The following is a 111,115-nucleotide window of genomic DNA, read 5'->3' as shown; positions in this document are numbered from 1 at the left end:
CTGTGGTACCTGGCCCTGGTCGTGCTCGGCGGCGCGGCGTGGTTCGCGCGGGGCGTGCTGCGGTCGCGGCCCGGCCGGGCGTTCAACGCGCTGCGCGACCACGAGATCGCGGCCGGGGCGCTGGGCGTGCCGGTGGCGCGGCTGCGGGCGACGGCGTTCGCGCTGTCGTCGATGTACGCCGGGCTCGCGGGCGTCCTGCTGGCCCTGGTGTTCCAGCGGACCGTGCCCGAGTACTTCGGGCTGGCGCTGGCCCTGGACTACCTCGCGATGATCGTCATCGGCGGGCTGGGGTCGGTGGGCGGCGCGGTGGCGGGCGCGGTGTTCGTGGCGCTGCTGCCGTCGCTGCTGACCCGCTACGGCGACGCGCTGCCGCTGGTGGCCGAGCCCGGCGGGCCCGGTGTGGCCCCCGCCGAGGCCGCCCGGATGCTCTACGGCGTCGTGTTCGTCGCGGTGCTGCTGTTCCTGCCCACCGGCCTGCGCGGCCTGGCCGCCCGGCTCCGCCCGCCCGCGCGGCCCGCCCGCGCCACCGCCGACCCGACCCCCGCCACCCCGAAGACCGAGGAGCAACCCGCATGAACCACCTCACCCGACTCACCGGCGCGGCCCTGCTGCTGGCCCTGACCGCCGCGGGATGCAGCGGCAAGGCCACCGGCGGCGCCTCGCAGGACGGCGTCAAGACCGGCCCCGGCGTCACCAAGGACAAGATCACCGTGTCGGCGCTCACCGACCTGACCGGCCCCTACGCCGCGCTCGGCAAGGGCGTCACCCAGGCGCAGAAGCTCTACTACGACCAGGTCAACAACGCCGGCGGCATCTGCGGCCGCAAGGTCGAGCTGGTGGTGCGCGACCACGGCTACGACGTGCAGAAGGCGCTGGCCGCCTACAGCGAGGTCGCGCCCCGCTCGGCCGCGCTCCCCCAGGTCATCGGCTCCCCCATCACCGTCGCGCTGCGGCAGCGCGTGGAGGCCGACAAGCTGCTGACCATTCCGCAGGCGTGGGCGCACACCCTGCTCGGCAGCAAGTACGTGCAGATCACCGGCACCACCTACGACGTCGACATGGTCAACGCGGTGGCGTTCCTGACCGGGGAGAAGGGGATCAAGAGCGGCGACAAGGTGGGGCACCTGCGGCTGGAGGGCGACTACGGGCAGAGTTCGCTGACCGGGGCCCGCCACGCGGCGCAGAAGGCCGGGCTGACGCTGGTGGAGCAGCAGGTCAAGCCGACCGACGCCGACATGACCGCGCAGGTGGGGGCGTTCCGGCGGGCCGGGGTGAAGGCGGTCCTGGTCAGCGTCAGCCCCAAGCAGGCCGCCTCGCTGGTCGGGGTGAGCGCCGCCGGGGGCCTGAACGTGCCGTTCGTCGCCAGCAACTCGGCGTTCGCCCAGCAGCTGCTGGCCACCCCGGTCGGGCCGGTGATGGAGAAGAACTACTACATCGTCACCGCCGCCGCGCCGTTCAGCATGGACCTGCCCGGCCTGAAGAAGCTCGCCGGGGAGTACCAGATGGCCTACAAGGGGCAGCCGCTCGACAGCGCCGTGCTGTCGGGCTACAGCACCGCCGCCGTCGTCGGCGAGGCGCTGCGGAAGGCGTGCGCCGGCAAGGACCTCACCCGCGAGGGCATCGTCAACGCCCACCGCTCCGGCAAGAGCCCCGACCTCGGCCTGGGCTCGGCGCCGGAGGACTTCACCCGCTGGGACGTGCCCGCCGCCCGCGCCAGCTACGTCGTGCGGCCCGACCGCAAGGCGGTCGGCGGGACCTCGCTGGTGCAGAAGGCCACCGAGTCCGACCTGGTCCGCGACTACCGTCCGCCCGCGGGCGGCTGAGCGGAAGGGGCGGTGCGATGATCCCGCACGCCGGAACGGCCCGGCTTCCCGCGACGACCCTGCACGGCCGGGACCGGGAGATGGGCCTGGTCGGCGATCTGCTGGACCGGGCGCGCCGGGGGCGCGGCGGGGCGCTGACCGTCCTGGCGGGCCCCGGCCTCGGCAAGAGCGCCCTGCTCACCGCCGCCGCCGAACGCGCCGGGGACGCCTTCCAGACGCTGGACGTCCGGGGCGTGCGGGCCGAGAGCGGCATCCCGTTCGCCGGGCTGCACCGGCTGCTGCGGCCCCTGGCCGGGCAGCTGGCCGGGCAGCTGGCCGGGCGCCTGCCGGACGGGCTCGCCGGCGGGGCCGAGCCGCTGGCGGTCTGCGCGGCGGTGTGCGAGGCGCTCGGCGAGGCCGCGGCGCTGCGGCCGGTGCTGTGCCTGGCCGACGACGCCCACCGGATGGACCGGGCGTCGCTGGAGGCGCTGGCGTTCGCGGCGCGGCGGCTGCGGGGCCTGCCGGTCGCGATGCTGTTCGCGGCCGGGGTCCCGCACCCGGCCGCGCCGCCCCCGGGCTGCCTGGACGACCTGCCGCGGATCGCGCTGGAGGCCCTGGACGACGAGGCCGCCCTGCGCGTGCTGGAGGAGCTGGTCGGCCGGGACCTCGGCGCGGACGTCGCCGTCGAGCTCACCGAGCTGGCCGGGGGCTGCCCGCTGGCGCTGGCGGAGCTGGCGGCGGCGCTCACCCCCGGCCAGCTGTCGGGGACCGCGCCGCCGCCCCGGACGCTGCCCGCCCACAGCGCCCTGCGCGCCCGCTACCAGCGGCGTTACCTGCGGCTGGCGCCGGGCGCGCGGCGGCTGGTGCTGCTGGCCTGCGCCGACGACGACGGGGTGCCGGTGGAGGCGCTCACCCGGGCGGCGCGCGCCGACGGCGTCGATCCGGGCGAGCTGGAGGCGGCGCGCGAGTGCGGCCTGGTGCGCGTCGCCGACGGCACGGTGTCGGCGTCCACCCCGCTGGTCCGGTCGGTCCTCTACACCGACGCGGTCCCCGGCGAGCGGCGCGCGGTGCACCGGCTGCTGGCGGCGGCGCTGGACGGCGAGCGCGACGCGTCCCGGCGCGTGTGGCACCGCGCCGCGCTCGTCGCCGGGCCGGACGACCCGATGGCCGGGGAGCTGGCCGGGGCCGCGCGCGGCGCGGACGCGGCGGGGCGCCACGGCGAGGCGGCCCGGTCCTGGCAGCGGGCCGCCGCCCTCACCGCCGACCCGGGCGTCCGGCGGGACCGGCTGCTGGCCGCGGCGCGCTGCGCGTGGACGGCCGGGCGGCCTGCCCGCGCCCGCGCGCTGCTGCGGCAGGTCGAACCCGATCCCGCCGCCGGGCTGCTGCGCGGCGCCATCGAGCTCGGCGACGGGCTGCCGGTGATCGCGGTGTGGACGCTGCTGGACACCGCCGACCGGACCGCCGCCGACCCGGCGACGGCGCTGGCGGCGCTGACGCTGGCGGGCGAGGCCGCCGACGTGCTGGGCGACGCCCCCTACCGGGCGGCGATCGCCGAACGCGCCGCCGCCCTCGCCCCCGCCGACCCCGCCGGGCGGCTCGCGGTGCTGCACGCCCGCGCCATGGCCGCCGCGTTCCGGGGGGAGCGCCGGGAGGCCCGCGCGGCGCTGCGGGAGGTGCTCGCGCTCGCCGCCGCGGTGGACGATCCGGCGTACGCCGACGTCACCGCCCTCGTCCTCGGCGACGACCACGCCGCCCGGTCCCTGGCGGCGCGGTCGGTCGCGGCGGCCCGGCGGGCGGGCGACGCGACGGCCGAGTCGCGGGCGCTGGCGGTGCTGGCCTACGCCGAGGTCGCGCTGGGCCACCACGCGGCGGCGGCCTCGGCCGCCCGCGACGGGCTGCGGCTGGCGCGGGCCGCCGGGCACCGCAACCGGGCCGTCGAGCTGCGCGCGCTGCTGGGCCTGCTGGCGGCGTTCCGCGGCGACGGGGCCGCGCACGAGCACCTGGCGGGAGTGCCCGAGGAGGCGGCGCGGCGCGGTCTGGCCCGCGCCGGCGCGCTGGCGTCCTGGGCGCTGGCCTGCCTGGACCTGGCGGCCGACCGGCCCGCCGACGCCGCCGCCCGGCTGCGGACGCCGACCGGCGCGCATCCGGCCGTCCGGACGCTGGCGACACCGCACTACGTGGAGGCCGCCGTGCTGTCGGGGCAGCGGGCGGCGGCGCGGCGGGCGTTCGCCGAGTTCGAGCGCTGGACCGGCGAGGCCGCCCCGGGGCCGGGCCACCGGGCGGCGGCGGCGCGCTGCCGGGCGCTGCTGGCCGAGGACGAGCGCGTCGCGGCCGAGTGCTTCGAGGAGGCGCTGCGGCTGCACCGGGGCGGCGGGTCGGCGTTCGAGTCGGCCCGCACCGCGCTGCTGTACGGGCACCGGCTGCGGCGGGCGCGGCGGCCCCGCGACGCCCGCGTCCACCTGCGCGACGCGCTGCGGGTGTTCGCCGACCTCGGCGCGCGGCCGTGGGCGGAACGGGCGCGGTCCGAGCTGCGCGCGGCGGGCGGCGCGGCGGAGACGCCCGGCCGGGGCGACCCGCTGGCCGCGCTGACCGCCCAGCAGCGGCAGATCGCGGCGCTGGTCGCGGCCGGGGCCACCAACCGGGAGATCGCGACCCGCCTGATGATCAGCACCCGGACGGTGGACGGCCACCTGCGCAACATCTTCACCCGCCTGGGCCTGCGCTCCCGCGTGGAGCTGGCCCGCCTGGCGGGCTAGGACCGCTACGCCCCGGTCAACGGAACCCGGGTCAGCGGGCGGACGCGCGGGCCTCGCTGGGGGTGCGGCCGAAGCGGGCGCGGAAGTGCCGGGCGAAGTGGGCCTGGCTGGAGAAGCCCCAGCGGTAGGCGATGTCGGCGATGGTCGTGCGGGCCGCCCCCGGGGCGGTGAGGTCGCCGTGGGCGCGCTGGAGGCGGCGTTCCAGGATGTGCCGGGCCGGGGTGGTGCCGGCCGCCTCGAAGATCCGGCCGAGATGCCGCACCGACACCCCCGTCACGCCCGCGACCCGCGCGGGAGTGAGGCACGGGTCGTGCAGGTGCCGCTCGATGTAGTTCTCGGCGACGACCAGCCGGGTCCGGTACGCGGCGGGTGCGGGCCGCCCGCCGGAGCGTTCGGTGGCCAGCAGCCGCAGCAGGTCGAGGACGCCGTCGCGGATGCCCTCGGGGCCCGCCGCGCCCGGGTCCTCCAGGACCGACCGCAGCGCCACGACCAGCTCGCCCTCGCGGACCGTCCCGCGCCCGAACAGCATGGGCGCGGGGACCCCGCCCGCCATGCACTGCTCGGCGAACAGGTCGCGCGGGATGTCCACCAGGAACTGCCGCATGGTCGAGGAGAACCCGAACAGGTACGGCCGGCGCGTGTCGTACACGACGAGGTCGCCGGCGGTGGCCGACAGGCAGCCGTGCTCGTGCAGGAACACGGCCTCGCCCTTCAGCAGCAGGGTCGCGAACACCGAGTCCTTCGGCGCGGACCTCGCCACCTGCGGGCTGCGCTCCACGGAGTGGGCGTTGCCGCTGATCTCGGCCAGCCGGACGTCCCCGAGCCGGAAGTTGGCCTGCCGCGCCAGCAGCCCGCGCTCGGAGTAGGACGTGCAGGACAGCCCGACCAGCGCCCTGCGGTTGTAGTCCTCCCAGAAGCCGATGCGGTCGCGCGGGTCGACGTCCTCGGTGCTGGCCTCGGAGATCATCAGTGCTGGCGCCGGCATGGTCTCGCTCCTCCCGCCCGGGCGGTCCTGCGACGGAGCCTATGCCGTGACCTGGGTCATACGGCCAGGTAGCCTCCGTCCACCGGAAAGACCGCGCCGGTCACGTAGGACGCGGCGGGCGAGCACGGGAACGCCACGACGGAGGCGACCTCCGGCGGGCGCCCGTACCGCCCGGCCGGGATGCGGCCAGCACGGCCGCCGCGGCGTGCCGTCATGGCCGCACCAGCACCTTGATCTCCTCCGTGGTGTCCAGCAGCGCCCGGAACCCGTCCCGGACGACCTCCGCCAGCGGGACGACCGAGGTCACGATGGACGTGAAGTCCATGCCCTCCTCGGCGGCGAGCCGGATCAGCTCGCCGTGGCAGTCCCGGTAGCCGACGCTCCCGATGATCGACTGCTCGTTGTTGACCAGCGCGAACGCGTCCACGGCGACCGTGCCGCCGAGCCCGAGCAGCACGGTCCGGCCCCCGTGGCGGGTCCCGGCCAGGCAGTCGGCCAGCGCCCGCCCGGACCCGACCGCCTCGAACGCCAGGTCGGCGGCCCCGGGCGGCAGTCCCCCGGCGTCCACGGTCTCGGCGGCGCCGAGCCGGCGCGCCAGCGCCCGGCGGGCCGGGGACGGGTCGCACGCGACCACCCGTCCCGCCCCGTACCGGACGGCGAGCCCGACGACGAGCAGCCCGATCGGGCCGAGGCCGACCACCGCGGCGGTCTCCCCGTCCCGCAGCCCGGACCTGCGCACCCCGTGCAGCGCGACCGCCGCCGGTTCGAACACGGCCGCCTGCCGCAGCGACACCCCGTCCGGGAGCCGGTGCAGCATGTAGGACGGCACGACGGCCCGCTCGGCGAGCCCGCCGTCGCCCATCAGGCCCGCGAAACCGAAGTGGGCGCACAGGTTGTACTCGCCGGCCGCGCACCGCGCGCAGCGGCCGCACCGGTAGTGCGGCTCCACCGCGACCCGGTCGCCGGGCGCGAACCCGGTCACGCCGGGCCCGACCTCGGCGACCGTCCCGCTGAACTCGTGCCCGAGGGTCAGCGGGGCGGCCCGTCCCGACTCCGGGTGCGGCTCCCCGACCGGGATGGCGTGCGGCCCGTCGGCGTATTCATGCAGGTCGCTGCCGCAGATCCCGCAGTAGGCGACGGCGATCTCCACCTCGCCCCGGCCGGGGGCGCGCCGCGGCACGTCCTGCACCCGGACGTCGCGCGGACCGTGCCACACCGCGGCCCTCACGCGACCTCCCCCCGGCGGCGCAGCACGGCCGGGGCCGTCTCGCGCAGCCCGAACGACAGCGCCACCACCAGCGCCGCCCCGCCCGCCGCGATGAACATGGCCGCGTCCAGCCCCCAGATGTCGGAGGCGCGCCCGGCGACGAGCGGGCCGAGGAACCCGCCGGCCAGCTCGCCCACCCCCATGATCACGCCGAGCGCGGTGGCGAGCGCCGCGCGCGGCACGGTCTCGGCCGGGATCGTCGCCATGAACAGCGTGAAGCAGCCGAGCCCGGTGTAGGTGAGGATCATCAGCGCGCCGAGCAGCACCGGGTCGTCGACGTGGACCACCGCGAGCGGGCAGCACGCCGCGAGGGCGGTGAACCCGATCAGCGAGGCGCGCCGGCCGATCCGGTCGGAGACGGCCGGGGTGGCGAAGCCCCACAGCACCCAGGCGACGCCGAGGCACGTCATGACGGCGCTCATCGTGCCCGGCCCCCAGCCCTTCTCGTCGGTCAGGTACCGGGGCGTGAACGTGATCATCGTGACGAACCACGTCAGGTAGCACGGCGCGACCAGCATGCAGATCACGACGTTGCGCAGCCGCAGGACCTCCCGCACCGGCACCCGCGCGACCGGTCCGGCCGCCGCCCGCGCCCGGGGCGCGTGTTCCCGCACGTACTTCGCGATCACTGCGGCGATGACCAGGCCGGGGACGATCGTGACGTAGAACGCCGTCCGCCACCCGAAGGTGTCGGCGAGCCACACGACCGCCACCGGCGCCACGATGCCGCCGAGCAGCCCCGCCGACGACCCCTGGAGCAGCCCCATGTTGAGGCCGCGGCGCGACTCCCGGGACGCCTCCACCATCAGCGCCTGCGCCATCGGCAGCACCGCGCCCTCGGCGGCGCCCATCAGCGCGCGCGCCGCCAGCAGCCCGAGGAACCCGGTCATCAGCCCCGACGCCGAGGAGAACAGCGAGAACAGCACGACGGCGGCCAGCAGGATCGGCTTGCGCCGCCCGAGCCGGTCCGACAGTCCCCCGGCGCACATCCCGGCCAGCGCCCAGGTCAGCGCGAGCACCCCGGACAGCACGCCGAGCTGCGCGTTCGACAGCCCGAAGTCGTCGTCCATGTACGGGGCGAGGAACGCCAGCGCCTGCCGGTCGAAGAACACGAACCCGAACGCCAGGAACAGGATCGCCAGCAGCCGGTTCTCGTACCGGTCGGCGGCGGGGTCGTCCCGCGTGAGGACCGGGGCCATCAGCGGAACAGCGAGTCGATGTGGTCGGCGCCCAGCCCGACCGCGTCGTAGTGCCTGCGGCACATGTCGATGTAGTCGTGGACGTCGAAGTAGCCCTGGGGGTCGCCGTTCTCGTCCAGCCAGATGAGCGGGCCCTTGACGATGAACAGCGTCTTCATCGGCTCCTCGTGCTCGTAGGCGACGAGGGTGTGGCCCTCGCCGGGCGCCTCGTAGACGAAGTCGCCCGCCGTCGCCGTCCAGGGGCGCTCCAGGTAGCCCCACTTGCCGGAGATCGTGTAGGCGAACACCTCGTGGGGGTGGTAGTGCCGGTTGACGAGCCCGGCCTCCTTGGCCCGCAGGATGTCGGACCAGGTGTTGTCCTTCACGTTGATCCACAGCGGCCGCGACCCGACGGTCTCGGTGAACGGCACGTAGTACCGGTCGTCGTCGGTGGCGACCTTCGGCAGGTACACCTCGGGCAGCGCGTCGGGCTTCTGCGAGTTCTCGATCGGCTTCAGGTTCTTCCAGAACTCCGAACCAGGGGTCTCCGGCATGCGAACGGCTCCTCTCGCGGTCGTGTCGCTGCGAGTGAACCTCCCGGGTGGGGCCCCGGTCTTTCCTGTGGCGGACGCCGCCCTTTGCGGATCGCGGACATCGGCCCCCGGGTTTGAGACTTTCACCCGGAAAACGTGTGGATACCGCGTTCGAAGTCTCACTCGAAAGTTCAGCGATACCGTCGAAGGCATGGCCATCGGCGCCAAGGAGGGAACCCATGCCGATCCTGCCGTCCGAGCGTGACCCCCGGCTGATCACCGTGCGCCGCGGCGGAACGCTGACCGACGAGCACCACCGGCTGCTCGCGGAGTGGGCCGCGCTCTGCGCCGAACACGTCCTGCACCTTTTCGAGCGGGAGCGGCCGCACGACACCCGCCCGCGCGACGCCATCGGCGTCGGCCGCGCCTGGATCCGCGGCGAGGTGCGCATGCGTGAGGCGCACCAGACCGCGTTCGTGGCCAACGCCGCCGGGCGCGGGCTGCCCGACCCGGCGAGGTTCGCCGCCCTCGCCGCCGGGCAGGCGGTGGCGGTCGCCCACGTCGCGGCCCACGACCTGGGCGCCGCGGCGTACGCGATCAGGGCGGCCGCCGCTGCCGCCGCCGGTGACGCCGAGGCGGCACGTCTCAGGGAGCGGGACTGGCAGCGGGAGAGGATCCCCGCGGAGCTTCGGGAGCTGGTCCTCGATGACCAGCGGCGTCGAAGCGCGATCTGCTGGCACGTCTTCGACGACTGACCCGTGGCGTCCGCCCGCCGCCCGGCCGGGCGGGGGTCCGGCCGGGCGGCGGGCGCGTTCTCACGGGGCGGGCGGCAGGTCCACCAGGGTCGCCAGCGCGGCCCGGTGCCGGTCCGGGGCGCCCAGCGCGAGCGCGGCGCTCTTGGCGCGCTTGAGGTACAGGTGCGCGGGGTGCTCCCAGGTGAACCCGATGCCGCCGTGCATCTGCACGCACTCCTCGGCGGCCTTCACCGCGACGGCCGAGCAGTGCGCCTGCGCGACCGCGACGGCGACCGGCAGGTCCGGGTCGCCGGTGGCGGCGCAGGACGCGGCGTGCCGGGCGACGGCGCGGGCCTGCGTGACGGAGGTCCACAGGTCGGCCAGCCGGTGCTTGAGCGCCTGGTAGGAGCCGACCGGGCGGCCGAACTGGTAGCGGGCCTTGACGTAGGCGACGGTGGACTCCAGGCAGCGTTCGGCCAGGCCGAGCTGCTCGGAGGCCAGGATCGCCGCGCCGGTCAGCAGGGCCGTCCGCAGTGCCGCGTCGCCCTCGGCGACCCGCCGCGCGGGGGCGCCGTCGAACGTCACGTCGCACAGGCGGCGGGTCATGTCGAGGGAGACGACCGGGGTGCGGGCGGCGTCGGCGGCCTCCACGGCGTACAGGCCGTCGGCGGCGGGCACCAGCAGCACGTCGGCGGCGGCCCCGTCGGCGACGCTGGTCACGGCACCGGTGAGCGTGCCGTCCCCGGCGCGCACCGTCGGGGCGAACGCGGCGTGCGGGTCCGTGGTGAACGGCACGGCGAGCACGGCGGCGCGCCCGGACTCCAGCAGTTCGCGGTCGTCGGCGGCCAGCAGCGCGGCGACGCCGAGGACCGCGCCGGTCAGGAACGGGACGGGCGCGACGGCGCGGCCGATCTCCTCGGCCACCACGGCGGTCTCCCGCCAGGTCGCCCCGGCCCCGCCCCGGTCCTCGGGGACCGGCAGCGCGGTGACGCCCATGTCGGTGAGGGACTGCCACAGGGCGGCGTCGAGGGGCTCGTCGCGCTCGGTCCCGGCGAGCACGTCGTTCCAGGGGGCCTTGTCGTCGAGCAGCTCGCGGACGCCGGCGCGCAGGTCGGTCTCGATCTCGCTGTAGAGCAGGTCGCTCACTTCGGCAGGTCCTTCCACGGCACGTCCTTGTCGACCCGGATCTCGCCGGGCAGGCCGAGCACGCGCTCGGCGATGATGTTGCGCAGGATCTCGGAGGTGCCGCCCTCGATGGAGTTGCCCTTGGCGCGCAGGTAGCGGTAGCCGGGCGAGCGGCGGGTGAAGTCGACCTCGGCGGGGCGGCGCATCGTCCAGTCGTCGTAGCGCAGCCCCTCCTCACCGAGCAGCTCCAGCTCCAGGCCGGAGATGCGCTGGTTGAGGTCGGCGAAGGCGAGCTTGGCGGCCGAGCCCTCGGGACCGGGCTGCCCGGCGGTGAGCTGCTGGCGCAGCCGCCGCCCGGTGAGGCGGGCGGCCTCGGCCTCCACCCACAGCCGCAGGACCTCGTCGTGCAGGCCGGGGGTGCGCAGCTCGGGGCGCTCGCGCCACAGCCCCGCGACGACGCCGATCATGCCGCCCTCGCGGGGCACGGCCTGGCCGCCGATGGCGACGCGCTCGTTCATGAGGGTGGCGGTGGACACCTGCCACCCCTGGCCGACCTCGCCGAGGCGGTGCTCGTCGGGGACGCGGACGTCGGTGAGGAACACCTCGTTGAACTCGGCCTCGCCGGTGATCTGCCGCAGCGGGCGGACCTCGACGCCGGGCGCGGTCATGTCGCACACGAAGTAGGTCATGCCGCGGTGCTTGGGCACGTCGGGGTCGGTGCGGGTGACCAGGATCGCCCACCGCGCCTCGTGCGCCATCGACGTCCAGACCTTCTGGCCGTTGACGGTCCAGTGGTCGCCGTCGCGGACGGCGCGGGTGCCGAGCGCGGCCAGGTCCGAGCCGGCGCCGGGCTCGCTGAACAGCTGGCACCAGATCTCCTCGCCGGTCCACAGGGGCCGCAGGAAGCGCCGCTTCTGCTCCTCGGTGCCGAAGGCCAGGATCGTCGGGGCGGCCATGCCGAGCCCGATGCCGTTGCGCTCGGGCTGGTTGGAGGGCGCCCCGGCGGCGGCGAACGCCCGGTCGACCTCGGGCTGCAGGTGGCGCGGCGCGTCGAGGCCGCCGAGCCCCTCGGGGTAGTGGACCCAGGCCAGCCCGGCGTCGAACCGGGCGCGCAGGAACTCCAGCGGCTCCATGGCGGCCGGATCGTGCTCGGCGAGGAACTCCTCGACCCGCCTGCGCAGCGCGGCGGCGTCGGGGGGTGCGGTGCTCACGGGAACGGACCTCCGCGGGGTGGGCGACGATACATACCAACCGGTCGGTATGGGGCCCACCCTAGGAAGTGCGGGCTGACGCCGTCAACCGTGAGATCGCCCGTCAGGTCAGGTGTTCCAGCAGCGCGGCGGCGGCCGGGTTGCCCGGCCGGGGGGCGCGGCCCACCAGCTCGACGGTCCGGGCCGGGACGGGTTGGCGGATCCGCACGCACGGCAGCCCCGCCCGCTCGCCGACCGGGCGGGGCACGATCGCCACGCCGATGCCCGCGCGCACCAGGTCGACCAGGAACCGGATCTGGGTGACCTCGCAGGTGATCTGCCGGTGCAGGCCGCACCCGGCGGCCAGGCGGCGCACGGCGGTCTCCAGGCCGGTGCCCGCGCGGAAGTCCACGAAGCGCTCCTCGGCCAGGTCGCTCAGCAGGGCGCGCCCGGCCCCGGCGAGCCGGTGGCCGGGCGCGGTCACCAGCACCAGCTCCTCCCGCCAGGACCGGAAGGAGGCCAGCCCGTCGGGCAGGGCCGCGCCGTCCAGCGCGACGTAGGCCAGGTCGAGTTCGCGGGCCAGCAGCGCGTCCAGCAGCTCGCCGGTCGGGGCCTCGCTCACCGCGATCTGGACGCCGGGCCGGGCGCGGTGGAACGCTGCCAGCTCGCGCGGCAGATCGACGCTGGTCAGGGTCTGGATGCTGCCGACGGCGACCCGGCCGGCGGCCAGCTCCGTCACGGCGGCGACCGTCTCCCGCGCGGCGGCGGCGTCGGCGAGCAGCCGCCGCGCGACCGGCAGCAGCGCGTGCCCGGCCGGGGTCAGCACGGGCCGCCGCCCGGTCCGGTCGAACAGGTCCGCGCCCAGCTCGTGTTCCAGCTTGCGGATGGAGGTGCTCAGCGCCGACTGGACGATCAGTTCCGAGCGGGCGGCGGCGGTGAAGCCGCCCTGGGTGGCCACGGCCACGAAATGCCGGAGCTGGCGCAGTTCCATCCATCTACGATAGCGATGGCTGCCAACGAAATGATGTGTTGGACCGATGGGAGCGCCCGCGCGCATGCTGGGGCGCGTGAACCACGTGCCCTTCCTGTGGTCCGTCGCCTACGGGCCGCGCCACTCCGCTCCGACCCGCTTCCTGGCCCGCCGCGCGCTCGGGACGGCCGCCTTCGTCCGCGCGCTCGCCCGGGCCGACCACCGCTCGTTCACCGTGCTGTGAGGGCCGGGCGGGCGGCGATCCCCTCCACGAGCACCTCCACCGTGAACGCGAACCGGGCGTCGTTGTCGTCCGGCTCCAGCTCGTCGGCGCAGCGCCGCAGGTACGGAAGGTCGAGGCCGCCGTCGGGGCGCAGCCAGGACGGCGGCGTCCGCTCCAGGTCGTCCGGGTCCAGGTGCGCGGGCGGCCGGTCGTACGGCGCGTCCTGGAACTCCACGAAGCCGACGACCGCGCGGATCGTCTCCATGCAGGCGCGGTAGGCGTCGGGCAGCGGCAGGCCGACCGCGGCGAAGAAGCCGATCAGCGCGTCCACGTTGCGCAGCATCGTCGGATGGCGGGCCATGGTGACGTTCTCGCGCAGCGCGAGGGTGGTCATGCCGGGGTGCCGCCGGTAGTGGGCGCGCAGGTCGTCGCAGTAGGCGCGCAGGCAGTCGCGCCAGCGGGCGGGGTCCAGCGGCGGCGGCCGCCACTCCGACGCGAAGATCTCGGCGGCGAGCGCGACCAGGTCGCGCCGGTCCTCGACGTAGTTGTAGACCGCGCGCGGCGAGACGCCGAGCTCGGCGGCCAGCGAGCGCATCGTCAGCTCGGCCGCGCCGCGCCGTCCCAGGAAGTCCAGCGCGGCGCGGCCGACGGCCTCGCGGGTGAGGGTGGGGCGGCCCTTGCGGTGGGTGGGGCGCCGCCGGGACGCGGGCGCGGGCTGCTCGTTCATCGGGGACGATGCTAGCCCTCCTTGAACTTCACACATGTTGACTTCAAGCGCGGGAGCGGGCACGGTGATCCAGGTAAGGCTCACCTAACTCCCCTCGGGAGTCGTTCATGCGCCCGTCCTCCGTCGCCATGGACCTGTCGCCGCTGCGCGCGAGCCGCGACTACCGGCTGTTCTTCGCCGGGTTCCTCGGCGCGCTGTTCGGCACGCTGATGACGGCGGTCGCCGTGTCCGTGCAGGTCTACGAGATGACCGGGTCACCGACGCAGATCGGGCTGACGGCGCTGGCCCGCGCCGCGCCGATGGTGGCCGGGCTGCTGGCCGGCGGCGTGCTGGCCGACCGGTACGACCGGCGCGCGCTGATGCTGTGGACCCGGCTGCCGCTGGCGGGCGTCGCGGCCGCGCTGGCGGTCAACGCGCTGCTGCCCGAGCCGCGCCTGTGGGTCGTCTACGCCGCGACGGCCGTGACGGGACTGCTGGCCGGGCTCGGCGGCCCCGCGCTGCTCGCGGCGACCCCGGCGCTGGTCGGGACCGAACGGCTCGCGGCGGCGGGCGCGCTCACCTCGGCCTCCACCCAGCTCGCGGCGCTGGCGGCCCCGGCCGTCGGCGGGCTGCTGGTCGCCGGCCCGGGGCCGGCCGCCTGCTACGCGGTCGACGCGGCCGGATACCTGGTGTTCTCGCTGGCGATGCTGTTCGTCCGGCCGCTGCCGCCCGCGCACGCCGCGCCGGACCGGGGCGTGCGGCAGGCGTTCGCGGCGGTGGGAGCCGGGCTGCGGTTCGTGCGCCGCGACCGGCTCCTGCTGGGGATGATGCTGGTCGGCGCCGCCGCGATGGTCTTCACGATGCCGCAGGCCCTGTATCCGGTGCTGGCGGACCGGCAGTTCGGGTCGCCGGGCGTGACCGGGCTGCTGTACGCCGCGCCCGCGCTCGGCGCGCTGCTGGGCGCGGCGGCCAGCGGATGGACCGGGCGGGTGCGGGCGACCGGCTATGTGCTGGTCGGCGCGGTGCTGCTGTGGGGCGGCGCGCTGGTGGGGTTCGGGCTGAGCCCGGCGCTGCCGGCGGCGGTGGCCTTCCTGGCGCTGGCGGGGCTGGGCGACTTCGTGTCCGAGACGCTGCGCGGCGCGCTGCTCCAGCACGGCACGCCCGACGAGCTGCGCGGGCGGGTCAGCGGCCTGTGGATGGTCCAGGCGATCGTCTCGCCCGCCCTCGGCAACGCCGCCGTCGGGTTCCTGGCCGACCTCACCGACCCCCGCACCGCCGTGGTGTCCGGCGGCGCGGTCTGCGTCGTGGCGGCGGCCGCGGTGGCGGTGGCGTTCCCGGCGCTGCGTCGCGCCACGCTCGCCGCGGAGCCCGCCGACCGTCAGGGGGCGGCGCGCAGGTAGTGGGCCCAGTAGCCGGCCCAGCGGCCGTAGCGCTCGCCGAGCTTCTGGACCTGGGCCATGGTCAGCTCGCGGCCGTAGACGCGGGCGGCCGGGTCCAGGAGCTTGCGCTCGTTCGGGGTCTCGTCGGTGCGGCCGAGGCCCCGCAGCAGGATGAACGCCGCCGCCCACTCCCCCACCCCCGGCAGGCCGAGCAGCGCCTTCCTCGCCTCCGCGTACGGGGCGGTGCGCAGCCACTCCTCGTCCAGGTCCAGCCAGCCGCGCACCGCGCCGTGCAGGTAGGGGCCCTTGCGCTGGTTGCCGACCAGCTCGGCGATCCGGCCGGGCGACAGCGCGGCGAGCTGCTCGGCCTCGGGGAACGCCGTGTACGCCGTCCCGTCCAGGACGACGGTGTTCCCGATCTCCCGCGCCAGGGCGCGGTGCGCCCGCAGCGTCACCGTCAGGCCGTTGCGCTGGGTGAGGATCGACCAGACCAGGCACTCCAGCGGCGTGGGGAACTTGGCCTGGTGGTAGCCGCGCAGCCGCTCCAGCACCGGGGCGAAGTCGGGGTCGTCGCGGCCGATCGCGTAGAAGCCGGTCAGGTCGTCGTCCAGGCTGAGGCTGAACGCGATCCGCGCGTTCGCCTCCCCGGCCGTCCCGGGGTCGAGCGGCCCGTCGGCGTGCAGCACGCAGCGGACGGCCGCCTCGCCCTCGGCGGTGACGCGGGCGAGCACGGTGCGCCCTCCGGCGCGCACCGCCCGGACGAGGGTGCCGCCGGTCACCTCCTGGGCGTCGGCAGCGAGCGCGAAGCCGTCGAGGAAGCGCAGGGTCGCGGCGAAGTCGAACGGCGGGACGGCGGGCAGAACGGTCTCGGTCGTGCGGGTGACGGTCCGGGTCATGCGGGCGACGGCCTCCGGGGCGGTGACGGCGAACCCCCGAGCGTACCCTCAGCCGGAGTCGCGCTGCGCGATCGCGAAGTCGTTCACCGGCAGGACGGTGGCCGGGTCGCGGTCCCGCGAGACGATCATCTCGTGCAGGCGGGCGGCCACCGCGTCGTCGTCGAGCCGCCCGGTCACCCGCACCGACGTCAGCCTCGGGCGCACCAGCCGGGCGACCGGCTGGTCGTCGGCCCCCACCACCGCGATCTGCCCGGGCACGTCGATCCCCGCGTCCCCCAGGGCGGCCAGCAGCAGCGCCGCGTAGTCGTCGTTGTAGCCGAAGACCCCGTCGGGGCGGTCGGCGCCGGCCGCCCAGGAGGCCGCCAGCGCGGCGGCGGCGTCCTCGTCGAACGGCAGGTCCACCCGGCGCGCCTCCAGCCCGCGCGCGGCGGCGGCCCGCGCGACGCCCGCCAGGCGGCGCTCGCCCCAGGCGTCCAGGCCGGGTTCGGCCGGGACCACGGCCGCCAGCCGGGTCCGCCCCCGGTCCAGCAGGTGGTCGGCCGCCGTCGCGCCGACGCCGTAGTCGTCCACCAGCAGCGTGGGGACCAGCGGCGACGGCTCCGCCCCGATCGCGATCACCGTGGCGGTCCCGGCGGCGTACAGCTGCCGCACGGCGGCGCGGGTGAGGCGGTGGGCCTCCACGATGACGGCGGCGGGCCGCCACTGCGCCCACTCGCGGGCGGCGGCCACGCCCTTGGAGCGGGTGTCGCCGTACAGCACGACGGTGTGGCCGTGCTGGCGCAGCCGCTCGCCGACGTCGTTCAGCCAGGACAGGAACAGGCCGCCGATCTGGAACGGCGGCAGCGGCAGCAGCACGATGTCGCTGGTGCCCTTGCGCAGGACGCGGGCCGAGGCGTGGGGGGCGTAGCCCAGCTCCTCGGCGGCGCGGCGCACCCGCTCCCGCGTCTCCTCGCTGATCTTCACGCCGGGGGCGTCGTTGAGCACGTAGGAGACGGTGGCCTGCGAGACCCCGGCCAGCCGGGCGACGTCGGTGCTCGTCGCGGGGCGCGCGGCGGGGGCGTGGTCGACCATGGGACCAGTCTTTCGCACATCGACCTTTGCCAGCGGGCGAAGCCGGATGCTATACAACGCTTATACGTATAAGTGATGCGTATCACCAGCCCCGTTCCGGCGGTCCGGCCTCCCCTGACGCCGGGCTCCGGAGCCCTTCCCCGGCCCCTTGCGAGGAGAAGTCATGAGGACCCTCGGCCCCTGTCCCCGTGTCCCCCGGCGGAGCCGGCGGTGACCGCCGTCGGTGCGGCGTCCGCCGCCACCGGAGTCCCGGCTCCCGGCCGCCAGCGCGGCCTGATGCCGCTGCTGCTGAGCGGCAACCTGCTGCTGTTCTCGATGTACGGCGGCGTGGTCAGCATCCTGCTGCCGCTGCAGATCGAGAGGCTCGACCCGGCGAACAAGGTCGCCAACCTGGGCCTGGTCACCGGCATCGGCGCGGTCTTCGCGACCCTGCTCAACCCGATCGGCGGCGCGCTGTCGGACCGCAGCCGGTCCCGGTTCGGCCGCCGCAACCCGTTCCTGCTCGGCGGCGCGGTGCTGGCCCTGGCGTTCCTGACGGTCATGGGCTCCGCCTCCGGCCTCGCCATGATCATCGTGGGCTGGTGCCTGGCCCAGGGCATGGGCAACGTCTACCAGGCCGCGGTCACCGCGATCGTGCCCGACCGGGTGCCCCGGGAGCGGCGCGGCCTGGCCTCGGCGATGGCGGGGGCCGGGATGAACCTCGGCATCCTGCTCGGGGTGCTGGTCGCCGGGCGCTTCACCCGGTCGATCGACGTGGGCTACGTCGTGCTGGGCGGCCTGCTGGTCGCCGCCGCGGTCGCGCTGGTCGCCCTCACCCACGACCCGCGCCCGCACGAGCTGGCCGCCGACGTCGCCGGACGCCGCTCGTCGCCGGCCGGTGACCTGAGGTCGTTCCTGTCGGCGTTGCGGCACCGCGACTTCCTGTGGGTGTTCCTGGGCCGCGCCATGATCACCCTGGGGTACTTCAGCATCCTGGGCTACCTGATGTACATGCTGAAGGACCACATCGGCGTGCCCCGGGGCATGGACCCGGCCAACGCGGTGGCGGTCCTCACCATGATCTCCACGGTGGCCTCGGTGCTGGCGACCCTGGTCGGCGGTCCGCTGTCGGACCGGCTGGACCGCCGCAAGATGTTCGTCTTCGTCTCCAGCATGGGCTGCGCGGGCTCGCTGCTGCTGCCGCTGCTGTCGCCGAGCTGGACGACGATGATGCTCTTCATGGCGGTCAACGGCCTGTTCTTCGGCGTCTACATGGCCGTCGACACCGCGATGGTCACCCTGGTGCTGCCCTCCCAGGGCGACGCCGCCCGCGACATGGGCGTGCTCAACATCGCCAACGCCGGACCCCAGATCGTGTCCCCGTTCGTCGCCTCGGTGATCATCAACAGCCTCGGCGGGTACTCCTCGCTCTACATCGTGGCCGCCGTGCTGGCGGTGGCCGGGGCGCTGGCGATCCTCCCCGTCCGAAGCGTGCGCTGACCGCCCCCGGCCGGGCGCCGCCGCGCGAATCTAAAGATTCAGTTTCGCGGCGGCGTCCGGTCGCGGATTTTTCGGTTCCGGCCCTCCCGGCGGCCCGCCGGATGCGCTCCCACCTGCGCCCAAACCTGCCGGACCGATCCCGGCCGGATCGAATTTCCAGTTTTTAGACTGCCGGTTTCAGGTTTTCGGCTTTTCGCTCGTCCGTCTCCTTGATCCCGTCCGGGCGGCGGCGCACGCTGCCTCGCGGCGGCGTCACCGGGGGCTCGCCGCCGCTCCCGACCGAAGGAGACAGCCATGAGAACACGGATGCGGGCCCTCGGAGCGGCGCTCGCGACGGGCCTCGCCACCACCCTCACCGCCGCCCTCGCCACCGCTCTCCCGGCGGGCGCGGCGTCCGCCCCGGCCCCGGAGCTGGAGCCGACCGTCCGGGCCGCCATGGACGCCGCGCTCTCCGGGAAGGCGCGCGGGTCCTACGGCGTGCCCGCCACGACCCCCCTGCGGACGCTGGTGGAACCGCAGCGGTGGTCGCCGGACCGGCGGTGGGCGTTCGGCAGCGCGGCGTTCCTGATCCCTTCGGGCGTGGAGACCGCGCCGGTGACCGCGCTGTTCGTGGCCCGCCTCGACGGCCGTACCTGGACGGTGGGGTTGCAGGGCACCCCCCGGTTCGCGGCGCTCGCGCACGCCGCGCCCGCGCCGGTGGTCCGGGACGAGGAGCGCGTCCCGTTCGCCCGCACCGCCGAGGTGGGGTCGCTGTCGGCCGACACCGGCCTGTCGCTGCCGTGGAAGCAGGGCACCGGCTGGGGCCACTGGGGCGTGCACGGCAACAGCGGCCAGTCCCGCCCCTACAACTCGATCGACTTCTTCGGCGGCGACGGCAACGTCCTCGCCTCGCGCGCCGGGACGATGTACCGGCACTGCACGAGCGGCGGACGCTGGCCCTACATCACCGTCGTGCACGACGACGGGTACACCACCGGCTACTACCACCTGCGCGACACCACCGCAAAGGCCAGCGGCAGCGCCGTGCGGCTCGGCGAGTACCTGGGCCGCATCGCCGAGGAGCTGCCGTGCGGCGGGTCCGCCAACGGCGACCACGTCCACTGGACGCTGTGGTCGGGCTCGGGCGCCAACACCCCGGTCGCGGTGCAGGGCAAGACCATCGGCGGGTGGACCTGGTACGAGGGCTCCTCGGCCTACGCCGGGTACGCCCAGCGCGGCACGACGCGCATCTACCGCAACGCCTGCTGCAACCTCATCAACCACGGCGGCGGCGGTGACCCGGGCCGGGTCTTCGAGAACGCCGAGAACGTCACCATCCCCGACCGGGGAACCGCCGAGTCCACCATCACCGTGACCGGGATCCCGGGCAACGCGCCCAGGGCGTTGAGCGTGTTCCAGGACATCCACCACACCTGGCGCGGCGACGTGGAGATCGACCTGGTCGGGCCGAGCGGGCGCGCCTACCGGCTGCGCGACCGCGACGCCGACGACGACGCCGACATCATCCACGAGACCGACACCGTCGACGCCTCCGCCGAGACCGCCAACGGGACCTGGAGGCTGCGGGTGCGCGACGTCGACGTCAACGACAGCGGCCACATCGACGCCTGGAGCCTGACGTTCTGATCCCCTCGGCCCACCCCTCGACGGCGTGGCGCGGACGCCGGTACCGTTCGTGATCATCGGCCGTCAGGAGGTCCGCATGACGTCCACGACGCGTCCGGCCGCTCCGGAGGTGCCGCGCGCGGCCCCGTTCGACGAGGCGCTGCGCGCGGCGATCCGCGCCCGGGGGCTGAGCCTGGAACGGCTGCACGCCCGGCTCGCCGACCGCGGCATCCGGGTGAGCCTGGCCAGCCTGTCCAACTGGCAGCGCGGCCGGTGCCGCCCCGAGCGGTCGCACTCGCTGCACGCGGTGCGGGCGCTGGAGCAGATCCTCGGCGTTCCGGAGGACTCCCTGGTGTCCCGGCTGGGGCCGCCGCGCCCGCGCGGCCGGTGGGTGCGGCACGTGCCGGGCGCGCTGCCCTACCGGGAGGTGTGCCCGGTCCACGCCAGCGTGGACCGGCTGCTGGAGCAGATCGACGGGCCCGGCGACGGGCGGCTGGAGTGGCTGAGCTGCCACGAGCGGTTCCGCGTCGGGCCGGACCGCCGGGAGGTCGGGGTGCGCACGCGGCTGGTGCTGCGGGCGCTGGCCGACGGCGTGGACCGGCATGTCGCGCTGCACTACAACGAGCTGGGGCTCCTGCCGGAGCTGCGCGGCACCGCCTACTGCCGGGCGGGCCGCACGCGCACCGACCGCGCCGACGGCGTGACGGCGGTGGAGCTGCTGTTCGAACGGCCGCTGGAACGCGGCGAGACGACGGTGGTGGAGTACGAGTTCGGCTACGGGGAGGACGCGCCGCTCACCACGTTCTACCGGCGGTGGTTCCGGTTCCCGGCGCACGACTACCTGTTGCAGGTGCAGTTCGACGCGGCGGCGCTGCCCGCGCGCTGCTACCGCGACTGGCAGCCGAACGTGTCCACCGAACCGACCGATCTGCAGGAGCTGCGGCTGACCGGCTCGCACACCGCGCACCTGGCCGACGTCGACATCCGGCCCGGGGTGCACGGCGTGCGGTGGGAGTGGGACTGAGCCGCCGGGATCGAGGAGGCTGGACCGGGCGGCGGCCGAAGCGGGGCCGCCGCCCTGTCCCCGCCGGTCAGCGGTGGCGCGCCACCTCGTAGGCGGCGCAGCCGATCAGTTCCAGGGACACCTGGAGGCGCTCCAGGCTGATGTTGCCGCGCACGGTGTCCTCGGGGGTGTGGTAGACCGGCTCCAGCTGGCTGGGGGCCTCGCCGCCGCGCCAGCTGAAGTTGCCCGCCGCGATGCCGCGCTCGGCGAACGACTGGTGGTCGCTCGCGCCGCGGGCGACCGGGCCCTTGGTCTGGTCGACGTAGCCGAGGCGCTCGGCCGCGCCCTGGATCGCGGTGGTGGTCGTGTTGGGCTTGCCGTCCAGCGACAGCAGCCAGTAGGTGCCCGCCGGCGGGTGGCTGGTGGCGACCATGTCGTTCTGGAAGCAGCCGCTGATCGCCTTGACCCCGGCGTCGTCGAGCCCCTTGACGTAGTGGCGCGAGCCGACCAGGCCGAGCTCCTCGGCGCCCCACAGGTAGATGCGCAGGTCCTGCTGGATGGGCAGGCGGCGCAGCGCGCGGGCCAGCTCCAGGCACAGCGCGGTGCCGCTGCCGTCGTCGTTGCCGCCGGGCGAGCCGGGGACGCTGTCGTAGTGGGCGCTGATGATGACGGCCTTGCCCTCGGGGTTGGGCAGGTTCGCCTTGCGCTCGGCCAGCACGTTGTAGGAGGTCAGGTTGGTGTGCTTGGTGGCCTTCAGCGACAGCTTCCGCATCCCCTTGCGGATCTCCGCGCCGTGGTACTCGGCGATGCCGAGCACCGGGATCGCCACCTCCTGCTTGAGGACCGGCGTGAAGGTGGCGGCCTTGCGCTCGGGGAAGCTGGCGCTGCGGACGTTGACGATCAGGACCGCGGCGGCGCCCCTGGCGGCGGCGGCCACGGCCTGGTCGGTCTCCTTGTCGGCCACCCGCGTGAACACCGCGATCTTGCCGGTCAGGTCGGCGGTGACCGTGGTGGCGGCGCCCAGGTCCACGAGGTCGCCCCGGACGCGGCCGGTGCCGCCCTGCAGCGAGCCGGGGGCCTGCCAGTGGGCGTCGCGGCCCCACATCTCGGCGAGGATCTTGTCGGGCACCGGGAACGGCTGGAGCTTCACCTTGTAGCCCAGGTCGCGCAGCACCCGCTGGGTGTACCAGGCGGCGCGGTGCTCGGAGTCGGTCCCGGCGATGCGCCAGCCGATCTGGTCGCTGAGCACCCGCAGGTGCCGCAGCGCGCGGCGGGCGTCGACGCGGGCGACCACGGCCTTGTCGCCGGTGGTCAGCGCGGGGCCGTGGGAGGCCCCGGGGCGCTGCCGGGTCACGGCGGCGGCCGTGCCGGGCAGCAGGCCGACGGTGGCGAATCCGGCGAACGCCGCGGCCCCGGCCAGCAGATCACGGCGGTTGACCTCGGTCATGCGTCTCCTCGGAGTCGGGCAGGCGGGCAACGCCGCCCGGCCCGGATCGCGGGCCTGGTCGTCGTCGACCGCTGCAGGATCAGGGCGTCCTGTTGGCCGCGAACCTACGGAATGTCGCATTCGTCCGGCAAGATCAGGACCGACGTGCAACCGAAACGTGATCGATCCGGTCGGCCGGCCCCGTTCCCCCTCCCCCATTGGTCCATTGCCTCCCCACCGGGCCGATCGGTATCGTGGCCGGACGAGTGATCCACATCACGTGATCCGCATCACGGCCGCCCCGCGACGACGCACCGGGAGGCGATGGAGCGTGCTCACCCCGCTGCCCATCCCGACGCTGCCCGACCCCGCACCGGTCCTGCCCGCGAACGGGCCCGGACCCGGTCCCGAGGCCGGGGAGGGCCTGCGGGCCATGGGCGTCACGGTCCGGTTCGGCGGGACGACCGCCGTGGACGGCGCGGCCCTGACCGCGCCGCCGGGCACCGTCACCGGCCTGGTCGGCCCGGCCGGGTCGGGCAAGACGACGCTGTGCGACGTCCTCACGGGGCTGTGCCGTCCGGCGCGCGGCACCGTCCGGCTGGACGGCGCGGAGCTGACCGGCCGCCCCCCGCACGAGCGCGCCCGGTGCGGGCTGGCCCGCACCTTCCAGCGGCCGACCGCGTTCTGGTCGCTGACGGTGCGGGAGAACGTGCGGCTCGCGGCGGAGATCCACGCGGTCACCCGGCGCCCGCCGGGCCGGTCGGCGCGCGACCGGTGGCGGCGGCGCCGGGCGGCGCGGCACGCGGCCGGCGAGGTCGCCGACGCGCTGCTGGAGCGGGTCGGGATCGCCGCCTACGCGCAGCGCCCCGCCGGGTCCGTGCCGCCGGAGGTGGCGCGGCTGCTGGAGCTGGCGCGGGCGCTGGCGGCGCGGCCCCGCGCGCTGGTGCTGGACGAGCCGTGGGCGGACCTGTCCGAGCCCCGGGGCCGGGCGCTGGAGGTGCTGGTGCGGGACCTGGCCGCCGAGGGCCCGGCGGTGCTGCTCACCGGCTCGGACCTGGAGGCGCTGATCGGCGTGTGCGACGTGCTGTACGTGCTGGACGCCGGGCGGGTCGTCGCCTCGGGCCCGCCGGTGGAGGTGCGCGCCGACCCGCGCGTCAGGTCGCTGTGACCCGCGCGGGCGGAGCGTGACGATAATGGAGCCGGGGGGACGGTACGGCACCCGTTCACCTGGAGGAACGTCATGACCACCGCTGGGCGCCCCGTGCGCGAGGCCCTCATCGACGCCGCCGCCGACCTGCTCGTCCAGCGCGGGTACCGGGCGGTGCGGATGCGTGACGTCGCCGCGGCCGCCGGGGTGAGCCGCCAGACCGTCTACAACGAGTTCGGCGACAAGTGGGGCCTGGCCCAGGCGGTGGTGCTGCGCGACCACGAACGCTATCTCGACGGCATCGACCACGTGCTGAGCGGCCACGACGACCTGTACTCGGCGGTGGAGGCGGCGGTGCTGTTCACCCTGGAGCTGTCGGCCGACGACCCGCTGAAGAAGACCGTGCTGACCGGGACCGACGGCGAGGAGCTGCTGCCGCTGCTGACGACCCGGGCCCAGCCGGTGCTGTTCGCCGCCAAGGAGCGGCTCGTCGAGCACGCCCTGCGCCAGTGGCCGGAACTGGACCGGGAGGCGTTCACCGAGATCGCCGACACGGCCGTCCGGCTCGCGATGAGCCACATCGTGCTGCCCGCCGAGCCGCCCGAGCGCGTCGCCCGGATGATCGCCCGCACCGTCACCCGTTATCTGGACATCCCGGAAAAACCGCTGGTCCCCTGAGGGCGCGCCCCGTTACGCTGGGCCCCACCTCGCGGCTGCTGAACCGGAGGCACCCCGACGCCACCGAGCGTCCCGTTCGCCACGCCCTCAAGCAGCCCCGAAGGATCCCTCTCTTGCGCACCCGTCAGGACCACCGTCTCGAACGCCTCGACGACCACTGGCTCCGCCTGCCCAACCGCTGGGACGTGCCGGTGGAGATCTGCGCCGGCCCCGGCGTCCCGCTGGAGCCCGCCGCCGTCGACGAGGCCCTCTCGCTCCTGGAGACCGCCGACACCCTGGCCCGGCTCGCCGAGGCCACCGGCTTCGACGGCCCCGAGCCCCGCATCACCCGCGTCGTCCTCACGCCCGACCTCCACAAGGGCGCGGGCATCCCCATCGGCACCGTCCTGGAGACCGAGAACGCCCTCCTCCCCCAGGCCGTCGGCAACGACGTCAACTGCGGCATGCGCCTGGAGGTCACCTCCCTGCGCGCCGACCGGGTGCGGTCCCGGCTGGACCGGCTGGAGAAGCGGCTCCGGCACCTGTTCTTCGAGGGCGGCCGCCGGGTGGCGCTCACGCCCGCGCAGCGCGAGGCGCTGCTGCGTGAGGGGCTGCCGGGCCTGCTCCTGACCGGGGACACCCCCTGGCGGGGCCTCCAGCCCACCGACGCCGACGACGCCGTGGACCGCGCCCACCTGCCGTGGTTCCCCGCGCGCACCGCCGAGGCGTTCGCCGACTGGATCGGCAGCGCGGGCGGCGCCAGCTACGACAGCATCATCGGCGGCATCGGCGGCGGCAACCACTTCGTGGAGCTGCAGTACGTGTCGGAGGTCCACGACCCGGCCGCGGCGCACGCCTGGGGGCTGACGCCGGGCACGGTCGTGCTGATGGCGCACAGCGGCTCCCTGTCGCTGGGGCACCAGGCCAACGGGACCGCGCTGGACCTGCTGCGCGCGGGCTGGCCCGCCGGGCTGCCCCGGCCGCGCAACGGGATCCTGCCGTTCCTGCCCGGCGAACGCACCGAGGCGGCGCGGCGGCGGTACCTGGACGCGTTCGCCAACGCGGCCAACTTCGCGCTCGGCAACCGCTTCTTCCTCGCCCTGACGATGCGCGCCGGGCTGGCCGCCGAGTACGGGGAGCTGACGTCGCGGCCGCTGTACGACGCGCCGCACAACCTGTTCTGGCCGGACGGGGACCGGACCGTCCACCGCAAGGGCGCGACCCCGGCCGGGGGTCACGCCGAGACGGCGGGCGGGCCGCACGCCCTGTGGGGCGAGCCGGTCATCGTGCCGGGGTCGATGGGCGCGTCGAGCTTCGTGCTGCGCGGGCACGGCAACCCGCGGTCCCTGGCCAGCGCGTGCCACGGCGCGGGCCGCCGCGTCCCGCGCGGGGCGACCGCGCGGGGCGGCGACGCCGAGCTGGACGCGTTCCTGCGGGAGTTCCGGATCGTGACGCCGCTGGACCACCGCGACCCGCTGGTGGCGCGCCGCTCCGATGTGATGGCGGCGTGGCGGCGCGACCTGAAGCAGGAGGCCCCGTGGGCCTACAAGGACATCGGCCCGGTGGTGTCCTCCCTGGCCGCGGGCGGCGTCGCCACCCCGGTCGCCGAGCTGCGCCCGCTGCTGACGGTCAAGGGGTGACCGGCTCCGTCCGGTCCGGAGCGGCCTGCGCCCCGGCCGGGCGGTGGGGGGCGCGGCGCGACCAGGCCGCCAGCAGGCCCGCGGCCAGCACCAGCCAGCCGCCGGAGGCGGGATCGACGACGATCATGGTGCCGCCGATGACCACCAGGTAGACGGCCACCTGGCGCGGGACGCGGCCGGTGGCGCGGACCGAGCGCGCGGCCAGGGTCCCGAGCGCGAGGAAGCCGATCCCGGCGTAGACGAACCACAGGGCCGCCTCGCGTTCGGGGACGCCGTCGATCCCGGCGACGACCCCGGCGCGGGCGATGTCCGCCCAGACGTCGGACTTCACCACGAAGGCGAAGACGGTGTGGATGACGGCGATCGCGATGATCAGCCGGGGCGTCCAGCGGGCCGGACCGTTCATGGAACCCTCCTCAGGGGGCGCGGTCACCGGCTCCGAGCCGGATGACCAGGTCGTACAGGCCGCGCAGGGCGCGGCCGGAGGCGGCGGGGACCAGATGGTCGGCGCCGATGGTGACCAGGTAGAGCAGCAGCGCGGTCTGTTCGGCCGCGGCGGGGTCGCCGGTGATCTCCTGCCACAGGTCGCGCAGGTAGGCCATGCGGGTGCGGTCGACCCGTTCCTGGAGCGCGCGGACCTCGGGGTCCTGCTGCGCCCAGGCGCGCACGGCGACCTCCAGGGCGGGGCCTCGGTCGTCGTCGCTCACCCGCTCGGCGAGCCGGTCCAGCCGGGCGCGCGCGGAACGGTCCGGGCCGCTGTCGGCGTACGCGATGTAGGCGGCGGTGCCCTCGGCCTCGATATGGGCCAGCAGCGCGGTCTTGTAACCGCCCATGCCCTTGAAGTGGTGGTAGAACGACCCCTTCGTCAGGCCGAGGCGCTCGGTGAGGCGCTCGATCGTCAACGCCGGGGCGCCGTGTTCGCCCAGGATGTCCAGCCCCGCCTCAAGCCAGTCGCGCTTGCCCGCCATCGCCCCCGCCATTCCATACGGTTTGGTACGTACCGACCATACCAAACCGTATGGGATGGCGTCATCCCACCCCCATGACCGGCGTCAGTGTCCACTTACCCCATCCGCTACGGTGGCCCTGACCGACGTTCTGAGGAGGCGCGAGGTGGACTTCGACCTGCCCGAGAGCGCGCTCGCGGTGCGCGAGGGCGTGCAGGCCATTGCCCGCAGGTACGACCAGGAGTACTGGAGCCGGTGCGACGCCGACCACCGCTGGCCCGAGGAGGTCTGGCGGGAGCTGGTCGCGGGCGGCTGGCACAGCCTCGCCATCCCCGAGGAGCACGGCGGCGCGGGCCAGGGCCTGCTGGAGCTGGCGGTGGCGCTGGAGAGCCTGGCGGCCGGGGGCGCGGGCGGCGCGGCCTCGTTCATGTACCTGCTGACCCCGGCGTTCGGCGGGCTGACCATCACCCGGCACGGGACCGAGGAGCAGCGGCGGGAGTTCCTGCCGAAGATCGCCTCCGGGGAGCTGGAGACCTGCTTCGCCATCACCGAGCCCGACGCGGGCAGCAACTCCATCAACATCACCACCCAGGCCCGCCGCGACGGCGGCCACTACGTGGTGAGCGGGCAGAAGATCTGGATCTCCGGGGTGGAGCGGGCCGACTTCCTGGTGCTGGTCACCCGCACCATCCCGGCGGCCGAGGCCCGCCCGCGCACCAACGGCTTCACGGTGCTGCTGGTGGACGTCAGGCAGGCCGTCGCCGAGGGCACCCTCACCTACCAGCCGATCCCCAAGCTGGGCACCAACACCGTGGCGTCCAGCATGGTGTTCCTGGACGGGGTGCGGGTCCCGGCCGACCGCGTGCTCGGCGCGGCCGACCAGGGCTTCGCGGTGCTGTGGGACATCCTCAACCCCGAACGCGTCCTGGCGGCGGCCAGCGGCGTCGGGTTCGGCGAACTCGTCCTGCGGGTCGCCGTGGACTACGCCACCGAGCGCGCGCCGTTCGGCACGCCGATCGGGGCCCACCAGGCGGTCGCGTTCCCGCTCGCCCGGATCAAGGCGCAGGTGGAGCTGGCCCGGCTGATGACCTACAAGGCCGCCTGGCTGTGGGACCGGGGCCGCCCCTGCGGCTCGGAGGCCAACATCGCCAAGCTGACCGCCGCCGACGCGGCCTGGCAGGCGGCCGACCGGGCGTTCCAGGCCCACGGCGGCATGGCGTACTCGCTGGAGTACCCGGTGGCGCGGATGTTCCGCGACGCGCGCATCGCCAAGAACATCCCGGTCGCCGAGGAACTGGTGCTGGCGCACATCGCCCAGCACGAGCTGGGGCTGCCGAAGTCCTACTAGAGGACCCGGGGAAAACGGAGACGCCGCCGGTCAGGGGACCGGCGGCGTCTTTCTGCCCTTTAGAAGAAGTGGATGTAGTTCTGCACGCTGCTGCGCTTGATCGTGCGGGTGCCGTAGCGGTGGGTCCCGCCCTTGTTGTACTCCTCGACCACGACGGTCGAACGGTTGACCCGCGCCACGTAGGCCACGTGACCGAACTTCCCGGCGTTCCACTGGGCGATGGCGCCGACCTTCGGGGTGCGGTTCACCTTGACGCGGGCACGGCGGGCGGCGTTGTCCCAGTTCTTGGCGTTGCCCCACTGGACGCCCCGGAAGTGGTTGTGGAACTTGACGCCGAGCCGCTGGCGGATCCGCCAGGCGGCGAAGGACACGCACTCGCGGCGGTAGAAGTTCCACGGGTCGGTCTTGTGCCAGGAACTCGTCTTGTAGGGGTAGTCGTTGACGATCTTGCGGTTGCAGGGCTTCTTGCAGGCGGCGGACGTGACCTCGGGAGCGGCGACGACGCTGGGAGCGGCCTTCGGCGCGGCCTTCGGGGCGGAGGCCGCGGCGGTGGCGGGGGCCGCCGGGAACAGGGCGGCGGAGGCGGAGACGACGACGGCGGTGGCGATCATCCGGTGCATGCGCATCTCTTTCGAGATCGACAGACGCGGGCGGGGGGTTCCGCCAGCGGGGCTGGACGGCCCCGAGCATGCCAACCGGCCGAGACCGCCCGACAGGGCCCCGCGCACTAACCGCCGCCCCGGAGAATAGAACGAAAGGGCCAGTTTGAATTCCGCGTTCCGGCGGTGTCCGCGGCGGAACGCGCCGTTCGCCGAACGGTCCGGCTCTATTCGGCCATGACATTGACGTATCTCATCACCGCCGAAAATCGCCGCCGCTGGTCACCGGGGGCGCGCTCCGCGGACGGGCGCACACGCACCCTCAGCCTCGCGTTGCCCCTGTGTTAACGGCAGGTTAGATAACCGGCCTCCCTCCTGGACGGTGACCTGAGTCACCGCGAAGCTCCTGCCTGCAACGACTCGGTAGGAGGTCCAGTGACGACGGTGAACAAGACCGCGCGCACGCCATGGCGGGCGATTCTCGGCGGCTCGGTCGGCAACATGGTCGAGTGGTACGACTGGTTCGTCTACGCCAGCTTCGCCACCTACTTCGCCGCCTCCTTCTTCCCCAAGGGGAACCCCACCGCGCAGCTGCTGAACACCGCCGGGATCTTCGCGGTCGGGTTCTTCATGCGGCCGATCGGCGGCTGGCTGCTGGGGCGGTTCGCCGACCGCAGGGGCCGCAAGGCGGCGCTGACGGCGACGGTCATGCTGATGTCGGGCAGCGCCCTGCTGATCGCCATCGCCCCGACCTACGAGTCGGTCGGCTACTTCGGCGCGGTGGTGCTGCTGGTCGCGCGGCTCATGCAGGGGCTGTCGGTCGGCGGCGAGTACGCCGCCAGCGCCACCTACCTCACCGAGGCGACCCCGCCGGGCAAGCGCGGCTTCGCCTCCAGCTTCCAGTACGTCTCCATGACCGCCGGCCAGCTGCTCGGCCTGGGCCTGCAGATCATCCTGCAGCGCACCATGAGCGAGGAGGCGCTGCACTCCTACGGCTGGCGGATCCCGTTCATCATCGGCGCGCTGGGCGCCGCCGTGGTGTTCTGGCTGCGCCGCAACCTCATGGAGACCGAGGCCTACGACGAGAAGGCCGCCGAGACCGGCGCCCAGCAGCGCGGCACCCTGCGCGCGCTGCTCCAGCACAAGCGGGAGTTCGTGCTGGTCATCGCCCTGACCATGGGCGGCACGCTGGCGTACTACACCTACACCACCTACCTGACCAAGTACCTGTCCAACACCGCCGGGCTGCCCAAGACCACCGCGTCGGTGGTCAGCTTCTGCGCGCTGTTCATCTTCATGCTGCTGCAGCCGCTGGCCGGGGCGCTGTCGGACCGGATCGGCCGCCGCCCGCTGCTGATCGCGTTCGGGATCGGCGCGACGCTGGGCACCGTGCCGCTGATGACGGCGCTGTCGAACGTCGAGGACTTCGCCGGCGCGCTGCTGCTGTCGCTGGCCGGGCTGGTGATCGTCACCGGCTACACCTCGATCAACGCGGTGGTGAAGGCCGAGATGTTCCCCACCCACGTGCGGGCGCTGGGCGTGGCGCTGCCGTACGCGATCGCCAACGCGCTGTTCGGCGGCACCGCCGAGTACGTGGCGCTGTGGTTCAAGGACTCCGGGATCGAGTCGGGCTTCTACTGGTACGTCGCCGGGTGCGCGGCGGTGTCGCTGGTGGTCTACGTGTTCATGCGCGAGACCCGCGACGCGGCGCTGTCGCGGCGCGAGGAGGCGGCCGAGCCGGTGCCCGAACGCGTCTAGTCTGGCCCGCATGCGTGTGCTGCTGGTCGAGGACGACGACCGTCTGGCGTCCGCCCTCACCACCGCCCTGGCCCGGCACGGCCACCAGGTCGTGCGGGCCGGGCTCGCCGTCGACGCCCTCCGCCTGGCGGGGGGCGTCGACTTCGTGCTGCTGGACCTGGGGCTGCCCGACGGCGACGGCCTGGACGCGCTGCGCCGGGTCCGCCAGGTGTCCACCGTGCCGATCATCGTGGTGACGGCCCGGACCGGGGAGCGCGACGTGCTGCGCGGGCTGCGGTCGGGCGCCGACGACTACCTGGTCAAGCCGTTCCGGACGAGCGAGCTGATGGCGCGGATGGAGGCGGTGGTGCGGCGCGGCACCCGGGCGCTGCCCGCCCGGCCGCAGGTGGTGACGGTCGGGGACGTGCGCGTGGACCTGGAGTCCCGCCGGGTGACGGTCGCGGGCCGGGAGGTGGCGCTGACCCGGCGCGAGTTCGACGTGCTGGCGTTCCTGGCGCGCGAGCCCGGCGTGGTGCGCGGCCGCGAGGAGATCCTGGACGCGGTGTGGGGCGACCCGCTGCTGTCGGCGTCGCGGTCGCTGGACGTGCACGTGGCGGGGCTGCGGTCCAAGACCGGGCGGCCGGGGCTGGTGGAGACGCTGCGCGGGACCGGGTACCGGCTGGGGGTCCCGGAACCGTCATGATCGGTACCGCATGAGGTTCCGGCTGGTCGTGACGTTCACGACGTTGATCGCGCTGGTCATCGCGGGGCTGGCGGTGCCGCTGGGCTGGGCCTACGCCTCGCACCGCACCGGGCGGCTGCTGCTGGACCGGCGCGCCGACGCCACCCGCTTCGCCGAGCTCGCCGACCGGGCGGCGCGCGAGGCGGACTGGACGCCGCTGTCCGCCGAGGTCACCCGGTACGCCGGGCTGTACGGCGCGGCGGTGCGGATCCGCGACCGCGACGGCCGGGTGGTCGCGGCGGGCGGGACGCTGACCGGCGACGACCGGGAGGCGGCGCGGCGGGCGCTGTCGGGCCGCACCACCGAGCAGCTTCCGACGGTGACGCCGTTCGGGCCGCCGTTGGTGCTGGTCGCCGAGCCCGCCGGGCGCGACGCGCAGGTGGCGGGAGCGGTGCTGGTGCAGGCCCCCACGGCGCGGGCGCAGCGGGACGTGGCGCTGGTGTGGGCGGCGCTGGCCGCCGTCGCGCTGGTGGCGCTGGCCGGGTCGGTGCTGGTGGCGCGGCGGCTGGCGGGCTGGATCCTGCGTCCGGTGAGCGAGCTGGACCGCACCACCCGGGAGCTGACCGAGGGCCGGATGGAGGCGCGGGCGTCGGCGGGCGGCCCGGCGGAGCTGCGGCGGCTGGAGGAGCGGTTCAACGCGATGGCCGACGCGGTGTCGGCCGCGATCGAGCGGCAGCGGGCGTTCGTCGCCGACGCCTCCCACGAGCTGCGCACCCCGCTGACGGTGCTGTCGCTGCGGCTGGAGAACCTGCAACCCCATCTGGACGCGGCGGGCGAGGCCGAGTACGAGGAGGCGTTCGCCGAGGTGGACCGGCTGGCGGCGCTGGTGGACGACCTGCTGGCGCTGGCGCGCGTGGAGGCCGGGGCGATCGCGCGGGAGGTGGAGGTGGTCGCCGAGCTGGAGCCCCGGCTGGCGGGCTGGCGCGAGGTGTACGCCGCCAGGGGGCTGACGCTCACCGCCGACCTGCCCGCCGAGCGCCGGGTGCTGGCGGTGCCCGAGGCGGTGGCGCGGATCGCCGACATCGCCCTGGACAACGCCGGGAAGTTCGTCCCCGAGGGCGGCACCGTCGCCGTGACGCTGGAGGGCACGACGCTGCGGATCGCCGACGACGGGCCGGGGTTGCCGGAGGAGGAGCGCGCCGCCGCGGTGCACCGGTTCTGGCGGTCCGGCGCGCACGCCAACGTCCCCGGCAGCGGGCTGGGCCTGGCGATCGCCGCCGAGCTGGCCCGCGCCAGCGGCGCCGGGCTGGAGCTGCTGCCGGGCGATCCGCGCGGGCTGGTGGTGGAGCTGCGGCTGACCCCTCGGCCTTAGGGCCGGTCAGCCATGGGGTCAGCCGTAGACCGACCGGTAGTAGCGGGCCGCGCCCGGGTGCAGCGGCACCGTGCCGGTGCCGATGGCGTACCGCCGGTCGAGCCGCCCGCCGGGCGCGTCGGGCGCCTGCAGCCGGTCCCGGCGGGCGAACAGCAGCTCGGTCACCGCGTGGGCGTCGCGGCCGGGCAGGTCCGCCCGGCACACCAGGTAGCTGGCGGTGCCGATGGTCGCCACCGGCGCCCCGGCCCCGTAGGAGCGGGCGGGCACCGTCGCGCTCTCGTAGACCGCGCCGTAGGCGCGGCGCAGCGGCGCCACCAGCCGGTCGAGCGGCACCAGCCGCACCGGGGTGTGGCGGGCGAACGCGTCCAGGGCCGCCGTGGGCACCCCGCCGGACCAGAAGAACGCCGCGATCCGTCCCTGCCGCAGCGCGGCGAGCGAGTCGTCTAGGCCGAGCCGCAGCGTCCGCGCGGGCTCGCGCAGCCCGGCCGAGGCCAGCACCCGCGCGGCGGTGACGGAGGTCCCCGACCCCTGCGCGCCGATCGAGACCGGGCGGCCCGCCAGGTCGGCCGGGGCCCGCACCGGCGAGCCGGCCGGGACCACCAGGTGCACGTAGTTGAGGTACACGCGGGCCAGCGCGGCGACGGGGCGGCGGTGCAGCCGCACCGCGTCGTCGGCGCTGTCGGCCAGCGCGAACCCCAGGTCGGCGCGGCCAGCCGCCAGCAGCTCCAGGTTCGCCACGCTCGCCGCCGTCGGGACGACCTGGACGCGGCGCCCGGCGCGGCGCAGCTCGGCCGCCAGCCGGTCGCCGAGCACGCCGTAGGGGCCGCCCGCCGGGCCGGTGGCCAGCCGCAGCGGCGCGGCGTCGCCGCCACCGCCGGTGCAGCCCGCCGCCGCACCGGCGGTGAGCAGCAGGAACGCGCGGCGGGACAGGGACATGGGGGAACGTTACCCGCCCGACTCGGGCAGCCGGCGGCGTACCCGGCCATCACGCCGGCGCCGCGCAGCAGCTCGCCGACCGCGCCGGGGCCGTCCGCGCCGTCGACGGCCAGGTCGAACGGCGGCAGCGGGCGGCCGACCGTGCCGGGGCGCTCCAGCTCGTCGGCCAGGGTGGAGACGGTGACGAGGTTGCCCGCCTCGGTGGACCCGTAGACGCCCCGGTAGTCGATGCCGAGGTCGCGCAGGGAGCGCAGGGTGGCGGCGCGTTCGGTGCCGGCCATGCCGAAGACCAGGCGCAGCGCGCGGCCGGTGCCGGCCGGGAGGACCGCGACGGTGGCGCGGTGCTCGGCCACCAGCGGCCACAGCGTCCCGGGCGACGGATCGGGGGCAGCACGACGGTGCCGCCGACCGCCAGGTGGCCGAGGGCCGCCCCGTACCCGGCGACGTGGAACAGCGGCAGCGCGCCCAGCAGCACGTCGTCGCCGGTCAGGCCGAACGCCTGCACGGCGTTGGCGGTGGCCGCCGCCCAGCCGCGGTTGGTGAGCAGGCAGCCCTTCGGGCGGCCGGTGGTGCCGGAGGTGTAGAGCTGGATGACCGGGGCGTCGGGGGCGGGACGCGGCGCGTCGGTGCCGGGGGCGGCGGCCAGGTCGCGTTCCAGGCCGGGGCCCGGCGTCCAGCAGGTCAGCTCCGTTAGGCCGCCGGCGCGGGCCAGGTCCGCCAGCGTGGGGTGGACGATCGCGTGCCGGGCGGCGGCGTCGGCGACCTGGAAGCGGATCTCGTCGGGGGCCAGCCGCACGTTCAGCGGGACGACCACCGCGCCGAGCAGGGACGCGGCGAACGCGGCCTCGATCGCCTCGGGGGCGTTCACGGTGAGCAGCGCGATCCGGTCGCCGTGCCGCACTCCCCCGCCGGCCAGCAGCCGCCGCCAGCGCAGGACGCGTTCGTGCAGCTCGCGGTAGGTGCGCCCGCGCCCGTCCCAGGCGAACGCGGTGCGGTCCGGCCACAGGGTCGCGCCCCGGTGGGCGAGGTCGCCGAGCAGCATGCCCGCATCCTCCCGAACGGAATTCGGCCGGGTCAAGGGCCCGGTGTTGCCCAGATCACACCGCCTGGAGCAGCATGGGGTCGTCGATCACCACCCCGCGACGCCGAGGAGGGCGCCCATGCCCAGGTCCTACGCCAGTGCCGTGCTCAACGCCCCCGCCGACCGGGTCTGGGCCTACCTGCGGGACTTCGGCAACCTCGCCGAGTGGATGCCGGGCGTGGAGACCGTCGCGATCGAGGACGGCGGCCCGGCCGACCGGATCGGCTGCGTGCGCCGCGTCATCGGGCCCAACGGCACGGTCTTCCGCGAGCGGCTGGCGGGCCTGGACGACGCCGGAAGCTCCTACTGGTACGACACCCTGGAGGCCCCGCTGCCGATCCGCGGCGCGCGCGGGCGGCTGCGCGTCGCCCCGGTGACCGACACCGACCAGGCGTTCGTGGAGTGGTGGAGCGACTTCTCGGCCGACGCCGGCGACGAGGAGGCGATGGAGAAGACGCTGCGCACCGCCATCTACGCCATCGGGCTGGGGGCGCTGCGCAGGCGCTTCGGCTGATCCGGGCCGCCGGGCCGGGCCGTCAGCGGAACTTCGGCGGGCGCTTCTCGCGCAGGGCCGTCACGCCCTCGCGCACGTCGGGGCCGCTGAAGCCCAGGAACTCCAGCGCCAGCGAGGCGTCGAAGCTCGGGCCCGCCAGGCGCAGCCAGTTGTTGAGGGCGTGCTTGGTGAACCGGATCGCCTCGGCCGCGCCCTCGGCGAGGCGCACGGCGACCTCCAGGGCGCGCTCGTGCACCCGGTCGTCGTCCACGCACACGCTGACCAGGCCGATGCGTTCGGCCTCCTCTCCGGTCAGCGTCTCGCACAGCAGCAGGTGGTACTTGGCCTTGGCCATGCCGCACAGCAGCGGCCAGACGATGGCGGCGTGGTCCCCGGCGGCGACGCCGAGCCGGGTGTGCCCATCGATGATCTTCGCGGTGCGGCCCGCCACCGAGACGTCGGCCAGCAGCGCCACCGCCAGGCCCGCGCCGACCGCCGGGCCCTGGATCGCGCTGACCACCGGCTTGGAGCAGTCGATCACGTTCATCACGATGTCGCGGGCCTCGCGCCAGATCCGCGAGCGCACCGCGTGGTCGGCCATCATCTCCTCGATCATGGCCAGGTCGCCGCCCGCCGAGAACGCCGTGCCCTCGCCCCGCACCAGCACCGCGCGCACCGCCTCGTCGGCGTCGGCGTCCCGCCAGATCCGGGCCAGCTCGCCGTGCCCGACGGTGTCCACCGCGTTCAGCCTCCCGGGCGTGGAGAGGGTGACCCGCAGCACGCCCGGCGCGGCCCAGTCCAGCCTGAGCCGCTGGTAGGAGTCGTACCTGGGGTCTCCGGTGGCGTTGTTCATCGCTGTCTCCCGCACCCTTCCGGGGCGCCTCGGCGGCGCCGCCCTCCCTCGTCGCGCGCTCCCGGCCCCGGCCGCCGCGCCCCGCGGGGACGGTCAGGCCGCGTCCTCGCGCGCGGGCCCGGTGATCGACCGGAACGCCGCGCGCAATCGTCGCACAGCCAGTTCCCACGCCTCGGCACCGGCGTCGAAGATCTCCGGCATCAGGAAGAACGAGTGCACCACCCCGTCGTAGCGGCGCGACTCGACGGGCACCCCGGCGGCGGTCAGCCGCCGCGCGTACTCCTCGGCCTCGTCGCGCAGGATGTCGCACTCGGCGGTGATCACCGTGGCGGGGGCCAGGCCCGACAGGTCGGCGGCGCTCAGCGGGGCCAGCCGGGGGTCGGCCGGGTCGGCGCTCCCCCGGTACATCTCCATGAAGCGGGCCATCGCCGCCGCGTCCAGGCCGTAGCCCTCGGCGTACTCGCGCCAGCTGGGGGTGGAGCGCGCGGTGTCGGTGACCGGGTAGACCAGCAGCTGGTGCGCCAGGCGGACGCCGCGCTCGCGGGCCAGCAGCGCGACCACGGCGGCCAGGTTGCCGCCCGCGCTGTCCCCGGCGACCGCGACCGCCGCGGGGTCGGCCCCGAACCGCCCGGGGTCCCCGGCCACGGCGGCCGCCGCCGCCCAGGCGTCCTCGACCGCCGCCGGGAACGGGTGCTCGGGGGCCAGCCGGTAGTCCACGCTGACGACAGCGCAGCCCACCCGCGCCGCCAGTTCGCGGCAGGGCACGTCCACGCTCTCCAGGCCGCCCAGCACCCAGCCGCCCCCGTGCAGGTAGACCAGCGCGGGCAGCGGCGCGCCGTCCAGCGGGCGGGGGCGGTACAGGCGCACCGGAACGGGCCCGGCCGCACCCGGCACGGTCAGGTCGGCCACGTGCGGCAGTTCCCGGCGGCGCACGGGGAGCACCGTCTCCAGCCGCCGGCGGGTCTCCTCGATCGTCGGCTCGGGCTCGCCGGTCGCCGTCCAGGCGCGCAACTGCCGCAGGAACTCCACGGTCTGCGGGTGCAACGCCATGTGACGACCTCCCCCGGAGCGACAAAAGGATCGTCCACGACATTTCCCACCGACGCGTCGATCAATCCGGGGGGCGCCGGCGGCCCGGGGTCAGCGTCCGGCGGACTCGGCGACCAGGGCGTCGAACAGCCGCCGGTCGTCGCCCTCCTCCGGGTGCCACTGCACGCCCAGCCCGAACCGGTGGCCCTGCAGCTCCACGGCCTCCACCACCTGGTCGTCGGCCCAGGCGACCGCGGCCAGGCCCTTGCCCAGCTTCCCCACCGCCTGGTGGTGGTAGGTCGGCACGTCGGCGACCTCCCCCACGATCTTGCCGAGCAGGCTGGCGCCGCCGATCCGCACCCGGTGCGCGCCCATCTTCCCCTCGGTGGGCCGGTGCCCCTGGTGGCCGACCACGTCGGGCAGGTGCTGGATCAGGTCGCCGCCGCGCGCCACGTTCAGCACCTGCATGCCCCGGCAGATCGCCAGGAACGGCAGGTCGGCCGCCACCGCCGCGCGCAGCAGCGCGATCTCGAACCGGTCGCGCTGCGGCTGCGGCGGCCCGGTCTCGGCGTGCCGCGCCGCGCCGTACAGCTGCGGGTCCAGGTCGCCGCCGCCCGCGAACACGATGCCGTCCAGCCCCGCGACCACCCGGTCCACGCCGCGCAGCCCGCCGGTCGGCGGCAGCAGGACCGGCGCTCCCCCGGCCCGTTCCACCATGCGCACGTAGGGCGCCGGAAGCAGCGCCGCCTCCCGCACCCAGCTCCCCCAGCGGGCCGGCTCGAGGTAGGTGGTGACGCCGATGAGCGGCACCGCTCCCCCGCGGGTCTCCTCTTGCATGCCTTCCCCTCCTGCCGTACGCCGGCCACGGTCCACCGTCCCCACCCGTTCCCGGGTTTCGGACAGTCCCTCCCCTGGCCTGATACCGGTCAGCTTGCCGCACGGTCCCGGCTCACGCGGGCGGAAGCGGATAGATCGCTCCAAGTACCGGCCTTCCGGACGCGCCCCGGTCCGCCCCTCCTCGCACCGGCCCGCGCCGGCCCGCCGCCGCGCCCCCGACCCCGAGAATTGAGAATTCTTCTTCTCGGGTTGAGGATCCTCCTCCACCTTGACTGACCGCACACACGATCTCATCAGGACGAGTCAAAAATCCGCCGCGACCCGCCGGCGACCTCCGTTCACATTCCGGACCGATCATCGGCGCATCGCACCCCGCCAGCGGATACTGGTAAGTATATTTATCCTTCGCCGACTATCGGTGATTACGGAGAATCATGAGGTGATTACCCTTCGCATGACTGTGCGCGGGTTGATGAGAAACGGTTGAGTACCAGGGACTTTGGGTGCGAGAATCACACCGAGTCGGGCACCCCGAGGGCGATCGGAGACGCCGGGGGACGTCGGGGCCGGCCCACAATTGCCAAGGGGGCGAGCTTGGCCTATGTCCTTGGAACCCCGAATCGTCAAAGAGAGTTTCAACCGGATCGAACCCGACGGCGAAAAGGCGACCGCCTATTTCTACGGCCGTCTTTTCGCCGAGAATCCCCGACTGCGGGCGCTGTTCCCGCCCGCGATGGACCTGCAGCGCGACCGGCTGTTCCACGCGCTCACCAGGATCGTGTGGAGCCTGGACAGCCCGGAGACGCTGTCGGCCTATCTCGGCCAGCTGGGCCGCGACCACCGCAAGTTCGGGGTGCTGCGCGAGCACTACCCGGCCGTGGGCGACGCGCTGATCGCCACGCTGCGCAGGTTCGCCGCGGACGAGTGGACGCCCGAGGCGGAGGCGGCCTGGCGGGAGGCCTACCGGACCGCCGCGGCCATCATGGTCGACTCGGCCGAGCAGGACGCCGCGCAGTCGCCGCCCTGGTGGGTGGCCGAGGTGGTCGAGCATGACCGCCGCGCCCCCGACCTGGCGGTGATCACGCTGCGGACCGCGCAGCCGCTGCCGTACCGGGCCGGGCAGTACGTCACCGTGCAGACCGCGCGGTGGCCGAGGGTGTGGCGGCCCTACTCGATCGCCAACGCGCCGCGCTCGGACGGGCTGCTGCGGCTGCACGTGCGGGCCGTCCCCGGGGGCTGGGTGAGCGGCGCGCTGGTGCGGCACACCCGCCAGGGCGACACCGTGTCGCTCGGCCCGGCGATGGGCACCATGACCCTCGACCCCGACGGCGACCGCGACCTGCTGCTGGTGGCGGGCGGCACCGGCCTGTCACCGCTGAAGGCCATCGCCGAGCAGGTCATCATGGCGGGACGGCGACGCGACGTCCACCTGGTGGTGGGGGCCCGCACCGAACGCGACCTGTACGACCTGCCGGACCTCCGGCTGCTGGAGTCCTCCTACCCGTCGCTGCGGGTGGTGCCGGTGCTGTCGGACGAGCCGGACTCCGACGGCCCGCGGGGGCCGGTGTCCGACGCGCTGGAACGCCTCCACGACTGGGACGGGCACGACGCCTACGTCTCCGGCCCCGCCGACATGATCCGGCGGACGGTGGGCGAGCTGCAGCGTCTCGGGATGCCGCTGGAACGCGTCCACCACGACCTGCTGGAGGCGGACAAGCTGGCCGTGCCGTCCGTGCCCGCCAGCCCGTCCCGGCTCTGACCGCCGGGACCACCGGACCGGTCCCGGCCTGCGGCGCGGGCAGGCCGGGACCGCCCTCCCCGGACCGCCGCCGGGACGGGGAGGGCACGGGGCGGGAGGCGCTCAGGGCGGGACGGGCACCGCGCGCCACCGGAGCGGCGGGCCGCCGTCCACCGCGTCCACCCGGCCCTGCGCCTCCAGCATCACCAGGTGCGCCAGGGTCTCCAGCATCGCGGTGCGGCGCATGAACGGCCGGATCTCCTCCCACGGCCGCGACCAGGTCAGCCGCCGCGCCAGATCCCAGGCGGTCACGCCGTCGGCGCCGGCCCGCACCACCGCCAGCGCGATCTCGTCGAGCCGCGCGGTGTGGTGGGCGGCCAGGTCGGCGACCCGGTCGGCCAGCCCGGCGAAGCGGTACTCGTGCGCGGGCAGCACCTCCTCGGCGTCCAGCCCGCGCACCTTGTCCAGGGAGCCGTAGAAGTCGGCGAGCGGGTTGTGCCGCTGCTGCGGGTGCACGGTGATCGCCGGGGTGATGCGGGGCAGCACGTGGTCGCCCGACAGCAGCACCCGCCGGTCCGGCTCGAAGAAGCACACGTGGCCGGGCGAGTGGCCGGGCGTCCACACGGTGCGCAGGTTCCAGCCCGGCAGCGGCACCTGCTCGCCGTCCTCCAGCAGCAGCTCGGGATCGGTGTGGCGGACCAGCGGCAGCACGGCGCGCGACGCCTCGGCCAGCGGCCCGGCCTCGGCCTCGGGCACGCCGTGCAGCGTCATCTGCCGCCCGATCGCGGCGATCAGTCCGTCGAAGTCCCGGTAGCGTTCGCGCAGCAGGCCCGCGTCGGCCGGGTGCAGCGCCACCCACGCGCCCGACGCCTCCCGCACCCGCCCGGCCAGCCCGTAGTGGTCGGGGTGCAGATGGGTGACCAGCACCGCCTTCACGTCGGTGATCGCGTACCCGGCGGTGCCGAGCCCGCCGCACAGCGCCCGCCACGCCTCGGGAGTGTCCCATCCGGCGTCCACCAGCGCGATGCCGTCGGGCAGCTCCAGCCCGTAGACCAGCACGTAGCGCAGCGGGTTGTCGGGCAGCGGGACGGGGATCGACCACAGCCCGGGCCGCACCTGCTCCACCGGCGGGAGCACCTTCTCCTGCCACGCCTGGTGCTGCAGGTTCCCCGTGATCTTCATCGGCCCTCCCCGAACGCGGTTCGGCTCAGCTGTCTATCACGGCGCCGCCACCGGGGGACCGGCCGCCCCACCCTCACCCGCCCGCGCCCTCCCCCGCCGCGCGCCGCCGCAGGAACGCCGCGGTCGTCTCGTCGGCGGGCAGGAACGACTCGATCGCCAGCTCCGCCACCGTGATGTCGACCGGGGTCCCGAACGTGGCGATCGTGCTGAAGAACGACAGCTCCGCCTCCCCCACCCGCACCCGCAGCGGCACCAGCACCTCGTTGCCGGTCGGCGGCGCGAACGCCTCGGCCACCGGACCCGCCGCCGGGTAGTCGCGCAGCTCCCGGTAGAGCGCGGCCAGCGAGGCGTCGGCGGTGAGCGCCACGTGCCGCCGCACCCGGTCCACCATGTGGGCGCGCCACTGCGCCAGGTTGACGATGTTGCGGGCCATGCCCTCGGGATGCAGGCTGAGGCGCAGCACGTTCACCGGCGGCTCCAGCAGGTGCGGGGCCGCGCCCTCCAGGAACAGCGCCGCCGCCCCGTTGGCGTCGATGAGGTTCCAGAACCGGTCCACCACGACGGCCGGGTAGGGCTCGTGCCCGTTCAGGACCTGCCGCAACGCCGTGCGCACCGCGTCCATCCGGGGCTCCTCCATCGGGGTCTCGGCGTACACCGGCGCGTACCCGGCCGCGACCAGCAGCAGGTTGCGGTCGCGCAACGGGACCTCCAGGTGTTCGGCCAGCCTGAGCACCATCTCCCGGCTGGGCACCGACCGGCCGGTCTCCACGAAGCTCAGATGCCGGGTGGACACGTCGGCCGTGGAGGCCAGCTCCAGCTGGCTGAGGCGGCGGCGCTGCCGCCAGGCCCGCAGCTGCTCGCCCACCGGTCGCACGTCACCGAGGGAGGTCGTCACCGTCGCGGTCGTCATCGCTGTCACGCCGCCGACGCTAGCGGCACCGACGTCACGAGGACGATGACCCGGCAGGTAAAGGGCACGCCCGGCCGATGCCCCTCCGGCAGGGTTTTACCGATCCCGTCCCCGACCGTTGCGCGAGTCGCACGGCGGCCTTCCCGGCACCGTGCGACCATGGCCGGGACCGCGTCCCGCCCACCCGGGGAGACACCATGGACGACGTCGTCCTCGTCATCGGAACCCGCAAGGGGCTGTTCACCGCCCACAGCCGCCGGGGCCGCGCCGAGTGGGAGGTCGCGCCGGTCGCGTTCCCCTCCACGCCGGTCACCGCCGCCGCCGTCGACCCGGCCGACGGCCGGATCCTCGCCGCGGTCCACAGCCCGTTCTGGGGCGTCTCGCTGGTGGAGTCGCGCGACCACGGCCGCACCTGGAGCGAACCCGCCGGGGAGGACGACACCGCGCCGGTCGCGTTCCCGCCCTCCGCCGAGGCCTCCCTGAACGACATCTGGCAGCTGCGCTTCTCCCCCACCCAGCCCGACGTGGTGTACGCGGGCGTGGAACCGGCGGCGCTGTTCCGCTCCGAGGACGGCGGGCGCACGTTCTCCCTGGTCGAAGGGTTGTGGGACCACCCGCACCGCCCGCTGTGGCACCCCGGCGGCGGCGGGCTGTGCCTGCACACGGTCCTGCCGCACCCCAACGACCCGAACACCCTCGTCGTCGCGATCTCCACCGGCGGCGTCTACCGCACCACCGACGGCGGCGACACCTGGGAGCCCCGCAACCGGGGCATCCGCGCCGACTTCCTGCCCGAGGACCCCTACCCCGAGTACGGACAGTGCGTCCACAAGGTCGACTTCCATCCCGACGCCCCGCGCCGGCTGTTCCTGCAACACCACGGCGGCGTCTACCGCAGCGACGACGACGGGGAGTCCTGGACCCCCATCGACCAGGGCCTGCCCGCCGACTTCGGCTTCCCCCTGCTGGTCCACCCGCACCGGCCCGACACCGTCTACGTGCTGCCGCTCAACTCCGACGAGGACCGCGCCCCCGCCGGACACCACTACCAGGTCTGCCGCTCCGACGACGCGGGCGAGACCTGGCGGCCGCTCACCGAGGGACTGCCGGCGGAACCGTGCCACGCCTCGGTGCTGCGCGACGCGTTCTGCACCGACGCCGCCGACCCGGCGGGCCTGTACTTCGGCACCCGCGACGGCTGCGTGTACGCCAGCCGCGACGAGGGCGAGACGTGGACCGAGATCGTGCGGCACCTGCCCGACGTGCTGTGCGTGCGGGCGGCGGTGCTGTGACCGGTCCCGCCGGCCGCATGACCGTCACGGTCCGGCTGCCGGGAGCGCTGCGCGACATCGCGGGCGCGCGCCCGGCCGTCCCGCTGGAGGTCCCCGCGGACGCCACGGTCGGCGACCTGCTCGACGCCCTGGCCGCCGTGCTGCCCGCCGTGGAACGCCGCGTCCGCGACGAACGGGGCGTGCTGCGTCCGCACGTCAACGTCTTCGTCGGCGCCGCCAACATCCGCGACCTGGCGCTGCTGGCGACGCCGCTGGTCCCGGACGCGGAGGTGTACATCCTGCCGTCGGTCTCGGGCGGCTGACCCGCCGGAAACGTCGGACCCGCCCGCTGGAGTGGACGCGACGACGACCCGACGTGCGGCGATCACCGAGGCGTCGGACCGCCCGGCGCCCCCTGCTGGCCGCCGGTCGAGGGATCACCGTTCTGCGACGGACCCAGGCAAGCGCCTTTACGTTGTAGATTTTTTCTGGGCGACATGCTCGTCGAAGAAGGCGAAGATGCGCTCCCAGGCGTCCGCGGCGTGCTCGCGGCCCGTCCCGATCCCGAACACGATCTTGACGATCGGGGAGAAGGGGCGGGGGATCTCCGGATTCGTCAGGAACGAGTGCCCCGACTCGGGGTACTCCTTCACGTCGTGCGTGACGTCCAGCACGGTCAGCGTGTGCCGCAGCCTGCGGGCCGCGTTGCGCAGCGTCCGGTCCCGGCCGCCGTAGCTCGCCACGACCGGACAGGTGCCCTCCAGGGCCCGTTCGGCGTCGCGCGGCAGGATCCCGTAGTTGACGGCCGCGGCCTGGAAGTCGTACCGGGCGGCGGCGACCAGCGCGAACCCGCCGCCCATACAGAACCCGATCACGCCGACGCGGCCGGTGCAGTCGTCGCGTCCGGCCAGCCACGCCCGCGTCGCGTCGATGGCCTCGAACGTCGGCCCCCGCTGGGCGAGCATGTCCCGCATCGCCTTGCGCACGCACCTGATCCAGGGCCGTCCGCCGTACAGGTCGGGCAGCACCGCCAGATAGCCGTGTTCGGCGAGCCGGTCGCACTGGTCGCGCATGTCGCGGGTGTAGCCCATCGCCTCGAACAGGACGACCACGGCGGGCCAGGGCCCCTCCCCCGTGGGCACGGCGAGGTAGCCGGGCACCCGCCGGTCCCCGACGGGAATCGTGATGTCAACCATGACTCCCCACCCTGACCGACCGCCCCTCCCCCGCCCAGACCCCACCGACCACAGTGACACGCCTCACGTCCAACGGGTCGACGGCTCCGGCGGGGGGGTTACGGGCAGACGCGGCCGTTGGCCTCGAAGGCGGCGTGGGTGAGGGGCATCAGGGTCGCCCACTCCTCCTCCATCCGCTCGGCGACCATCTCGATCTCGCGCTGCGGGAAGGAGGGGAACGTGGAGTCCTCCCGCTTGGTCCGCAGGGACAGGAAGTTCATCAGGGCGCGGGCGTTGCCGGTGACGTACATCGAGGAGTACAGGCCGACCGGCAGGACGGTGCGGGCGACCTCGCGGGCCACGCCCGCCTCCAGCATCTCCAGGTACGCCCTGTAGGACTGCCGGTAGCTCTCCCGGGTGGCCTCGGTCACCAGCTTGTGCTGCTCGGGGGTGCCATCGACGAAGTGGTACTTGCCGGGCTTGCCCTCCTGGACGAGCTTGCGGTCCGGGCCGGGCACGTAGAAGACGGGGTCCAGCTTGCGGTACCGGCCGCTCTCCTCGTTGAAGGAGAAGGTGCGGTGCCGCATCGCCTCGCGGAACACGAAGATCGGGGCCTTCACGTAGAAGGTCATCGTGGAGTGCTCGAACGGCGTGCCGTGCCGGTCCCGCATCAGGTAGTTGATCAGGCCCTTGGAGCGTTCGGGGTCGGCCTCGATCTCGGCCAGGGAGTTCTCGCCCTTGGTGGACACCCGGGCCGCCCACAGCACGTCGGCGTCGGAGGCCGCCGACTTGATCAGTTCGACCACCACGTCGCTACGGAACTCGATCTCGAACGTGTCCTCGCCCGCCACCGGGTGCTCCCTCTTCGTCGTCCTCAACGGCCTCCGTAAGCCTAGTGCGGGGTGCCGGGGCGGGGGCCGAGAACGGAAGCCGTCCCCGCGTAATGTCCGTCTCAGCGTGAGACTCCTGGCTTTATGCAGCAGACTGGGTGTTCGCGGCGGATTCGTGGAGGTCGAGGTGTCCCTGTCCCAGGAGAAGACGAGCCCTGAGCTGAAGGTGCTGGGGGCCTGCCCCCTGGACTGCCCGGACGGCTGCTCGTGGGTGGTGACCGTCCGTGACGGGCGGGCGGTGAGGCTGCGCGGCAACCCCGACCATCCGTACACGCGGGGCGCGCTGTGCACGAAGGTCAGCCGGTGGCTGGAGCGGGCCGGGCAGGACGACCGGCTGCTGTACCCGTTGCGGCGGGTCGGGCGCAAGGGCGAGGGGCGGTTCGAGCGGATCTCCTGGGACGAGGCCCTGGACGAGATCGCCGCGCGGCTGGAGGGCGTGGTCGCCGAGCACGGCGGGGAGGCGGTCTGGCCGTACTGGGGCACCGGGACGCTCGGCTACCTGCAGGGGCTGGAGGGCCTGCCGGGGCGGCGGCTGTTCAACGTGCTGGGCGCGTCGGACCACCACGCCAACATCTGCTCGTCGGCCGGGAGCGCCGGGCTGAAGTACACCGTCGGGTCGCCGGCGGGCCTGGACCCCGAGGACCTGGCGCACGCCGGGCTGATCCTGCTGTGGGGCACCAACCCGCTGACCAGCGGGCACCATGTGTGGAAGTTCGTGCAGGCCGCGCGGAGGAACGGCGCGCACGTCGTCGCGATCGACCCGGTGCGGACCCGCAGCGCCCAGCAGGCCGACGAGCACCTGGCGCCGCTGCCCGGCACCGACGCGGCGCTGGCGATGGGGCTGCTCAACGTGATCGTCGGGCTGGGCGCGCAGGACGAGGAGTACCTCGCCGCGCACACGCTGGGGTGGGAGGGGTTCCGGGAGCGGATCGCGGGGTTCCCGCCCGAGGCCGTCGCGTCGATCACCGGTGTGCCGGCCGAGCGGATCGTGGCGCTCGGGGAGCGGATCGCGCGGACCAGGCCCACGGCGATCCGCGCCACCCAGGGGTTGCAGCGGCACGCCGGCGGCGGGACCGCGCTGCGGACGCTGGCCTGCGTCCCGGGGGTGACCGGGGACTGGGCGCTGCGGGGCGGCGGCCTGTCGTTCTCCACGTCGGCGCACATGAAGCTGGACCGCGCGGCGCTGTACCGCGACGACCTGCGGAGGCGGCCGGTGCGGACGCTGACGATGAGCCGGATCGGCGACACGCTGCTGGAGGCGGGCGATCCGCCGGTCAAGGCGCTGTTCGTCATCGCGGCCAACCCGGTGGGCAGCTCCCCCGACCAGGAGAGGATCCGGCGGGGACTGGCGCGCGAGGACCTGTTCACGGTGGTGCTGGAGCAGTTCCCGACCGACACCGTGGACTACGCCGACATCGTGCTGCCCGCGACGATGCAGCACGAGCACTTCGACCTCAACGACGGCTACGGGCACCTGTACCTGGCGTGCAACCAGCCCGCGGTCGCGCCGCCCGGCGAGTGCCTGCCGTCGACCGAGACGTTCCGGCGGCTGGCGCGGAGGATGGGGCTGACCGAGCCCGCGCTGTTCGACTCCGACGAGGAGCTGGCCGAGCAGGCGCTGTCGTCCGGCCATCCGTGGATGGCGGGGGTCACGCTGGACCGGCTGCGCAAGGAGGGGTTCGTGCGGCTGTCGGTGCCCGACCCGTTCGTGCCGTACGCGGAGGGGTTCCCGACGCCGTCGGGGAGGCTGGAGTTCCGGTCGGAGCGGGCGGCGCGCGAGGGGCACGACCCGCTGCCGGGGTACGTCCCGCCCGCCGAGGTCGTCGATCCCGGACGCGCGGAGCGCTACCCGCTGGCGCTGGTGTCGGCGGCGTCGCACCACTTCCTCAACACCGTCTTCGGCAACAACCCCGAGCTGCGCCGCCGCTCCGGCGGCCCGGTGGTGCGGCTGCATCCGGACGACGCGGCGGCGCGCGGGCTGGCGGACGGGCAGCGGGTGCGGGTCCACAACGACCGGGGCGCGTTCGAGGCGGTCCTGGAGGTCAGCGACGCGGTGCGGCCGGGCGTGGCGGCCTCGGCGAAGGGGTTGTGGGCCAAGCTGTCGGGCGGCGCGAACGTCAACGCCGTCACCGGCGGCGACCTGACCGACCTCGGTGACGGCCCGGTGTTCCACGACACCCGCGTCGAGGTCGGGGACGGGGGTGCCGCCGCGGTCGGCTGACCGGTACGGTGTGTCCCGGCACGGAGGTGATCATGGCGATGCGGACCGACACCGGGGAGCTTCTGGACCGCGCCCGCCGGTATCAGCGGCAGGGCCGGTCGGAGGAGGCCGCGGCCGCCTTCGCCGGGGTCGCCGACGCCCTGGAGGCGCGGGCGGACTGGCCGGGCGTGGTGGCGGTGCGGGCGCGGCAGGCGCGGGCGCTGGCCGACGCGGGCCGGGCCGAGCAGGCGCTGCGGCTGCTGGCCGATCTCGGGCGGGCCGCGGCGGCGCTGCCCGCGCAGGCGGCCGAGCCGCGCGCGATCCTGGACGACCAGGCCGCGCACGTGCTGGCCCGGGCCGGGCGCGACGGCGAGGGCGCGCGGCGGGCGTGGGCGGCGATGACGGCGTTCCGCGCGCTGGGCGAGAACGAGCGCGCCGACCGCGCCGGGGTGCACGCCGCCCGGCTGATCGTCCGCGACGCCGGGGAGCGCGCGGCGATCGGGCCGCTGCGGGAGCTGCTGGGGCTGCTGCCGCCGGGCGGCGAGGGGCACGGCCGGGTCACCGAGATCCTCGCCCGGGCGCAGCGCCGTCCCGACCGCGACCACGACGTGCTGGTCGCCGACCCGGGCCACGCGACGTGGGGGCGGCTGGCGGCGGCGCTCGCGGTCGGCGCGCACCTGGCGGTCGGCAACGGCGTGCCCTGGAACGTGCTGGAGCACGGCGGCGACCCGGCCGGCGAGCGGACGCTGCTGGAACGCGACTGGGGCGTCACCGGCCCGGCGTCCTGGCGCGAGCAGATCGACCGGCTGCTGGCCGCCGAGAACTCCGATCCGGCCATCCAGATCGTGCTGGACCGGCGGCAGCACGGCATGGGCCCGCGCGACTGGCGGGACGCGATCGTGGACTGGTGCGCCGGGCAGGAGGTGCCCGCCGACGCCGCGGGCGAGCTGGTGGAGCTGTCGGCGCTGGTCCTGCGGTACGAGGCGCGGTTCCGGTCCGACGGGCTGCTGCCGCCCGACGGGCGGGTGGACAGCGTGTTCGGCTACGACTTCGGGCGGGCGGTGAACATGGCCCGCTGGGGCCTCGGCGCCCGGTTCTGCGACGCCGAGGCCGCCGAGGAGGCGGTGCTGCGGGCGGGCCGGCTGGCGGGCCGGGTCTACCGGTCGTGGCGGGAGTTCTCGGCCGGGTACGTGCTGGGCCGGATGCTGCGGTTCGACGAGGGCGAGTTCGGCGAGTGGTACGAGCGGTCCCTGGCGGGGCACCGCATCCTCACGCAGGATCCGGCCAGCCCGTGGCGGCTGCTGGCCTGGGGCTGAGCCGGTCCCGGCCCGGCCCGGCTCAGCCCGGCCCGGTTCAGCCCGGCCCGGTTCAGCCCGCGACCCGGTCGATCTCGTCGAGGATCTCCCGCTGCCCGGCCGCGTCCAGGCAGGAGGCGCGCACGGCGTTGCGGGCCAGGTCGGCCAGGTCGGCCGCGCCGAGCCCGAACGCCTCGGCCGCGGCCCGGTACTCGCCGGTCAGCGTGGTGTTGAACATCGGGGGGTCGTCGCTGTTGAGGGTGACGTACAGGCCCTCCTCCAGCAGGTGCGGCAGCGGGTGGTCGGCGATCGTCGCGACCTGGCCGGTGCACACGTTGGAGGTCGGGCACACCTCCAGCGGGATCTGGTGTTCGCGCAGGTGGGCGACCAGGCGCGGATCGGCCAGGCAGTTGGTGCCGTGCCCGATGCGCTCGGCGCCGTAGTGCTCCAGCGCCTCCCAGATCGTCTCGGGGCCGGTCATCTCCCCGGCGTGCGGGAGGCTGCGCAGCCCGGCGGCGCGGGCGGCGGTGAACGCGTCCCGGAACGCGTCGCGGTGCTTGGCGCGCACGCTCTCGTCGCCGCCGATCCCGAACCCGACCAGCGCCTCCGGCGGGTGGTTCAGGGCGTGGTCGAGGGTGCCGCGCGCGGCGTCCTCGCCGAACTCGGCGGGGATGTCGAAGATGTAGGCGACCCGGATGCCGTGCCGCTCGCGGGCGTCGCGCACGGCCCGGTCGAGCGCCTCGGTGATGGCGGGCATCGGCATGCCGACCCGCTGGTGACTGTAGGGGGTGACGGTCAGCTCGACGTAGCGGACGTTCTGCGCGGCCAGGTCGCGGGCGGTCCCGACGACGAGCGTGGCGACGTCCTCGGGGTCGCGCACCAGGTCCGACACCGCCAGGTACACCTCGGCGAAGTGCGGGAAGTCGCGGAAGACGTAGAAGTCGCGCAGCGCCTCCTCGGTGAGGGGAACGGGGCCGCCGGGGTGGCGGCGGGCCAGTTCCAGCACGGTCGGCACCGAGGCCGAGCCGACCAGGTGGACGTGCAGCTCGACCTTGGGCAGGGCGTCGACGAACGCAGTCAGGGGGCTCTGGGTGGTGTGGGTGTTCGGCACGCCCCGGACGCTAGCAACGCCACGACCTCACAGAACAGCGAAAGTCCCGGTTTCTCACACAAGAATGTCAAGATGGGCGCATGCGTGCGTCCCGGCTCATCTCCCTGGTCCTGTTGCTCCAGTCGCGGGGCTCGATGACGGCCGCCGAGCTGGCCGCCGAGCTGGAGGTGTCGGAGCGGACGGTGTACCGCGACGTGGAGGCGTTGTCGGCGGCGGGCGTCCCGGTCTACGCCGAGCAGGGGCGGGGCGGCGGATACCGGCTCGTCGACGGCTACCGGACCCGGCTGACGGGGCTCAGCCGGGAGGAGGCCGAGGCGCTGTTCCTGGCGGGGCTGCCCGGCCCGGCGCGGGACATGGGGCTGGCCGACGCGGTCGCCGCCGCCGAGCTGAAGGTCCTGGCGGCGCTCCCGGCGACGCTGCGGGACGCCCCCGGGCGCGCGGGGCAGCGGTTCCATCTCGACGCGCCCGGCTGGTTCGGGGAGTCGGGTCCTCCCCCGCTGCTGCGGGAGCTGACCGGCGCGGTGTGGCGGGACCAGGTGGTGGAGCTGCGGTACCGCCGCGACCGCGAGGTGGTGCGGACCGTCGAGCCGTACGCCCTGGTGCTCAAGAACGGCACCTGGTACCTGGTGGCGCGGGTCGGGGGCGGCCCCGCCCGCGCGGCGGGCGGGGGCCACCGCACCTACCGGGTGGACAAGATCGTCGCCGTCCGGCCGACCGGGGCGGTGTTCGACCGGGACGAGGGCTTCGACCTGCCCGGGTACTGGCGCGAGCAGGCCGAGGCGTTCCTGCGGTCGATGCTGCGCGAGAGGATCACCGTCCGGCTCAGCCCCGCCGGGCTGCGGGGGCTGCGGTACGCCGTGGAGCCGTACGCGGCGCGGCACGCCGCCGAGGCGGCGGGGGAGCCCGACGCGGACGGGTGGGTCACCACCACCCTGCCGGTCGAGTCCCCCGAGGTCGCGCTGCACGAGCTGCTGCGGCTGGGCGCCGACGTCGAGGTCGTCGAGCCCGCCGGGCTGCGCGAGGAGCTCGCCGCCACCGCCCGCCGCGTCGCCGCGCTCTACCGGTAGCCGGTCACGTCGGCGGGTTTGCCCTGCGACTCCACCTCGGCGATGTACCGCCAGGCGTCGGGCCGGCTGCCGTCGGTGTCGGTGAAGCCGTAGAGCGGGGCGAGCCCCCCGGCCGACAGCGAGCGCCCGTTCCAGCGGGACCGGTCGGGGTCGGCGGCCAGCGCGGCGACGGCGCGGCCGACGAACAGGGGCGTCTCGGAGATCGCGAAGTGCGGGTTGACCCGGGTGCCGTCGCGCCAGTTCTCCTCGGTGACGCCGAAGTGCTCCAGCATCGCCTCCGACCGCAGCCAGCCCGGCGTCAGCGACAGCGCGGTGGCGCCCCGCGGCCCGATCTCCTCGGCGAACGTCCGGCCCAGCCGGATCACCGCCCACTTGGCCAGGTCGTAGAAGATCCCGCAGTCGCGGCGGTAGTCGGCGTTGGTCTCGGCGGTGCCGTCGGTGACCTCCACCAGGAGACCGCCGGGCCCGCGCAGCAGCAGCGGCAGCGCGTGGTGGGCGGTGATCAGGTGGGTGTCGAGCGCCAGCCGCATCATCCGCAGCCCGTCGTCCAGGGACAGCTCCCAGAACGGCGTGCGGAACTCGAACAGGTGGTCGCTGCCCCAGATGTCGTTGACCAGGACGTCCAGGCGGCCGTGGTCGGCGTCGATCCGCGCGACCAGGTCGGCGACCTGGCCCGGGTCCAAGTGGTCCACCCGGGCCGCGATCCCCTCGCCGCCGGCGGCGGTGACCCGTTCGGCGGTCTCCTCGATGGTCTCGGGCCGGTTCATCTCCGAACGCCCGGCGCGGGTGGTGCGTCCCGTGCAGTACACGGTCGCGCCCCGCTCCCCCAGGGCGACGGCGATGCCCCGGCCCGCGCCCCGGGTGGCCCCCGCGACCAGCGCGATCTTTCCGGTCAGATCTCGTTCCATGCCGTCCAGGCTGGCACCGAAACCTGACATCTCATGTCAGTCTTTCCGGGGCGGCGTCAGGGATTGAAGATCCAGAACCCGCCGGGGCCGACCAGGAAGCCGACCACGATGAGCACGATCCCCCAGAGCAGGTCGCGGCGCGCGACCAGGATGTAGATGCCGTAGACGATCAGGATCAGCGCGGCGATGGCGCACAGTGTGGCAAGCATGGCCCGGAGGTCCCCCGGACGGAGGGGAACAAACCTTCGACCCGTCCGGGGTGGCCGTAATCATCCTTGTGTGCTGTCCGGAAGTCAGCGGTCGCGGCACAGCCGCAGCACGTTGGCCACGATCCGGTGCCCCGAGCGGCCCTGCGCGGTGAGGATCGACTCGGGGTGGAACTGCACCGCCCAGCGCCGCCGCCCGGTGTCCTCGATCCCCATGACCACGTCCCCGGTCAGCGCCGTGACCTGGAAGCCCTTCACGCGTTCGGGGGTGGCGTGCAGCGAGTGGTAGCGGGCGGCGGTGAACTCCTCCGGCAGGCCCTCGAACAGCGCGCCGCCGCTCACCCGCACCCGTCCCGGCTTGCCGTGCGACGGCTCGGGCAGCAGCGCCAGCTCGCCGCCCGCGTGCTCCACCATCGCCTGGAGCCCCAGGCACACCCCGAACGCGGGCAGCCGCCGCTCGTCCAGCGCGTCCAGCAGCGCGTCGGTGGCGAAGTCCTCCGGACGGCCCGGGCCGGGCGACAGCACCACCAGGTCGGGGGCGTGCTCGTCGAGCATCCGCGCCGGGAACCCGTGCCGCAGCGTCACCACGTCGGCGCCCTGCTGCCGGAAGTAGTCGGCCAGGGTGTTGACGAACGAGTCCTCGTGGTCGACCAGCAGCACCTTCAGGCCCTCGCCCGCGCCCGCCGGGGCCGGCTCCGCCGCCGCGTCCGCCGCGTCCGCCGCCCGCGCCCCCTCCTGCGACTCGGCGAGGGCCCCCAGCAGCGCGCTCGCCTTCAGGTGCGTCTCGCGCTCCTCCTCGTCGGGGTCGGAGTCGTACAGCAGCGTCGCGCCCGCCCGCACGGTCGCGATCCCGTCGCGGATCTGCGCGGTCCGCAGCGTCAGCCCGGTGTTCATCGAGCCGTCGAAGCCGACGCAACCGACCGCCCCGCCGTACCAGCGGCGCGGCGAGTCCTCGTGGTCCTCGATGAACTGCATCGCCCACGTCTTGGGCGCGCCGGTCACCGTCACCGCCCACATGTGGGTCAGGAACGCGTCCAGCGCGTCGAACCCGGGCCGCAGCCGCCCCTCGATGTGGTCCACGGTGTGGATCAGCCGCGAGTACAGCTCGATCTGGCGGCGGCCCAGCACCTTGACGCTGCCCGGCACGCAGACCCGCGACTTGTCGTTGCGGTCCACGTCGGTGCACATCGTCAGCTCCGACTCGTCCTTGAGCGAGGACAGGATCGTGCGGATCTGCTCGGCGTCCTCCAGCGGGTCGGCGCCGCGCCGGATCGTCCCGGCGATCGGGCAGGTCTCCACCCGGTCCCCGCCGACCCGCACGAACATCTCCGGCGACGCCCCGACCAGGTACTCGCCCTCGCCGAGGTTGAACATGAACTCGTAGGGGGCGGGGTTGGTCTCGCGCAGCCGCTCGAAGAACGCCGCCGGGTCGGTGCACCGCCCGTACATGGCGTGCCCCGGCGTGACCTCGAACAGGTCGCCCCGGACGAACTTCTCCTTGGCCTCGCGCACCATCCGCGCGTACACGCCCGGCACCGGCTGCGGCGGCGGCTCGGCGGCGACCTGGACGGGCGTCGGCTCGGTCGCGCGCGCCAGCCCGGCCGTGCTCGCCCCGTCCACCTCGAAGTCGTAGGACATCCGGTGCGAGGTCTCGCGCTTGCGGTCCACCACGATCAGCTCGTCGGCCAGGTGCAGCACCAGGTCGCGCTGGTGGTCGGGGCGTTCCAGGCGGGTGCGCAGCGGCTCGAACTGCAGCGACAGGTCGTACCCGAACGCCCCGTACAGCCCCAGGTGTGGGTCGTCGCAGCGGAACAGGTCGACCACGGCGCGCAGCGCGGTGAAGACGGTGGGCTGGCGGCTGCGCTCCTCCTCGGGGAAGAACTCCTCGGTCGGCGGCACGAACACCGCGAACCGGTCCGCCTCGTCGGCCCGGACCTCGCCGGTGCCGCGCATCGCCCCCGCCACCGCGGACAGCAGCACCCGGCCGCGGCCGTTGAGGGCCCGCGCGGCGATCGTGCGCCCCGTGGCGACGATCTCCAGGCAGGGGTCGATGTAGGCCATGTGCCAGCGGCTGTAGCGGCCCGGATACTCCATGCCGGAGCTGAGCACGCCGCCGCGCCGCTCCCCGACGGCGGCGACGAGCGCGTTGAGCACGTCGGACTTGCGCTCGGGGTCGACGGGTGCGGCGGTACGGGTGACCCGCAACCCCCCGGCCGTGACGAACTCGGTGGTCAGCGGCTGATGCGAGACGGTCTCCACCGTGGTGGCCCCTCGTGTTCGGGCCCCCGCCGACGGAAACGGGAAACGACCGCCGGCTGGGGGCGGTCGCCTGGATGTCGAACGTGCGAGAACCGGCGCCGCCTCAGCGGCGCCACCACCACTGGTGGGTTCCGGTTCGCATGGAGCGAGACTACCGGGTGTCATGGCCCCGGGCCAAGCCTGACGGGCCCGCCCGCCGGACCCGGCCGGTCGCCGCCGCCGCCTCGCGGACCAGGCCGGGGTTCTGTTCCTCCGCCGACCCTGCGAAGATGAAAAGCGATCACTTACGGCACGAGGCGGGAGGACCCACCGTGGACCGCGGGAACACCGAGTTCGAACTGCGCGGCATCAACCACCTGGCGCTCGTCTGCCGGGACATGAAGGCCACCGTGGACTTCTACTCCGGCGTGCTCGGCATGCCCCTGATCAAGACGATCGAGCTGCCGATGGGCTGGGGCCAGCACTTCTTCTTCGACTGCGGCGGCGGCAACGCGCTGGCGTTCTTCTGGTTCCCCGACGCGCCCGAGCCCGTGCCCGGCGTGTCGGCGCCCAAGAACCTGCCCGACCGGGGCGAGCTGCTGTCGGCGGTCGGCTCGATGAACCACGTGGCCTTCGACGTCCCGCCCGAGAGGATCGAGGAGTACCGGGACCGGCTGATCGCCAAGGGCGTCGACGTCGGCGTCCTGCTCAACCACGACGACAGCGAGTTCGGCGTCGCCAAGGAGGTGCACGACGGCGTGTTCGTGCGCTCCCTCTACTTCAAGGACCCCGACGGGATCCTGGTGGAGTTCGCCGCCTGGACCCGCGGGCTGGACCCCGGGACCGACGTCCGCCACGAGCCGAAGACCGCCGCCGACCGCACCGTGTGACCGCGGGCGCCCCGTTCACCGCTTCCCCGAAAGCCCCCCGAAAGGCCGCCGCAGCATGCCCAGACTCCGCCAGGTCTCCCGCGCCGAGGCCACCGAGCGCGACGACAAGCTCGTTCAGTTCTTCTACGACCTGCTCTTCGGCGAGGGCCGCGACCCGGTCGCGGAGCCGGGGACGACGGACGGGACCCCCGGCGACTGGTGGACGGTCTTCGCCCTCGACCACGCGGTCTTCAAGCACTGCGTGGCGGGCTTCCAGCTCTACCGGGAGGTCTCGCTCGACCCCGTCCTGCGGGAGCTCGGGCAGACGCGGGCCGGGTGGGCGCGGGGCAGCCGGTTCGTGTACGCGCAGCACCGCAGGCAGATGCGGGCCCTGGGCGTGCCGGAGGACAAGATCCAGGCCGTGGCCCACTGGGAGGTGTCGGACCTGTTCGACCCCCTGGAGCGGGCCGTGCTCGCCTACGCCGACGCGCTCGTGCTGAACGGCGGGCGCGTCCACGACGAGGTGTTCGAGACGCTGAGACGGCACCTGCCCGACGAGCAGATCCTCGAACTGACCTACGTGACGTGCCTGTACGACATGCACGCCACGATGGCGAAGGCGCTGCGCCTGGAGTTCGACGACCGGGAGGACCCGGTGGAGGATCCGGTGGAGACTCCCCCGCCGTCCGCTTAGTCCGGTTTAGTCCAAATTATGGAACGATCCATCAACTCGTACCATCTCCGAGATCGACCCGTGACCGGAAACTCATAGGCTCTCGCCACTCACCCCAGCCCGCGGGCCGTCTCAGCATGCGGACATCCCGCCCGCCGACGCCCGCACGACACGCGACGAGGAGGAGCCGTGGTCACGAAGGATTCTCCGCCGGAGACACGGCGGAGCGACCGCAGTCCCTGGAACTGGCTCCTGGTCATCCCCGTGGTGGTCCCGCTGCTGACCTTCCTGTTCAACAGCGACGGACCCCGGATCGCCGGATTCCCGGCCTTCTACTGGATCCAGTTCGCCTTCATCCCGCTGGGCGTGCTCTGCACGGTCGTGGTCTACCGGGCGACCAAGAGGAAGGGCTGATCCGTGACGGGCGAGCACCTCACCGAACTGATCATTTTCGGCGTGCTGTTCCTGCTGGTCAGCGGGATGGGCTTCGTCGCGGCCCGGTGGCGCCGGCCGACCACCATGGAGTCACTGGACGAGTGGGGCCTCGGCGGCCGCAACTTCGGCACCTGGGTCTCCTGGTTCCTGATCGGCGGTGACCTGTACACCGCCTACACCTTCGTCGCCGTCCCGGCGCTGGTGTTCGGCGCGGGCGCGGCCGGCTTCTACGCGGTGCCCTACACCATCGTGGTGTACCCGCTGGTCTTCCTCGTGCTGATCCGGCTGTGGTCGGTGTCGCACGTGCACGGCTTCGTCACCCCGGCCGACTTCGTGCGGGCCCGCTTCGGCTCCCCCACCCTGGCGCTGGTCGTCGCGATCACCGGCATCGTCGCCACGATGCCCTACATCGCGCTCCAGCTGGTCGGCATCGAGGCGGTGCTGAAGGCGATGGGGATCACCGGCCACCTGCCGATCGTCATCGCCTTCGGGATCCTGGCCGCCTACACCTACCAGTCCGGCCTGCGGGCCCCCGCGCTGATCGCGTTCGTCAAGGACGTGCTGATCTACCTGGTCATCATCGTCGCGGTGCTGTACATCCCGAGCAAGCTCGGCGGCTGGGGCAACATCTTCGACTCCGCCCAGGCCAAGTTCGACAAGACGCCCGTCCCCAGCGACGGCATCCTGCTGAACGGCACCAACCAGCTCAACTACGCGATGCTCGCGCTGGGCTCGGCGCTGGCGCTGTTCCTGTACCCGCACAGCATCACCGGCGTGCTGGCCAGCAAGAACCGCGACGTCATCAAGCGGAACATGGCCGCGCTGCCCGCCTACAGCTTCGTGCTCGGCCTGATCGCCCTGCTGGGCTTCATGGCGATCGCGGCGAACGTCAAGCCGATCGTCACCGACGGCAAGCCCGACACCAACACCGTCGTGCCGGTGCTGTTCGACCAGATGTTCCCGAGCTGGTTCACCGGCGTCGCCTACGCCGCGGTCGGCATCGGCGCGCTGGTGCCCGCCGCGATCATGTCGATCGCCGCGGCGAACCTGTTCACCCGCAACATCTACCGCGAGTACCTGCGCAAGGACGCCACCGAGGCGCAGGAGGCCAAGGTCTCCAAGCTGGTCTCGCTGGTCGTCAAGGTCGGCGCGGTCGCCTGCATCCTGCTGCTGGACCCGCAGTTCTCCATCGACCTGCAGCTCATCGGCGGCGTCGTCATCCTGCAGACGCTCCCGGCCGTGGCGCTGGGCCTGGTCACCCGCTGGTTCCACCGCGGCGCGCTGATCGCGGGCTGGGCCGCCGGCCTGGCGGTGGGCCTGTGGATGCTCTACCAGATCCCGAACCCGGCCAAGGGCAAGGCGCACTTCGGCGGCTCGGCCTACCCGCTCGGCGAGCTGGGCCTGGACACCAAGATGACGGTGTACGTCGGCATGCTCGCGCTGGCGGTCAACCTGGTCATCGCGGTGCTCGGCACCCTGGTGCTGCGCGCGGCCAAGGTCGCCGACGGCGAGGACGCCACCCAGGCGTCCGACTACGTCGCCGACGAGGGCGACCCGAAGGTGAAGAAGGAACTGGACCTGGCCTCCAGCACCTGATCCTCACCGCACGTCACGCGGAGCGGCCCGGTCACCTCGTTGACCGGGCCGCTTCGCGTACGACCCCCGACGTGTTGGCGGCCACGAGCGCGTGTCCGCGATGAGGGCCTCGGCGACCCGGCGGGCTCACCCGTCGAGGTACGCCGGGTTGGAGACGAGCAGCTTGTCCCGGACCGCGGCGGCCAGGGCCGACTTCAGCTCGGCGTGACGCGCGTCGAGATCACCCGCCCGGATGGCGGCGGCCAGGGCCGCGTCGTCCCGGTAGCCCAGGTCCTTCAGGCGCGTGGCGTGCTCCGCCGCCTGCTCCGCCCCCAGGCGTATCTCACGCTCCACGACGGCCAGCGCGTTCATGGCGACCAGGGCGTGGAAGCGGGTGCGGCCTTCCAGGCCGGGGAGCACGTCGCGTTCCAGGAACTCGCGGACGGCGGTGACGAGTTCGGCGGCGGACGGGGCGTCGTGCGGCGGGGGCATCGCGTTTCCCTTCGGTCCGGGACAGAATGCGATTCTAGACCGAGGAGGGATCATGAGCTTCGAGGTGCCCGCGTCCGTGCGGCCGGTCCGCGACGCCGTCCACGCGTTCATGACCGAGCGGGTCGAGCCCGCCGAGCCCGTGCTGCGCCGGGGCGACAAGGAGTCCGAGGACCTGCTGCGGGAGTTGCGGCGGCAGGCCAAGGCCGAGGGCCTGTGGGCGCTCGGCCATCCGAAGGAGCTGGGCGGGGGCGGGCTGCCGTTCCTGGACTACGTGTTCGTCAACGAGGTGCAGGGGCGCAGCGAGTTCGGGCAGCTCGCGCTCGGCACGTTCACGTTGCAGGACTCGCTGATGCTGCACCGGTACGCGAACGCGGCGCAGCGGGAACGGTTCCTCGCGCCGCTGGTGCGGGCGGAGATCTACCCGAGCTTCGCGATGACCGAGCCGGGGATCTCCAGCTCCGACCCGACGCAGCTCACCACGTCGGCGACGCTGGAGGACGGCGAGTGGGTGATCCGGGGGCGCAAGTGGTTCACCACGCTCGCCGACCGGGCCGCCTACACGACGGTGATGTGCCGGACCGAGCCGGAGGGGGCGCCGCCGCACCTGGCGTTCAGCATGATCCTGGTGCCGACGGACACGCCGGGCTACACGATCGTGCGCGAGACCCCGGTGCTCGGCCTGCGCGGCGGGCACTGCGAGGTCGTCTACGACGGGGTGCGGGTGCCGGAGGGGAACCTGCTGGGGCCGCGCGGGCACGGGTTCGTCATCGCCCAGGAACGCCTGGGCCCGGGGCGGATCTTCCACTGCATGCGGTTCCTGGGGCAGGCGCAGCGGGCGTTCGACCTGATGTGCGCGCGGCTGCACCGGCGGACGGCGTTCGGGGGGCCGCTGCACGAGAAGCAGCTCATGCAGCAGCACGTGTTCGACTCCTACCACGAGATCCAGTCGGCGCGGCTGCTGACGCTGCACGCGGCGCACAAGATCGACGCGGGGGAGCCGAGCCGGGGGCCGGTGGCGAGAGTGGAGATCGGGGTGATCAAGGTGGCGGCGGCGCGGATGCTGCACAACGTCATCGACCGCGCGATCCAGGTCCACGGGGCCGAGGGCCTCACCGAGGACACGCCGCTGGACCACATGTACCGGCACGCGCGGGCGGGCCGGATCTTCGACGGGCCCGACGAGGTCCACATCACCACCACCGCGCGCCGCGTCCTCAGGGAGTACGCCGCGGGCCGCAACTGGGAGTTCGGCCTCCGCTGACCCGCTGACAACGGCAGCCCCGTCAACCTCTTCCGCGTGTCCGGGAGCGGACCGGCGGGGCTGCCTGCGCGTTCGGGGGTGGCCGGATCAGGCGCCGTGCCCAGAGGAAACAGAAAGGTTACTTTCCTATTCATGGCGCTGAGATCACGACCGAGATCGACAGCTCTGGGCGCGGCCGCCATCGTCGCCGCCGCGCTCGGGACCGCGCTCGCTTCCGGCACCGCCTCGGCCGGCTGCCACCCCGACCCCCGCGACCTGCTGATGACCTACCAGCCGGTCGACCACACCGTCACCGACGCCCAGTACCTGCGGGCCCGGCTGACCCTCTCCAACGCCGACCGCCGCTGCTCCCTGGGCGGCGGCTGGACGATGTACTTCAACTCCGTGCGCCAGCCCGCCGCCGTCCTGGCGGGAGCGCCCGGCGACCTCGCCCGCAGGCAGCTCGCCGACCAGGGACTCGCGGTGACGCGCGGCGACCGGGCCCAGAGCGGCGACTTCTTCGCCCTCCGGCCGCTGGCCGGGTTCCGGCCCGTCGCGCCCGGCGAGCGCCGGAAGATCGACATCAACATCGAGCTGTGGACCACCCACAAGTCCGACGCCCCGGCGGGCTGGAGCATCGCGTTCGGGAACGGCCCCGCGCGCTGGCTGCCCGCGAAGACGCTGCTCGACCCGGACGACCCCAAGCAGACCAAGGCGTTCTTCGGCGACCGGCGGCCGGTGCAGAACGCCGGGGTCCGCTACGCCGAGAACACCTCCACCAAGGTGAACCTGACGCTCCGGCAGCGCCTGGTCCCCCAGCCGCTGTCGGCGACCGCCCCGGGCGGGACGACCCGCGTCGGCGGCGGCTCGGCGGTGTCGGCCCCGGCCGCGCTGCGCGGCGAGGCCCGCTACCTGCGCGAGGCCCTGTCCGACGTGGCGGGCGGCAGGGGCGCGCCGATCACGTTGCGGCTCGACCCGAGGCTCGACGTCACCGCCGACGGGAAACCCGACGCCGAGGGCTACCGGCTCACCGTCGGCGGCCGGGGCGTGGAGATCGTCGGCGGCGGGCGCGCCGGGGTGCTGTACGGCGTGCAGACGCTCCGGCAGCTGGTGCCCGTCGACGCCTACCGGGCGCGGACCTCGACGGTCCCGGTGCCCCGCGCGGTCGTCACCGACGCCCCGCTGTTCGGCTACCGGGGCCTGCACATCGACGTGGGACGGCACTTCGAGTCCAAGGGGACGATCAAACGGTTCCTGGACCTGATGGCGTTCACCAAGCTCAACCGGCTGCACCTCGGCCTGACCAACGACGAGGGCTGGCGGCTGGAGATCCCCGGCCTGCCCGAGCTGACCGGCTTCGGCGCGCGCCGCGCCCTCGACCCGCCCGAGAAGCGGGCGCTGCACCAGGGCATGGGCTCGGTCAACGACCTGGGCGGCGGCGACGGGATCACCGGCAAGGCCCGGAACCACACCGAGGCCAACCTCGGACGCCGCCCGGCCTACCAGGGCTTCGAGCAGTCCACCCTGAACTTCGTGGGCAAGGGCGGCGGCCACTACTCGGCGCGCGACTTCCGGGAGATCCTGAGGTACGCGACCGAACGGCACATCGAGGTCATCCCCGAGCTGAACTTCCCCGCCCACGCCCGCGCCGCCGTGCAGGCGATGGAACGGCGCGCCCAGCGCGGCGACACCACCTACCGGCTGCTGGATCCGGCCGACACCTCGCGGCACGTCAGCGTGCAGTACTACAACGACAACCTCGTCAACCCGTGCATCAAGAGCACCTACGCGTTCCTCGGCAAGGTCGTGGGCGAGGTCAAGAAGATGTACACCGCGGCGGGCGCCCCGCTCAACCGCGTCAACCTCGGCGGCGACGAGCCGCCGGGCCCGGCGTCGGGCTGGTGGAACGGCTCGCCCGCCTGCAAGGCCAACCCCGAGACCGCGGGCAAGAGCGGCGAGGAGCTGGCCGACCTGTTCTTCACCAGGTGGAACGCCATCGCGCTGAAGGCCGCGCCGACCACCACCGGGTGGGAGGACGCCACCGACCCGCACCGCGGGCTGCGGCTGAAGAACTTCGCGCCGCTGCCCTGGCAGAACGTGTGGGGCTGGGGCCGCGAGGACTGGGCGTACCGGTTCGCCAACGAGGGCACCCCGGTGATCCTCGCGCACGCCACCAACCTGTACCTGGACCTGGCCTACAACAAGGACCCCGACGAGCCCGGCTACTACTGGGCGGCGTACGTGGACGACAAGAGCACTTTCACCTACCAGCCGTTCGACGTGTACGCCAACGCCGTCGAGGACCGCTGGGGCAACCCCGTCACCCCCAGCCCCGACTGGGTGCGGCTCACCGAGCAGGGCAAGAAGAACATCCTCGGCATCGAGGCCCAGCTGTGGGCCGAGAACGGCAAGACCGAGGGCCTGCGCGAGTACCAGGCGTTCCCCAAGCTGCTGGGCGTCGCCGAACGCGCCTGGAACCGCGACATCCCGACCCCGCAGCGGATGCCCGCGGCGTGGAACGTGTTCACCAACACGCTCGGGCAGGTCACGCTCCCGCTGCTGTCGCACTACAGGCCCGTCGGCGCGCCCGGCGGCGGCGTGAACTACCGGATCCCGCTGCCCGGCGCCAAGCTGGACGGCGGCGTGCTCACCGCCAACGTCCGCAACCCGGGCCTGCCGGTCGAGTACTCCACCGACGGCACGCGCTGGCGGACCTACACCGGGCCGGTGAAGGTCGGCGCGTACGCGCTGACCCGCACCCGCGCCGCCGACGGGAGGGTCAGCCGTCTCTCCCCGGTGGGCGTCCCGGCCTGGCGGGGCGGCGCCGCCTACGCGCCCGGCGCGCTGGTGACCCACCAGGGCGAGCTGTTCCGGGCGACGCGGCCGGGCACGGGCCGGTCCCCCGACACGTCCCCCGGCTGGTGGACGCCGCTCCGGTGAGCCGATGACCGGCGGGGGAAGAGCCCGGCCCCTCCCCCGCCGGTAATACTCGGCCAAAGAAACCCCCCGCGTCGCCTTGGCCGCTCCAGCCCCGGGAATCACCTCCGAAACGGGGCGCCAGCCTCGCGGGCACGAGGACTTCGGGGGGACAGGTGCAGGTGAGAGCCGCCGCGTGGGCCGGGCTCGTCTCGGGAGCCGTGCTGTCGGGCGCCGTCGGGCTGGGCCCGCCCGCGCACGCCGACGACCTGGACGTCGATCCGCGGGTCGCCCGCCCCGGCCAGACCGTCACCGTCTCGGGCGGCTGCACCTCCGGAGGCCAGCGCGGCAACGACACCTTCGTCAGCGTCACCGGGGCCGCGACCGGCCAGGGACCGGTCAACGACGGCTGGTTCAGCGTCAAGGTCAAGGTGAGGAAGAGCAAGCCGGGGCGCTACCGCGTCGACGCCAAGTGCATCCCGTCGAACTACTCCCAGAACGGCACGGTCGTGGTGCGCAAGCACAAGCCGCGGCCCCGGCACCACGACCGGCCGCACGGCTGGGCGATGACCGGCGGCGGCGGGACGCAGGGGCCGGACGTGCCGTGGACGGCGCTGGGGCTGACGATGCTCCTCGCCGCGACGGCGGTCGGCGGGACCGTGCTGCTGCGCGCCCGGACCCGTGGGAGCGCCTAACCCCGGCTACCTGGTCGCGGCCGGGCTGGCGCTGCTCGGCGCGCTGGCGATGGGCCACGGCATGCGCGACGGGCCCGCGCCCCGCTACCGCGACCAGGGCGGCCCGAAGGCGCTGTGGAACCTGCCCGACGGCCCCGACCTGCCCGCCTCGCCGCCCGCCCGGCTGAGGATCCCCGACCTCGGCGTCGACGCCGAGGTGATGCGCGTCGGGCAGAACGACGACCGGACCGTGCAGGTCCCGCCGTTCGCCCGGTCCGACGACGTCGGCTGGTACGAGCACGGCCCCGCGCCCGGCGCGCGCGGCTCGTCGGTCATGCTCGGCCACTACGACGACCTGGACGGGCAGGCGGTGTTCTTCCGGCTGCACCGGCTGAAGCCGGGCGCGACGGTGCGGGTCGTGCGCAAGGACCGGCGCACCGCCGTGTTCACGGTGGACGCCGTGGAGCGGGTCCCCAAGTGGGAGTTCCCGCGCAACCGCGTGTACGGCGACGTGCGCTACGCCGGGCTGCGGCTGGTGACGTGCGGCGGGGCCTACGACAAGCGGGACCACTCCTACCGCGACAACGTCATCGTCTACGCGCACCTGGTGGGCGAGGGCTGACGGCCGGGTCGGCAGGACCGGTGGAGGCGGGACCGGTGGCGGTCAGGGCATCATCCGCAGCAGGTCCCACTCGTTCTCGGCGACGCGGCGGCCGATCGCGGCGAGCTCGACCGAGCGTTCGCCGCCGGTCAGGTGCCGCTGCGCCTGCATGACGCAGATGACCGCCCACCGCGCCACCCCGAACATCTCCCACCAGCGCAGCGCGTCCCGGTCCACCGGGCCGCCGCCCGCCTCCTCGTACGCCGCGGTGAGCTGGTCGTAGGAGCCGAACCCGCCGACCGGCGGCGCGGCCCCGAACCGCCATGCCTTCACGCACAGCCAGCCCAGGTCCTCCAGCGGGTCGCCGAGGTGGGCCAGCTCCCAGTCCAGGACGGCGCGGACGCCGTCGGGGCCGACGATGAGGTTGCCGTTGCGGAAGTCGCCGTGCACGACGGTCGTGCGGCGGACGGGCGGGCGGTTGCGGTCCAGCCAGCGCAGCGCGAACTCCAGCGCCGGATGCGGGCGCCCCGTCAGGTCCAGCACCTCCCGCCACGCCGCGAGCTGGTCGGCGTCGTCGAGGCCGGGGACGGCGTCGGCGGGGATGCGGTGCACGGCCGCCAGGATCTCGCCGCACCGCGCGGCCAGCCGGGGCCGCACCCCGGCCAGCGCCGGGTCGCGCAGGACGCGGCGCGGGATGGTCTCGCCCTCGACGCGTTCCATCACGACGAACTCGGCGCCCAGGGGCCCGTCCGCGTCGCCCTCGGCCACCACCCGCGGGCTGGGCACCCCGGCCGCCCGCGCCGCCCGCATCAGCGCGGCCTCGCGGGTGAGGGGGATGCCCGCCGCCGCCCCCGGCGAGGCCAGCCGCAGGATCAGCGGATGGACCGTGCCGTCCTCGGTGACGGCGTCGAAGGCGCAGGTGACACGGGACGCGCCGCCGCTGTCGCGGGCCAGGCCGCGGACCCGCGCGCCCGGCCCGTAGTGCCCGGCGAGCACCTCCTGGAGGGGCCCGGCCAGCCGGTCGAGATCCATACCGTCATCCTGGCAGCGCGCCCCCGCCCGGCGGATGTGACCTACGTCATACAACCGGACGCGCGGCCGGAACGGTCACCGGGACGTGAACGCATCCTCGGTCGAGCTGACGGTCGTCATTCCCGCCTACAACGAGCGGGACCGGCTGCCCGCGACCCTCTCGGTGCTCCGGGCCCACCTGGAGCGCGCCGCGGGCTCCTGGGAGGTGCTGGTCGCCGACGACGGCTCCCGCGACGGCACCGCCCCGCTGGTGCGGGCCGCCGCCCGCCGCGACCCGCGCATCCGGCTGCTGCGCTCCCCCGCCAACCGCGGCAAGGGCCACGCGGTGCGGCGCGGCGTGCGGGCGTCCCGGGGCCGCCTGGTCCTGGTCGCCGACGCGGACCTGGCCACGCCCCCGGGCGAGCTGGCGCGGCTGCGCGCCGGGATCGGGCGGGGCTACGCCGCCGCGATCGGCTCGCGGCGGCACGCGCGGCGGCATCCGGCGCGGCTGCTGCCCGCGCTGGTGGGCGCGGCGGTGATCCGGCGGCTCGCCGTGCGCGGGTTCGCCGACACCCAGTGCGGCTTCAAGCTGTTCGACGGCGACCGCGCCCGCGCGGTGTTCCCGCTGGCGCGGACCGACGGGTGGGGTTTCGACGTGGAGATCCTGCGGCTGTTCGCCGAACGCGGCTGGCCCGTCGCCGAGGTCCCCGTGGCGTGGACGCACCGGGCCGGGTCCAAGCTGCGTCCGGCGGACTACCTGCGGGTGCTCGGCGAGGTCGCCGCGATCCGGCTGCGGCACGGCCCGCCCCCGCCGCCGGTCCCCGCCCCCGGCGCCCGGCTCCCCTCCCGGATCCCGGCGTGACGCGCGCCGTCGCCGGGCCCGCCCGCCGGGAACGCGCCCCGCGGCCCGTCCGGCGCCGCGCCGGGGGCCGCCGCGCCGACGCCCTGATCCTGGCCGGGTACGCGCTGGCCGCCGTGGCGGTCCTGAAGAACCTGTGGGCCTCCCCCTCCGGGCGCTACCTGGTGGACGGCGGCCCGGACCAGAACCAGTGGGAGTGGTTCTTCGCGGTGACCGCGCGCGCCGTCACGCGCCTGGAGAACCCGCTGTTCACGACGCTCCAGAACCATCCCGACGGCGTCAACCTCATGGGCAACACCGTCATGCTCGGCGTCTCGGTCCCGCTCGCGCCGCTGACCCTGGCGTGCGGGCCGGGCGCGACGTGGGCGGTGGTGCTGACGTCCGGGCTGGCCGGGACGGCGGCGGGCTGGTACCGGCTGGTCCGGCGCCACCTGGGCGGGTCGCGCCCGGCCGCGGCGGTCGGCGGCGCGTTCTGCGGCTTCGCCCCTCCGATCGTCACGCACGCCAACGCCCACCCCAACTTCGTGGCGCTGTTCGTGCTGCCGTTCCTCGTCGGGCGGCTGGTGATGCTGGCGCGCGGCGGGCGGCCGCTCCGCGACGGCGCGGTCCTCGGGCTGCTGGCCGCCTACCAGATCCACATGGGCGAGGAGGCGCTGCTGCTGGCGGCGACGGCGCTGGTGCCGTTCGCCGCGGTGTACGCCGTGTCGCGGCCCGACGCGGCGCGGGCGGCCGCCCGTCCGCTGCTCGCCGGGCTGGCGGTCGCGCTGGCGGTGTCCGCCCCCCTCAGCGCCTATCCGCTGTGGTGGCAGTTCGCGGGGCCGCGAAGCTACGACGGCCTGCTGCACGGGCCCTCCGGGAACGACGTGGCGGTGCTGGCGGCGTTCGCCCGCCAGTCGCTGGCCGGGCATCCCGCCCCGCCGGGGCCGCTGGACGTGAGCACCACCGAGCAGAACGCGTTCTTCGGCTGGACCGTCGTCGTCCTGGTCGCGGTGCTGCTGGTCTGGCTGCGGCGGCTGCCGCTCGCGCGGGCGCTCGGCGCGGTCGTCGTCACCGGGGTCCTGCTGTCGCTGGGCCCGGAGATCGTCGTGAACGGGGAACCCACCGGCGTCCCCGGGCCGTGGCGCTGGACGGCGCGGCTGCCGCTGTACGAGTCGGTGCTGGAGTCGCGGCTGACGATGACGTGCGTCCCGGCGATCGGGCTGCTGGTCGCGCTCGGCGTGGACCGGCTGCGGGCCCGCGCGCCCGCCGAGGGCCCCCGGCTGTGCGCGGTGGTCCTGGCGCTGGCGCTGGTCCCGGTCGTGCCCAAACCGCTGCCCGCCGAGCCGCGCCGGAAGGTCCCGGCGTTCTTCACCGACGGGACCTGGCGGCGGCACGTGTCGCCGGGCCGCGCGCTGGTGCCGGTGCCGCTCCCCGGCGCCGGCGACGCCGAGCCCCTGCACTGGCAGGTCCGGTCCGGGCTCGGCTTCCCGGTCCCGGAGGGCTACTTCGTGGGGCCGTTCGGCCCGCGCCGGGAGGGCGGCTACGGAGCCGAGCCGCGCCCCACCTCCCGGCTGCTGCGGCGGGCCGCCGACGACGGCCCGCCCCCGGTCGGCGACGCCGAACGCGCCGCCGCCCGCGCCGACCTGGCGTACTGGCGGGCCGACGCGGTCGTGCTCGGCCCGCACCCGCGCGGGGAGCACCTGCGCGCCACCGTGGAGGCGCTGCTCGGACCGGGCGTCCGGGAGGGCGGCGTGTGGGTCTGGAGGGTCCGGCCGTGACCGTTCCCCGCACTATGATCGCTTCCCTTCCCGCCGTCTCCCGCAGCGGGCCGAGGGCTCCCGAGGGGCACGCCGCCGTGCGACCGGACGACGAACGCGACTACGAGGAGTACGTGGCCCGCGCGCTGCCCGGGCTGCGGCGCGTCGCGCACCTGCTGTGCGGCGACCCGCACCGCGCCGACGACATCGTGCAGACCGCGCTGACCAGGCTGTACCTGCACTGGCGGCGCGCCCGCGCCGCCGACGACCTCGACCGCTACGTGCGGCGGATCCTGGTGCGCTCGTTCCTCAACGAGCGCCGCCTGTCCTGGGCGCGGGTCCGCCTCACCGGCGCGCCCGCCGACACCCCTGACCCGCCCGCCGCCGGCCCGTCGGACGTGGAGACCCGCACCGTGCTGCGGGCGGCGCTGGAGCGGGTGCCGCCGAGGCAGCGGGCCGTGCTGGTACTACGGTTCCTGTGCGACCTGCCGGTCGCGGAGGTCGCCGCCGTGCTCGGGTGCTCGGAGGGGAACGTCAAGAGCCAGACCGCCCGCGGCCTGGCCCGGCTGCGCGCGCTGCTGGGCGACCGGGCTCCGACGCTGGAGGAAGGGTAGCCGCGATGGACGAGCAGGAACGTGAGGGCGCGCGGCTGCTGGGAGGGCTGCGCGGGTTCGAGCCGCCGGCCGCGGGCGGCGACCTGGCCGGGCGGGCGGTGCGCGCCGGACGGCGCGGGGCCCGCCGGCGGCGCGCGCTGGGCGCGGCCGCGTCGGCCGCGGCGATCTCGGGGGTGGCGGTCGTCTCGGTGCTGGCCGGGCGGGAGATGCTCGCCCCCTCCCCCGAGCCGGCCGCGGGCCGTTTCACCGAGGGCCGGCAGGAGTTCCTGGTCGGCCGCGCGGGCGGGTTCGCCCCCGTCGACTACGACGCGGGGGCCGACGTGCAGCGGATCACGCTGCGCCCCGAGCGGCCGAGCACCTCGCCGCGCGCCGACGCGCTGGTGGAGATGTACCCCGGGGGAGCGCTGCCCGCCGGGCTCGACGCTCCCCCCTCCGGGAGCGCCGCTCCCGACGTCCACGGCCGCCCCGCCCGCTGGCTGGCCTCGCCGGTGCTGCGGACGGGGGCGGTGGAGATGGCGTGGGAGTGGCGGCCGGGGGCCTGGGGGTTCGTGTCGCTGAAGGGCGCGGGCGCCGAACGGGAACGGGCGCGGCTGGTCGCGCTCAGCGTCGTTCCCCGGGGCACCCCCGGCATCACTCCCACGGGCGGGCTCACGCCGTCCGGAGGCCCGAGCCCGACGGGAGGCCCGAACCCGTCCGGAAGCGCGGGGCCGACCGGTCAGGCGCGGCCGTAGGAGTCCTCCAGGCGTTCGATGTCGTCCTCGTCGAAGTGGCCGAACGCGATCTCCATCACGCGCACCGCCGGGCCCGCCGAGCCCAGCCGGTGGGTCTCCCCCGCCCGGATGAACACCCGCTCGCCCACCTCCGGCTCGATGCGGCGGCCCGCGACCTCGAACACCGCGCCCGGGTCGAGCGCCACCCACAGCTCGTCGCGGTCCCGGTGGCGCTGCAGGCTCAGCCGCTGCCCCGGGTCGACGTGGATCAGCTTGACGGTGGTGGGCTCGTTGAGCGTGAAACGCTCGAAGCCGCCCCAGGGGCGCCGGTCGGTCTCGACGGCGGGTTCGGGGCGCGGTTGGGTCTGCACGGTCACCTCGTTCATCACTCCTGGAACATTTCGAGCACCCGGCCCTCGGCCGTGGTGGAGAGCCGGGCCGCGGGCAGCCCGCCGAGGATCAGGTCGGCCAGGCCGTCGACCACGGCCTCGCGCGGCACCTCGTCGGCGTGGTCCAGCCACCAGTCCCCCGCGGTCTGGACCATGCCGACCACGGCGTGCCCCCACACGTAGGCGCGGGTGCGGTCGGCGGGGCCGTCGCCCAGCCCGCCCTCGGCGACCAGCACCTCGGCCAGCTCCCGGCTCACCCCGCGGATCATCGTGCTCATCGCGCTGTGCGTGGCCGCGTCCTCGGCGCTGGCGCGGTGCATGAGGAACCGGTACAGGTGCGGGTTCGCCGAGATCGTCGCCAGATAGGTGTCGATCGTGGAGCGGGTGCGGGCGCGCATCGAGCCGGGCCGGGAGAACTCGGCCTGGATGCCCTCGACCAGCCTGCGGGTGTGGCGTTCGGCGAGCGCCTGGTACAGGCCGCTCTTGTCGCCGAAGTGGCGGTACAGGATCGGCTTGCTGATCCCCGCCTCCGCGGCGATCGACGCCATCGACGCCTCCGGGCCCTCCCGCTGGATGACCCGGTCGGCCGCCTCCAGCAGGGCACGGCGGCGTCCGGGATCGCGCCGCGATCCCGTCCCGTCCCCGTTCGTGCCCGTCATGGTCCGATCACCTTAGTCCAGCCCCGGGGCAGGTCCGGCTCCCGGGCGACGGGCCAACGGTCCGCGGCCGGTCCGCGCGAGCGCCCCGGCGGCGTTCCCCGCCCGCGACACACGAAACATTGAGTGATCAACTGCTTGCTCTCGGTATTCGGCCGCCCTAACTTCGAGGTGGTCTCCGCAGTCCCCTTCCGAAACACGAGGTGATCCATGTCCGGCGAGCCCGCCAGCGTCCGCGTCCTGCAACGCATCGAACTCTGCGACACCGACGTCACGGGCCACTACCACCACTCCACGGTGATCCGCTGGGTGGAGGCCGCCGAGCAGACGCTGCTGCACCGGCTCGGCCTCGACCACCTTCCGATCATGCCCCGGGTCCACTACAGCGCCAGCTACCGGCGGCGGCTGTGGCGGCACGAGGTCGTGGAGACGCGGCTGCGCGTCGCGGAGGTGGGCCGCTCCTCGATGCGCTACCTGTTCGACGTGTGCGGCTCCGACGGTCCCTCGGTCGACGGCACCCTCACGGTGGTGAAGGTCGAGGTCGACAGCGGCTCGGCGCGCCCCTGGAGCGACCAGGAGCGCAAGGTGCTGCTGGAGTCCGGCCCGCAGGAGGACGACCTGCCGCACCCCGGCCCGGCCCGCACCGGGCTGCCGCGCACCGGCCCGCGGCGCTCCGGCCTGCCGCGCGTCCCGGCCCAGCGCGGCCCCTTCCAGGGGAGCGTTCCCGAGTCCGCCGCGCACCCGGTCGCGGCGCTGTCGCCGGGCGCGGTCCGGCCCGCCCGGCCCACCGCCGACGCCTGGGGCATCGGCTTCGGCTGAGCCGCACCGGCCCCGCACCGGCCCGCACGGTCGTCTCCCGGGCGTCTGCCATGACGCCGGGGAGACGACCGCGGACGCCGGGGAGCCGTCGTTTCCCGGCCGGTCAGATGTCGGGCATCTTCTCCAGCAGCCAGCGGACGCCGTTGTCGCCGCCCAGTTGCGGGAAGTGCGTGACGGCCTTGTCGCACAGTTCGATGAGGTGCTTCTTCTTGCCCGTGGAAGGCAGCCGCACGTACTCGAACGTCGGGGCCATCTGGAGCTTGTCGCCTGCGAGCGGGCCGCCGGCGACGGGGGTGGCCACCATGATCTCGGCGATGTTGGCCAGCAGCCCCTGCATGGCGGAGACGAACTGCCGCTCGTATCCGTAACGCGTGCTGTGCCGTCCCGGGACGACGTCGGTCGCGGGGGTCTGGTACAGCACGTCGATGAGGTGGAGCACGTAGCAGTACGCCGCGTTGAACAGGCTGTTGATGCCGTCGGCGGCCTTGTCGTCGAGGTACTGGAAGGACTTGGGGTCGGTGGGGACCTTCCAGGTCGGGCCGATCGGCTCGATCCCCTCGGCGATGCGCTGGAACTTGGTGTAGTGCGGCAGTTCGTCCAGGCCGGGGGTGGGGTGCAGCGGGTCGATCGGCACCGAGGGCCTGCTCGGGTCGGCCCCCTCCCCCTGGTCGACGATCATCTTCAGCGCCTGCTCGGCGGTCTTCAGGTCCTTGACCGGCATGGGCTCCCCGCCGCCGTCCTTGTTCCAGTAGGCGGCGGTGTACTGGAGTTCGGGACGGTTGTTCGCCCACAGGCTCTGGCCGTGCTGTTTGTCGAGCTTCTCCAGGCCCTCGCAGATCGCCTTGTAGAAGCGGCCGATGGTCGCGTACTGCCCCTTGGGGGGCGTGCCCTCGCCCGGTGCGGGGTGGGGGCGTTCGAACTCCATGAAGATCTTCCGGACGAGGGCCCTGTCGCAGCGGCTCAGCCGCAGCAGCAGCGGCGGGTGGCGGTGCAGCATGTACTCGGGGTAGTCGGGCAGGAAGTCCTCGTCGTAGAACCTCACCTGGTCCCCGAAGCCCAGGGCCACCAGAATGTTGCGCACCAGGCACAGGTGCAGCATCTCCTCAATGACGATGCTGCGGATCAGACGCTGGGCCCCTATACCGGGAGCCCAGCGGGAATGGCCCTGCCCGCCGATCGAGTACATGGCGTACAGGTACATGGGGATGGTCTGGGTCTCCACGGCCGCGGCCTGGATCAGGTGGTTGCGCAGGTCGTCCTTGGTGGTGATCCCCTCGGCGGCGTTGACGGGGCTGGCGTCCAGGATGGTGGCCAGGGACGCGCCGGAGGGGGTGGAAGCGTCGTTGCTCACGGTGCGGCCTCCTCAAGAGGGCTGGATGTGCGCGGATCGTGCTGTTCCGTGCGGGACGGCGCGGGACGGCGCGCCTCGGAGCACCCGCAGCCATCCGCGGGCGGCCCAGCCGCGCAGGTGACGGTGGGCCTCGCCGAGGTCCACCGAGCCGACGACGGCCGCGCGTTCGAGGGACGCTCCCCGGATCAGGGCGTCCAGCAGCGCGAAGGCGCCGGCGGTGATCGGTGTGGTGAGGACGCGGTAGTCGCGCCGGAACAGCACCAGGTGTGCCGGTTCGGGCGGGGGTGGCCCCGGGCGGCGGCGACGTCGGACGTCGTCGTGGTAGCGGTGCACCGGCGCGCGGACCCGCAGCAGCCGCAGGCAGGGCGCGGGCGTCGCCGTCAGGCCGCCGATGTCGGCGGCCGGCCACGGCGTGGGTGACCACTCCACAGCCTGGCGCCCCTCCAGACCGGGACCGTCGCAGACCCGCGCGAAGGCGAGTTCGTACCGCGCCAGGTCGATCATGAGGTCGATCCACGGCTCGCGTTCGGACGGCGGCAGCCCGCGGTCGGGACGGCAGGCGTCGAGGTGGTCGGCGAAGCCCTCGCCCAGCCGCGCCAGGGTGTAGGAGCGGGAGGGCCGCGCGTCCAAGTAGCCAGCGGCGAACTCGTCGAACAGTTCCGGGCCGAGCAGGACCCGCAGCGCCGGATACTGGTGGCGCATCGTCTCCAGCAGCCGTTCCCGGTAGCCGTGCCGGTAGATGTCCAGACGCTGCCCGGCGCTGAGCGATGGCGTCTCCGCCAGCATCGCGGCGGCGGGTCCGGTGGGGCCGCCGGGGGCCATGATGGCGTCGCGCAGCCAACGCTCGGCCGCCGCCAGCGACGGTTCGTCGTCGGGTCTAGCCATGGTGGCCCCCGTCCTGGTCGGCGTCGTCGGTCGGAGAGGGTGCGCCGAGATGCCGACGGGCCTTGTGCAGCTCGGCGAGCAGGTCGGGGAAGGGGGGAAGCCGGTCGTCCCACTCCAGGAGCGTCGGAACGGGGCCGCTCAGGGCGGTGGCGAGCCGGTACAGGCGCCACACCGGCGCGGCGACGGGCCGGTCGTGGGTGTCGACCAGATGCGTCCCCCCGTCGGCGTGCCCCGCCAGGTGGATCTGCGCGATCCGGTCGTGGGGCAGCGCCCGGATGTACTCCTCGGGGTCGAAACCGTGGTTGGTCGCGGAGACGAAGACGTTGTTGACGTCCAGCAGCAGGCGGCACCCGGTCTCCTCGCACAGCCGCGCCAGGAACTCCCACTCGGTCATCGTCGAGTGTGCGAAGGCCGCGTAGGTGCTGGGGTTCTCCAGCACCAGCGGCCGTTCCAGGACGTCCTGGACGACGCGGACGCGGCGGGCCATGTGCCGCAGGGACCGTTCGGTGAACGGGACCGGCAGCAGCTCGTGGGTGTTCACCCCGGCCACGCCCGTCCAGCACACGTGGTCCGACACCCACCGCGCCCCGACCGAGCGGGCCAGGCGCCGCAGCCGGTGCAGGTAGTCCATGTCCAGCGGGTCGGTGCCGCCGATCGACATCGACACCCCGTGCATCACCACCGGGTACCGCTCGGCGATCCGGTCGAGGGCGTGGCGCGGGTAGCCGCCGGAGTCCATGAAGTTCTCGGAGATGACCTCGAACCAGCCCACCCGCGGCCACTCCGCCAGCACGTGCGCCAGGTGCGAGGACCGCAGTCCGAGCCCCAGGCCGAGCCGTGGGCCCGTCTCAGCGTCCCGGTCGTCCGCGACGGACGAGGGGGCGGCCGTCATTTCTTCTTCGGCTGGTCGACGCGACCGGTCTCGTAGGAGGGGACCTCGTCGTCGGGGTAGCCCTCACCGGGCGACGGGCCGAACGGGACGCCCGCCTCGTACATGCGCTGTTCGAAGACCTTGCGGGCGCGTTTCCACACGCTGGTGCCCCGGAAGGGTCCGGCCGCGTGCACCCGGCTGACGTTGATCGGGCTGGCGCAACTGCCGGAGTAGCGGCAGTGCTGGGCGCCGGGAACGGCCTGCTCGGCCTCGTGGCCGGTGTAGCCGCAGCCGCCCTGACCCCGGCACTCGTTGGCGCCGTGGCACTCGTGGAAGACCGTGGCGCACTGTCCGGTGCCCGCCATCCAGCCGGTGCCGTCGCGCCCGTGTCCGGCGCAGGAGTTCAGCCCCATGCACACGTGCAGCTCGCAGGCCTTGGGGTCCTGCCCGGGCGTGGTGGGGCGCGGACGCGTCTCCTGCACCTTGTCGCGGGCCTGCCTGCCCGCCTCGCCGCCTTGGATGAACGATTCGGTGTCCTTGGCGAACAGTCGTTCGTCGCTGCCCGTCCCCTTCTCGGGGCACTGTTTCCGGTCGTGACCCTGCGATGAGGTCATCGGCTTGCCTTTCGTCGTGCCATCTCGAAGCGCGATACGTCGCCGGGGGCTCAGCGGGGGACGCAGAAGAACCCGACGACGCGGGCGGGCAGTTCCGCGTGCCCGGACGGGAAGCGGTCCGGCGGCCGTTCCCCGCATTCGAGCCGGGGGTCGGAGCCTCTCCTCGACACGATCAGGAAGGTGCCGCGGATCTCGCCGGCGTGCGGGGCGCCCCTCGAGGCGGCGCAGTTCAGCCAGCCCCATCCCTTGTGCTTGACGCCGGCGAAGGTCCGGTCGCAGGTGTAGGTGTGGACGACGGGAGCGGCGTGAGCGGTGGGGGCGTGGGCGGAGGACGCCATGGCGGTGGTCGTGAGGAGTACGGCCGCGGCGGCGGCCATGCGGGGGAAGGTCATCTTCTGTTCCTCGGGTCGGGAGTACCCACTAGGGTTCCCAACCCTGGGTAACGGAAAGGTGACCAACAGTAAAGAATTGGTCATGGCGCGGACGGCCGGGACTCAGAAGTTCCCTTCGGCGACCTGGAGGACGGTCAGGCCGAGGCGGCGCCACATCGCGACCACGCTGGCGCGGTCCTCCAGGACGGCGGTGACCGGCCCGACCGGCGCGATCCTGCGTTCGTACAGTTCGCGCTTGACGACGGTGTCGCGGCGGCGGTCGCCGTCAGCGCGCATCAGCAGCGCCTCCCCGGGGACGCCGACATGCTCGGCGATCCAGGCGCGGGTGGCGTCGCGGCAGGCGTCCGAGCGGCCGGACAGGTAGATGACGCGGTGCCCCGCGGCGGCCAGCGCCCGGACGACGGCGATGACGGGCGGGTTGGGCGCGTCCTCGCCGACGCGCGCCCAGTCGTAGGGCGTGCGGGCGCCGGGGCCGGTGCCGCGCAGCGCGACGGTGCCGTCGATGTCGACCAGGAACAGGCCCCGGCCAGCGGGGGCGGACCGGGCCCGGTGGCCCTGCTCGTCGGTCATGGACTCCTTCTCTCGTCCACGGCCCCGCCGCGGCCGGGCGCGGAGGGGCCCGGCCGGAGACGGGTCTTGGCGGACGGGAGGTTACCGGACCGGCAGGCCGGTGACGGTGCGGCCGATGACCAGGCGCTGGATCTCGCTGGTGCCCTCGAAGATCGTGAAGATCTTGGAGTCGCGGTGCATGCGCTCCACCGGGTACTCGCGGGTGTAGCCGTTGCCGCCGAGGATCTGGATGGCCTCCTCGGTGCAGCGGACGGCGGCCTCGGAGGCCATCAGCTTGGCCATCGAGCCCTCGGCGCTGGTGAAGTCCTTGCCGTTGCGGGCCATCCAGGCCGCCCGCCACACCATCAGCCGGGCGGCGTCGATCTGGCACTTCATGTCGGCCAGCTTGAACGCCACGGCCTGGAAGTCGCCGATCTTCTTGCCGAACTGCTCGCGCTCGCGGGCGTACTGCAGGGCGTAGTCGTAGGCCGCCCGCGCGACGCCGAGGGCCATCGCGCCCACGGTCGGGCGGGTGGTCTCGAACGTCTTCAGCGCGGCCTGGCCCTTGGTGCTCTTGCCCTCGCGCACCCGCGCGATCCGCTCGTCGAACCGCTCCTTGCCACCGATGATCAGGTGGCCGGGGACGCGCACGCCGTCGAGGATGACCTCGGCGGTGTGGGAGGCGCGGATGCCGTGCTTCTTGAACTTCTGGCCCTGCTTCAGGCCCGGCGTGTTCGGCGGGACGATGAAGCTGGCCTGGCCCCGGGTGCCGAGCTCGGGGTGGACCGAGGCGACCACGACGTGGATGTCGGCGATGCCGCCGTTGGTGGCCCAGGTCTTGGTGCCGTTGAGCACCCACTCGTCCTTGGCCTCGTCGTAGGCGGCGCGGGTGCGGATCGAGCCGACGTCGCTGCCCGCGTCGGGCTCGGAGGCGCAGAACGCGCCGAGCTTCACGTCGTCGGCGGTGCCGAACATCTGCGGCACCCACTCGGCGACCTGCTCGGGAAGGCCGGTGGCGGCGATGGAGGCGGCGGCCAGGCCGGTGCCGACGATCGACAGCGCGATGCCCGCGTCGCCCCAGAACAGCTCCTCGAACGCGACCGGGATGCCGAGCCCGGTCGGCTCCAGCCACTGGGTGGCGAAGAAGTCCAGGGAGTAGATGCCGACCTTGGCGGCCTCCTGGATGAGCGGCCAGGGGGTCTCCTCGCGCTCGTCCCACTCCTCGGCGGCGGGCCGGATCACGTCGCGCGCGAACTCGTGCACCCACTGCTGGACCTCGCGGACGTCCTCGCTCGGTTCCAGCGAGAACGGCGTCGCGTCGGTGCTCGTCATCTTTATTGACCCTTTCTCCAATATCACCTGTTACCAACGGTAGCACCTTCGCGCGTCACCTGGGGTAACGCGGTGGCGGCCGTCACCGGACGCTCCCTCCGGGAACAACCGGGGCCCCGGCGTCCGCGAGGTCGCCGGGGCCCGGGAGCGCGGGCTCAGGAGGGCGGCGCGGAACCCGTGGCCCGCCGGCCCCGCCGCCGGCTCCAGGGCGGCCCCGCGGTGGCGGGCGCCGAGAACGGGTTCAGGCGGCTGGTCATCCGCCGGATCAGCGTCAGCGCCAGGCCGAAGCTCAGCACCATCAGCGTCAGCATCGTCCCCGCGAACTCCCAGGGGTGGTTGGCCAGCACCTTCTCGGGCCCGCCGCCCAGCACGTCGCCGAGCACCCCCTTGATCGACTCCTGGAGGCTCAGCACCATCGCCGCCGCGCCGACCGAGGCGCCGACCAGGCCGCCGGTCCAGTCCGACAGGGTGTCCAGGCGCTCCTGGAACCAGGTCAGGTTCGCCCGCACCTGGCGTTCCAGGTCGCCCAGGTCGCGCAGCAGGATCTCGCTGGTGTAGTGCCCGCGGATCGGCTCGATCAGCTGGCCGATGCGGTCGTGCAGCACGTAGTCGTCGGTGGTGCTGGCCACCATGTGCTGCCAGCGCTCCAGCTGCGCGCGGGTGATGGTGAGGCGCTCGGTGAGCACCCGCTGGGTGTCGCGCTGCACGCAGCGCAGGGCGGCGCGGCGCAGGGTCAGGTACTCCAGCAGCTGGGTCCGGTCGGGGTCCATCACGTCGGTCTCCCCGTCGACCGCTCCCGACAGCAGCAGGGTCAGCGCCTGGTTCTCGGTGAGGTACCAGCGGTCCAGCGTCTCCCGGCCCAGGGCGACCGGGACGGCCCGGATGTCGCCGCGGCCGGGGAACATCAGGGAGTCGATGACGCCCTGCCACTCCCTTTCCCGGTCCAGCGACCCGGCCAGCGGGCTGAGCCGCGGGTTCACGATTTCGAACTGGGCGCCGAAACTCACCGGAAAAGGATGCCCGACATAACCTTCGCGATAAAGTTCGTGCAATTTCTCGCAGCCCTGCATTCCCTCGGACGCCCATTCGGCGATGTGCGCCCCGGACGGGCGGCCATGGGCGCGCTCGTAGAAATCAAGGAAGAACCAGTTCATGGCGCACCGGATGTTCCCCTCCACGACGCGCCCCTGCGGCACGTGCCAGCGCAGCGGATAACCGGTGACCCACATGGCCCGTTCCAACTGGCCGAGGACCTCGGCGGTCACGGGCCCCTCGTACTCCAGCCGGTCGGCCCGTAGGGTGAGCCTGACCACCATGAAGCCGGAGGAGTGCACGAGCAGGTGACCCCGCACCCGCCCCGCGACGGGACGCTCCCCCGCCGCCAGCCGCAGCGTTCCGTCGAACCGGAGCCAGGGCAGGCGCAGCCGCGCCACGTGGCCGAACCGCAGCGTCTGGATGTCGAAGAACGCCTGCTCGTCGACGTCGACGACGTCGACCCCGGTTCCGGCGCCGCCGGTCGCCACCAGGGCACCGGGGGCGGTGTGAGCGAGGTCACCGAGGTCGTAGGCCCGAATCCAGCTAATAGTCCAGTCAGGGGGTATTTGTCCCGCGATGTTCATGATCGCGATCGTAGCCCACAATGAAGAGCCCTATCTGGCCAACGCCATTTCCCAGGCGCGCGCGGCGGCCGACCCGCAAACCCGGATCGTCGTGGTGGACAGCGCCTCCACCGACGGCACCGCCGAACGCGCGCGGGCGCTCGGCTGCGAGGTGATTTCCGCGCCTCTCGGGAAAGGCGCGGCAATGGCGGCGGCCGCGCGCGGGGCCGACGCCGAATGGCTCTGCTTCCTGGACGCCGACATCGTCGAGGACGGCGTGAACATCCCGCTCACCCTGCGGCGCGCGGTGGAGGCGGCCGGCCCCGGCACCGCGATGGTGGTCGCCGACTTCGACGACCCGCCGCCCCCGCCGATCCTGAGCGCCACGATCGCGCTGTACGGGCCGCTGGTGCGGGCGCTGTTCCCCGAGGCCGACGGCCGGTTCGGCGGCCGTCCGCTCAGCGGGTTCCGCGCGGTGCGGCCCGAGCTGGTCGGCGACGACGCGCCCCGCGACTTCGGCATCGAGGCGTACCTGAACCTGTCGGCCGCGCTGTCGGGCCGCCCGACGGCGCTCACCCACATCGGCCTGTTCAAACAGCGTTTCCGCTACAAGGCCGACATGGGCACCGAGATCTCCCGGGCGGTGCTCGACCTCGCCGAGTCCCACGGCAGGCTCGACCCGGCGCTGCGGGACGAGTGGGACGCCTGGGTGGCGCACGTCATGAAGGTGATCCAGGGCTACCGCGGCGACCTCGGCGAGCGGGACGCCTACCTGGAGCGGCTGCGCGCGGCGGCGGACCGGCCGCTGCCCCCGCGTTCCCGCTGACCCCGCCGGACGCGGGCCGCACCGCCACCCGGAGCCGGCGGCGGCGAGGCCCTCACGTGCCGACGCGCCTCACGCGTGGGAGTGGCGGTCCAGGAACTCGTACACGTCGGCCTCGTCCACGCCGGGGAACGCGCCGGGCGGCAGCACCGACAGCACGTGCGAGTGCGCGCGGGCCGACGGCCAGGCCATGCCCTCCCAGCGTTCGGCCATCTCCTTGGGCGGGCGCTGGCAGCAGTCGCCGTCGGGGCAGGCCGACTTGACCCGGTTGGTGGTCTCGCGGCCCCGGAACCAGCGCGAGTCCTCGAACCGCACGCCCAGCGTGATCGCGAAGTCGCGCTCGTGGCTGGGATCGACGTGCGACAGGCACCAGTAGGTGCCCTTGGGCGTGTCGGTGTACTGGTAGTAGACCGAGAACCGGTCGGGGGCCTCGAACACGTGGCGGCCCGCCCACTGGCGGCACATCCGCTGGCCCTCGATCGCGCCGTCCTCGTCCTGGGGGAAGATCAGCCCGTCGTTGGCGTACGCCTTGTAGATCGTGCCGTTCTCGTCGTTCTTGGTGAAGTGCAGGTGCAGGCCCAGGTGCTGCGTGGCGACGTTGGTGAAGCGGTGCGCGGCCATCTCGTAGGAGACGGCGAACACGTCGGCCAGGTCCTCCACCGACAGCTCCCGGTTGGCCTTGGCCTCCGTCAGGAACGGCACCACGGCGCGCTCGGGCATCAGGATCGCCGCGCCGAAGTAGTTGGCCTCCACGCGCTGGCGCAGGAAGTCGGCGAAGTCGCGGGGCACGTCGTGGTCGAGGGCGATGTGGCCGAGGGTCTGGAGCAGGATCGTGCGCGGGGTGTGCATGCCGAGCTGCTCGCGCTCCAGGTAGATGCGCCGGTTGCGCAGGTCGGTGACCGAGCGCACCGAGCGCGGCAGGTCCTGCACGTACTGCAGGCCGAAGCCGAAGTGGCTGACCAGGGTCATCAGCATGCCCTGGGAGACCGCGCCGCCCCGGTAGCCGACCGCGTCCAGGGTCTGGGCGGCGACCTGCTCGATCTCGCCGAAGTGGTTGCCGCGCTCGTGCATCTGGCGGCGCAGCTCGGCGTTGGCCTTGCGCGCCTCCTCGGGGCTGGCGGTGGGCTTGGTGCGGGAGCGCCGCAGCTCGCCGTAGAGGCTGAGGATGTGCTCGATGACGTCGTTGGGCATCCGCTTGGACACCTTCAGGTGCGGCAGGCCCAGGGACTTGTACAGCGGGTCGCGCTGCGCCTCCTCCAGCGCGATCTCCAGCTGCGCGCGGCGGCTCGGGGGCTGCCGGCGCAGCAGCTCCTCCACCGGGACCTCCAGCGCGGACGCCAGGGACTGCAGCAGCGACAGTTTGGGCTCGCGGCGCCCGTTCTCCAGCAAGGACAACTGTGAGGGCGCGCGCCCGACGCGCGCCCCGAGGTCGGCGAGGGTCATGTTGCGGCTGCGCCGGAGGTGGCGCAGGCGCTGCCCGAAGGTGACGAGATCTACGTCACTCGTCAAGTTGAGGGGTTCTTCTGGCCGCAAGGTCGTCACAGGTTCATGCTAGCGAAAAATCCGCAGATCTTTCGTTACTCGCCAGTTTATTTACCGCTTGCATCCGGGGCATAGTCGTGGTCAAGCACCCAGGGGACGACACCGGAAGGGCAGAACCATGAGCGACAGTCGCCTCAAGGGCGCAGCCGACGAGCTGCGGAAGCAGTGGGAGACCGACGAGCGCTGGAAGGGCATCGAGCGGACCTACTCCGCCGAGGACGTCGTCAAGCTGCGCGGCTCGGTCCAGGAGGAGCACACCCTCGCCAAGCTCGGCGCCGAGCGCCTGTGGAAGCTGCTGCACGAGGAGGACTACGTCCACTCCCTCGGCGCGCTGACCGGCATGCAGGCCGTCCAGCAGGTCAAGGCGGGCCTGAAGGCCATCTACCTGTCGGGCTGGCAGGTCGCCGCCGACGCCAACCTGGCCGGCCAGACCTACCCCGACCAGTCGATCTACCCGGCCAACTCGGTCCCGGCCGTGGTCCGCCGCATCAACAACGCCCTGCTGCGCGCCGACCAGGTGCAGTGGATGGAGGGCGGGGGCGACACCCACTTCCTGGCCCCGATCGTGGCCGACGCCGAGGCCGGCTTCGGCGGCGTGCTCAACGCCTTCGAGCTGATGAAGGGCATGATCGCCGCCGGTGCGGCGGGCGTGCACTGGGAGGACCAGCTGGCCTCCGAGAAGAAGTGCGGCCACCTGGGCGGCAAGGTCCTCATCCCGACCTCGCAGCACATCAAGACCCTCAACACCGCCCGCCTCGCGGCGGACATCTCCAACGTGCCGTCCCTGATCATCGCGCGGACCGACGCCGAGGCCGCGACCCTGATCACGACGGACGTGGACGAGCGCGACCGCGAGTTCATCACCGGCGAGCGCACCGCCGAGGGCTTCTACCGGGTCCGCAACGGCATCGAGCCCTGCATCGCCCGCGCCAAGGCCTACGCGCCGTACTCCGACCTGATCTGGATGGAGACCGGCACCCCGGACCTGGAGCAGGCCCGCAAGTTCGCCGAGGCCGTCAAGGCCGAGCACCCGGACCAGATGCTGGCCTACAACTGCTCGCCGTCCTTCAACTGGAAGAAGCACCTGGACGACGCGACCATCGCCAAGTTCCAGCGCGAGCTCGGCCACATGGGCTTCAAGTTCCAGTTCATCACCCTGGCGGGCTTCCACTCGCTCAACAGCGGGATGTTCGACCTGGCCTACGGCTACGCCCGCGAGGGCATGACCGCCTACGTCGAGCTCCAGGAGCGCGAGTTCGCCGCCGCCTCCCGCGGCTTCACCGCCGTCAAGCACCAGCGCGAGGCCGGCACCGGCTACTTCGACGGCGTCAGCACCGCGATCGCCCCGGACTCGTCCACCACGGCGCTCAAGGGCTCGACCGAAGAGGGCCAGTTCCACTGAGCCCCCTGCTCCCCCGGTCCCCGGTCACCGAAGCCCGCTGAGGACGCCGGTCCCCGCCCGGCGCCGAAGGCCCCCTCCGTCCTACACCCGGAGGGGGCCTTCGGCCGTTCCGGGGCCGGGCCCCGGGGGCGCCGACGCACGATCATGGCCGGTGGTTTTCACGGCGACCGCTATCGGCACCTCCGTCGACACATCCCCCGTCACGGGCGAGGGTCGGGCAGAACGTCTCGATCACTCGACGGAGAGGATCAGCACGATGGCGTTTCGCCGCCCACGGACTCTGCTGCCCCTGGCCCTCGCCGCCGCCTGCGTCGCCGCGCTGGCGCCGTCCGCGTCGGCCACCGCCCGCTTCACCCCGGGCGCGGCCGGGCTGGGCGACCCCTACTTCCCGTACCTGGGCAACGGCGGGTACGACGTCCGCCACTACGGGCTGGACACCGCCTACGACCCGGCCACCGACATGCTCAGGGGCCGCGCGGCCATCACCGCCCGCGCCACCCAGAACCTGTCCCGCTTCAACCTCGACCTGTACAAGCTGAACGTGCGGTCGGTCCAGGTGAACGGGCGCGGCGCGAGGTTCACCCGCACCGGGGACCGCGAACTGGTCATCACCCCGCGCCAGGGCCTGCGCAAGCACCGCGAGTTCACCGTGACCGTCGTCTACGACGGGGTCCCGCAGACCCTCGGCGGCCCGATCGTGTTCGGGCTGCCCTACGGCTGGATCCACACCCCCGACGGCGCGACGGTGACCTCCGAGCCCGACGGCGCCTCCACCTGGTTCCCGGCCAACGACCACCCGCGCGACAAGGCGCTGTTCACCATCCGCACCACCGTGCCCCGGGGCCTGAAGGCCATCGCCAACGGCCACCTGGTCAGGCAGTGGGACGGCCGGGACACCAGCACGTTCGTGTGGCACGAGGACCGCCCGATGGCGCCCTACCTGGCGACCAACTCCATCGGCCGGTTCAACGTGTCCACCACGCGGACGCCCAAGGGCATCCCGCAGCTGGACGCGGTCGACCCGGACGTGGCCGCCCATCCCGACGCGGTCGCCACGCCCCGGCACACCACGCGCGCCACCGACGAGCTGGCCGACTACTTCGGCCGCTACCCGTTCACCACCACCGGCTCGATCGTGGAGAACAACAACGTCCCGCCGCTCAACGTCGGGTTCGCGCTGGAGACCCAGAGCCGCCCGGTCTACCACCGGCCGCGCGCCGAGGGCGTGGTCGTCCACGAGATCGCCCACCAGTGGTTCGGCAACAGCGTCTCCACGCACCGCTGGAAGGACATCTGGCTCAACGAGGGCTTCGCCCGCTGGGTCGAGTGGTACTGGACCGAGCGGCACGGCGGCCAGTCCGCGCAGGTCTCCTTCCAGCAGACCTACGACAACCCGCCCGCGAGCCCGCCCGGACGCCCGGCGTTCTGGGACGTGGTGGTCGCCGACCCGACCCGCGACCAGATGTTCCACGGCGCGGTCTACTCGCGCGGCGGACTGACGCTCCAGGCGCTCCGCCAGAAGATCGGCGACGAGAGGTTCCTGCGGCTGGTGCGCACCTGGGTGGTGCAGCAGCGGTACTCGACCGCCACCACCGAGGAGTTCATCTCGCTCGCCGAGAAGATCTCGGGGCGGCAGCTGGACGACTTCTTCCGGGTGTGGATCTTCACGCCGGGCAAGCCGACCGGCTGGTGACGCCGGGCTGACCCCGGGCGCACCCGGGTCTGGCCACAGCAGGACCGCGCAGGGCTCCTCCGACCTCCCGGAGGAGCCCTATGCTTTCGGCAAGTGGGCGTTCTTCCGTGGGTGGCGTGGTACGGGTTCCGGCGGCACTCCGCCTATCCGCTGAGCGCCCTCGCCGAGGCGACCTCCAACGTCGCGTTCGGATTCGTCCGCGCGTTCGTCCTCATGGCGCTGTGGAACGCCCGGCCCTCCCTCGGCGGCTACGACGTCACCGACGCGGTCACGTTCTGCTTCCTCACCCAGGCGCTCATCGGCCCGGTGCAGATCTTCGGCGGGCTGGAGCTCACCCAGCGCATCCGCGACGGCGACGTCGCGGTGGACCTGCACCGGCCCGTGGACCTCCAGGGCTGGTGGCTGGCCGACGACCTGGCGCGGGCGGCGGCGACGCTGCTGCTGCGCGGCGGTCCCCCGCTGGTGGCGGGCGCGATGGTGTTCCCGCTGCGCTGGCCCGGGCCGGGGACGCTGGCGGCGTTCGGCGTCGCGCTGCTGCTGGCGGTGCTGGTGTCGTTCGGGCTGCGGTACCTGGTGGCCCTGGCGGTGTTCTGGGTCCACGACGACCGGGGGCTGGCGTCGGCGTCGCTGGTGATGGGGATGTTCTTCTCCGGGATGATCGTGCCGCTGGTGGCGTTCCCCGGCTGGCTCGGCGAGGCCGCGCGGGCGCTGCCATGGGCGGCGCTGATCCAGGTCCCGGCGGACGTGTTCCTCGGCAAGCGGACCGGCGCGGACCTGCTGGCGGCGCTGGGGTTCCAGGCGGCGTGGGCGGTGGCGCTGCTGGTCGCGGGGCGCGCGGTGACGGCGGCGGTGCGGCGGAGGCTGGTGATCCACGGTGGCTGAGCCGGTGCGCCTGTACGCGCTGCTGGCGTGGACGTGGATCCGTTCGGCCGCGCGGTATCCGCTGTCGATGGCGCTGCTGACGGTGGGCGCCGCGCTGGTCGGCGCGCTGGACCTGGCCGGGGTCCTGCTGCTGTTCGCGCACGCGCCGCGCATCGCCGGGTTCACGGTGGCGGAGGTGGTGTTCCTCTACGGGACCTCGGCGATGTCGTTCGCGATCTCCGACGTCCTGCTCGGCACCAGCGAGCGGCTCGGGCGGCACATCCGCGAGGGCACGCTCGACACGATGCTGGTGCGGCCGGTCAGCCCCCTCGTCCAGATCGCCACCGAGGACTTCTCGCCGCGCCGGCTGGGCAAGCTCGTCCCGGCGGTCACCGCGCTGGCGCTGGCCCTGCCCCGGCTGGAGACCGCCTGGACGCCGGGCCGGGCCGCGATGGTCGCGGTGATGGTGGCGGCCGGGGCGGCGATCTTCAGCGGGCTGTGGGTGCTGACCTCGGCGCTCCAGTTCGTGCTGATCGACGGGCACGCGGCCACCAAGGCGGTCACCTACGGCGGGTCGTTCCTCACCCAGTACCCGATGACGATGTTCGGGCGGGACTTCGTGCGCGGGGTGACGTTCGTGGTGCCCCTCGCCTTCGTGAACTGGCAGCCCGCGCTGTACGTGCTGGACCGGCCCGACCCGCTCGGGCTGCCGGGGGCGCTGCGGTTCGCCTCCCCGGCCGTGGCCGTCGCGGTGTGCGCGGTGGCGGGCGTCGCGTGGCGGGCGGGGCTGCGGCGCTACCGATCGACGGGGAGCTGAGATGATCGAGGTCGTGGACGCCGTCAAGACGTTCACCGTGCGGCGGCGCGCCGGGCTGCTGCGCCGGGCGCGCACGACGGTGCGCGCGGTGGACGGGGTGTCGTTCGAGGTGGCGCGCGGCGAGTTCGTCGGCTACCTGGGCCCCAACGGCGCGGGCAAGAGCACCACCATCAAGATGCTGACCGGCATCCTCACGCCCTCGTCGGGCACGGTGCGGGTCTGCGGGATGGATCCGGCGCGGCAGCGCACCACGCTCGCGCGCCGGATCGGCGTGGTGTTCGGGCAGCGCACCACCCTGTGGTGGGACCTGCCGCTGCGTGACAGCCTCGCCCTGGTGCGGCGGCTGTACCGGGTCCCGGCCGGCGCCCACCGCGAGCGCCTCGCCGAGCTGACCGGCCTGCTGGAGCTGGAACCGTTCCTGGACACCCCGGTCCGGCAGCTCAGCCTGGGCCAGCGGATGCGCGGCGACCTGGCGGCGGCGCTGCTGCACGCGCCCGACCTGCTGGTGCTGGACGAGCCGACGATCGGGCTGGACGTGGTCAGCAAGGCGACCGTGCGCGGCTTCCTGGAGCGCCTCAACTCCGAGCGCGGCACCACGATCCTGCTGACCACCCACGACCTGGGCGACATCGAACGACTGTGCCGCCGCGTGCTGGTCATCGACCACGGGCGGCTCGCCTACGACGGGAGCCTGGAGCGGCTGCGGGCGACCGTCGACGCGGGCCGGATGCTGGTGGTGGACCTGGAACGGCCGGGACCGCCGGTGGAGGTGCCGGGCGTCGCGGTGGAGCGGGTCGACGGCCCCCGGCAGTGGCTGCGGCTGCCGCGTTCGGTCAACGCCGCCGCCGTCGTCGCCGCGCTCGCCGCCCGCTACGCGATCGCCGACATCACGCTGCGCGAGGCCGACATCGAGGACGTGCTGGCCCGCCTGTACCGGGGCGACCACTCCTACGAGGGCGACCCCCTGGCCCGGTAGCCGCGCGGCGCGGTGGTCAGCGCCCGGCGGTGGAGTACCCGGCCGGGAGCGGCTCCTCGTCGAGGTGTTCGCCGCCCCAGCGGCGCGGGGCCCAGGTCGGCGCCAGCAGCGCGAAGCCCAGCAGCGCGTACACGCCCGAGCCGAGCAGCATGCGCAGGCCGAAGTCCAGGTCACCGGCGGGCGGGACGCGGGAGGGCAGGCCGAGCGCCCACCCGGGGTCGACCAGGAAGAGCACCGTCAGGCCCAGCAGCGTCAGCGCGGGGACCAGCGACACCAGCGGCGACGCCCACCGCGCGATGACGATCACCCCGGTGACCAGGCCCACGGCCGCCAGCAGCGCGAACGCCCCGTAGATGCGCGTGTCGTCGGTGATCTGCCCGCCCGCCCCGTCGAAGGACTGTCCCGCCTGCGCGTATCCCCAGGCCGCGCCGTACAGCAGCGCCGGGGTCAGCAGGACGCCGAGCAGGAGTCCGAACGCGTGCCGCATCGGCGACCTCCCCAGAACGAGGCCCCGCGAAGGGGGTGCGCTCATCACAGCACACCCACCAGCCCAACGCAGCAAATCTCACCTAATTCGACAAAAGGTGCACCAAAGGAGGTGACCGAATCCCCAAAGTGGGCCCAACCGCAGGCAGGCAGTCCGTTTTGATGGCGAATGTCGGGGCATCGGCGTGGCATTCGTTTCGACGGAAGTTGGAGGACACATGTCGACCGCCGTCATGGTCGTGGTCGCCGTCGTCGTGATCGCCGTCCTCGCCGCGATCGGGTACTTCGCCTGGAAGCAGTCGCGCACCCGGCGGCTGCGCCGGAGATTCGGCCCCGAATACGACCGCGCGATGGAGCGCCACGGCAACCGTTCCGCCGCCGAGCAGGAACTGATGTCCCGCGAGCAGCGACACCAGGAGCTGGAGCTGCGCGACCTCGACCCCCGGCAGCGCGAGCTGTACCGGGAGCAGTGGACCCACGTCCAGGAGCAGTTCGTCGACGCGCCGGAGACCGCCGTGGAGCAGGCCGACCGCCTGGTCACGGTGGTGATGGGCGAGCGCGGTTACCCGACCGGGAACTTCGACGAGAAGGTCACGCACCTGTCGGTCGAGCACGGCCGCACGCTCGACCACTACCGGCGCGGCCACGCGATCAGCACCCGCGCCAGCGCCAAGGAGGCCTCGACCGAGGAGCTGCGCCAGGCCATGGTGCACTACCGCGCCCTGTTCGAGGACCTGCTGGCCGTCCCGGCCGCGGAGCGGTCGGCGACGCCCTCCCCCGGCTCCGCCGCCGGACCCGCCGGCTCGGCCCGGTCCGCCGGCTCCGACCAGGAGCGGGCCGCCGGACCCCGGCACGAGCACACCACCCCGTCCGGTGAGCGGCGCGGCGACGAGCAGACCCCCAGGACCTGAACCGAGGAGCTGACATGCGCAACCCGCTGTCCCGTCACGACAACGAACCCCACGACCCGGCCGCCGAGGAGCTGTCCGCCGACGAGCGCGCCCAGGCGGCGGGCACCGGCGAGGCCGCGGTGACCGGCGACATGCGCGTGGCCGGGCCGCCGCCCGGACCGCGCCCCGACGTGGCGCCGCCCCCGGAGACCGTGCCCGACCTGCCGCGCGAGCAGGTCGCCACGCAGTTCCCCGAGCAGCCCGCCGCCGGGCGGGAGCGGGAGGACGACGGCGGGCCGGGCCGCCGGCCCGCCGAGGACAGCCCGGTGGACCGGCTGCTCGACCGCGCCGAGGCCGACCGCTTCCACGAGCGGTGGCGCGAGGTGCAGTCGGCGTTCGTCGACGACCCGCACGAGGCGGTGCGGCGCGCCGACGAGCTGGCCGCCGAGGTCGTCAACGCCCTCGGCCAGGCCCTCACCTCGCACAAGCGCACGCTGGACGAGCGCTGGCGCACCGAGAAGGACGAGCGCCCCGACACCGAGCGGCTCCGCCTGGCGCTGCGCGGCTACCGCTCGTTCCTGGAGCGGATGCTCGACTCCTGAGCCCGCCGGCCACCGCCCGCCGGGAACCCTCTCCCCGGCGGGCGGTCGCGTGCCGGCCGCCCGGGAGGCGGTGACCGCGACACTTCCGGTGCGGGGGTGGTGGTCGCCCGCGCGGCCGTGAATACTGAACGGCATTCGGTATGCCCTCGGAGCGGAGGTCCTGGATGCCTGACTACACGATGACCATCGACGGCCGGGCGGTGGCCGCCGAGCGCGACTTCGGCGTCGTCAACCCCGCCACCGGCGAGGTCGCCGACCGGGCGCCCGACGCCACCCGCGAGCAGCTCGACGCCGCGATGGAGTCGGCGCTGGCGGCGCTCCCGGCCTGGCGGCGCGACGAGCAGGCCCGGGTCAAGGCCCTGCACGCGGCGGCCGACGTGCTGTTCGCGCGATCGGAGGAGATCGGCCGGATCATCACGCTGGAGCAGGGCAAGCCCCTGGCCGACGCGACGATGGAGGTGGTCGGCGCCGGGGTCTGGCTGAAGTACTTCGCCGACCTGGAGCTGCCGCGCGAGGTCATCCAGGACGACGACCGGGCGTTCGTCGAGGTCGTGCGCCGCCCGATGGGCGTGGTCGCGGCCATCACCCCGTGGAACTACCCGCTGCTGCTGGCGATCTGGAAGCTGGCCCCGGCGCTGCGCGCGGGCAACACCATGGTCCTCAAGCCCTCGCCGTTCACCCCGCTGTCCAGCCTGCGGCTCGGCGAGGTGCTGCGCGACGTGCTGCCGCCCGGCGTGCTCAACGTCGTCAGCGGCGGCGACGACCTCGGCGCCTGGATGACCGGCCACCCGGTCCCCCGCAAGATCAGCTTCACCGGCAGCGTCGCCACCGGCAAGCGGGTCGCCCAGGCCGCCGCGCCCGACCTCAAGCGCGTCACCCTGGAGCTGGGCGGCAACGACCCGGCGATCCTGCTCGACGACGCCGACCCGGCCGCGGTCGCCGACAAGCTGTTCGCCGCCGCGTTCCAGAACAACGGCCAGGTCTGCTCGGCCATCAAGCGCGTGTACGTGCCCGAGTCGCTGTACGGCGACGTGGTGGAGGCGCTGGCCGCCAAGGCGCGCTCGGTGAAGGTCGGCGACGGCATGGCCGAGGGCGTGCAGTACGGGCCCGTCAACAACAAGCCGCAGTTCGAGCGGGTGAACGAGCTGGTCGCCGAGGCGATCGCGGGCGGGGCGCGCGCGGCGGCGGGCGGCCGGCCGATCGACGGCCCCGGCTACTTCTTCGAGCCGACGATCCTCGCCGACGTCGAGGACGGCACCCGGATCGTGGACGAGGAGCAGTTCGGCCCGGCGCTGCCGGTCGTGCGGTACCGCGACCTGGAGGAGGCCCTGGACCGCGCCAACGGCACCCACTTCGGCCTGTCGGGCTCGGTGTGGAGCGCCGACCCCGAACGCGCCGCCGAGGTCGCCGCGCGCCTGGACGCCGGGACCGTGTGGGCCAACACCCACCTGGCGCTCGCGCCGCACCAGCCGTTCGGCGGGTTCAAGTGGAGCGGCGTCGGCGTCGAGAACGGGCCGTGGGGCCTGTACGGCTTCACCGAGCTCCAGGTGGTGCACCGCGCCAAGGGCTGAGCCCGCGACGGTGATGGCGGGTCCCCCGGATCCGTCATCACCGTTTTCCGACAAAGGTCATGACATCGAGTCCGGATAGTGACATGACCACCACTGGCGGCTCGACGGTTGAATGGGACACTTTCTCCGCGGGGACGTGAAGCCGACGCATCGCCGACCGTGGAGGACCCGGATGCACACGTGGGACGTCATGCGCCAGGACGACAACGGCGTCGAGTACCACATGAACACCCACGACTCGCGGATCTCCGCGCTCGCCCAGGTCCTGGTGATGGAGACCGGCGTCGCGCACAAGCAGACCTACTTCGTCGCCGGTCCACCCGGTCCCGTCGTCCGTACCAACCGCGACCTGTACCTGCACTTCCTGCACCTGGGACAGGAGGCGCGGGCCACCTCGTGGTCGCTGTCGGCGTTCCTGCGGGCGCTGTGGAAGGTCAGCGCCCCGCTGAGCCACCGCGACACCCTCGAACCCGACGAGGTGGCGGCGCTGTTCAAGGCCGCCGCGACCGTCCCGCCCGCCGACTACGACCCCGAGTGGAGCACCCGCGACCTGGCGCTGCCCGGCGAGGAGCCCGACGGGTACGCCGACTGGGAGCGCGTCGTCCTGTCGCAGCTGGCCGACCTGGAGGACTTCCTGACCGCCCCGCCCGGCCCGCAGGCCCGGTTCGGCGTGCGGGCCCCGCGCCCGCCCGGCACCGGGCGCCGCGCGACCCCGCCGACCTGGTGCAACTTCGACCCGGCGACCTACCTGGAGTGCGCGGTGGCCGGCAGCCTCGGCGGCTGGGACGCCGCCGACGGCGCCCGCGTCCCGCTGCCGGGCGGGCCCGGCCAGCCCCCGGCCCGTTCGTATGTCCGGGAGATCACCACGATGACCTGGGCGGATCTGGCCCGCATCGCGGTCTGCGGCCAGATGTACGAGTAGGGCGGAACCGGCGGGCAATACCTCATGCGACCGGGGAGGTGACCATGGTCTGGGTCGGGCTCGCGTTGGTCGTCGCCGGGATGGCGGCGGCGTTCGGGTTCGGAGGCGAGGTCGGCGGGGTGAGCCTCGCCCTGGTCGGCGGGGTCGCGATGGCCGCCGGGGCCGTGCTGGCGGTGGCCGGGTTCCTGCGGCTGCGCCGGTCGCGGCTGGCCGGGGCGCGCGTGGTGCGGGACCACTACCGGACCAGCCGCGGCAAGACGTTCGCGATGATCGCGGCGGTGCTGTACATCGTCTCGCCGATCGACGTGATCCCCGACGTGCTCCTGCCGGTGGGGATCGTGGACGACACCACCGCGCTGGCCTGGCTGGTGCTGGCGCTGTGGCAGGAGCACTCGCGCCGGTCGCGGGCCAGGGAGGTCGCGCGCCGCGAGGGGTGAGCCGTCCCGGACCCGGCGGGCCCGGCCCCGGCGGCCTCAGCCGTGCCGGACGCCGCCGCCCAGGCTCATCACCACCACGCCCACCACGACCAGCGCCGCGCCCGCGACGCCGAGCGGGCGCACCGGCTCGTCGAACAGCAGCGCGCCGCCCACGAACGCGCCGACGGTGCCCAGCGCCGACCAGATCGCGTAGACCGGGCCGACGTTCAGGGCGGTCAGCGCCTTGGCCATCAGGAAGAACGACACCAGGTAGCCGACCGCCACCACCACCGACGGGACCGGCTTGGTGAAGCCCTCGGAGGCCCGCAGCGACAGGGTCGCGGTGACCTCCGAGGCGATGGCGAGCGCGAGCAGCACGTACGGCATGGGGGTTCTCCCTCTGGTCTGCGGGGTCGTCACCGGTCCGATCCTGCCACCGGCGCGCGGTCCCGTCCGCCCGGCCTGCCGGAACGGCGCCGCGCCAGCCAGACGCCGCCGCCCACGGCCGCCAGCGCGAGCACGAACGCCACGTCCGGCACCGCGCCGCCGACGCCGCGCGCCCACTGTTCGAGCTCGACCTCGCGGTCGGCGCCGATCGGGCTCGGCAACCCGGCGGTGCCCTCGGTGGCCAGGAACAGCACGCCGAGGACGAGGAACAGCAGCCCCGACAGCAGCGAGGTGGTGTGCAGGCGCAGCCGCCCGGCCGTGACCGTCCGTCCCCGCAGCCACCGGCGGCGGCCCAGGTCGAACCGGTCCCACAGCAGCGCCAGCGCGAACAGCGGCAGCGCCATGCCGAGGGCGTACAGCGCCATCAGCACGCCGCCGTAGACGGCGTTCCCGCCGACCGCCGCGACGGTGAGGACCGAGCCCAGGATGGGCCCGGCGCAGAACCCGGCCAGGCCGTGGACGGTGCCGAGCAGGTAGGTGGAGACGTGGCCGGTGGGGCGGATGCGCCCGGCGGCCTCCCGCGCCCTCCGCGGCGCGAAGCCCCGGCCGAGGATCTGCGCCGCGCCGAGGGCGATCAGAAGGGCTCCGCCGGCGGTGACCAGCTGCTCGCGGTGGCCGTTGAACAGCCGCCCGGCGACCGCTCCGGCCGCGCCCAGCGGCACCAGCGTCGTCGCCAGCCCCGCGTAGAACGCGCCGGTGCGGGTCAGCAGCGTCACCGGACCGGTGATCGAGTACGCGAAGAACGCGGGCAGCAGCAGCGCGCCGCACGGGCTGAGCAGCGCCAGCGCGCCGCCGAGGAACGCCGCCGGATACCCGATGTCCGTCATCGGCGAGCGGCGGGCGCCACGGCCTCGAACACCTTCGTGTCGGCGTCCCAGTCGGTGCCGGGGCGGGGCCAGTGGACGGCGATGTCGGTGATGCCGATCCCGGCGTAGCGGCCCGCCAGGTCGGCGAACGCCTGCGCCGACTCCAGCCACGGTTCGCCGGTGAACCCGGTCAGCAGCACCCGCCGCAGCCCGGCGGGGTCGCGCCCCTCTGCGGCGCACGCCTCGTCCAGCCGCTCGCCCTGCACGCGGACGAGCTCGAACGGGTCGCCGGCCCCCGGCCCGTTGGCCGTGGTGACCCAGCCCGCGCCCTGCCGGGCGGCCAGCCGCATGCCGCGCGCCCCCGTCGCCGCGATCAGGAACGGGACGCGCGGGCGCTGCACGCAGCCGGGCCCCATGTTCACCTCGCGCGCCGAGTAGTGGGCGCCCTCCACGGTCGTCTCGCCGCCGCGCAGCAGCCGGTCCAGCAGGTCCACCCACTCGGTGAACCGCTCGGCGCGTTCCCGCGGGGTCCACTCCGGGCCGCCGAGGATGCCCCCGTCGGAGGTGCGGGAGGTGCCGCCGGAGCCGATGCCGAGGGTGAGCCGGCCGCCGCTGATGTGGTCGATCGTCCGGGCGGCGTGCGCGGTCGGCACCGGGTGCCGGAAGTTCGGCGAGGTGACCAGGGTGCCCAGCCGGATGCGGGAGGTGGTCGCGGCGGCGGCCGCCAGCGTGGTGTAGGCGTCGTACCAGGGCGTGGCGCCCCGCCAGGCGGTGTGGTCGTACACCCACGCGGTGTCGAAGCCCAGCTCCTCGGCCCTCCGCCACAGGTCGCCGGCCTCCGGCCAGGACTGCATGGGCCAGATCACGGTTCCGGTGCGCGGCTCGGTCACCCGGGTCCTCCGTTCGTTCCGTCGCTTCGCTGTCTCAGCCTTCCGCGAGCCATCTTCGCAGCGCCCACCACCAGTGCGCCGCGTGGGGGACGGCGGGGCCGCCGCCGGGGTCGGTCAGGGAGCGGCCGGTGAGGTCGTGGAGGCGGCGCAGCCGGTACTTGACGGTGTTGCCGTGGACGTGCAGCGCGGCGGCGGTGGCCTCGATACGGGCGCCGTGGTCGAGGTAGGACAGGGCGGTCTCGGCCAGCTCGCGGTGGAAGGCGTCGCCGGGGTCCAGGCCGTCCAGCAGCTCGGCCGCCAGCAGCAGGCCGAGGTCGGGTTCGGCCTCGGTGGCGGTGAGCAGCGCCAGGTCGGTCAGCCGCCACAGGCCGGTGAGCCCGGCCGTCTCGCCCGCGCGCAGGGCGCGGCGCACCAGGGCGTAGCGGTCGGCGGCCCGCGCGGGCCGCGCCGGGGGCGCGGCGACCAGCAGCGGGCCGTGCGGCCGCGGCTCGGGCAGCCGGGTGACCAGCGCGGCCAGCCGCCCGTCCACCAGCCCCGCCAGGCCGTGCCCCTGGGCGGTCAGGACGCCCTCCAGCCCGGCGGCGGCCGCCGGGTCGGCGACGCCGGACACCACGCAGTGGTAGGCGGCGTCGGGGTCCAGGGGCTCGGTCACCGGGACCGGCTCGCCGTGCAGGAGCTGGCGCAGCATCTGCTGGTGGCTCTCGCGGGCGGTGCGGGCCAGCTCCAGCTCGGCGACGCGGTGGGCGTGGACCATCCGCTGGATCAGCACGGTGGTGACGGCGTCGATCCGGGTGACGCCCTCCAGCAGCGCGTCGGCGGGGACGCCGCGGGCGCGTCCGGCGGCGATGAGCGCGTGGACCAGGAACGTGCGGCCCGCCTGGAACCCGTCGAGGAAGTCGGCGACCGGGACGCCCTGCCGGGCCCGGTCGGAGCCCAGCGCCTCGGCCGCCGCCAGCGCGCCGGGGCCGGGCTCGCCGTCGTGCCGCAGGGCCGCCAGGACCCCGTCGGTCAGCGCCCGGGTGTGCCGCCGGGTCTCCTCCTCCGGCAGCTCGGCGACCACCGGCGAGCTGCCGCGCGCGGCGGCGACGGTCGCCTCCAGCAGCGCCGGGTCGCCGGACAGCTCCGCCACCAGGTCCAGGAACGGCCCCCGGTCCATCCCGCGCCCCCTCGTCCGGTCGTCCCGCCCCGGTGGTTGTCCCGGACCGACAACCGGTCTCGGGACCGTTGGGTCTCCCGACTCTAGGCGATCGGCCCGCCGGTGCGCTTTGGTGACGGCAGACAATCAGCGAGGAGAACCCATGCCCGACGACGAGAAGTTCCTCGAGAAGCTGCCCACCGACCTGATCTTCCGGCTGCCGCCCACCTTCGACAACGTCGCCGACGAGCGGCGGCACCGCAAGGAGCGCCTCACCGCCGCGCTGCGGATCTTCGGCAGGTTCGGCTTCGAGGAGGGCGTCGCCGGTCACATCACCGCGCGCGACCCCGAGCACCCCGACCACTTCTGGGTGAACCCGTTCGGCATGTCGTTCAAGCACGTGCGGATGAGCGACCTGATCCTGGTCAACCACGAGGGCAAGGTCGTCGAGGGACGCTACCCCGTCAACGAGGCCGCGTTCGCGATCCACTCCCAGGTCCACCAGGCCCGCCCCGACGTGGTCGCCGCCGCGCACAGCCACTCGGTCCACGGCCGCGCCCTGTCGGCGCTCGGCCAGAAGCTGGAGCCGATCACCCAGGACGTGTGCGCGTTCTACCAGGACCACGGCCTGTTCGACGACTACACCGGCGTCGTCACCGACCTGGAGGAGGGCAAGCGCATCGCCGCCGCCCTCGGCGACCACAAGGCCGTCATCCTGCGCAACCACGGGCTGCTGACCGTCGGCGACACCGTGGACGCCGCCGCCTGGTGGTTCATCACCATGGAGCGCTCCTGCCAGGTGCAGCTGCTGGCCAAGGCCGCCGGACAGGTCGTGCCGATCGAGCACGAGAACGCGGTGCTGACCCACCAGCAGATCGGCAACGACCTGGTCGGCTGGATCAACTACCAGCCCCTGTTCGACCAGATCACCCGCGAGCAGCCCGACATGTTCGAGTGATCCGCGGCCCGCGCGGCCGTCGCCCCCGCCCGTCGGCCGCGCGGGTCACACCGGTCGGACCGTTCACCTCTGAGGCCCCGCCCGAAACCTGCCGGAACTCCAGGCGTATCGAGCGCTTTCGCCTCATCCGCCTCACCAGGCGGCGACAACCCGTCCAGGCTTTACCCTCCACTGACCTTTCATTGACACGCTCCACACCCTAGACTCCAACCCGCCATCGGATCATTACTCTCGGTGTTCGATCCGTTGTGGGACGGAGACGGTGGAGGACGCGGTGAACACGGCGCGGGAGGCCGCCGACCAGCTGGTCAGGCTCACACGACTGGTGGTGCGGGCCGACGACCCGCCGGAGCCGCCCACCGGCACGGCGGCCGGACGGCGCGACACCCGCGTCCTGCGGCACAACCAGGCCGAGCTGACCGCCCGGGAGCGTCACGTGCTCGGGCTGATCGTGCGGGGCTGGTACACCGCGCGCCTGGCCGAGCTGCTGGAACTGCCCGAACGCGCCGTGCAGGAGCATCTGCGGCGGCTGCTGGAGGAGTTCGACGCGCCGCCCCCGGCGGCCCCGGCATCCGGGCCCGACCGTCCGGGACGCCGGAGCACGGTCACGCTCCTGGTCGCGCCGATCACCGGGAGCGTCCTGGTCGGGTGCGCGGCGGCGGCGTTCGCGTTGCAGGCGCCGCCGCCGCGGGCCCCGCAGACCGGGACGGCGCATCACGCCGGGGCGGCGCGGCACGCCCCCGTCGCCGACGCGCTCAGCCCCCTGGCCGCGTTCGGCGCGTCGCCGCGCGGCCGGTCCGGCGCGTACTCGGGGCTCCGGCTGCCCGACCACCCCGACAACGGCCTGCCGCGCGGCGTCGCGACCGCGACCTCGTTCTGGGATCCGGCCACCGCGCGCGGGGCGCGGATGTCCTACGACACGATCGCCAGCCCGTACTGGCCGCTGGGCACGCGCGTGCGGGTCAGCCACGGCGGCCGGTCCGTGGTCGGCGTGGTGGAGGACTTCGGGCCCGCCGACTGGGCGATCGCGCAGCACGAGGTCCCGGCCATCATCGACCTGTCGGAGAAGATGATGGCCCACCTGACCGGCAGCCGCGTCCACGCCGTCAAGGTCCGCTTCCAGGTGCTCGGATGGGGCCGGGGCGGCGTGTACCGGCTGTCGGGGCCGGGCCACGGGCTGGCGTTCGGCCGCGGGTGACCTACCCCTCCCGTTCCGGGGCCTCGGTGAGCGGCAGCGCCACCCGGAAGCGGGTGTCGCCCGGCCGCGACTCCACGCTCAGGTCGCCGCCGTGCCGGTTCACCACGATCCGCCAGGAGATGTCCAGGCCGAGGCCGGTGCCCTGGCCGACCGGCTTGGTGGTGAAGAACGGCGTGAAGATGCGCGGCAGGTTCTCCTCGGGGATCCCCGGCCCGGTGTCGGCGACCTCCACCACGGCCTGGTCGCGGTCGCGGAAGGCCCGCACGGTGAGGGTGCCCGTGCCGCCCATCGCCTCCAGCGCGTTCACGACCAGGTTGGTCCACACCTGGTTCAGCTCGGCGGCGTAGACCGGGACCTCCGGAAGGTCCGGGTCGTAGTCGGTGACCACCCGCACCCCCTCGGGGACCTTGCGTTTCAGCATGGTGAGCGTGGAGTCCAGCAACCGCCGCAGGTCGGCGCGCTGGTGCGGGGCCCGGTCCAGCTGGGAGTACTGGCGGGCCGAGTCCAGCAGCGCGGTGATCCGGCCGGTCGCCTCGGAGATCTCCCCCTGGAGCTGGGTGATCTCCAGGACCTCCGCCAGCCAGCGCATCGCCGGCGCGGCCATCTCCTCCCCCACCACGTCCACCACCGCCTGGGCGTCGTCCGGGCCGAACCCGGCGGCGACCATGGCGGGGGCGAGGTCCCAGGCGTCCTCGACGCCGTGCTCCTCCAGCCAGTCGCCCAGCTCGTCCTCGGCCTCGCTGACCCGCAGCGGGGAGCGTTCGGCGCCGCCGCCCGCGCGGGCGCGGTCCACGAACCGCTCCTGCAGCTCCACCAGCTCCTTCAGCCGGTCGCAGTCGACGCCGTCGGAGGCGAGCCGCGACAGCCTGCGGCGGGCCTCGACGAGATGGCCGCCGAGCTCGTCGGCGGCGCGGGAGGCGGCCGCGGCGGGGTTGTTGAGCTCGTGGGTGAGCCCGGCGGTGATCGTGCCGAGGGCGGTGAGGCGTTCGCGCTGGTCCACCACCCGGCGGGCGTTCGTCGAGCCCACGAACAGGCCCTCCAGCAGGTGCGTGGCCATCGGGAACCACTCGCGCACCGCGTTGCCGAACGGGCGGGCGGGCAGCGCCAGCAGCCGCGACGGCCGCACCGCCCGGATCGTGTGCGCGTACTTGTCGACCTCGTCGATGTACGCCTGGACCGCGCCGCCGTACACGCCGGGCCGGTCGGAGCGGGTCACCTCCAGGGTGTGGCCCGACACCGCCTGGAGAAGGCAGATCTCGCCGTCCAGCAGCACGAAGAAGAACTCGGCGGGCTCGCCCTGGGCGCAGACCTCCGCGCCCTCGGGATGGTCCTGCACGACGCCGTGCCCGGCGAGCCAGTCCAGCTGCCCCTGCGACAGCGACTCGAACAGGAACAGCTCGCGCAGTTCCCCGGTGGTGATCGTCGTCATGCCTGCTCCAGGTAGCGGTGGACCAGCGCGACGGCCATCGCGCCGTCGCCGACCGCCGAGGCGACCCGTTTGATCGACTCCGCGCGGACGTCGCCCGCCGCGAACACGCCGGGCAGGCTGGTCTCCAGGAAGTGGGGCGGACGCGCGGGCGTCGTCCAGTTCGCGGGCAGCAGCCCGCGCTCGGTGAGGTCGGGGCCGGTGAGCACGTAGCCGCGTTCGTCACGTTCCACGACGCCGTCCAGCCACTCGGTGTGCGGCCGGGCGCCGATGAACACGAACATCCACTGCGCGTCCACGGTGCGCTCGCCGTCGGCGTCGCGGAGGGTGAGGCGCTCCAGGTGCCCCTCGCCCTCCCCGGCGACCACGACGGTGCCGGTGTGGACCTCGATGTTGGGGATCGCGGCGATCTGCTCGATCAGGTAGTGCGACATCGACCTCTCCAGGCCGTCGGCCCGGACGAGGATGTGGACCCGTCGCGCGAACCGGGCGAGGTTGACCGCCGCCTGGCCCGCCGAGTTGGCGCCGCCGACGACGTAGACCTCCGAGTCCCGGCACTCGGGGACCTCCGACATCGCCGCGCCGTAGAAGACGCCCGCGCCGGTCAGCTCCTCCAGGCCGGGCGCCTCCAGCTTCCGGTAGGTCACGCCGGTCGCCAGGATCACCGCGTGCGCGGCGATCTCGCCGCCGTCGGCGGTGGTGATCACGCGGGCCCGGCCGCGCGCCTCCAGCCCGGTGACCTCGCCGGTGGTGATCAGCTCGACGCCGAACCTCTCGGCCTGGCGGCGCGCCCGGTCGGCGAGCTGGGCGCCGCTGACGCCGTCGGGGAAGCCCAGGTAGTTCTCGATCCGCGAGCTCTGCCCGGCCTGCCCGCCGGAGGCGTGCCGCTCGATCAGCACGGTGCGCAGGCCCTCCGAGCCGCCGTACACCGCCGCGCCCAGCCCGGCGGGGCCGCCGCCGACCACGACCAGGTCGTAGAACCGGGCGCCCGGCGCGGTGCTCAGCCCGACCGCGGCGGCCAGCTCGGCGTCGGTGGGGGCCGACAGGACGGTGCCGTCGGAGGTCACCACCAGCGGCAGCTCGGGGTCGCCGGCGGCCTTCAGCAGCTCGGCGGCCTCGGGCGCGGTGTCCAGCAGCCAGGTGTAGGGCACCTGGTTGCGGGCCAGGAAGTCGCGGACCTCGTAGGACCTGGCCGACCAGCGGTGCCCGACCACCCGCAGCTCGGTCGGCGCGCGGCGGTCGGCGCGCTCCCAGCCCTCCAGCTGGGCGTCGATCACCGGGTAGAACTTCTCCTCCGGCGGGTTCCACGGCTTGAGCAGGTAGTGGTCCAGGTCCACCACGTTGATCGCGCGGATCGCGGCGTCGGTGTCGGCGTAGGCGGTCAGCAGGACCCGCCGCGCGTACGGGTACAGGTCCATGGCGTGTTCGAGGAACTCCACGCCGTTCATCTCGGGCATGCGGTGGTCGGCGACCAGCAGCGCGGTGTCGTCGCCGCGCAGCTTCAGCTCCCGCAGCGCCTCCAGGGCCTGCGGCCCGGACTCGGCCCGCACCACGCGGTACCGCTCGGCGTACCGGCGGCGCAGGTCACGCGCCACGGCGCGGGACACCCCCGGGTCGTCGTCGACGGTCAGGATCACGGCTTTGGACACGGCTCGCCTCTCGCTTCCGGGCGCCCGCGACTGCGGCGCGCACGCCCGATGATCTTCAAATACCCCCGGGGCCGTGCCACGCGACCCGCACCCCTCCCATCAGTGTCCCAAATGTCCATCAGCCATGATCGATGCATGACTCTGCGCGTGGCACTCATCGGATACGGCACGGGGGGCGCGGTGTTCCACGCACCACTGATCTCCTCGGTGCCGGAACTGCGGCTGGCCGCCGTGGTGACCGGCAACCCCGAACGGCAGGCGGCCGTGCGGAAGCGCCACCCGGACGCCAGGATCCTCGACAGTCCCGACCGGCTGTGGGGGTCCACCGGCGAGTACGACCTGGTCGTGGTGACCGCGCCGAACCGCCAGCACGTCCCGCTGGCCCGGACGGCGCTCACCTCCGGGCTCCCGGTCGTGGTGGACAAGCCGGTGGCGGCGACGGCGGCCGACGCCCGTTCCCTGGCGGCGCTCAGCGCGGTGCGCGGGCTGCCGGTGATCCCGTTCCACAACCGGCGGTGGGACGGCGACTTCCGCACCGTGGCGCGGCTGGCGGCCGGCGGCTCGCTGGGAACGATCCAACGGTTCGAGTCCCGGTTCGAGCGCTGGCGGCCGACGATCAAGCCGGGCTGGAAGGAGAGCGCCGACCCGCGCGACGCCGGGGGCATCCTGTTCGACCTGGGCTCCCACCTGGTCGACCAGGCGATCGCGCTGTTCGGGCGGCCGTCGAGGGTGTACGCCGAGATCGAGGTCCGCCGCCCGGGGGCGGTGGCGGCCGACGACGTGTTCCTGGCGCTGGCCCACCCGAACGGCGTCCGCTCGCACCTGTGGATGAGCGCGACCGCCGCGCAGCTGGGGCCGCGGTTCCGGGTGCTGGGCGACCGCGCCGCCTACACCGTGCACGGCATGGACGGCCAGGAGGACGCGCTGCGCGCGGGCCGCACCCCGCGCGAGGAGGACTGGGGGCGGATGCCCCCGGAGACCTACGGGCTGCTCGGCACCGTCGACGACGCCCGTCCCGAGCCGACCGAACCGGGGACCTACCAGGACTTCTACGCGGGCGTCGCGCGCACGTTGCGCGGCGAGGCCCCGCCGCCGGTGACGCTGGCCGACGCCATCGCGGGGCTGGACGTGATCGAGGCCGCGCTGCGCTCGGCGCGCGAGGGGACGATCGTCGCGCCGCACGCGCCCGGCCACTGACGCCGCGGGGCCCGGCCGGGCCCCGCGTCGGGCCCGCGCGGCTCAGTAGCGCACGTCCGCCAGCACGCCGTAGTGGTCGGAGGGGACGACGCCGTCGGCGGGCTCGACGCCCAGCAGCTCGCACCGCACCGGGTGCCCGGCGCCTCCCGCGCGGGGCCAGGCGGAGAACACGTAGTCGATGCGCCGCGGCGGCCACAGCACGGGCCGGGCCCAGGGGTTGTCGTCGCACCAGGTGAAGCCGGGGGTGCCGTCGCCCGCCGTCTCCCAGGCGTCATAGAACACCAGGCCCGGCGCGGTGACCTCGGCGCGGCCGGTGAGCATCCGGATCTCGTCGCTGTCGGGGGCGGCGTTGAAGTCGCCGCACACCAGCGTCACCGTCGCGGTGTCGGCGGCCTTGCGGACGAACGCGCCCAGGTCGCGGACCTGCTGCTGGCGTTCCCGGCTGTGCCCGAGCTTCCAGCCGAGCCCGACGCCGAACACGTCCAGCGGCCCGCGCGGACCGGTCACGCGCGCGTGCACCGCCCGGCCCCGGTCCCAGCCCTCCTGGTCGCCGAGGCGCTGGTCGCCCACCCGGTCCAGCGGCCAGCGCGACAGCACCGCGATCCCGGACCGCGCGTCGTCGACGGGCTCGGCGGAGTCGCCGCGGAAGACCTGGTGCGGCAGGCCGAGGGCCGCGCCCAGCCGCGCGGCCTGGCCGTCGGCGTCGTCCTGGGGCTCCCACGCCTCGGTGAGCACGACGATGTCGGGCCCGGCGTCCGCGAGGGTCGCGACGATCGCCCGTTCGCGGTCGCGCCAGGGGCCGTAGCGGGCCCACACGTTCCAGGTCACGACCCGCAGGGTCGTCTCCACCGGGGGCCCGTAGGGCTGCTCGATGTCATAGGCCATACCGCGATCGTCGCACCGGGGCGGGGGACCCGGAAGGACCGCTACAGCACCGACACGTGGACGTGGTCGTAGTGGTTCTGGGTGACGCTGCCGCGGTTCTCCATCTGCCGCCAGCCGCCGCTGCCCCGGAAGTCGTAGATCCGCTGGCGCCAGATGATGTACTTCAGGCCCAGCCGCGACGCGTTGCTGATCAGGTACTGGGAGACGGCGTCGCCGTGCGCGGTGGCGGAGGCGCTGGGCATACGCCCGGCGGTGCTCTCCATGAAGTCGCAGGCGCGGCCCGAGCCGTGGTCCTGCGGGTCGCCGGGGCGGGCGCAGCCGACGGCGGGGAACGGGCCGAACTTCCCGTCCACCTCCACCAGGACGGTGCGCATGCGCGGGGTCATGGAGTTGCCGATGATCGGCGACTTGGTGCCGCTGACGCCGTCGGGGCGGCCGGAGGAGCCGCCGCCCTTCTTCGGCGGGGCCTCGGGCTTGTACTTCTTCAGCAGCTTGCGGACCCGGTCGCGCTGGCTCTCCAGGTCCTCGATCTCCTTGCGGACCGCGGCGAGCTTGGTCCGGGCGTCCTCCTGGGACCTCTTCGCCTGGTCGGCGAGGACCCGCAGGCTCTCGATGCGCCGGCCGTTGTTGCGGGCCATGTGCTCCACGACGGCGGCGTCGCGGACCGCCGCGCGCGGATCGCCGGCGGTGATCAGCGGGATGGTGTCGATGCTGCCGGTCATGTAGCTGGTGGCCGCCATGCGGCTGACGTCGCCGCGGGAGCGCTCGTACTCGGCGGCGAGCCGGTCGGCGTCGGTCCCGGCGCGCTCGGCGGCCTTCTTGGCCTGGTCCAGGGTGATCAGCTCACCGCGGTATTCCTTGGACAGCCGGTCGGCGCGCTTCTTCAGCTCGGCGTATTCCTTTTTCGGGTCCTTCTTGGGCGCGGCGGGGGCGCCGGCGGCGGTCGCGGTCGGAAACAGCGCGGTGCCCGCCAGGATCAACGCCAGCGCCGCGCCGCCCCGCCGGATCGGGCGCGCGCGGGGAAAACGCCGTACGGAGCCGGAAGGGTCGAGGGCCGCCACTGATCTCTCCTTAAGCACCATCCGGAAGATTGGCGGCACGCTACCACAATCGGCCAATTAGCCTCGGCGGCTTCCCAAAACACACAGAGTAGCGCTGACGCTACCCAAAGCCGCCTCCGCTGGCGAACGCGCGGGGCCGGGCCGCGTTCGCCACGACCCGGCCCCACCGCGCGTCCCACCGGGACTCACGACAGGTTCATCAGTTCCTCCCACCGCGGTACGCGCGGGGGCTCGCGGAGGTTCAGCCCGGCCTCCGCGGGCGTACGGTTCCCTTTTCGGTTGTTACACTTCCCACACGCGAGGACCGTGTTCTCCCATGTGTCGGGCCCGCCGCGCGACTGCGGGACGACGTGGTCGATGGTGTGCCCCCGGCCACCGCAGTACTGGCAGCGCCCCCGGTCGCGCAGGTGCACGCCGCGCTTGCTCCACGGCGGGCGTTTGCCGTGCCGCCAGCGCATCGCCACGTAGCGGACCAGCCGCAGCACCCGGGGCATCGGGTAGCGGCCGATCGTGCGGCCCTCCTCGGCCTCCTCCACGACCGCCACCTCACGCACCAGCATGCGGATGGCGTGCCGCAGATCGACGCGCTGTAACGGCTCGTACGACGCGTTCAGCACGAGAACGTGCACCGTACACCTCCCTGCCCGTTCCGTCCGCTCCCCCGCCAAGATTCGAACTTGGATATCCGCATTAACGGTGCGGCGTTCTTCCGTTGAACCACGAGGGAATGGCTTGGGAATTCCTCCGCCTTCCGGCTTTTGCCGGAAGGCATCATCAGGGTGCCGATCGTCGCATGCTCGGGGCAACGCATTTTTCCGCCGGTCACGGCGCTCCGTCCCCGTTCCGGCGCGGAAGGACGAGGGCGGTGCCGCAGCCGGGACAGCCCGCCCCGGTCACGGTCAGCCCCTGGGGAACCGGAACCGTGCGCGCTCCCCGCGCGGCCTCCGCGGCGAACTCGGCGTACAGCCACCGGGCCGCGTCGCCCAGCAGATCCACGGCGGCGGGCAGGTCGCCGTACAGGACATCCCGGAGCACCAGCTCGGGCGCTCCGAAGCGATGCAGCCCATAGGTGTCGGCACGCGCCCTGCCGGGCCCCGCGCCCGTCAGGAACACACCGAACCACTCCGCATCGAGGCGGAACCGTTCCGGCTCGTCGGCCACTCCCTCCCCCGGGGACAGAAGGCGATGGGATTCCAGATCCACGACGCGCCCCTCCAGCTCGGCCGCGAGCACCCGGGCGACGAGCCGGACCGCCTGGGCATGCCGGGGCTGCTCGGCGGGCACGGCCGCCCCGGAGACCAGGACATGCCGCCGCGCGTCCAGCACCGCGTCCACCGTGTCGTCCGGAAGGCACCCGATCGTGGGCAGCCGGGAACTCCACGGCGTGGGCACGTCATGCCCGCTGACGGTGATCCGCCCGGCCCGGAGCAGCCTCCGCGCCGTATCGGCCAACGTCCCCGCGCCGAGAAGACCACCAAGGTCCGGAAGCCCGCCCCTCCCTGCGGCCACCACCAGGAACCGGCTGATGACCGTCTCCGGAACGGCCAGCGCACCCCGTCCCGCGCCCGATCCCGCCGAATCACCCGACCGCACGGCACCGCCCGCCCGCCCGGCGTCCGACCAGTCGGGATCCGGGCGTACGAGGCCCGACCGGGAGGAGTCCAGCCGCTCAGTCCCCAGATGCGCGGCACCCCGCCGCACGGCACCCGACCATGTGGGATCCGGGCGCCCGGGAGTCGGCGGCCCGGAATCCATGCGGGTGGCATCCGACCGTTCCGACACCAGCCGCACGAAGCCCGGCCGCACGGCATTCCGATGTTCGACGTTCAACCGCACGAAGTCCGGGCGCTCGGGAGCCGGCGGCCCGGAATCCATGCGGGTGGCATCCGACCGTTCCGACACCGGCTGCACGGAGCCTGGCCGCTCGGCATTCCGATGTTCGGCGTTCGACTGCGCGAGGCTCGGCCGTTCGGGGATCGGCGGCTCGGGATCTTTCCATGCGGGGGTCGGCGGCAGTGGTATGCGGCCCGGCAGCATCAGACTCGGTGGCCCGGAGTCTGATGGCCTGGGATCCTGCCGCGCACCGTGGGACGCCTTGGAGTCCGCTCCCGCACGGCCCCGTGCGAGAAGCGGCGGTCTGATCTCTGGCGGCTCAGGATCCGGTCGTGCGGGGTCCGGCGGTACACGGCTCGGCTGTTCGGAGTGCGGTCGCTCGGAGTCCGGCGGAGGGGGGTCCCACCGGGTGGTACCGGGGGCCTTGGAGTCCGACAACGCGTGGTCCGGCCGCGTGGGAATCGGGGGCGCGATGTCCGGCGGCTCGGAGTGTGGTTGCTCGGGGGTGGGGTGGGTGGGAGCGGAGGGCTCGTGGTCGGGGTTTCTCGGGTTCGGGGTCATGGGGTTCAGCCTGGACGTCCGCTCGTGGCGGCCGCCATGCCGAACCCCGTTCTGTGGAAAACCCCGGGATCAGGTCGGCAGGTCGGTCGCGTCGGCCTGGTACTCGCGGGACTCGCGTTGCGGGCGGAAGCCCAGCTCCCTGTTGACGGCGAGCATGTGGACGTTGTCCCCGGCGTTGTCGGTCTCGATCTCGCGGACCTCGGGGCGCTCGGCGCGCAGCCAGTCCAGCATCGCGGCCTTGACCCGGATGCCCAGGCGGCGGCCCCGGTGCTCGGGCACCACGGCGGTGTCGTACTGGGCGGCCCGGACGGGACTGTCGGCCGGGACCACGACCTCGGTGAACCCGGCGATCACGCCGTCCCGGACGGCCGCGACGGTGTAGAGCTCGTCGCCGCGCTTGGCGACCATCTCGGCCATCTCCCGCACCCGGTGGGCGTCCCAGGGCGCGCCCTCGTACTGCGCCAGGTCCGCCATGGCGTGCTTGGCGTGGGCGAGGGCCTCGGCGTGCTCGTCGGGCACCACGCCGCGCCAGCGGACCAGGCCGTAGCCGCCGGGGCCGGACGCCAGCAGCGCGGCCGTGCGCTCCGGCGGGACGTCGGCCATGTCCAGCAGCAGGCCGCGCAGCGTCAGCACGCAGCGGAACCCGTGCGCCTCCAGGAACGGCACGGCGGGCGTCCCCTCCAGCACCTGCGCGATCACGCTGGAGCGGCCGTCGGCGCGCAGCCCCTCGGCGGCCACGGTCAGCAGGCGGCGGCCGATCCCGCGCCGCCGGTGCTCGGGCCGCACCTGGATGTCGATCTCACCGGGCCGGGCCGCGCCGGGCTCGCCGGGCAGCCGCAGCGTCGCGACCGCGATCACCCGGCCGTCCGACACGGCCGTCCAGAGCCGCTGCCGGCCGCCCGGTTCGACGCCCAGCAGCCGGGCCATGGTCTGCTCCAGCTCGGGCGCGGGCTCCCCCGCGGGGTCGGCGGCGTGCACGGCCGTCAGGACGGCGTGCCACTGCCGGATCTGCGCGTCCGTCGGATCATCGAGCGCGGTGACGTCCATCCGCCTGTTCTACCGGATTTCGCCGCCGCACGGCCGGGACCCGCGCCAACCGTTACCGGGAAAGCCGGATACGTGATCAGCGGGTGAACGCCTCCAGGATACGGTCGGCGGCCAGCGCCGGCGTCAGCGTCCCCGCGGCGACCTGCGCCTCCAGCTCCGGCGCGAGCGCGCGGACGGCCGGGTGGGCGTGCAGCTCGGCCAGCAGCCGGTCGCGGACCATCTGCCAGGTCCAGCCGACCTGCTGGCGGCGGCGGCGCTCGGCCAGCTCGCCGGAGGCGCGCAGCCGGTCCTGGTGCCCGACGATCGTGCGCCAGACCTCGTCCAGCCCGGTGTTCTCCTTGGCGCTGCACGTCAGGACGGGGGTGTCGTGGACGCGCTCGTCGCTGCGCAGCAGCCGCAGCGCCCCCGACAGCTCCCGCGCGGCCTTCCTGGCCTCCATCTCGTGGGGGCCGTCGGCCTTGTTGACGGCGATGACGTCGGCCAGCTCCAGCACGCCCTTCTTGATCCCCTGGAGCTGGTCGCCGGTGCGGGCCAGGGTGAGGAACAGGAACGAGTCCACCATCTCCGCGACCGCCGTCTCCGACTGCCCGACCCCGACGGTCTCGACCAGCACCACGTCGTACCCGGCCGCCTCCATCACGACCATCGCCTCGCGGGTGGCCTTGGCGACGCCGCCGAGGGTGCCCGCCGTGGGCGAGGGCCGGATGAACGCGCGGGGATCGACCGCCAGCCGCCCCATCCGGGTCTTGTCGCCCAGGATGCTGCCGCCGGTGCGGGTGGAGGAGGGGTCGACGGCCAGCACCGCCACCTTGTGCCCGGCGGCGGTGAGGTTGCCGCCGAGCGCGTCGATGAACGTGGACTTGCCGACCCCCGGCACGCCGGTGATGCCGACGCGGCGGGCGTCCCCGGTGTGCGGGGTCAGCTCCACCAGCAGGCGCTGGGCCAGTGCGCGGTGGTCGGCCCGGGAGGACTCCACGAGCGTGATCGCGCGTGCGATCCACGCCCGGGAGCCCTCCCGCACGCCCTTGACGTAGTCCTGGAGCGCGGGTCCGCTCATGCGGCGCGGTGCCCCAGCCGGCCGGACAGGTCCTCCAGCAGCCCGAGGGCGGCCTCGGCGAGGACGGTGCCGGGCGGGAAGATCGCGGCCGCGCCCGCCGCGCGCAGCTCGTCGAAGTCCTGCGGCGGGATCACCCCGCCCACGACGATCATGATGTCGTCGCGGCCCAGCTTCGCCAGCTCCTCGCGCAGCGCCGGGACGAGGGTCAGGTGCCCGGCGGCCAGCGAGTTGACGCCGACGACGTGCACGTCGGCCTCGACGGCCTGGAGCGCGACCTCCTCGGGCGTCTGGAACAGCGGGCCCACGTCGACGTCGAAGCCGAGGTCGGCGAACCCGGTGGCGATCACCTTCTGGCCCCGGTCGTGGCCGTCCTGGCCCATCTTGGCGACCAGGATGCGCGGGCGGCGGCCCTCGGCCTCGGCGAACGCGGCGGTCGCGGCCCTGGCCTTCTCGATGGCGGTCACCTTTCCGGCCTCCTCGCGGTACACGCCGGAGATGGTACGGATCTGCGCGGCGTGCCGCCCGTACACCCTCTCCAGCGCGTCGGAGATCTCCCCGACGGTGGCCTTGGCGCGGGCGGCGTCGATGGACAGCGCCAGCAGGTTCTGGTCGAGGCCGGGGCCGCGGGTGCCGTTCTCGGCGGCCTCGGCGGCCTTGGTGAGCGCGGCGAGGGCGGCCTGCGCCCCGGCCTCGTCGCGTTCGGCGCGCAGCCGCCGCAGCTTCTCGATCTGCTGGGCGCGGACGGCGGCGTTGTCGACCTTGAGGACCTCGATCGGCTCGTCGGCGTCGGGGCGGTACTTGTTGACGCCGACGACCGGCTGGCGGCCGGAGTCGATGCGGGCCTGGGTGCGGGCGGCGGCCTCCTCGATGCGCAGCTTGGGCAGGCCCTCGTCGATGGCCCGGGCCATGCCGCCCGCCCGCTCGACCTCGGTGATGTGCCCCCAGGCGCGGCGGGCCAGGTCGTAGGTGAGGCGTTCGACGTAGTGGCTGCCGCCCCACGGGTCGATGGTGCGGGTGGTGCCCGACTCCTGCTGGAGCAGCAGCTGGGTGTTGCGGGCGATGCGGGCGGAGAAGTCGGTCGGCAGCGCCAGCGCCTCGTCCAGGGCGTTGGTGTGCAGCGACTGGGTGTGGCCCTGGGTGGCGGCCATCGCCTCGACGCAGGTGCGGGCGACGTTGTTGAACACGTCCTGCGCGGTCAGCGACCAGCCGGAGGTCTGCGAGTGGGTGCGCAGGCTCAGCGACTTGGGGTTGCGCGGGCCGAACCCCCCGACGAGCTTCGCCCACAGCAGGCGGGCGGCGCGCAGCTTGGCGACCTCCATGAAGAAGTTCATGCCGATCGCCCAGAAGAACGACAGCCGCGGCGCGAACGCGTCGATGTCCAGCCCCGCCTCGCGCCCGGCCCGGATGTACTCCACCCCGTCGGCGAGGGTGTAGGCCAGCTCCAGGTCGGCGGTGGCCCCGGCCTCCTGGATGTGGTAGCCGGAGATCGAGATGGAGTTGTACTTCGGCATCCGCTGCGAGGTGAACGCGAAGATGTCGGAGATGATCCGCATCGACGGCCCCGGCGGGTAGATGTAGGTGTTGCGGACCATGAACTCCTTGAGGATGTCGTTCTGGATGGTGCCCGCGAGCTGCTCGGGCGCCACCCCCTGCTCCTCGGCGGCGGCGATGTAGAGCGCCAGGACGGGCAGCACCGCGCCGTTCATGGTCATCGACACCGACATCTCGTCGAGGGGGATCCCGTCGAACAGCTGCCGCATGTCGTAGATGGAGTCGATCGCCACGCCCGCCATGCCGACGTCGCCGGCCACGCGCGGGTGGTCGGAGTCGTAGCCGCGGTGGGTGGCCAGGTCGAAGGCGACCGACAGGCCCTTCTGCCCGGCGGCCAGGTTGCGCCGGTAGAACGCGTTGGACTCCTCGGCGGTGGAGAACCCGGCGTACTGGCGGATCGTCCACGGCTGGGTGGCGTACATCGCCGGGTAGGGGCCGCGCAGGTAGGGGGCGATGCCGGGCAGCGTGTCGAGGAAGTCGACGTCGCCCAGGTCGGCGGCGGTGTAGAGCGGCGGCACGCCGATGCCCTCGGGGGTGTCCCAGGTCTGGGCGGCCACGTCGTGCCCGGCGGCCTCGGCGGCCGCCCGCCACCGCGCGGCGGCCTCGTCGGCGGGCGTCGCCGGGCCGAGCCCGATCTCGGAGAAGTCGGGGATCATCAGTTCACTCCCAGATCGCTGAGGGTGGTCTCCAGCACGGCGACCGCGTCGCAGCCCGCGAAGACGCGGTCGTCCACGCCCTCGTAGTCGCCCTTACCCGCCAGCCACACCTTCATGGCTCCGGCTTCCTTGAGCGCGCGGGCGGCCCCGGCGGCGCCCTCGTCGTACAGCCTGTCGCTGGAGGCCAGGCAGGCGACGGTGGCGCCGGACGCGGCGAAGTCCTCCGGCGGCCCGGAGACGGTCTCGATGCCGCCGGCCCGGAACAGGTTGGCGGCGAACGTGGCGCGCGCGGTGTGCACGGCGACGGGCCCGAGCGTGGCCAGGTACACCCTAGGGCGGGCCCCGGTGGCCGCGAGGTGGGCGTCGCTGCGGTCGCGCAGCGCCTCGAAGTCCCGCGCGTAGGTGATCACCGGCAGACCTCCGCCGGTCCGGACGGGGCGCTCCGGGGCGGGGTCGCGTTCGGGCAGTTTCTCGGCCAGGTTGGGGAACTCGCTGACGCCGGTGAGCGGGGCCCTGCGGCGCGCGACGTCGCGGCGGCGGCGCTCCCAGGTCGCGGCGACCCGCCCGGCGATCTTGCCGGACTCCAGCGCGGCGGCGGCGCCGCCCGCCTTCTCGATCTCGGTGAACCACTCCCAGGCGGTCCTGGCGAGGTCCTCGGTGATCCGCTCGACGTACCAGGAGCCGCCCGCCGGGTCGACGACGCGGGCCAGGCTCGACTCCTCCAGCAGGAGGGTCTGGGTGTTGCGGGCGATGCGGCGGGAGAAGTCGTCGGGCAGGCCCAGCCGGGCGTCGAACGGCTGCACGGTGACGGCGTCCGCGCCGCCGACCCCGGCGGCGAAGCAGGCGACGGTGGTGCGCAGCATGTTCACCCACGGGTCGCGGCGGGTCATCATCGCCGACGAGGTCACGGCGTGGATCCGCGCGACGGTGCCCTCGGCCGCGCCGCTCACCTCGGCGACGCGGGCCCACAGGCGGCGGGCGGCGCGCAGCTTGGCGATCGACAGGAACTGGTCGGCGTTGACGGCGAGCCGGAACTCGATCTGCCCGAACGCCTCGTCCACCCCCAGCCCGGCGTCGGTGAGGGCCCGCAGGTAGGCGACGCCGGTGGCGACGGCCGCGCCGAGCTCGTCGGCGTCGCTTCCGCCCGCGTCGTGGTACGGCGTGGCGTCCACGGTGAGGGTGCGCAGCCCGGGGAACTCGCGGGCGACCCGGGCGGCCAGTCCGGCGGCGGGCGCCGGCGGGGCGGCGGCGCCGGTCCGGGCGGTCAGGCCGATCGGGTCGAGGCCCAGGTTGCCCAGCGCGGTGCCGTTCTTGCCCTGCTCGGTGACCAGCGCCAGGAACGTCTCGGCGGCCTCGGCCGCGTGCTCCCCGGCGTCCAGCACGACCGGGGCCAGGTCGACCAGGACGCCGCGCAGGGCCTCGGGGAGGGCCGCCACGGGCAGTCCCGCGTCGCCGAGGGTCAGCCAGACCGAGGTGACGCCGTTCTCCAGGTCGGCGAGGATCGCCTCGCGGGTGGCGGCGGCGTCGGGACGGGCGTGCCGCTGCCGCACGTCCCATCCGGCCAGCCCCTCGCCGTCCGGGCGCACCTCGCGCACCCGCGAGGCCAGTCCGGGGCGGCCGGGCGCGGTGTCGGCGGCGGTGTAGAGCGCGGTGATCGGCACGCCGTCGTAGGACGTGCGGGTCAGCAGACCCTCGATCTCCTCCAGGGGGGTGTCGTCGGTCGCCGCGCCGGTCCTGCGCAGCACCCCCTTCACCATCTCCCGCCACCGGTCCCGCTCGGCCGGGGGGAAGGCGGCGGCCAGTTCGAGTCGTTCAGGCGGCACCGTCATGGCAGGGATCGTAAGAGAGCGGGTACTCGCGGGCCGCCACCGGGGTCCCCCACGGGTCGTTCCGGGAGGCCGGGGCCGGACGCGGGCCGGACGCGGGCCGGACCCGGGGCGGACCCGGGGCGGCGGTGCGTGCGAACGGGGCCGCCGCGACGTACCGTCGAAGTGACCCCGACACGAGGTGGTGGGATGG

Annotated in this window: 106 protein-coding genes, 1 tRNA gene and 2 pseudogenes (2 of these 109 running past the window's edge); 51 read left to right on the top strand and 58 right to left on the bottom strand. The window is 74.2% G+C overall.

Features of this window, described 5'->3' with window-relative positions; genetic code table 11:
* The 3 genes in view from HNR61_RS20550 to HNR61_RS49270 are tightly spaced (at most 17 nt apart) and all read left to right on the top strand, a layout consistent with a single transcriptional unit that may run on beyond the window.
* Positions 1–576 carry the 3' portion of a branched-chain amino acid ABC transporter permease gene (locus HNR61_RS20550; RefSeq protein WP_312898000.1) on the top strand. Its footprint begins 531 nt before the window's first position, so only the last 576 of its 1,107 coding nucleotides appear in the window; its start codon lies off the left edge, out of view; the stop codon is at positions 574–576.
* Positions 573–1,823 carry an ABC transporter substrate-binding protein gene (locus HNR61_RS20545; RefSeq protein WP_182844801.1) on the top strand — a complete coding sequence of 417 codons (1,251 nt, stop codon included), beginning with the start codon at positions 573–575 and terminating at the stop codon, positions 1,821–1,823. The genes HNR61_RS20550 and HNR61_RS20545 overlap by 4 nt, the downstream gene beginning before the upstream one ends.
* Positions 1,824–1,840: 17 nt before the next feature.
* Positions 1,841–4,558, top strand: a complete 2,718-nt coding sequence (locus HNR61_RS49270) for an ATP-binding protein (RefSeq protein ID WP_182844800.1) — start codon at positions 1,841–1,843, stop codon at positions 4,556–4,558.
* A gap of 31 nt (positions 4,559–4,589) precedes the next feature.
* Here HNR61_RS49270 and HNR61_RS20535 read toward each other — a convergent pair whose 3' ends face one another.
* From HNR61_RS20535 to HNR61_RS20515, 5 genes are read right to left on the bottom strand one after another with little or no spacing between them, the layout of a single operon-like run.
* Complete coding sequence (locus HNR61_RS20535; RefSeq protein ID WP_182844799.1) at positions 4,590–5,543, bottom strand: helix-turn-helix domain-containing protein; 954 nt, start codon at positions 5,541–5,543, stop codon at positions 4,590–4,592.
* Between the two features lie 56 nt (positions 5,544–5,599).
* Positions 5,600–5,758, bottom strand: coding sequence for an SDR family oxidoreductase (locus tag HNR61_RS20530; RefSeq protein ID WP_182844798.1), 159 nt, complete (start codon positions 5,756–5,758; stop codon positions 5,600–5,602).
* Positions 5,755–6,771 (bottom strand): 2,3-butanediol dehydrogenase, encoded by a 1,017-nt coding sequence (locus HNR61_RS49985; protein ID WP_182844797.1) that lies wholly within the window; start codon positions 6,769–6,771, stop codon positions 5,755–5,757. Before HNR61_RS49985 ends, HNR61_RS20530 begins: the two co-directional genes overlap by 4 nt.
* Complete coding sequence (locus tag HNR61_RS20520; RefSeq protein ID WP_182844796.1) at positions 6,768–8,009, bottom strand: MFS transporter; 1,242 nt, start codon at positions 8,007–8,009, stop codon at positions 6,768–6,770. Before HNR61_RS20520 ends, HNR61_RS49985 begins: the two co-directional genes overlap by 4 nt.
* Complete coding sequence (locus tag HNR61_RS20515; protein WP_067823691.1) at positions 8,009–8,542, bottom strand: 2,4'-dihydroxyacetophenone dioxygenase family protein; 534 nt, start codon at positions 8,540–8,542, stop codon at positions 8,009–8,011. Before HNR61_RS20515 ends, HNR61_RS20520 begins: the two co-directional genes overlap by 1 nt.
* A gap of 218 nt (positions 8,543–8,760) precedes the next feature.
* Here HNR61_RS20515 and HNR61_RS20510 point away from each other — a divergent pair, with 218 nt between their 5' ends.
* On the top strand, positions 8,761–9,276 hold the full coding sequence (locus HNR61_RS20510) for a putative immunity protein (protein ID WP_182844795.1): 516 nt from the start codon (positions 8,761–8,763) through the stop codon (positions 9,274–9,276).
* Positions 9,277–9,336: 60 nt separating this feature from the next.
* Here the strand turns inward: HNR61_RS20510 and HNR61_RS20505 are convergent, their stop codons facing one another.
* From HNR61_RS20505 to HNR61_RS20495, 3 genes are all read right to left on the bottom strand, one after another.
* On the bottom strand, positions 9,337–10,401 hold the full coding sequence (locus HNR61_RS20505; RefSeq protein ID WP_182844794.1) for an acyl-CoA dehydrogenase family protein: 1,065 nt from the start codon (positions 10,399–10,401) through the stop codon (positions 9,337–9,339).
* Positions 10,398–11,591 (bottom strand): acyl-CoA dehydrogenase family protein, encoded by a 1,194-nt coding sequence (locus tag HNR61_RS20500; RefSeq protein WP_182844793.1) that lies wholly within the window; start codon positions 11,589–11,591, stop codon positions 10,398–10,400. Before HNR61_RS20500 ends, HNR61_RS20505 begins: the two co-directional genes overlap by 4 nt.
* A 103-nt stretch (positions 11,592–11,694) precedes the next feature.
* On the bottom strand, positions 11,695–12,561 hold the full coding sequence (locus HNR61_RS20495) for a LysR family transcriptional regulator (RefSeq protein WP_182844792.1): 867 nt from the start codon (positions 12,559–12,561) through the stop codon (positions 11,695–11,697).
* A gap of 76 nt (positions 12,562–12,637) precedes the next feature.
* Here HNR61_RS20495 and HNR61_RS20490 point away from each other — a divergent pair, with 76 nt between their 5' ends.
* Complete coding sequence (locus HNR61_RS20490) at positions 12,638–12,784, top strand: hypothetical protein (RefSeq protein WP_182845230.1); 147 nt, start codon at positions 12,638–12,640, stop codon at positions 12,782–12,784.
* Here the strand turns inward: HNR61_RS20490 and HNR61_RS20485 are convergent.
* Complete coding sequence (locus HNR61_RS20485) at positions 12,771–13,490, bottom strand: TetR/AcrR family transcriptional regulator (RefSeq protein ID WP_182844791.1); 720 nt, start codon at positions 13,488–13,490, stop codon at positions 12,771–12,773. The two genes, HNR61_RS20490 and HNR61_RS20485, sit on opposite strands and share 14 nt — an antisense overlap.
* Before the next feature lie 107 nt (positions 13,491–13,597).
* Between HNR61_RS20485 and entS the strand changes: the two genes are divergently transcribed.
* Complete coding sequence (entS, locus tag HNR61_RS20480) at positions 13,598–14,869, top strand: enterobactin transporter EntS (protein WP_182844790.1); 1,272 nt, start codon at positions 13,598–13,600, stop codon at positions 14,867–14,869.
* Here entS and HNR61_RS20475 read toward each other — a convergent pair.
* Together HNR61_RS20475 and HNR61_RS20470 are read right to left on the bottom strand one after the other, a co-directional pair.
* On the bottom strand, positions 14,848–15,744 hold the full coding sequence (locus HNR61_RS20475) for a DNA-3-methyladenine glycosylase family protein (RefSeq protein ID WP_182844789.1): 897 nt from the start codon (positions 15,742–15,744) through the stop codon (positions 14,848–14,850). The two genes, entS and HNR61_RS20475, sit on opposite strands and share 22 nt — an antisense overlap.
* A gap of 48 nt (positions 15,745–15,792) precedes the next feature.
* Positions 15,793–16,815, bottom strand: a complete 1,023-nt coding sequence (locus HNR61_RS20470) for a LacI family DNA-binding transcriptional regulator (protein WP_182844788.1) — start codon at positions 16,813–16,815, stop codon at positions 15,793–15,795.
* A 210-nt stretch (positions 16,816–17,025) separates the two neighbouring features.
* Here HNR61_RS20470 and HNR61_RS20465 point away from each other — a divergent pair, with 210 nt between their 5' ends.
* The 3 genes from HNR61_RS20465 (at position 17,026) to HNR61_RS20455 (ending at position 20,923) form a co-directional block, all read left to right on the top strand.
* Positions 17,026–18,294 (top strand): MFS transporter, encoded by a 1,269-nt coding sequence (locus HNR61_RS20465; RefSeq protein WP_312897999.1) that lies wholly within the window; start codon positions 17,026–17,028, stop codon positions 18,292–18,294.
* Positions 18,295–18,588: 294 nt separating this feature from the next.
* Positions 18,589–19,920, top strand: a complete 1,332-nt coding sequence (locus HNR61_RS20460; protein WP_220509585.1) for a proprotein convertase P-domain-containing protein — start codon at positions 18,589–18,591, stop codon at positions 19,918–19,920.
* A gap of 76 nt (positions 19,921–19,996) precedes the next feature.
* Complete coding sequence (locus HNR61_RS20455; RefSeq protein WP_182844786.1) at positions 19,997–20,923, top strand: helix-turn-helix domain-containing protein; 927 nt, start codon at positions 19,997–19,999, stop codon at positions 20,921–20,923.
* Between the two features lie 67 nt (positions 20,924–20,990).
* On the opposite strand, the gene HNR61_RS20450 is transcribed toward HNR61_RS20455, so the two are convergent.
* Complete coding sequence (locus tag HNR61_RS20450; RefSeq protein ID WP_182844785.1) at positions 20,991–22,349, bottom strand: M20/M25/M40 family metallo-hydrolase; 1,359 nt, start codon at positions 22,347–22,349, stop codon at positions 20,991–20,993.
* A 259-nt stretch (positions 22,350–22,608) separates the two neighbouring features.
* On the opposite strand from HNR61_RS20450, the gene HNR61_RS20445 reads away from it, so the two are divergent.
* From HNR61_RS20445 to HNR61_RS20435, 3 genes are all read left to right on the top strand, one after another.
* On the top strand, positions 22,609–23,496 hold the full coding sequence (locus HNR61_RS20445; RefSeq protein ID WP_312897998.1) for an ATP-binding cassette domain-containing protein: 888 nt from the start codon (positions 22,609–22,611) through the stop codon (positions 23,494–23,496).
* A gap of 72 nt (positions 23,497–23,568) precedes the next feature.
* Positions 23,569–24,153 (top strand): TetR/AcrR family transcriptional regulator, encoded by a 585-nt coding sequence (locus tag HNR61_RS20440; RefSeq protein ID WP_182844784.1) that lies wholly within the window; start codon positions 23,569–23,571, stop codon positions 24,151–24,153.
* Between the two features lie 113 nt (positions 24,154–24,266).
* Positions 24,267–25,772: an RtcB family protein gene (locus HNR61_RS20435; RefSeq protein ID WP_182844783.1), complete on the top strand. Its 1,506-nt coding sequence runs from the start codon at positions 24,267–24,269 to the stop codon at positions 25,770–25,772.
* On the opposite strand, the gene HNR61_RS20430 is transcribed toward HNR61_RS20435, so the two are convergent.
* Both HNR61_RS20430 and HNR61_RS20425 read right to left on the bottom strand, forming a co-directional pair.
* Complete coding sequence (locus HNR61_RS20430; RefSeq protein WP_182844782.1) at positions 25,762–26,178, bottom strand: DUF6463 family protein; 417 nt, start codon at positions 26,176–26,178, stop codon at positions 25,762–25,764. The two genes, HNR61_RS20435 and HNR61_RS20430, sit on opposite strands and share 11 nt — an antisense overlap.
* A gap of 10 nt (positions 26,179–26,188) precedes the next feature.
* Complete coding sequence (locus HNR61_RS20425; RefSeq protein WP_182844781.1) at positions 26,189–26,752, bottom strand: TetR/AcrR family transcriptional regulator; 564 nt, start codon at positions 26,750–26,752, stop codon at positions 26,189–26,191.
* Between the two features lie 133 nt (positions 26,753–26,885).
* Between HNR61_RS20425 and HNR61_RS20420 the strand changes: the two genes are divergently transcribed.
* Entirely contained in the window at positions 26,886–28,067 is a 1,182-nt protein-coding gene (locus HNR61_RS20420; protein WP_182844780.1) for an acyl-CoA dehydrogenase family protein, read from the top strand.
* A gap of 59 nt (positions 28,068–28,126) precedes the next feature.
* Here HNR61_RS20420 and HNR61_RS20415 read toward each other — a convergent pair whose 3' ends face one another.
* A complete protein-coding gene (locus HNR61_RS20415) occupies positions 28,127–28,687 on the bottom strand; it encodes a CHAP domain-containing protein (protein WP_182844779.1) in 561 nt (186 codons plus the stop codon).
* A 414-nt stretch (positions 28,688–29,101) separates the two neighbouring features.
* Here HNR61_RS20415 and HNR61_RS20410 point away from each other — a divergent pair, with 414 nt between their 5' ends.
* The 3 genes from HNR61_RS20410 to HNR61_RS49260 are packed head-to-tail and all read left to right on the top strand — an operon-like array spanning position 29,102 to position 32,457.
* Positions 29,102–30,424, top strand: a complete 1,323-nt coding sequence (locus HNR61_RS20410) for an MFS transporter (protein WP_312897997.1) — start codon at positions 29,102–29,104, stop codon at positions 30,422–30,424.
* 10 nt (positions 30,425–30,434) lie between these two features.
* The gene (locus HNR61_RS20405; RefSeq protein WP_182844778.1) at positions 30,435–31,106 is read left to right on the top strand and encodes a response regulator transcription factor; all 672 of its coding nucleotides are present in this window, start codon (positions 30,435–30,437) and stop codon (positions 31,104–31,106) included.
* Positions 31,107–31,116: 10 nt separating this feature from the next.
* Positions 31,117–32,457, top strand: coding sequence for a sensor histidine kinase (locus tag HNR61_RS49260; RefSeq protein WP_182844777.1), 1,341 nt, complete (start codon positions 31,117–31,119; stop codon positions 32,455–32,457).
* A gap of 18 nt (positions 32,458–32,475) precedes the next feature.
* On the opposite strand, the gene HNR61_RS20395 is transcribed toward HNR61_RS49260, so the two are convergent.
* The 3 genes and pseudogenes from HNR61_RS20395 to HNR61_RS20390 form a co-directional block, all read right to left on the bottom strand.
* On the bottom strand, positions 32,476–33,393 hold the full coding sequence (locus HNR61_RS20395; protein ID WP_182844776.1) for a TAXI family TRAP transporter solute-binding subunit: 918 nt from the start codon (positions 33,391–33,393) through the stop codon (positions 32,476–32,478).
* A gap of 98 nt (positions 33,394–33,491) precedes the next feature.
* Positions 33,492–33,674 (bottom strand): annotated as a pseudogene (locus tag HNR61_RS50480) (hypothetical protein); the annotation flags it as partial.
* 104 nt (positions 33,675–33,778) lie between these two features.
* Positions 33,779–34,435, bottom strand: a pseudogene (locus HNR61_RS20390) (AMP-binding protein); the annotation flags it as partial.
* A gap of 118 nt (positions 34,436–34,553) precedes the next feature.
* Here HNR61_RS20390 and HNR61_RS20385 point away from each other — a divergent pair.
* Complete coding sequence (locus tag HNR61_RS20385) at positions 34,554–34,988, top strand: SRPBCC family protein (protein WP_182844774.1); 435 nt, start codon at positions 34,554–34,556, stop codon at positions 34,986–34,988.
* A 22-nt stretch (positions 34,989–35,010) separates the two neighbouring features.
* Here the strand turns inward: HNR61_RS20385 and HNR61_RS20380 are convergent, their stop codons facing one another.
* The 3 genes from HNR61_RS20380 to HNR61_RS20370 form a co-directional block, all read right to left on the bottom strand.
* On the bottom strand, positions 35,011–35,820 hold the full coding sequence (locus tag HNR61_RS20380) for an enoyl-CoA hydratase/isomerase family protein (RefSeq protein ID WP_182844773.1): 810 nt from the start codon (positions 35,818–35,820) through the stop codon (positions 35,011–35,013).
* A 93-nt stretch (positions 35,821–35,913) separates the two neighbouring features.
* The gene (locus HNR61_RS20375) at positions 35,914–36,870 is read right to left on the bottom strand and encodes an alpha/beta hydrolase (protein WP_182844772.1); all 957 of its coding nucleotides are present in this window, start codon (positions 36,868–36,870) and stop codon (positions 35,914–35,916) included.
* Positions 36,871–36,960: 90 nt separating this feature from the next.
* On the bottom strand, positions 36,961–37,686 hold the full coding sequence (locus HNR61_RS20370) for a gamma-glutamyl-gamma-aminobutyrate hydrolase family protein (RefSeq protein WP_182844771.1): 726 nt from the start codon (positions 37,684–37,686) through the stop codon (positions 36,961–36,963).
* 601 nt (positions 37,687–38,287) lie between these two features.
* Between HNR61_RS20370 and HNR61_RS20365 the strand changes: the two genes are divergently transcribed.
* Positions 38,288–39,445, top strand: a complete 1,158-nt coding sequence (locus HNR61_RS20365; protein ID WP_182844770.1) for a globin domain-containing protein — start codon at positions 38,288–38,290, stop codon at positions 39,443–39,445.
* A gap of 102 nt (positions 39,446–39,547) precedes the next feature.
* Here HNR61_RS20365 and HNR61_RS20360 read toward each other — a convergent pair whose 3' ends face one another.
* Complete coding sequence (locus HNR61_RS20360; RefSeq protein ID WP_182844769.1) at positions 39,548–40,606, bottom strand: MBL fold metallo-hydrolase; 1,059 nt, start codon at positions 40,604–40,606, stop codon at positions 39,548–39,550.
* 73 nt (positions 40,607–40,679) lie between these two features.
* Positions 40,680–41,516 carry a helix-turn-helix domain-containing protein gene (locus tag HNR61_RS20355; RefSeq protein ID WP_182845180.1) on the bottom strand — a complete coding sequence of 279 codons (837 nt, stop codon included), beginning with the start codon at positions 41,514–41,516 and terminating at the stop codon, positions 40,680–40,682.
* 197 nt (positions 41,517–41,713) lie between these two features.
* Here HNR61_RS20355 and HNR61_RS20350 point away from each other — a divergent pair, with 197 nt between their 5' ends.
* Positions 41,714–42,808 carry a WD40/YVTN/BNR-like repeat-containing protein gene (locus HNR61_RS20350; protein WP_182844768.1) on the top strand — a complete coding sequence of 365 codons (1,095 nt, stop codon included), beginning with the start codon at positions 41,714–41,716 and terminating at the stop codon, positions 42,806–42,808.
* 17 nt (positions 42,809–42,825) lie between these two features.
* Entirely contained in the window at positions 42,826–43,110 is a 285-nt protein-coding gene (locus HNR61_RS20345) for a ubiquitin-like small modifier protein 1 (RefSeq protein WP_182844767.1), read from the top strand.
* A gap of 147 nt (positions 43,111–43,257) precedes the next feature.
* Here HNR61_RS20345 and HNR61_RS20340 read toward each other — a convergent pair whose 3' ends face one another.
* Together HNR61_RS20340 and thyX are read right to left on the bottom strand one after the other, a co-directional pair.
* Positions 43,258–43,983, bottom strand: a complete 726-nt coding sequence (locus tag HNR61_RS20340) for a dienelactone hydrolase family protein (RefSeq protein WP_182844766.1) — start codon at positions 43,981–43,983, stop codon at positions 43,258–43,260.
* A gap of 98 nt (positions 43,984–44,081) precedes the next feature.
* Positions 44,082–44,840 (bottom strand): FAD-dependent thymidylate synthase, encoded by a 759-nt coding sequence (thyX, locus tag HNR61_RS20335; RefSeq protein ID WP_220509583.1) that lies wholly within the window; start codon positions 44,838–44,840, stop codon positions 44,082–44,084.
* A 139-nt stretch (positions 44,841–44,979) separates the two neighbouring features.
* Here thyX and HNR61_RS20330 point away from each other — a divergent pair, with 139 nt between their 5' ends.
* Together HNR61_RS20330 and HNR61_RS20325 are read left to right on the top strand one after the other, a co-directional pair.
* Positions 44,980–47,073 carry a molybdopterin-containing oxidoreductase family protein gene (locus HNR61_RS20330; protein ID WP_312897996.1) on the top strand — a complete coding sequence of 698 codons (2,094 nt, stop codon included), beginning with the start codon at positions 44,980–44,982 and terminating at the stop codon, positions 47,071–47,073.
* 32 nt (positions 47,074–47,105) lie between these two features.
* Positions 47,106–48,368, top strand: coding sequence for a DUF1266 domain-containing protein (locus tag HNR61_RS20325; protein WP_182844765.1), 1,263 nt, complete (start codon positions 47,106–47,108; stop codon positions 48,366–48,368).
* Between the two features lie 52 nt (positions 48,369–48,420).
* Here HNR61_RS20325 and add read toward each other — a convergent pair whose 3' ends face one another.
* Complete coding sequence (gene add / locus HNR61_RS20320; RefSeq protein ID WP_182844764.1) at positions 48,421–49,458, bottom strand: adenosine deaminase; 1,038 nt, start codon at positions 49,456–49,458, stop codon at positions 48,421–48,423.
* An 80-nt stretch (positions 49,459–49,538) separates the two neighbouring features.
* Here add and HNR61_RS20315 point away from each other — a divergent pair, with 80 nt between their 5' ends.
* On the top strand, positions 49,539–50,525 hold the full coding sequence (locus tag HNR61_RS20315; RefSeq protein WP_182844763.1) for a helix-turn-helix transcriptional regulator: 987 nt from the start codon (positions 49,539–49,541) through the stop codon (positions 50,523–50,525).
* On the opposite strand, the gene HNR61_RS20310 is transcribed toward HNR61_RS20315, so the two are convergent.
* From HNR61_RS20310 to HNR61_RS20300, 3 genes are all read right to left on the bottom strand, one after another.
* Complete coding sequence (locus HNR61_RS20310) at positions 50,516–51,433, bottom strand: SDR family oxidoreductase (RefSeq protein ID WP_182844762.1); 918 nt, start codon at positions 51,431–51,433, stop codon at positions 50,516–50,518. The two genes, HNR61_RS20315 and HNR61_RS20310, sit on opposite strands and share 10 nt — an antisense overlap.
* Before the next feature lie 56 nt (positions 51,434–51,489).
* Complete coding sequence (locus HNR61_RS20305) at positions 51,490–51,642, bottom strand: GPGG-motif small membrane protein (RefSeq protein ID WP_182844761.1); 153 nt, start codon at positions 51,640–51,642, stop codon at positions 51,490–51,492.
* Positions 51,643–51,726: 84 nt separating this feature from the next.
* Positions 51,727–53,898, bottom strand: a complete 2,172-nt coding sequence (locus tag HNR61_RS20300; RefSeq protein ID WP_182844760.1) for an anthranilate synthase component I — start codon at positions 53,896–53,898, stop codon at positions 51,727–51,729.
* A 311-nt stretch (positions 53,899–54,209) separates the two neighbouring features.
* On the opposite strand from HNR61_RS20300, the gene HNR61_RS20295 reads away from it, so the two are divergent.
* The 4 genes from HNR61_RS20295 to mctP all read left to right on the top strand — a co-directional run bounded on the left by HNR61_RS20295 (position 54,210) and on the right by mctP (position 57,450).
* Positions 54,210–54,767: a VOC family protein gene (locus tag HNR61_RS20295; protein ID WP_312897995.1), complete on the top strand. Its 558-nt coding sequence runs from the start codon at positions 54,210–54,212 to the stop codon at positions 54,765–54,767.
* 55 nt (positions 54,768–54,822) lie between these two features.
* Positions 54,823–55,440 (top strand): carboxymuconolactone decarboxylase family protein, encoded by a 618-nt coding sequence (locus tag HNR61_RS20290; RefSeq protein WP_182844758.1) that lies wholly within the window; start codon positions 54,823–54,825, stop codon positions 55,438–55,440.
* Positions 55,441–55,608: 168 nt separating this feature from the next.
* The gene (locus HNR61_RS20285) at positions 55,609–55,833 is read left to right on the top strand and encodes a DUF3311 domain-containing protein (RefSeq protein ID WP_182844757.1); all 225 of its coding nucleotides are present in this window, start codon (positions 55,609–55,611) and stop codon (positions 55,831–55,833) included.
* 3 nt (positions 55,834–55,836) lie between these two features.
* Complete coding sequence (gene mctP, locus HNR61_RS20280; RefSeq protein ID WP_182844756.1) at positions 55,837–57,450, top strand: monocarboxylate uptake permease MctP; 1,614 nt, start codon at positions 55,837–55,839, stop codon at positions 57,448–57,450.
* 126 nt (positions 57,451–57,576) lie between these two features.
* On the opposite strand, the gene HNR61_RS20275 is transcribed toward mctP, so the two are convergent.
* Positions 57,577–57,921, bottom strand: coding sequence for a DUF6285 domain-containing protein (locus HNR61_RS20275; RefSeq protein WP_182844755.1), 345 nt, complete (start codon positions 57,919–57,921; stop codon positions 57,577–57,579).
* Positions 57,922–57,973: 52 nt separating this feature from the next.
* On the opposite strand from HNR61_RS20275, the gene HNR61_RS20270 reads away from it, so the two are divergent.
* From HNR61_RS20270 to HNR61_RS20255, 4 genes are all read left to right on the top strand, one after another.
* Positions 57,974–59,182 (top strand): acyl-CoA dehydrogenase family protein, encoded by a 1,209-nt coding sequence (locus HNR61_RS20270; RefSeq protein ID WP_182844754.1) that lies wholly within the window; start codon positions 57,974–57,976, stop codon positions 59,180–59,182.
* 132 nt (positions 59,183–59,314) lie between these two features.
* Positions 59,315–62,101 carry a family 20 glycosylhydrolase gene (locus tag HNR61_RS20265; RefSeq protein WP_182844753.1) on the top strand — a complete coding sequence of 929 codons (2,787 nt, stop codon included), beginning with the start codon at positions 59,315–59,317 and terminating at the stop codon, positions 62,099–62,101.
* A 158-nt stretch (positions 62,102–62,259) separates the two neighbouring features.
* The gene (locus HNR61_RS20260; RefSeq protein ID WP_182844752.1) at positions 62,260–62,772 is read left to right on the top strand and encodes a hypothetical protein; all 513 of its coding nucleotides are present in this window, start codon (positions 62,260–62,262) and stop codon (positions 62,770–62,772) included.
* Positions 62,759–63,373 (top strand): class F sortase, encoded by a 615-nt coding sequence (locus HNR61_RS20255; protein ID WP_182844751.1) that lies wholly within the window; start codon positions 62,759–62,761, stop codon positions 63,371–63,373. The genes HNR61_RS20260 and HNR61_RS20255 overlap by 14 nt, the downstream gene beginning before the upstream one ends.
* 42 nt (positions 63,374–63,415) lie before the next feature.
* Here the strand turns inward: HNR61_RS20255 and HNR61_RS20250 are convergent, their stop codons facing one another.
* The gene (locus HNR61_RS20250; RefSeq protein WP_182844750.1) at positions 63,416–64,384 is read right to left on the bottom strand and encodes a phosphotransferase family protein; all 969 of its coding nucleotides are present in this window, start codon (positions 64,382–64,384) and stop codon (positions 63,416–63,418) included.
* A gap of 85 nt (positions 64,385–64,469) precedes the next feature.
* Between HNR61_RS20250 and HNR61_RS20245 the strand changes: the two genes are divergently transcribed.
* The 4 genes from HNR61_RS20245 to HNR61_RS20230 are packed head-to-tail and all read left to right on the top strand — an operon-like array spanning position 64,470 to position 68,303.
* Positions 64,470–65,225: a dolichyl-phosphate beta-glucosyltransferase gene (locus tag HNR61_RS20245; protein WP_182844749.1), complete on the top strand. Its 756-nt coding sequence runs from the start codon at positions 64,470–64,472 to the stop codon at positions 65,223–65,225.
* A complete protein-coding gene (locus tag HNR61_RS20240) occupies positions 65,222–66,979 on the top strand; it encodes a glycosyl transferase (protein ID WP_182844748.1) in 1,758 nt (585 codons plus the stop codon). The genes HNR61_RS20245 and HNR61_RS20240 overlap by 4 nt, the downstream gene beginning before the upstream one ends.
* A gap of 14 nt (positions 66,980–66,993) precedes the next feature.
* Positions 66,994–67,572: a SigE family RNA polymerase sigma factor gene (locus HNR61_RS20235; RefSeq protein WP_182844747.1), complete on the top strand. Its 579-nt coding sequence runs from the start codon at positions 66,994–66,996 to the stop codon at positions 67,570–67,572.
* Positions 67,573–67,577: 5 nt separating this feature from the next.
* The gene (locus HNR61_RS20230) at positions 67,578–68,303 is read left to right on the top strand and encodes a hypothetical protein (protein WP_182844746.1); all 726 of its coding nucleotides are present in this window, start codon (positions 67,578–67,580) and stop codon (positions 68,301–68,303) included.
* Here HNR61_RS20230 and HNR61_RS20225 read toward each other — a convergent pair.
* Together HNR61_RS20225 and HNR61_RS20220 are read right to left on the bottom strand one after the other, a co-directional pair.
* Entirely contained in the window at positions 68,288–68,668 is a 381-nt protein-coding gene (locus tag HNR61_RS20225) for a phosphomannose isomerase type II C-terminal cupin domain (RefSeq protein ID WP_067831163.1), read from the bottom strand. The two genes, HNR61_RS20230 and HNR61_RS20225, sit on opposite strands and share 16 nt — an antisense overlap.
* Entirely contained in the window at positions 68,668–69,330 is a 663-nt protein-coding gene (locus tag HNR61_RS20220) for a TetR family transcriptional regulator (RefSeq protein ID WP_067831164.1), read from the bottom strand. Before HNR61_RS20220 ends, HNR61_RS20225 begins: the two co-directional genes overlap by 1 nt.
* A gap of 207 nt (positions 69,331–69,537) precedes the next feature.
* On the opposite strand from HNR61_RS20220, the gene HNR61_RS20215 reads away from it, so the two are divergent.
* Positions 69,538–70,146: an acyl-CoA thioesterase gene (locus HNR61_RS20215; protein ID WP_182844745.1), complete on the top strand. Its 609-nt coding sequence runs from the start codon at positions 69,538–69,540 to the stop codon at positions 70,144–70,146.
* A gap of 103 nt (positions 70,147–70,249) precedes the next feature.
* On the opposite strand, the gene HNR61_RS20210 is transcribed toward HNR61_RS20215, so the two are convergent.
* From HNR61_RS20210 to HNR61_RS20175, 8 genes are all read right to left on the bottom strand, one after another.
* Positions 70,250–71,497: a ferritin-like domain-containing protein gene (locus HNR61_RS20210; protein ID WP_182844744.1), complete on the bottom strand. Its 1,248-nt coding sequence runs from the start codon at positions 71,495–71,497 to the stop codon at positions 70,250–70,252.
* 12 nt (positions 71,498–71,509) lie between these two features.
* Complete coding sequence (locus tag HNR61_RS20205) at positions 71,510–72,382, bottom strand: HvfC/BufC N-terminal domain-containing protein (protein ID WP_182844743.1); 873 nt, start codon at positions 72,380–72,382, stop codon at positions 71,510–71,512.
* The gene (gene bufB / locus HNR61_RS20200) at positions 72,375–73,274 is read right to left on the bottom strand and encodes an MNIO family bufferin maturase (protein ID WP_182844742.1); all 900 of its coding nucleotides are present in this window, start codon (positions 73,272–73,274) and stop codon (positions 72,375–72,377) included. Before bufB ends, HNR61_RS20205 begins: the two co-directional genes overlap by 8 nt.
* On the bottom strand, positions 73,271–73,867 hold the full coding sequence (locus tag HNR61_RS20195) for a hypothetical protein (RefSeq protein ID WP_182844741.1): 597 nt from the start codon (positions 73,865–73,867) through the stop codon (positions 73,271–73,273). Before HNR61_RS20195 ends, bufB begins: the two co-directional genes overlap by 4 nt.
* Before the next feature lie 50 nt (positions 73,868–73,917).
* Positions 73,918–74,259, bottom strand: coding sequence for a hypothetical protein (locus HNR61_RS20190; protein ID WP_182844740.1), 342 nt, complete (start codon positions 74,257–74,259; stop codon positions 73,918–73,920).
* Positions 74,260–74,361: 102 nt separating this feature from the next.
* Positions 74,362–74,829, bottom strand: a complete 468-nt coding sequence (locus tag HNR61_RS20185; protein ID WP_182844739.1) for a phosphatase domain-containing protein — start codon at positions 74,827–74,829, stop codon at positions 74,362–74,364.
* Positions 74,830–74,910: 81 nt separating this feature from the next.
* On the bottom strand, positions 74,911–76,140 hold the full coding sequence (locus HNR61_RS20180) for an acyl-CoA dehydrogenase family protein (RefSeq protein WP_182844738.1): 1,230 nt from the start codon (positions 76,138–76,140) through the stop codon (positions 74,911–74,913).
* Between the two features lie 155 nt (positions 76,141–76,295).
* On the bottom strand, positions 76,296–77,759 hold the full coding sequence (locus tag HNR61_RS20175; protein ID WP_182844737.1) for a hypothetical protein: 1,464 nt from the start codon (positions 77,757–77,759) through the stop codon (positions 76,296–76,298).
* Between HNR61_RS20175 and HNR61_RS20170 the strand changes: the two genes are divergently transcribed.
* Positions 77,758–78,564 carry a glycosyltransferase gene (locus HNR61_RS20170; RefSeq protein WP_182844736.1) on the top strand — a complete coding sequence of 269 codons (807 nt, stop codon included), beginning with the start codon at positions 77,758–77,760 and terminating at the stop codon, positions 78,562–78,564. The two genes, HNR61_RS20175 and HNR61_RS20170, sit on opposite strands and share 2 nt — an antisense overlap.
* 69 nt (positions 78,565–78,633) lie before the next feature.
* Here HNR61_RS20170 and HNR61_RS20165 read toward each other — a convergent pair whose 3' ends face one another.
* Positions 78,634–80,070: an XRE family transcriptional regulator gene (locus HNR61_RS20165; RefSeq protein WP_182844735.1), complete on the bottom strand. Its 1,437-nt coding sequence runs from the start codon at positions 80,068–80,070 to the stop codon at positions 78,634–78,636.
* A 151-nt stretch (positions 80,071–80,221) separates the two neighbouring features.
* On the opposite strand from HNR61_RS20165, the gene aceA reads away from it, so the two are divergent.
* The 5 genes from aceA to HNR61_RS20140 all read left to right on the top strand — a co-directional run bounded on the left by aceA (position 80,222) and on the right by HNR61_RS20140 (position 85,852).
* Positions 80,222–81,505: an isocitrate lyase gene (gene aceA, locus HNR61_RS20160; RefSeq protein WP_182844734.1), complete on the top strand. Its 1,284-nt coding sequence runs from the start codon at positions 80,222–80,224 to the stop codon at positions 81,503–81,505.
* Between the two features lie 256 nt (positions 81,506–81,761).
* Positions 81,762–83,198 (top strand): M1 family metallopeptidase, encoded by a 1,437-nt coding sequence (locus HNR61_RS20155; protein WP_182844733.1) that lies wholly within the window; start codon positions 81,762–81,764, stop codon positions 83,196–83,198.
* A 93-nt stretch (positions 83,199–83,291) separates the two neighbouring features.
* Positions 83,292–84,080 carry an ABC transporter permease gene (locus tag HNR61_RS20150; RefSeq protein ID WP_182844732.1) on the top strand — a complete coding sequence of 263 codons (789 nt, stop codon included), beginning with the start codon at positions 83,292–83,294 and terminating at the stop codon, positions 84,078–84,080.
* On the top strand, positions 84,073–84,876 hold the full coding sequence (locus HNR61_RS20145; RefSeq protein ID WP_312897994.1) for an ABC transporter permease: 804 nt from the start codon (positions 84,073–84,075) through the stop codon (positions 84,874–84,876). Before HNR61_RS20150 ends, HNR61_RS20145 begins: the two co-directional genes overlap by 8 nt.
* A gap of 1 nt (position 84,877) precedes the next feature.
* A complete protein-coding gene (locus HNR61_RS20140; RefSeq protein ID WP_182844731.1) occupies positions 84,878–85,852 on the top strand; it encodes an ABC transporter ATP-binding protein in 975 nt (324 codons plus the stop codon).
* Between the two features lie 16 nt (positions 85,853–85,868).
* Here HNR61_RS20140 and HNR61_RS20135 read toward each other — a convergent pair whose 3' ends face one another.
* Entirely contained in the window at positions 85,869–86,339 is a 471-nt protein-coding gene (locus HNR61_RS20135) for a hypothetical protein (protein WP_182844730.1), read from the bottom strand.
* Between the two features lie 217 nt (positions 86,340–86,556).
* Between HNR61_RS20135 and HNR61_RS20130 the strand changes: the two genes are divergently transcribed.
* From HNR61_RS20130 to HNR61_RS20110, 5 genes are all read left to right on the top strand, one after another.
* Entirely contained in the window at positions 86,557–87,249 is a 693-nt protein-coding gene (locus tag HNR61_RS20130; RefSeq protein WP_220509582.1) for a hypothetical protein, read from the top strand.
* 14 nt (positions 87,250–87,263) lie between these two features.
* Positions 87,264–87,830 (top strand): hypothetical protein, encoded by a 567-nt coding sequence (locus HNR61_RS20125; protein WP_182844729.1) that lies wholly within the window; start codon positions 87,264–87,266, stop codon positions 87,828–87,830.
* Positions 87,831–87,994: 164 nt separating this feature from the next.
* Entirely contained in the window at positions 87,995–89,401 is a 1,407-nt protein-coding gene (locus tag HNR61_RS20120) for an aldehyde dehydrogenase family protein (protein WP_182844728.1), read from the top strand.
* A 172-nt stretch (positions 89,402–89,573) separates the two neighbouring features.
* Entirely contained in the window at positions 89,574–90,323 is a 750-nt protein-coding gene (locus HNR61_RS20115) for a hypothetical protein (protein ID WP_182844727.1), read from the top strand.
* Between the two features lie 44 nt (positions 90,324–90,367).
* Positions 90,368–90,760, top strand: coding sequence for a YkvA family protein (locus tag HNR61_RS20110; protein WP_182844726.1), 393 nt, complete (start codon positions 90,368–90,370; stop codon positions 90,758–90,760).
* Positions 90,761–90,796: 36 nt separating this feature from the next.
* On the opposite strand, the gene HNR61_RS20105 is transcribed toward HNR61_RS20110, so the two are convergent.
* The 4 genes from HNR61_RS20105 to HNR61_RS20090 are packed head-to-tail and all read right to left on the bottom strand — an operon-like array spanning position 90,797 to position 94,038.
* Entirely contained in the window at positions 90,797–91,126 is a 330-nt protein-coding gene (locus HNR61_RS20105; RefSeq protein WP_067831185.1) for a DMT family transporter, read from the bottom strand.
* 29 nt (positions 91,127–91,155) lie between these two features.
* Positions 91,156–92,013 (bottom strand): cytochrome c biogenesis CcdA family protein, encoded by an 858-nt coding sequence (locus HNR61_RS20100; protein WP_182844725.1) that lies wholly within the window; start codon positions 92,011–92,013, stop codon positions 91,156–91,158.
* Positions 92,010–92,882, bottom strand: a complete 873-nt coding sequence (locus HNR61_RS20095; RefSeq protein WP_312897993.1) for an LLM class flavin-dependent oxidoreductase — start codon at positions 92,880–92,882, stop codon at positions 92,010–92,012. Before HNR61_RS20095 ends, HNR61_RS20100 begins: the two co-directional genes overlap by 4 nt.
* 34 nt (positions 92,883–92,916) lie before the next feature.
* Positions 92,917–94,038, bottom strand: coding sequence for an RsbRD N-terminal domain-containing protein (locus HNR61_RS20090; RefSeq protein ID WP_182844724.1), 1,122 nt, complete (start codon positions 94,036–94,038; stop codon positions 92,917–92,919).
* A 142-nt stretch (positions 94,039–94,180) separates the two neighbouring features.
* On the opposite strand from HNR61_RS20090, the gene HNR61_RS20085 reads away from it, so the two are divergent.
* Positions 94,181–94,975 carry a class II aldolase/adducin family protein gene (locus tag HNR61_RS20085; RefSeq protein ID WP_182844723.1) on the top strand — a complete coding sequence of 265 codons (795 nt, stop codon included), beginning with the start codon at positions 94,181–94,183 and terminating at the stop codon, positions 94,973–94,975.
* 274 nt (positions 94,976–95,249) lie between these two features.
* On the top strand, positions 95,250–96,173 hold the full coding sequence (locus HNR61_RS49980; RefSeq protein ID WP_182844722.1) for an RlpA-like double-psi beta-barrel domain-containing protein: 924 nt from the start codon (positions 95,250–95,252) through the stop codon (positions 96,171–96,173).
* Position 96,174: 1 nt separating this feature from the next.
* Here HNR61_RS49980 and HNR61_RS20075 read toward each other — a convergent pair whose 3' ends face one another.
* Together HNR61_RS20075 and HNR61_RS20070 are read right to left on the bottom strand one after the other, a co-directional pair.
* Complete coding sequence (locus tag HNR61_RS20075; protein WP_182844721.1) at positions 96,175–97,602, bottom strand: ATP-binding protein; 1,428 nt, start codon at positions 97,600–97,602, stop codon at positions 96,175–96,177.
* Entirely contained in the window at positions 97,599–99,248 is a 1,650-nt protein-coding gene (locus HNR61_RS20070) for an NAD(P)/FAD-dependent oxidoreductase (protein WP_182844720.1), read from the bottom strand. Before HNR61_RS20070 ends, HNR61_RS20075 begins: the two co-directional genes overlap by 4 nt.
* 135 nt (positions 99,249–99,383) lie before the next feature.
* Between HNR61_RS20070 and HNR61_RS20065 the strand changes: the two genes are divergently transcribed.
* Positions 99,384–100,445, top strand: a complete 1,062-nt coding sequence (locus HNR61_RS20065) for a Gfo/Idh/MocA family oxidoreductase (protein ID WP_182844719.1) — start codon at positions 99,384–99,386, stop codon at positions 100,443–100,445.
* A gap of 42 nt (positions 100,446–100,487) precedes the next feature.
* Here HNR61_RS20065 and HNR61_RS20060 read toward each other — a convergent pair whose 3' ends face one another.
* The 9 genes from HNR61_RS20060 to HNR61_RS20020 form a co-directional block, all read right to left on the bottom strand.
* Complete coding sequence (locus HNR61_RS20060; protein ID WP_182844718.1) at positions 100,488–101,330, bottom strand: endonuclease/exonuclease/phosphatase family protein; 843 nt, start codon at positions 101,328–101,330, stop codon at positions 100,488–100,490.
* A gap of 41 nt (positions 101,331–101,371) precedes the next feature.
* A complete protein-coding gene (locus HNR61_RS20055) occupies positions 101,372–102,391 on the bottom strand; it encodes a VldE C-terminal domain-containing protein (protein WP_312897992.1) in 1,020 nt (339 codons plus the stop codon).
* Positions 102,392–102,576: 185 nt separating this feature from the next.
* Positions 102,577–103,020: an HNH endonuclease gene (locus HNR61_RS20050; protein ID WP_067815967.1), complete on the bottom strand. Its 444-nt coding sequence runs from the start codon at positions 103,018–103,020 to the stop codon at positions 102,577–102,579.
* A gap of 27 nt (positions 103,021–103,047) precedes the next feature.
* Positions 103,048–103,118, bottom strand: a tRNA-Asn gene (locus tag HNR61_RS20045).
* A 95-nt stretch (positions 103,119–103,213) separates the two neighbouring features.
* Positions 103,214–104,428, bottom strand: coding sequence for a hypothetical protein (locus HNR61_RS20040; protein WP_182844717.1), 1,215 nt, complete (start codon positions 104,426–104,428; stop codon positions 103,214–103,216).
* Between the two features lie 426 nt (positions 104,429–104,854).
* On the bottom strand, positions 104,855–105,832 hold the full coding sequence (locus tag HNR61_RS20035) for a GNAT family N-acetyltransferase (RefSeq protein ID WP_182844716.1): 978 nt from the start codon (positions 105,830–105,832) through the stop codon (positions 104,855–104,857).
* A gap of 76 nt (positions 105,833–105,908) precedes the next feature.
* Entirely contained in the window at positions 105,909–106,889 is a 981-nt protein-coding gene (gene meaB / locus HNR61_RS20030; protein ID WP_182844715.1) for a methylmalonyl Co-A mutase-associated GTPase MeaB, read from the bottom strand.
* The gene (scpA, locus tag HNR61_RS20025; protein ID WP_182844714.1) at positions 106,886–109,096 is read right to left on the bottom strand and encodes a methylmalonyl-CoA mutase; all 2,211 of its coding nucleotides are present in this window, start codon (positions 109,094–109,096) and stop codon (positions 106,886–106,888) included. The genes meaB and scpA overlap by 4 nt, the downstream gene beginning before the upstream one ends.
* Positions 109,096–110,925: a methylmalonyl-CoA mutase family protein gene (locus HNR61_RS20020; RefSeq protein WP_182844713.1), complete on the bottom strand. Its 1,830-nt coding sequence runs from the start codon at positions 110,923–110,925 to the stop codon at positions 109,096–109,098. Before HNR61_RS20020 ends, scpA begins: the two co-directional genes overlap by 1 nt.
* Positions 110,926–111,111: 186 nt before the next feature.
* Here HNR61_RS20020 and HNR61_RS20015 point away from each other — a divergent pair, with 186 nt between their 5' ends.
* Positions 111,112–111,115, top strand: the start of a protein-coding gene (locus HNR61_RS20015) for a carboxylate-amine ligase (RefSeq protein WP_182844712.1). Its footprint extends 1,082 nt past the window's final position; the window shows 4 of its 1,086 coding nt (coding positions 1–4); it begins with the start codon at positions 111,112–111,114; the stop codon falls past the right edge of the window.

The organism is Actinomadura kijaniata (genome assembly GCF_014138665.1).
GTDB classification, from domain to species: domain Bacteria; phylum Actinomycetota; class Actinomycetes; order Streptosporangiales; family Streptosporangiaceae; genus Spirillospora; species Spirillospora kijaniata.
This window is presented reverse-complemented; position numbering and strand designations above follow the sequence as displayed.

Coding starts and splice junctions, on each gene's coding strand:
- HNR61_RS20535 (WP_182844799.1), bottom strand. CDS start 5,543: ATGCCGGCGCCAGCACTGATGATCTCCGAGGCCAGCACCGAGGACGTC.
- HNR61_RS20085 (WP_182844723.1), top strand. CDS start 94,181: ATGCCCGACGACGAGAAGTTCCTCGAGAAGCTGCCCACCGACCTGATC.
- HNR61_RS20350 (WP_182844768.1), top strand. CDS start 41,714: ATGGACGACGTCGTCCTCGTCATCGGAACCCGCAAGGGGCTGTTCACC.
- HNR61_RS20195 (WP_182844741.1), bottom strand. CDS start 73,867: ATGACCTCATCGCAGGGTCACGACCGGAAACAGTGCCCCGAGAAGGGG.
- HNR61_RS20450 (WP_182844785.1), bottom strand. CDS start 22,349: ATGACCGAGGTCAACCGCCGTGATCTGCTGGCCGGGGCCGCGGCGTTC.
- HNR61_RS20185 (WP_182844739.1), bottom strand. CDS start 74,829: ATGACCGACGAGCAGGGCCACCGGGCCCGGTCCGCCCCCGCTGGCCGG.
- HNR61_RS20230 (WP_182844746.1), top strand. CDS start 67,578: ATGGACGAGCAGGAACGTGAGGGCGCGCGGCTGCTGGGAGGGCTGCGC.
- HNR61_RS20040 (WP_182844717.1), bottom strand. CDS start 104,428: ATGCTGCCGGGCCGCATACCACTGCCGCCGACCCCCGCATGGAAAGAT.
- HNR61_RS20370 (WP_182844771.1), bottom strand. CDS start 37,686: ATGCAAGAGGAGACCCGCGGGGGAGCGGTGCCGCTCATCGGCGTCACC.
- HNR61_RS20530 (WP_182844798.1), bottom strand. CDS start 5,758: ATGACGGCACGCCGCGGCGGCCGTGCTGGCCGCATCCCGGCCGGGCGG.
- HNR61_RS20405 (WP_182844778.1), top strand. CDS start 30,435: ATGCGTGTGCTGCTGGTCGAGGACGACGACCGTCTGGCGTCCGCCCTC.
- HNR61_RS20455 (WP_182844786.1), top strand. CDS start 19,997: ATGACGTCCACGACGCGTCCGGCCGCTCCGGAGGTGCCGCGCGCGGCC.
- HNR61_RS20250 (WP_182844750.1), bottom strand. CDS start 64,384: ATGGATCTCGACCGGCTGGCCGGGCCCCTCCAGGAGGTGCTCGCCGGG.
- HNR61_RS20155 (WP_182844733.1), top strand. CDS start 81,762: ATGGCGTTTCGCCGCCCACGGACTCTGCTGCCCCTGGCCCTCGCCGCC.
- HNR61_RS20485 (WP_182844791.1), bottom strand. CDS start 13,490: ATGAACGAGCAGCCCGCGCCCGCGTCCCGGCGGCGCCCCACCCACCGC.
- HNR61_RS20275 (WP_182844755.1), bottom strand. CDS start 57,921: ATGCCCCCGCCGCACGACGCCCCGTCCGCCGCCGAACTCGTCACCGCC.
- HNR61_RS20065 (WP_182844719.1), top strand. CDS start 99,384: ATGACTCTGCGCGTGGCACTCATCGGATACGGCACGGGGGGCGCGGTG.
- HNR61_RS20090 (WP_182844724.1), bottom strand. CDS start 94,038: ATGGACCGGGGGCCGTTCCTGGACCTGGTGGCGGAGCTGTCCGGCGAC.
- HNR61_RS20385 (WP_182844774.1), top strand. CDS start 34,554: ATGCCCAGGTCCTACGCCAGTGCCGTGCTCAACGCCCCCGCCGACCGG.
- HNR61_RS20395 (WP_182844776.1), bottom strand. CDS start 33,393: ATGTCCCTGTCCCGCCGCGCGTTCCTGCTGCTCACCGCCGGTGCGGCG.
- HNR61_RS20220 (WP_067831164.1), bottom strand. CDS start 69,330: ATGACGGGCACGAACGGGGACGGGACGGGATCGCGGCGCGATCCCGGA.
- HNR61_RS20470 (WP_182844788.1), bottom strand. CDS start 16,815: ATGGTCGACCACGCCCCCGCCGCGCGCCCCGCGACGAGCACCGACGTC.
- HNR61_RS20205 (WP_182844743.1), bottom strand. CDS start 72,382: ATGGCTAGACCCGACGACGAACCGTCGCTGGCGGCGGCCGAGCGTTGG.
- HNR61_RS20315 (WP_182844763.1), top strand. CDS start 49,539: ATGCGTGCGTCCCGGCTCATCTCCCTGGTCCTGTTGCTCCAGTCGCGG.
- HNR61_RS20460 (WP_220509585.1), top strand. CDS start 18,589: ATGAGAACACGGATGCGGGCCCTCGGAGCGGCGCTCGCGACGGGCCTC.
- HNR61_RS20375 (WP_182844772.1), bottom strand. CDS start 36,870: ATGGCGTTGCACCCGCAGACCGTGGAGTTCCTGCGGCAGTTGCGCGCC.
- HNR61_RS49270 (WP_182844800.1), top strand. CDS start 1,841: ATGATCCCGCACGCCGGAACGGCCCGGCTTCCCGCGACGACCCTGCAC.
- HNR61_RS20215 (WP_182844745.1), top strand. CDS start 69,538: ATGTCCGGCGAGCCCGCCAGCGTCCGCGTCCTGCAACGCATCGAACTC.
- HNR61_RS20060 (WP_182844718.1), bottom strand. CDS start 101,330: ATGGCCTATGACATCGAGCAGCCCTACGGGCCCCCGGTGGAGACGACC.
- HNR61_RS20020 (WP_182844713.1), bottom strand. CDS start 110,925: ATGACGGTGCCGCCTGAACGACTCGAACTGGCCGCCGCCTTCCCCCCG.
- HNR61_RS20380 (WP_182844773.1), bottom strand. CDS start 35,820: ATGAACAACGCCACCGGAGACCCCAGGTACGACTCCTACCAGCGGCTC.
- HNR61_RS20175 (WP_182844737.1), bottom strand. CDS start 77,759: ATGAACATCGCGGGACAAATACCCCCTGACTGGACTATTAGCTGGATT.
- HNR61_RS20440 (WP_182844784.1), top strand. CDS start 23,569: ATGACCACCGCTGGGCGCCCCGTGCGCGAGGCCCTCATCGACGCCGCC.
- HNR61_RS20515 (WP_067823691.1), bottom strand. CDS start 8,542: ATGCCGGAGACCCCTGGTTCGGAGTTCTGGAAGAACCTGAAGCCGATC.
- HNR61_RS20365 (WP_182844770.1), top strand. CDS start 38,288: ATGTCCTTGGAACCCCGAATCGTCAAAGAGAGTTTCAACCGGATCGAA.
- HNR61_RS20075 (WP_182844721.1), bottom strand. CDS start 97,602: ATGACGACGATCACCACCGGGGAACTGCGCGAGCTGTTCCTGTTCGAG.
- HNR61_RS20105 (WP_067831185.1), bottom strand. CDS start 91,126: ATGCCGTACGTGCTGCTCGCGCTCGCCATCGCCTCGGAGGTCACCGCG.
- HNR61_RS20475 (WP_182844789.1), bottom strand. CDS start 15,744: ATGACCCGGACCGTCACCCGCACGACCGAGACCGTTCTGCCCGCCGTC.
- HNR61_RS20135 (WP_182844730.1), bottom strand. CDS start 86,339: ATGCGGCACGCGTTCGGACTCCTGCTCGGCGTCCTGCTGACCCCGGCG.
- HNR61_RS20425 (WP_182844781.1), bottom strand. CDS start 26,752: ATGGCGGGGGCGATGGCGGGCAAGCGCGACTGGCTTGAGGCGGGGCTG.
- entS (WP_182844790.1), top strand. CDS start 13,598: ATGCGCCCGTCCTCCGTCGCCATGGACCTGTCGCCGCTGCGCGCGAGC.
- HNR61_RS20310 (WP_182844762.1), bottom strand. CDS start 51,433: ATGGAACGAGATCTGACCGGAAAGATCGCGCTGGTCGCGGGGGCCACC.
- meaB (WP_182844715.1), bottom strand. CDS start 106,889: ATGAGCGGACCCGCGCTCCAGGACTACGTCAAGGGCGTGCGGGAGGGC.
- HNR61_RS20130 (WP_220509582.1), top strand. CDS start 86,557: ATGTCGACCGCCGTCATGGTCGTGGTCGCCGTCGTCGTGATCGCCGTC.
- HNR61_RS20235 (WP_182844747.1), top strand. CDS start 66,994: ATGATCGCTTCCCTTCCCGCCGTCTCCCGCAGCGGGCCGAGGGCTCCC.
- HNR61_RS20340 (WP_182844766.1), bottom strand. CDS start 43,983: ATGGTTGACATCACGATTCCCGTCGGGGACCGGCGGGTGCCCGGCTAC.
- HNR61_RS20520 (WP_182844796.1), bottom strand. CDS start 8,009: ATGGCCCCGGTCCTCACGCGGGACGACCCCGCCGCCGACCGGTACGAG.
- HNR61_RS20180 (WP_182844738.1), bottom strand. CDS start 76,140: ATGACGAGCACCGACGCGACGCCGTTCTCGCTGGAACCGAGCGAGGAC.
- HNR61_RS20510 (WP_182844795.1), top strand. CDS start 8,761: ATGCCGATCCTGCCGTCCGAGCGTGACCCCCGGCTGATCACCGTGCGC.
- HNR61_RS20325 (WP_182844765.1), top strand. CDS start 47,106: ATGGCGATGCGGACCGACACCGGGGAGCTTCTGGACCGCGCCCGCCGG.
- HNR61_RS20415 (WP_182844779.1), bottom strand. CDS start 28,687: ATGCACCGGATGATCGCCACCGCCGTCGTCGTCTCCGCCTCCGCCGCC.
- HNR61_RS20355 (WP_182845180.1), bottom strand. CDS start 41,516: ATGACGACCGCGACGGTGACGACCTCCCTCGGTGACGTGCGACCGGTG.
- HNR61_RS20270 (WP_182844754.1), top strand. CDS start 57,974: ATGAGCTTCGAGGTGCCCGCGTCCGTGCGGCCGGTCCGCGACGCCGTC.
- HNR61_RS20225 (WP_067831163.1), bottom strand. CDS start 68,668: ATGAACGAGGTGACCGTGCAGACCCAACCGCGCCCCGAACCCGCCGTC.
- HNR61_RS49260 (WP_182844777.1), top strand. CDS start 31,117: ATGAGGTTCCGGCTGGTCGTGACGTTCACGACGTTGATCGCGCTGGTC.
- HNR61_RS20035 (WP_182844716.1), bottom strand. CDS start 105,832: ATGGACGTCACCGCGCTCGATGATCCGACGGACGCGCAGATCCGGCAG.
- scpA (WP_182844714.1), bottom strand. CDS start 109,096: ATGATCCCCGACTTCTCCGAGATCGGGCTCGGCCCGGCGACGCCCGCC.
- HNR61_RS20345 (WP_182844767.1), top strand. CDS start 42,826: ATGACCGTCACGGTCCGGCTGCCGGGAGCGCTGCGCGACATCGCGGGC.
- HNR61_RS20125 (WP_182844729.1), top strand. CDS start 87,264: ATGCGCAACCCGCTGTCCCGTCACGACAACGAACCCCACGACCCGGCC.
- HNR61_RS20100 (WP_182844725.1), bottom strand. CDS start 92,013: ATGACGGACATCGGGTATCCGGCGGCGTTCCTCGGCGGCGCGCTGGCG.
- HNR61_RS20495 (WP_182844792.1), bottom strand. CDS start 12,561: ATGGAACTGCGCCAGCTCCGGCATTTCGTGGCCGTGGCCACCCAGGGC.
- HNR61_RS20305 (WP_182844761.1), bottom strand. CDS start 51,642: ATGCTTGCCACACTGTGCGCCATCGCCGCGCTGATCCTGATCGTCTAC.
- HNR61_RS20115 (WP_182844727.1), top strand. CDS start 89,574: ATGCACACGTGGGACGTCATGCGCCAGGACGACAACGGCGTCGAGTAC.
- bufB (WP_182844742.1), bottom strand. CDS start 73,274: ATGACGGCCGCCCCCTCGTCCGTCGCGGACGACCGGGACGCTGAGACG.
- HNR61_RS20120 (WP_182844728.1), top strand. CDS start 87,995: ATGCCTGACTACACGATGACCATCGACGGCCGGGCGGTGGCCGCCGAG.
- HNR61_RS20360 (WP_182844769.1), bottom strand. CDS start 40,606: ATGAAGATCACGGGGAACCTGCAGCACCAGGCGTGGCAGGAGAAGGTG.
- HNR61_RS20190 (WP_182844740.1), bottom strand. CDS start 74,259: ATGACCTTCCCCCGCATGGCCGCCGCCGCGGCCGTACTCCTCACGACC.
- HNR61_RS20170 (WP_182844736.1), top strand. CDS start 77,758: ATGATCGCGATCGTAGCCCACAATGAAGAGCCCTATCTGGCCAACGCC.
- HNR61_RS20290 (WP_182844758.1), top strand. CDS start 54,823: ATGCCCAGACTCCGCCAGGTCTCCCGCGCCGAGGCCACCGAGCGCGAC.
- HNR61_RS20430 (WP_182844782.1), bottom strand. CDS start 26,178: ATGAACGGTCCGGCCCGCTGGACGCCCCGGCTGATCATCGCGATCGCC.
- HNR61_RS20545 (WP_182844801.1), top strand. CDS start 573: ATGAACCACCTCACCCGACTCACCGGCGCGGCCCTGCTGCTGGCCCTG.
- aceA (WP_182844734.1), top strand. CDS start 80,222: ATGAGCGACAGTCGCCTCAAGGGCGCAGCCGACGAGCTGCGGAAGCAG.
- HNR61_RS20110 (WP_182844726.1), top strand. CDS start 90,368: ATGGTCTGGGTCGGGCTCGCGTTGGTCGTCGCCGGGATGGCGGCGGCG.
- HNR61_RS20140 (WP_182844731.1), top strand. CDS start 84,878: ATGATCGAGGTCGTGGACGCCGTCAAGACGTTCACCGTGCGGCGGCGC.
- HNR61_RS20265 (WP_182844753.1), top strand. CDS start 59,315: ATGGCGCTGAGATCACGACCGAGATCGACAGCTCTGGGCGCGGCCGCC.